This window comes from Streptomyces sp. SDr-06 (assembly GCF_003324565.1).
GTDB lineage: Bacteria > Actinomycetota > Actinomycetes > Streptomycetales > Streptomycetaceae > Streptomyces.
This window is the reverse complement of sequence record NZ_QOLA01000005.1, coordinates 167,820-282,037: the sequence shown is the minus strand read 5'-3', so window position 1 is coordinate 282,037 and position 114,218 is coordinate 167,820. Positions and strand designations below refer to the sequence as shown.

Here is a 114,218-nt window from a genome sequence, read left to right as displayed (position 1 = left end):
ATGTTCGGGTCGATCGCGCCGTCGGGGCCCGCCGCGCTGTCCCAGACCTCGTCGAGGATGTGCTGCTTGGCGACGGCCCGGCCCGGGTCGGCCATCAGGCAGGCGAGCACGGCCACTTCGCGCGCGGTCAGCTCGATCTCGCGCTCGCCGCGCCGGCAGCGCCGGGCGGCCGGGTCGAGGGTGAGGTCGCCCGCCTGGAGCGGGCCCGGGCGGGCGGCTCCGGCCCGGCGGCCCAGCGCCCGGAGCCGGGCGAGCAGCACCACGAACGAGAACGGCTTGGTCAGGTAGTCGTCGGCCCCCGAGTCGAGCCCGTCGGCCTCGTCGTACTCGCCGTCCTTGGCGGTCAGTATCAGGACCGGGGTCGGGTCGCCGAGCCGCCGCATGCGGCGGCAGATCTCGTAGCCGCCGAGCCCCGGCAGCATCAGGTCGAGCACGACCGCGTCGTAGCCGCCGGTGAGCGCGAGGTCGAGGCCGCGGTGGCCGTCGTGGGCGACGTCGACCCAGTGCCCCTCGGCGGAAATGCCCCGACGCAGCGAGTCGGCGAGCCCGGTTTCGTCCTCGACGACCAGAATGCGCATGCCGTCCAGGGTCACACAGGCGGGCCCGCGCCCCGCCGGGGTCCGCCGCGGCGGTGGCAGATTGGCACTCCGCTTGACCGAGTGCTAATCGCCGTCCTAGTCTCGCTTCTGGCACTCCCCACCGGAGAGTGCCAACACAGCGACGGGCAGGTCCGGCACCCGCGACGACGGATCCACCTGGTCGCCACCCCAGACAGTTAACCCCGTGAGATCTCCGAAGGGGGAGACCGGATCGTGACGACCGCCAGCTCCAAGGTTGCCATCAAGCCGCTCGAGGACCGCATTGTGGTCCAGCCGCTCGACGCCGAGCAGACCACGGCCTCGGGCCTGGTCATTCCGGACACCGCGAAGGAGAAGCCCCAGGAGGGCGCCGTCCTCGCCGTGGGCCCGGGCCGCTTCGAGAACGGCGAGCGCCTGCCGCTCGACGTCAAGGTCGGCGATGTCGTGCTGTACAGCAAGTACGGCGGCACCGAGGTGAAGTACAACGGCGACGAGTACCTCGTCCTCTCGGCTCGCGACGTGCTCGCGATCATCGAGAAGTAATTCACCGAAGTACTTCTTCGAAGCGAAACGCTTTGAGAGCTGCGCCCCTGGTCACCCCGCTGATTGCCGGGCGGCGAGGGGCGCAGTGTCATTAACCCGAGTTTTCGAGAGGGCTGAACCGCTCCCATGGCGAAGATCCTGAAGTTCGACGAGGACGCCCGTCGCGCCCTTGAGCGCGGCGTCAACAAGCTTGCCGACACCGTCAAGGTGACGATCGGCCCCAAGGGCCGCAACGTCGTCATCGACAAGAAGTTCGGCGCCCCCACCATCACCAACGACGGTGTCACCATCGCGCGCGAGGTCGAGCTCGACGACCCGTACGAGAACCTGGGCGCCCAGCTCGTCAAGGAGGTGGCGACCAAGACCAACGACATCGCGGGTGACGGCACCACCACCGCGACCGTGCTGGCCCAGGCGCTGGTCCGCGAGGGTCTGCGCAACGTCGCCGCCGGCGCCTCCCCGGCCGCCCTGAAGAAGGGCATCGACGCCGCGGTCAAGGCCGTCTCCGACGAGCTCCTCGCGACCGCCCGTCCGATCGAGGACAAGACCGACATCGCCGCCGTCGCCGCGCTGTCCGCCCAGGACAAGCAGATCGGCGAGCTCATCGCCGAGGCCATGGACAAGGTCGGCAAGGACGGTGTCATCACCGTCGAGGAGTCCAACACCTTCGGTGTGGAGCTGGAGTTCACCGAGGGCATGGCCTTCGACAAGGGCTACCTCTCGCACTACATGGTCACCGACCAGGAGCGTATGGAGGCCGTCCTCGACGACCCGTACATCCTGATCAACCAGGGCAAGATCTCCTCGATCCAGGACCTGCTGCCGCTCCTGGAGAAGGTCATCCAGGCCGGCGCCTCCAAGCCGCTCCTGATCATCGCCGAGGACGTCGAGGGCGAGGCGCTCTCCACCCTGGTCGTCAACAAGATCCGCGGCACGTTCAACGCCGTGGCCGTCAAGGCCCCGGGCTTCGGCGACCGCCGCAAGGCCATGCTCCAGGACATCGCCACCCTCACCGGCGCGACCGTCATCGCCGAAGAGGTCGGCCTCAAGCTGGACCAGGCCGGTCTCGAGGTGCTCGGCACCGCGCGCCGCGTCACCATCACCAAGGACGACACCACGATCGTCGACGGCGGCGGCAACAGCGCCGACGTCGAGGGCCGCGTCAACCAGATCAAGGCCGAGATCGAGGCCACGGACTCCGACTGGGACCGCGAGAAGCTCCAGGAGCGCCTCGCGAAGCTGGCCGGCGGCGTGTGCGTGATCAAGGTCGGTGCCGCCACCGAGGTCGAGCTCAAGGAGCGCAAGCACCGTCTGGAGGACGCCATCTCCGCGACCCGCGCCGCGGTCGAGGAGGGCATCGTCTCCGGTGGTGGCTCCGCCCTGGTGCACGCCGCCAAGGTTCTGGAGGGCAACCTCGACAAGTCCGGCGACGAGGCCACCGGTGTCGCGGTCGTCCGCCGCGCCGTCGTCGAGCCGCTGCGCTGGATCGCCGAGAACGCCGGCCTCGAGGGCTACGTCATCACCTCCAAGGTGGGCGAGCTCGACAAGGGCTTCGGCTTCAACGCCGCCACCGGCGAGTACGGCGACCTGGTCAAGGCCGGCGTCATCGACCCGGTCAAGGTCACCCGCTCCGCCCTGGAGAACGCCGCCTCCATCGCCTCCCTGCTGCTCACGACCGAGACCCTGGTCGTCGAGAAGCCGGCCGAGGAGGAGGCCGAGGCCGGTCACGGCCACGGTCACGGTCACTCCCACTGACGTCGTACGCCGTCAGGCCCGCACCACGTGCGAAGGCCCCCGCTCCCGCCATCGGCGGGGCGGGGGCCTTCCCCGTTGCGGGAGGGGCCCGGCCGCTCAGCCCTCCAAGCCCAGCTGCCTCATCAGCTTCAGGACGTCGTAGTGCCACCAGCCTTCCTGGATCCTGTCGTTCCGGAACCGGAAGATCGTGGTGCCGGTCAGACTGACCTGCCGGCCGGTGGCCGGGACGCCCCGGAAGTCACCGGTGTGGGTGCCGTTCAGGGTCCACAGCGTCACCACGTCGTCGCCCTCGCAGATCTGCCGGTCGAGTTCGAAGGCGAAGTCGAAGGCCGACCGCCATCCGGCGACGTCGTCGCGGATCTTGTCGGAGCCGACGACCGTGTCCTGCTCCTTGAGGATGTCGTGGTCGGCGTAGTCGTCCGCGAACACCTCGTCGATGGCGTCGAGGTTCCCGCCCGAGGCGATCTCGTGGAAGAACCGGCGGGCGGTTGAAGCGTTCAACTGGTCGTTGCGCACCACATCGAGGTCCGTGAAGGTGGGCGTGCCGTCGCAGAGCGCCACCATCTCCGCGAAGATCCGGTTGGTCTCGGGGAGTCCGGAGTTCGCCATCGCCTCCTCGTACGAGGGGAATTCGATGATCTCCACGTAGTGGGAGCCGTCGGAGCGGTCCTTGCCCACCACGCTGTGGGAGGCGGTCCGCCTGCCCTGGGTCTGCGCGACCCACTGGTCCATGAGCCGGTCCATGTCTCTGAACCGCTCGGTCCTGAAGTCGATCACCTGTGTGAAGGTCATGGCTCCTCCCGGCTGGCTCGGGGCGGGACACCTCCATCTTAGTGAGTTTTGCCCTGTTTGTACGGGGTGGCGGCTCACGCCGAGTGGTGCAGCGCCGCCGGAAGCACGGGGTGCGCGAACGGCACCCCGGCCGCGAACCGCTCCACCTCGTCCAGCGCCTGATCCGCCATGCGGTGCAGCTCGTTGCCGAGCGAGCCCGCGATGTGCGGGGTGATCAGCACGTTGGGCAGGTCGTACAACGGGCTCTCACGGGGCGGGAGTTCGGGGTCGGTCACGTCCAGGACGGCGTGCAGGCGGCCCGAGAGCAGCTCGGCGAGCAGGGCGGGCTCGTCCACCAGGGAGCCGCGCGCGGTGTTGATCAGGGTGGCGCCCGTCGGCATCAGGGCCAGCTGGCGCGCGCCGATCATGCGGTACGTCTCGGGCAGCTGCGGCGCGTGCACGGAGACGATTCCCGCGCGGGCGCACAGGTCGTCCAGGGGCACGGACGCGGCGCCGAACGTGGCCGCCTCGGCGGCGCTCACATACGGGTCGTACAGCAGGACCTCGAAGTCGAAGGGGCGCAGCAGCTCGATCACCCGGCGCCCGACGCGGGAGGCGCCGACCAGGCCGACCGTGCGCCGGTAGTTGCCGGTGCGGTCGCCCTCGCCCAGCCACTCGGGGGCGGTGCGCAGCTCGGCGTAGCGCCGCGCGGAGCCCAGCACGTCCTTGCCCGCGAACAGGATCGCGGCCAGCGTGTACTCGGCGACCGGCAGGGCGTTGGCGGCGGCGGCCGACGTCACCTCGATGCCGCGTTCCCAGCAGGCGTCGGTGATGTGGTGCTTGACGGAGCCCGCCGCGTGGACCACCGCGCGCAGGTGCGGGGCCGCGGCCAGGACGTCCGCGGTGAGCGGGGGAGCGCCCCAGCAGGTGAGCAGGATCCGGGCCTCGGCGAGGGCGGCCGCGACCGGGGCGGTGGGCGCGGCGAGGTCGTGCGCGACCAGGTGCGGGTCCGTGCGGGCGAGGGCGGTGAGCCGGGTGCGGTGGCGCTCGGCCAGGAGGCGGTCCGCGATGCCGGGACCCATCGCGAGCAGCAGGGCGGGCCGGTTGTCAGTGGTGTGGTGCATGGTGGGACGCGGGCTCCTCACGAGGCGCTGGGCCGGGGGTAACGGGGTTTCCGGGCCGGTCATTTGACGCTGCCGGCGGCGAGCCCGGCCTTCCAGTGCCGCTGGAGGGAGACGAAGGCGACGATCAGGGGGACGACGGCGAGGAGCGAGCCGGTGACGACGAGAGGGTAATAGCCCGGCTCGGCGTGGGTGTTGCTGTTCCAGGCGTACAGACCGAGGCTCAGCGGGAAGAGCTTCTGGTCGCTGAGCATGACCAGGGGGAGGAAGAAGTTGTTCCAGATCGCGGTGAACTGGAAGAGGAAGACGGTCACGAAGCCCGGCATCACCATGCGCAGACCGATCGACCAGAAGGTGCGCAGCTCGCCCGCCCCGTCGATACGGGCGGCCTCCAGGGCCTCGTCGGGGATGTAGCTCGCGCTGAACACCCGGGACAGATAGACCCCGAACGGATTGACCAGAACGGGGATGAGCACCGACCAGTACGTGTTGACCAGGCCGACCTTGCTGGCCAGGAGATACATCGGCAGGGCAAGGGCCGTGGTCGGCACCAGCACGCCGAGCAGCACGACGCCGAACAGCTTCTCCTTGCCCCGGAAGGCGTACTTGTCGAAGGCGTACCCCGCGGCGACGCTGACCAGCGCGCAGACGGCGGCGCCGCCGCCCGCGTACAGAAGGGAGTTGAGGTACCAGCGGAAGTAGACGCCGTCGTTGTACGAGGCGAGCTGCGACAGGTTGTGGCCGAGGTCGAAGCCCCTGAAGGAGAAGGCCTCGCCGGACAGCAGGCCGCCGGTGTCCTTGGTGGCGGCCGTGACCAGCCAGACCAGGGGGAACAGCGCGTAGAGGACGGACAGCAGCAGCGCGCCGTTGACGGCGGTCCTGGACAGCAGGCGGCTGGGCGCCCGGCGGGCCGCTCCGGTACGCGGCGGTCCGGCCGGGCGGGTGCGCCCGGTGGCCCCCGGTGCTCCGGTGGCGGTGGGGGAGGTCATGCCGTGGCGCCCTTCCGGTTGGTGAGGCGGGTGACGACGAAGGAGAGCAGGGCCGCGGCGAGCGCGAGGAGCACGGCCGAGGCGGCGGCGAGGCCGTAGTCGTTGCGGTTGAACGCGGCGGTGTAGGCGTACATGTTGGGCGTCCAGGTGGTGGTGACCGTGGCGCTGCCGCCCTGGTTAAGGATCAGCGGTTCGGTGAAGAGCTGGAGCGAGCCGATGACGGTGAAGAGCGCCACCATCGTCAACGAGGCCCGGATCAGCGGGAGTTTGATGCCGAGCGCGGTGCGCCACTCGCCGGCGCCGTCCATGGTGGCCGCTTCCAGGACGGAGCGGTCGATGGCCTGGAGCGCCGCGTAGAAGATGACCATGTTGTAGCCGAGCCATTCCCACAGCGCGATGTTGACGACGGAGGGGAGCGTGCCGCTGGAGGAGAAGAAGTCGAAGCCGATGCCGCCGGAGTCCAGGGCCTTCACGACGGGGCTGAGGCCCGGGGTGTAGAGGTAGACCCAGATCAGGGCCGCGATGATGCCGGGCACGGCGTGCGGCAGGAACAGCGCCAGCTGGAAGAAGCGGCGGGCGCGGGCCAGCGCCGAGTCGAGCAGCAGCGCGAGCGCGAGGGCGCCGCCGACCATCAGCGGGATGTAGACGACGCAGTAGCCGGCCAGTACCCAGAAGCCCTCGCGGAAGGCCCGGTCGCCCAGCGCCGCCGTGTAGTTGTCGAGCCCGCTGAACACGGACGTGGCGCCGCCGAAGCCGAGCCCCGACTGCTTCTCGGTGAACAGGCTCAGCCAGACCGCGTACCCGATCGGCACCACCGTCACGGCCGTGAACAGGACGAAGAACGGCGTGAGGAGCACCCCCGCCGCGGCGCCGGTACGGGCGCGGGCACCGCGGGGTGCCCGGCGGGCCGGGGCGGGGCCGGGCGCCCCGGCGCCTCCGGCCGTCGGGCCGCCGTCCCGCGTCATGGCCGGGTGGTCACCGCCCGCGCCGCCGGGAGGCCGTGCGCCGGGGGCCCCGCTCACCGGTCCGGTGGGTCCCGGGGGACGCCGCTTCGTCCTCATGGTGGTCAGCCCTCGACCTTCAGGCCGCGCTTCTTCAGCTCGGTCACGGTGGCGTCATGGGCGGCCCGGATGGCGTCCGTGATCTTCACGGAGCCACCGGCGACCTTGCCGAGCTGGTCCTTCAGCGTGGTGTTGGTGGTGCCCATGCTCGGGCCCCAGCCCCAGTTGGCGTTGATCGAGGCGCCCGCGGCGTCGAAGAGCCGGTAGATGTCCTGGCCGGTGTAGAAGCTCGCGTCGAAGGCCTTCTTGGCGGCCGGGCGCAGCGCGATGTCGGCGGGGAAGGCGCTCGACGTACCGGACTTGATGCGTGCGTCCACGCCCGCCTCGGTGGTCGACATCCACAGGGCGAACTCGACGGCCGCCTCGGCCTTCGAACTGCCCTTGGTCACGGCCCAGGTGGAGCCGCCGAGCATGCCGCTGGCCGGCTTGCCGTCCCAGCTGGGCACGGGGGCGACCGCCCACTTGCCGCTCTGGTCGGGCACGGTGCCCTTGAGGACGCCCGCCGCCCACGAGGCGCCGAGGTAGCCGACGGTGGAGCCGTCCTTGAGGGAGGCCGTCCACTCGGGGCTGAAGGAGACCGCGTTCTGGACGAGCTTGTCGTCGATCAGGCCCTGCCAGTAGTCGGCGACCTTGTTGGTGGCGGCGTCGGCGGTGTTGAGCTTCCAGGTGTCGCCGTCGGCCTTGAACCACTGGGCGCCGGCCTGCCAGGCCATCGCCTCGAAGGTGGTGGGGTCGTCGGGGAAGAAGGTGCCAATGCGGGCCTTGGGATCGGCGGCCTTGGCCTTCTGGGCGGCCGCCTTGAACTCGTCCCAGGTCCTGGGGACTTCGATCTTGTTCTTCTCGAAGAAGTCCTTGCGGTAGAAGTACGCCTGGGGCGCGGCGTCGAAGGGGATCGCCCAGTTCTTGCCGCCGAGCGTGGTCTGCTGGATCGACTGCGGCAGGAACCGCTTCTTCACGTCGTCGGTGACGTACTTGCCGATGTCCTGGAACGAGCCCTGGCTGACGAACTCCGGGAGCATCGGGTATTCGACGGTGACGAGGTCCGGGGCGTTGCCGGCCTTCACCGCGTTGGAGATCTTGGCGTAGCCGCCGGCGTTGCCGGAGGGTATCTGCTCGAACTTCACCTGGATGTTCTTGTGGGAGGCGTTGAAGGCGTCCACCACCTCCTTGGAGCCCTTCTGCCAGGCCCAGAACGTCAGGGTGACGGGCTTGTCGGCGGTGCCCTTGCCCGCGTCGCCCGACGTGCCGCCCCCGCCACCGCAGGCCGTGAGCAGGGCGAGAGCGGTGGCGGTGCCGACGAGGGCGGAGGTCGATCTGGTCCAACTGCGGCTCACGGAACGGCTCCTGAACGTGAGGGGACGAGGCGATGGCCGCGATCCTTGGCCCAGCGCCGACCGAAGTCAAGAGCGAAAGTTCGATTGATCGAAAAAAGATCAGGGAAAGCGTGAACGGTCGCGCAGTGGCAGCGGCGTGCTCCGGGAGCCCGGCGCAGCTCAGGCCCGTGCGCCCACCGAACCCCGCTCGGTGTCGGACGGCGCCCCGCACGAGGCCCGTACGCGCAGCCGCGGCAGCAGGTCGACATGGCGCCGCGGCGCCGCATCGCCGCCCGCGCCCCCGGCGCGCAGCCGCTCGATCAACAGCTCGGCGGCGTACCGCCCGACCTCGTGCTTGGGCGGGGCGACCGCGGTGAGCGGGATGTCCGCGAGCGCCGCCACCTCGTCGTCGTACGCCACCAGCGCGAGGTCCTGCGGCACCCGCACGCCCAGCTCGGCCAGGCGCTGCACGATCCGGATCGCGTCCACGTCGTTGTGCACGAGCGCGGCCGAGACCTGCCCGGCCAGCACCGCGGCGCGCAGCGCCCGCACGGCCCGCTCGAACCCGGCCGGGTCCGCCTCGGCCGAGACCGAACCGATCGCGGGGAGCGGCGGCTCCAGGCCGAGCGCGTCGAGCGCGTACCGGTATCCGGCGCGCACGGCGATCGCCGTCGGGCTGTCGGCGCGGGCCACGAGCAGCGGCGTCGCATGCCCGAGCCCGAGCAGATGGCGCACCGCGAGGAGCACGCCGTGGCTGTGGTCGGAGCAGACCCGGTCCAGGTCGTCCAGCTCCCGGCCGGGCACCCCGCGCCGCTCCAGGAGGACCGTCGGCACCGGGAGCCCGGCGATCCAGGCGCCGTGCTCGACCGGGTCGTCGGGCTCCTTCCAGCCCGGCGCGATCAGCAGTCCCTCGGCCCCGGCCGCGAGCAGCCCGGCCGCCCGGCCCGCGTCCTCCTGCGGCCGGTAGTCCGAGATCCGCAGGATCAGGCGCGCCCCCGCGGCGGCGGCCGCCTCGTGCGCACCCCGGATGACCTCGGCGAAGTAGTACGTGGCGTTCGGCGCCAGCATGCCGATGACGAGCTCGCGGGCGTCGGCGCCCCGGGACGGGCCGGGCTGTGCGGCGCCCTCCCCGGTACCCGGCCAGGACACCGAACCGTGCACCCGGTCGAGGCGCCCCTCGTTGGCCAGGAACTCGACGTCCCGGCGCACGGTCACCGGCGAGACGCCCAACTGGGCGGCGAGCTCCGAGACCCGGGCCGAGCCGCGCCCGCGCACCAGCTCCAGCAGTCGGTCATGACGTTCAGCAGCACTTTCCCGCACGGCGGCAGCCCCTTCGCGATGTGGTGGCCCGGTGGGCCATGACCCTAATGCACCGTGATCGAACGATGGGGGTTTCGATCATTCGGTCCGATCCATTGACGTTCGATCAAACAGAGTTCTAAGTTCCCAGGGATCCCCCGGACCGAGCGGGGCCCGGTCCGGACGCCGGGGCTCCGGCGGGACCACGGGACCCCGTTCCGGTCCCGGTCGGGTTCCGGCCGACCCTGCTCAGGACCCGGCGGGCCCCGGAGGACCCGGCGGGTCCCGCCGTCGCCGCCCGCCGTCCTCCGTCGCCGTCCTCAGGGGAGCATCATGCCCATCGCGTCCGAGAACCGGGAGCTCAGCCCGTACACCGGCTGGACCCGCGAGCACTGGGAGCGGTCGGCGGACGACTTCCTGCTGGCCGTGCGGCCCCACGCCTCGCCCGGCCTGGGCCTGATCAACCTCCCCGGCGCCCGGCCCAGTTGGTCGGGGCCGCGCTCGGACGGGCTGGAAGGCTATGCCCGCACCTGGCTGCTCGCGGCCCTGCGCGTGGCCGGAGCCGGGGGCGAGGACCCGCACGGCCACCTCGACCGGTACGCCGAGGGTCTGGCGTCAGGCACCCGACGGCCTGTTGCCACGGCCGAGTTGAGCCCTGCGTCCCCCGACGCCTGGCCGCTGACCACCCACGTGCGGCAGGCGATCGTCGAGGCGGCCTCCGTCGCCCTCGGCCTGCGCCTCACCCGCCCCTGGCTGTGGGACAAGCTCGACGACCGCACCCGCCGACGGACCGTCGACTGGCTGCTGCCCGCCCTCGGTCCGTCGCCGGTCGACAACAACTGGTGGCTGTTCGGCCTCACCGTCGCCGGGTTCCTCCTGGACGCGGGCATCGAGACCGGCCGCGCCGCCGCCACCATCGAGCGCGCCCTGGAACGCGTCGACCAGTGGTACCTCGGCGACGGCTGGTACAGCGACGGTCCCCATCGCGCCTTCGACCACTACAACGCCTGGGCCCTCCACTTCTATCCCGTGCTGCACGCCCACCTCGGCGGCGACCAGGAACTCCTGGACCGCTACGGCCCCCGGCTGCACGCCCAACTCAACGCCCACGCCCGCCTGTTCGGGGCCGACGGCGCCCCGATGCCGTACGGCCGCTCGCTGACCTACCGCTTCGCCGCCGCGGCCGCGCCCTGGCTCGGCGCGCTCACCGGACACACCCCGCTCAGCCCGGGAGCCACCCGCCGCCTCGCCTCGGGCACCCTGAAGTACTTCCTGGACCGCCCCGAGGGCCGGGGCGCGACCGACGCCGCCGGACTGCTCACCCTGGGCTGGCACGGCCCGTACCCGCCGGTGGTCCAGCACTACTCGGGCCCCGCCTCTCCGTACTGGGCGGCCAAGGGTTACCTCGGCCTGCTCCTGCCGCCCGGGCATCCCGTATGGACGGACGTCGAGGAGCCGCTGCCCGCCGAGACCGAGGACGCCGCCGTGGCCCTCGGGCCGCCCAACCTGCTGGTCCAGTCGACGGCCGCGGACGGCCTGGTCCGCCTCCACAACCACGGCAGCAACCACCACATCGACGGCGGCGCGGACGAGGACCCCTGCTACTCCCGCTTCGCCTACTCGACCGGCACCGGACCCACCTTCGACGGGGTGCCGGACAACCACTTCGGGCTGCTCCTCGACGGTGGGTCCACCACCCGCGGGCCCGCCGTCCCGCTCGGCTGCGGCCCCGGCTGGGCGGCCTCGCTGTCCGAGCCCCGGCCGGGCCCGCCCGGCGTGCGGATCGTCTCGGTCACCCTGGTGCACGGCCGCGCCGAACTCCGCGCGCACCTCGTCATCGGCGCCGCCCCCGGCACCCTGGTGCGCCAGACCGGCTGGGCCGCCACTCCCGGACGCACCGCCCAGCTGCACCCGGTGCACGGCTATCCGGCGCGGGCCCGCCAACTGCCCGGCGGATCGACCCTGTTCGGCGCGGCCCCGGCCATCCAGGCGCTGCACGGAGCGACCGGCACCGGGCCTTCGCTCTTCGTCGCACTCGCCTCCCTCACCGCGCTGCCGGACCCGGACCCGGTCCACACCCTCGCCGACGTCGAGGTCACCGGCCACACCGTCCGGGTGACCTGGCAGGACGGAACCGCCCGCCGGCTCGTGCTCGACTCCACCTCCCCGGCCGTCCGTACGGAGGACACGGAGGACACGGACAGCTGAGACCACGCCGGGCCACCGCAGCTGCCGCCACCGCAGCCGCCCGACCTCGGCTCCTATGCCGGGCTTCGCGGGCCCAAGTGGCTCACTTCGGGCCGTACTTGCGGCCCGTCTTGGAGGTGATCCCGCCGAGCAGACCGCGCGGCGCCAGCTTCACCGCGCCCATCAGCGCCTTGTAGCGCGGGTCGGGGATGGAGAGCGACTTGCCGCGCGCGAGGTCGGTCAGCGCGGCCGCCACCAGCTTGTCGGCGTCCAGCCACAGCCAGCCCGGGATGTTGTCGGTGCCCATGCCGGCCCGCTGGTGGAACTCGGTCCGCACGAACCCGGGGCACAGCGCCATCAGGCGCACCCCGGACCCCGCGAGGTCACGGGCCGCGCCCTGGGTGAACTGCACGACCCACGCCTTGGACGCGCCATAGGTGCCGCGCGGTACGAACGCGGCGACCGAGGCCACGTTGACGACCCCGCCGCGCCCGCGCTCGCGCATCGACGTGGTCGCCGCCGAGGTGAGGCGCAGCACCGCCTCGACATGCACCTTGATCATGGTCAGCTCGTCCGCCATCGACACTTCGAGGTAGCGGCCCTTGTTGCCGAACCCCGCGTTGTTGACCAGGAGGTCGACCGGCCGCCTCGGCTGCGAGAGCCGCGCCTCGACCGCGGCGATCCCGTCCTCCGTGGACAGGTCGGCGCTCAGCACCTCGGCCTCGATGCCGTGCCGGTCGTGCAGCTCGGTGGCCTGCTCGCTCAGCCGCTTGGTGTCCCGGGCCACCAGCACCAGATCGTGCCCATCGGCAGCGAGGCGCCGCGCGAACGCGGCGCCGATGCCCGCCGTCGCTCCCGTAATCAGTGCAGTCGTCATAGGCGCACGTTAATGCCCCCGGTGGGCGCCCGGTGACCGCCCCCGCCCGGCCGGACGACCGGCCCCGACCACCACGAACTGCCGCAAGAACGACAGTCCTTCGGGGACTTGTCGGGGTCTCGTCGCGGTCTTGTGCAGATCCTCGGGAGAAGCGGCCCGGAACCGGCACCTAGGCGCCCTGCCGGGCCAGGTACGTCCGTACGGCTTCCCGCGCCTCCGGCTCCAGGGCGTCCCCCGCTGCCAGGGTGCGCGGCAGCAGCGTCCGCTCGGTGGTGAACGCCCGGAACCAGAAGGCCACCGACACTTCGTGATCCGGCCGCGCGATCACCTCGACGGCGTCGCCCGCACGGATCTCGCCCGGTTCGATCACGCGCAGGTACGCTCCCGGGACGGCCGCCTGGGTGAAGCGCCGGACCCACCCCTTCTGGTCGAGCCAGCCGCCGAACGTGCGGCACGGGATGCGTCCGGAGGCTACTTCGAGCACCACGTCCCGGCCTATCCGCCAGCGCTCGCCGATCCGGGCACCGTTCACGTCGACGCCGTACGTCGTGAGGTTCTCGCCGAACGCGCCGTTGGGCAGCGCGCGGCCGAGCTCCCGCGCCCAGACGTCCAGGTCCTCGCGGGCGTAGGCGTAGACCGCCTGGTGGTCGCCGCCGTGATGGCGCAGGTCGCACACCTCGTCGCCCTCCACACCGCTGGCGCCCACGCCCTTGGGGCCCGGGGCGAAGACGCGGACCGCGCCGGTCACGGGCCGCTTGTCGATGCCGGTGACGCCGCCCTCGGCGTCGGTGTAGTCGGCGGCCTTCGCGCGGCCCAGGTTCACAGACAGAAGCTCCATGGGCGCAAGTTATCCGAGGCGGGCTCAAAGAAGCGACTGAGTTTTAGCCGCGTCCTCCAAGACTCGCTTATGATTGAGGAATGATCGAGGCCCGTCATCTCCGCGTCCTGCGCGCCGTCGCCGCCACCGGCTCCTTCTCGGCGGCGGCCCGCGAGCTGGGCTGCACCCAGCCCGCCGTCAGCCAGCAGATGAAGGCCCTCGAATCGTCCGCGGGCACCCCGCTGCTGATCCGCACCGGGCGCGAGATGCGCCTCACCCAGGCCGGTGAGGTGCTGGTACGGCACGCCGCCGGCATCCTCGCCGGGCTGACCGCAGCGGAGGAGGAGGTCGCCGCCATCGCGGGACTGCGGGCCGGCCGGGTGCGCCTGGTCTCCTTCCCGAGCGGCTCCTCCACGCTCGTGCCAACCGCGCTCGCCGCCCTGCGCGCCGCCCACCCGGGCACCCGGGTCTCGCTCGTCGAGGCCGAGCCGCCGCGCTCGGTGGAGATGCTGCGCGAGGGCGACTGCGACATCGCGCTGGCCTTCCGGTACGGCTCGAACGCCACCGAGTGGGACGACCTGGTGGTGCGCCCGCTGCTCGTCGACCGCCTGGTCGGCCTGGTGTCCGAGGGGCACCCGCTGGCCGAGGCGGGCACCGTTGCCATCGGGGACCTCGCGGACGAGCCGTGGATCGCGGGCTGCCCGCGCTGTCGGCGCCAGCTGGTGGAGGTCTGCGAGGGGGCCGGGTTCACCCCGCGCATCGACTTCGCGACCGATGACTACCCGGCGGTGATCGGCCTGGTGGGCGCGGGGCTCGGGGTCGCGGTGCTGCCGGAGCTCGCGATCGAGTCCGTACGGCCCAAGGGTGCGCGCACGGTCACGGTCGAGCCCGCCGTCGAGCGCGAGATCGTCGCGCTCACCCTGCCCGACCTGGCCCAGGTCCCGGCGGTCGCGGCCACCCTGGATCAGCTCGCCAGGGCCGCGGCGCGCGACTGAGAGGGCACGGCGGCGCCGACGCCCGGCTCTGCCGGTGGTGCTGGGCCAAACGGAGCAGGAACGTTTCTTCTGGTCCGGTCCGATCCGGGGTGGATCAGGAGGGTCCCCCGGCGGGGGCGGCGGCCGTCACCAGGCGGTTGCGCGCCCTGCCCATGAGCTCCTCGCGCTCGTCCTCGGTGAGTCCGCCCCATACGCCGTAGGGCTCCCGGACCGCCAGGGCGTGGGCCGCGCACTGCGCCCGCACCGGGCAGCGCATGCACACCTCTTTCGCCGAACTCTCGCGCGCGCTCCGTGCCGCGCCGCGCTCGCCCTCCGGGTGGAAGAAGAGCGAGCTGTCGACCCCACGGCAGGCCGCGAGGAGCTGCCAGTCCCACAGATCGGCGTTCGGTCCGGGAAGGCGGGAGAAATCTGCCATTGCTCTTGTCCCCTTGAAACCGTGCTGAGGCGGATGGGCGGGCCGGTACAGGACGGGTGCGCGCGGAGGCTCATCCGAAACGTAGGTACCGACGAAGGTACATCTCCTGTGTAAGTAGATGTAAATATGACTCATTGGGAATCTAGCCGCAGACACCAGCAAAAGGGAAGAAAAGCCGCTAAATGGGGCATAGTCCGGAAAGTTGGACGGTGGCCGGTGAGACTCTCCTGCGTGTGCGCTTCCTCACGTAGAGTGCCGAACGTGCCCGCCGGACCCGTAACTCTTTCGAGTGACCGTCGTTGAGAGTGCGGAGGCGATTGAAAGAACAAGCGCTCGGGCAGGTGTCCGAGAGCGTCAATCGCACAGGTGACACATGTACCCAGCCTGGAGGCTCAAGGTGACGCGCATCAGCTGCGGAGGGCGGCCATGACATCAGTCCTCGTCTGCGACGACTCCCCGCTTGCCCGCGAGGCGCTCCGCCGCGCGGTTGCGACCGTGCCCGGCGTCGAGCGTGTGACGACGGCGGCCAACGGCGAGGAAGTCCTCCGCCGCTGGGGTGCCGACCGCTCGGACCTGATTCTGATGGACGTACGCATGCCCGGTCTGGGCGGTGTGGAGACCGTCCGCCGACTGCTGTCCGCGGACCCGGGCGCCCGGATCATCATGCTCACGGTCGCCGAGGATCTCGACGGGGTCGCGCTCGCGGTCGCCGCCGGGGCCCGCGGCTATCTGCACAAGGACGCCTCGCGCGCCGAGCTGCGGGCGACCGTCACCCAGGCGCTCGCCGACCCGACCTGGCGCCTCGCGCCGCGCAGGCTGCGCTCGGCCGAGATGGGTGCGGCGCCGACGCTCACGGCGCGTGAGATCCAGGTGCTCGAAGGCATGAGCCACGGCCGCTCCAACGCCGAGATCGGCCGCGAGCTGTTCCTCTCCGAGGACACGGTCAAGACGCATGCCCGACGGCTGTTCAAGAAGCTCGGCGCCTCGGACCGGGCGCACGCCGTCGCGCTCGGTTTCCGCTGGGGCCTGGTGCGCTGACGGCAGGTGCGACAGCCGGTCGGAGCCCCGTCCGCCTGCGGGCGGACGGGCCCGGTCGCCCCGCGAACGGCAGCAGTAGGTGTTGCTTCCGCCGCGATGCCGCATCCTTGTAGGTGTGGAGTTCCTCGGGGACAGGTCGGTCGAGCGGGAGGGGGGTGCAGGGGATGAGTTCCGGCGCACCCGCTCATAACGCTTCGGTGCACAACTACGGACGCGGTGCCGCGGACGGGGCGGCGCCGGGGCACCATGGATCGATGCGCGACGACGAGGCTGCGGCCCACGGGGTCATCGGTGCACTCGTCCACCGTGCTGTCGACGGCGACGAGCAGGCGACGCACGATCTGCTCGCGCATGTCCACCCCCTCGCTCTGCGCTATTGCCGCACCCGGCTCAACCGGCTGCCGGGTGATGCTCGCCACTTCGTCGAGGACCTCGCGCAGGAGGTCTGCGTCGCCGTCCTGATGGCGCTGCCGCGCTACCGCGACACCGGGCGCCCCTTCGAGGCCTTCGTCTTCGCCATCGCCTCGCACAAGGTGGCCGACCTCCAGCGCGCCGCGATGCGCCACCCCGGCTCGACCGCGGTGCCGTCCGACGAGATGCCGGAGCGGCCCGACGACTCGCTCGGCCCCGAGGAGCGCGCGCTGCTCAGCAGCGACGCGGAATGGGCCAAGAAGCTGCTCGCCAACCTTCCCGAGAACCAGCGCGAACTCCTGGTGCTGCGGGTCGCCGTCGGCCTCACCGCCGAGGAGACCGGCCAGATGCTCGGCATGTCGCCGGGCGCGGTCCGGGTCGCCCAGCACCGCGCCCTGAGCAGGCTGCGGGCCCTCGCCGAGCAGTAGCCGCGCCCCTGGGCACGTGACCTGCGTGCCGATCCCGTGCGACCCACGTGCGAACGTACAAAGAATCGCGATGATCTTGCTCGTGGAATGAGACACCCGCACAGCCCGTTAGCATGGACATCCGCACCGATCAAGGCCATTGGGGAAGGTGTCATGACTGCAAACGTCGACGGAGTGCCCGAGAAATTCGCGACGCTCGGGCTGACATACGACGACGTGCTGCTGCTGCCGGGCGCGTCCGACATGGCGCCCGACCAGATCGACACCTCCTCGTACCTCTCCAAGAACGTCAAGGTGAACGTCCCGCTGCTTTCGGCGGCCATGGACAAGGTCACCGAGGCGCGCATGGCCATCGCCATGGCCCGTCAGGGCGGCGCCGGTGTGCTGCACCGCAACCTCTCCATCGAGGACCAGGCCAACCAGGTCGACCTGGTGAAGCGCTCCGAGTCCGGCATGGTCACCGACCCGATCACGGTGCACCCGGACGCGACGCTGCGCGAGGCCGACGAGCTGTGCGCGAAGTTCCGCATCAGCGGCGTCCCGGTCACCGACTCGGCGGGCAAGCTGCTCGGCATCGTCACCAACCGCGACATGGCCTTCGAGTCGGACCGCAGCCGCCAGGTGCGCGAGGTCATGACGCCGATGCCGCTGGTCACCGGCAAGGTCGGCATCTCCGGCGTGGACGCCATGGAGCTGCTGCGCCGCCACAAGATCGAGAAGCTGCCGCTGGTCGACGACCAGGGCATCCTCAAGGGCCTCATCACGGTCAAGGACTTCGTCAAGGCCGAGAAGTACCCCAACGCCGCCAAGGACAAGGACGGCCGGCTGCTCGTCGGCGCGGCCGTCGGTGTCGCGGGCGACGCCTACGAGCGCGCCCAGGCGCTGATCGCCGCCGGTGTCGACTTCATCGTGGTGGACACCGCCCACGGCCACTCCCGCCTGGTCGGCGACATGGTCGCCAAGATCAAGTCGAACTCGTCGGGCGTCGACCTCATCGGCGGCAACATCGCCACCCGCGACGGCGCCCAGGCGCTCATCGACTCGGGCGTCGACGGCATCAAGGTCGGCGTCGGCCCCGGCTCCATCTGCACCACCCGCGTGGTCGCCGGCATCGGCGTCCCGCAGGTCACCGCGATCTACGAGGCCTCGCTCGCCGCCAAGGCCGCGGGTGTCCCGGTCATCGGCGACGGCGGCCTGCAGTACTCCGGCGACATCGCCAAGGCCCTGGTCGCGGGCGCCGACACGGTGATGCTCGGCTCGCTGCTGGCGGGCTGCGAGGAGTCCCCGGGCGAGCTGCTCTTCATCAACGGCAAGCAGTTCAAGTCGTACCGCGGCATGGGCTCGCTCGGCGCGATGCAGTCCCGCGGCGACCAGCGTTCGTTCTCCAAGGACCGGTACTTCCAGGAGACCGTGTCGACCGACGACAAGCTGATCCCCGAGGGCATCGAGGGCCAGGTGCCCTACCGCGGCCCGCTCTCGGCGGTCGTCCACCAGCTCGTCGGGGGTCTGCGCCAGTCGATGTTCTACGTCGGCGGCCGCACCGTCCCGGAGCTTCAGCAGAACGGCAAGTTCGTCCGGATCACCTCCGCGGGCCTCAAGGAGAGCCACCCGCACGACATCCAGATGACCGTCGAGGCGCCGAACTACAGCAGGAAGTAAGTCCGCAGCACGCGACGAGGGGCGGCCCGGGAGTTCCCGGGGCCGCCCCTCGCTCGTATGTCGGGGATACTGGAGCATGCAGACGTAGAGGGAAAGGCCCACACAACGTGACTGAGATCGAGATCGGGCGCGGCAAGCGCGGCCGCAGGGCGTACGCGTTCGACGACATCGCCATCGTCCCGAGCCGGCGCACCCGGGACCCGAAGGAGGTCTCGATCGCCTGGCAGATCGACGCCTACCGTTTCGAGCTGCCCTTCCTGGCCGCCCCCATGGACTCCGTGGTCTCGCCGCAGACGGCGATCCGCATCGGCGAGCTCGGCGGCCTCGGCGTGCTGAACCTCGAGGGGCTGTGGACCCGTTACGAGGACCCGCAGCCGCTGCTCGACGAGATCGCCCAGCTGGACGAGGCCACCGCGAGCCGCCGCCTCCAGGAGATCTACGCGGCGCCGATCAAGGAAGAGCTGATCGGGCAGCGCATCAAGGAGGTGCGCGACTCCGGTGTGGTCACCGCCGCCGCGCTCTCCCCGCAGCGCACCGCCCAGTTCTCCAAGGCGGTCGTGGACGCGGGGGTCGACATCTTCGTCATCCGCGGCACCACCGTCTCGGCCGAGCACGTCTCGGGCGCCGCGGAGCCGCTCAACCTGAAGCAGTTCATCTACGAGCTGGACGTCCCGGTCATCGTCGGCGGCTGCGCCACGTACACCGCGGCCCTGCACCTGATGCGCACCGGCGCGGCCGGCGTCCTGGTGGGCTTCGGCGGCGGCGCCGCGCACACCACGCGCAACGTGCTCGGCATCCAGGTGCCGATGGCCACCGCCGTGGCCGATGTCGCCGCGGCGCGCCGCGACTACATGGACGAGTCCGGCGGTCGCTATGTGCACGTCATCGCGGACGGTGGCGTCGGCTGGTCCGGCGACATCCCGAAGGCCGTCGCCTGCGGCGCCGACGCGGTGATGATGGGCTCCCCGCTGGCCCGTGCCACGGACGCGCCCGGCAAGGGCCACCACTGGGGCATGGAGGCCGTCCACGAGGACGTGCCGCGCGGCAAGCTCGTCGACCTGGGCATCGTCGGGACCACCGAGGAGATCCTCACCGGTCCCTCGCACACCCCGGACGGTTCGATGAACCTGTTCGGCGCCCTGCGCCGCTCGATGGCGACGACCGGCTACAGCGAGCTCAAGGAGTTCCAGCGGGTCGAGGTCACGGTGGCGGACGCCCAGCACAAGCGCTGAGGTTCGCACCGCGTCCCGCCCGTACGGGCACGGACATGAGGAAGGGCCCGTACCGCGACGAGCGGTACGGGCCCTTCTTCCGTGGCGCTACTCGGTCGCGCGGCTGGCCCCCGCCCAGGCGCCGACGACGGCGAGTACGAGGAAGGCGTACCGCAGGATGCTCTGGTCGGAGGACCACGCGTCGAGCAGCAGGCCGAAGTGGCTGAGGAACACGTCGGTGACCGACTCGGCCGTGTCCTTGGTCTCGATCATCGCGACCGCGAGCAGCTGCCCGAAGAACGTGGCGCCGACGGCCAGGGGCGCCGAGATCACGAAGAGCCAGAAGCTGCGCCCGCCGGCCTTGAAGGCCGCGACGGCCACCGCGAAGCCGATGCCGAAGGCCGCGTAGCCGAACTGCCGCTCGATGGAGCCGGTGATCAGGCCGTAGGCCAGGCCGGTGACGACGGCGGCGGCGAAGCCCGCGAGCACGCCCGCCACCAGGTTGCCGCGCCGCGGCGGGGTCGGGGCCACGGGGGCCGCCGGGTATCCGAACTCCGGCTGCGGGCCGGTGGGCTGAGGTGGCGGCGTGACGGGCTGGCTCATGGATGGTCCCCCCTGGGACGAAAACGCACGACTGTGCGACAAGCGAACGCCGCAGGTTAGCAGCCGCGAGCCGCGCGCCCACAGGCTTTTCACAGCCGGTGCGCGGCTCCCGCCGGGGTCGCGCCGCGCGTGTCCAGGAGGAGCTGGGCCTTGACCGCCAGGCCCTGGAGGTCGTACGTGCGGTGGTGCTGGAGCAGCACCGTCAGATCGGCGTGGGCGGCCGCCTCGTAGAGCGAGTCCGCGCGCGGCACCGGCTGGTCGCGCACGCGCCAGGTGGGGACATGGGGGTCGTGGTACGTGATCTGCGCGCCCAGATCCATCAGGCGACCGGCGATCTCGTGGGCGGGGGAGCCCGCCTGGTCGGCCGAGTCGGGTTTGTAGGTCACGCCGAGCAGCAGGACGCGGGCGCCGCGGGCCGATTTGCCGTGCTCGTTCAGGAGCGTGGTGGAGCGCTGGATGACGTAGCTCGGCATGTGCGCGTTGATCTCGCGAGCGAGACCGACCATGCGCAGGCCCGCGTAGGGCAGCGGGGCCGGGTCGAGCGGGATGCCGTGGCCGCCGACGCCCGGCCCGGGCCGGAAGGCCTGGAAGCCGAACGGCTTGGTCTCCGAGCAGCGGATGACGTCCCAGAAGTCGATGCCCATGTCGTGGCAGAGCACGGCCATTTCGTTGACCAGGGCGATGTTGACGTGCCGGAAGTTGGTTTCGAGGAGCTGGGACATCTCGGCCTCGCGCAGCCCCCGGGCGCGGACCACCTTGTCGGTGAGGCGGCCGTAGAACGCGGCGGCCGACTCCGTGCAGGCCGGGGTGAGCCCGCCGATGACCTTCGGGGTCGCGGCGAAGGTGTGGGTGCGGTTGCCGGGGTCGGTGCGGCTGGGCGAGTAGGCGAGGTGGAAGTCGCGCCCGGCCCGCAGTCCCGAGCCCTCTTCGAGCAGGGGGCGCAGGAACTCCTCGGTGGTGCCGGGGTGTCCGGCCGACTCCAGGATGACGGTGGTGTGCGGACGCAGCCGCCCGGCCAGCGCGCGGGCGGCCGCGGCGACCGCGCCGAGGTCGAGGGTGCGGTCGGGGCCGAGCGTGGTGGGGGCGCAGATGACGGCGGTACGCACCCGGCCGAGCTCGGCCGGGTCGGTCGTGGTGTGGAAGCCTCCCGCGAGCATCCGGCGCAGGTCGGCGGGGGTGAGGGAGCCGTCGAGGGGGGTGCGCCCGGCGTTGAGTTCCGCGACGGCACGCGGATCCGTGTCGTGGCCGACCGTCTGGATGCCGGCGGCGACGGCGGCTTGGGCGAGGGGCAGGCCCAGGTGGCCGAGTCCGATGACGGCGAGGTCTGCGGGCATGTGGCCGTCCTTTCCCTTAGCCGGAGGGGACATGGAGCGCAAGCCCTGTGGACAGAATGGGCGTGCGGAATGTCAGACTAGGAGGAAATATGACTGTTTTGCGGCATTGGGAGGCCGAGGCAACCCGAGTGTTGTCCACAGGCGGTGGCCGATGTCGGTGGTCCCGTCCAGAATCGAGGTTGTGAGCCAGACCACCCGGTCTGCGGGATCACCCCGATCAACGGGAGGCAAGCCGTGAGGACAGCGACACTGGGACCCGAGCAGCGCGCACAGGCGCTCGCCGCCATGGCCGAACGCGAGCTGGACGTGCTGGTCGTGGGCGCGGGGGTGGTCGGAGCGGGCACGGCCCTCGACGCGGCGACCCGGGGCCTGACCACCGGCCTGGTCGAGGCGCGGGACTGGGCGTCCGGCACGTCCAGCCGCTCCAGCAAGCTGATCCACGGCGGGCTGCGCTATCTGGAGATGCTCGACTTCGCCCTCGTGCGCGAAGCCCTCAAGGAGCGCGGACTGCTTCTCGAACGGCTCGCCCCGCACCTGGTCAAACCGGTTCCGTTCCTATACCCCTTGCAGCACAAGGGCTGGGAGCGGCTCTACGCCGGATCGGGCGTGGCGCTCTACGACGCGATGTCCGTGTCGTCCGGGCACGGCAGAGGACTGCCGACGCACCGTCACCTGAGCCGGCGCCACGCGCTGCGCGTCGCGCCCGCGTTGAAGAAGGACGCCCTGGTCGGGGCCTTGCAGTACTACGACGCGCAGATGGACGACGCCCGCTATGTGACCACGCTGGTGCGCACCGCGGCCTCGTACGGCGCACAGGTCGCCAACCGGGCCAGGGTGGTGGGCTTCCTGCGCGAGGGCGAACGCGTTGTCGGTGCCAGGGTGCAGGATGGAGAAGCGGGCGGGGAGTACGAGGTCCGTGCCAAGCAGGTGGTGAACGCGACGGGGGTGTGGACCGACGACACCCAGGCGCTGATCGGGGAGCGGGGGCAGTTCCATGTACGGGCCTCGAAGGGCATCCACCTGGTGGTGCCCAAGGACCGGATCCACTCGAATACCGGGCTGATCCTGCGGACCGAGAAGTCCGTCCTCTTCGTCATTCCCTGGGGCAGGCACTGGATCGTCGGCACCACCGACACCGACTGGGACCTCGACAAGGCGCACCCCGCCGCGTCGAGCGCCGACATCGACTACCTGCTCGAACACGTCAACTCGGTGCTCGCGGTGCCGCTGACCCGGGACGACGTGCAGGGTGTCTACGCGGGTCTGCGACCGCTGCTCGCCGGGGAGTCCGACGCCACCAGCAAGCTCTCGCGCGAACACACCGTCGCGCATCCGGTGCCGGGTCTTGTGGTCGTGGCGGGCGGCAAGTACACGACGTACCGGGTGATGGCGAAGGACGCCGTCGACGAGGCGGTGCACGCCCTGGATCAGCGCGTCGCGGCCTGCGTCACGGAGGACACCCCGCTGCTCGGCGCCGAGGGGTACAAGGCGCTGTGGAACGCGCGGGCCAGGATCGCGGCGAGGACCGGCCTCCATGTGGTGCGCGTGGAGCACCTGTTGAACCGGTACGGCTCGATGGCCGAGGACCTCCTGGAGCTGATCACCGCCGATCCCTCGCTCGGTGAGCCGCTCGCCGCCGCGGACGACTATCTGCGCGCCGAGATCGTCTACGCCGCCTCGCACGAGGGGGCCCGGCACCTCGATGACGTACTGACCCGGCGGACCCGGATCTCGATCGAGACCTTCGACCGGGGCACCCGCTCGGCCCGTGAGTGCGCGGAGCTGATGGCGCCGGTGCTCGGCTGGGACACCAAGCAGATCGAGAAGGAGGTGGAGCACTACGAGAAGCGGGTGGAGGCGGAGCGCGAGTCGCAGCGTCAGCCGGACGACCTGACGGCGGACGCGGCCCGGCTCGGCGCGCCGGACATCGCGCCGGTCTAGGACGGGCACACGGGGAGGACGGCGCCGCCGCGGGGAGGCGAGGCGACGTCGGGCGGAACTCGGTGTCGAAACGAGCGAGTTCGAGGGGCTGGGGGAGTGGGTGAGCGCGATGCGAGCGGCCTCTTCGGGGGTGAGTGGAACCGGAACGGTGGTCTCCGCCGTGTAGTTCAAGAGGCCGCCGGTGTGGAAGGGCAGGGAGCGCAGGGTGAGGTGGCGGCCGTGGTCGCCATGCCCGCGTATCAGGCCGGGCAGATGCTCGCCCGCGGTGTCGTCGAGCCCCGGCCCGCCGTCCGCGGGGAGCTGGAGCACGACGGTCGCCCCGAGGGGCGGGCTGACGCTGTCCGCGCGTCCGCGCGGACAGGGTCGGCACGGCCGAGGGTGTACGGGCGTTGCGACACCGGGGGCCGGACGCGTTTTCGGCGCACCGCGCGGCGGCCGGGTGTTGCCTTGGGTGAGCCGTGGGGCCGGAGCGGTCCGTGCGGCGGAAGGGGCGGGTCCGGCGGGCGGTGCCGCTGTGCCGATGACGCACGGCGTCCTGGTCGGCGTCCTGGCCGGCGCCGCGATGCGTGGTGCCCGGAGCGCCGGCGCGGCGGGCTTCCCTTCCTCCGGAGCCAAGTTGGCGGACGCCGGACCCGGGACCATCACCGGTCCTGGCGTGAGGGACAATGGGGGCTCTGCCAGGGCGGGTTACGGGCCTCGCGCGGACGCCGAGTTCGAGCGCGGCTCCGGTGCGGGTCGGTCACCCGGCAGGACAAGCAGGTCGGAGCGGTGAGCCGGGCCGCCTCCACGAGGCAGGTCGCGGCAGGCCGCGGGCCGAGGCCGGCGCGGGCGAAGATCAGGAATCGCAGAGGGGACGCATGTCGGAGGCGGAGCAGTCGCGGGAACCCCAGCGGGACGAGCGGCAGGAACCGGGGGCGTCGTCGACGCCCGCAGAGTCCACCTCGGGCGAGGCGGGCACGAAGTCCGGGCGGCGCCCGGCGGATGCGGCGGCCCCGGCCGACCGGCCCGCCCCCGCGCCCGAGCCCGGTGCGGGCTCGGCTTCGCGTGCGGGTGACGCGGTGGCGAAGCCGGGCGCGGACGAGTCGCCGGAGGCCGGGCGGGATGCGGCGTCCCCGAAGGACACGCAGGGTGCCGGAGTGAAGGATGCGAAGGCCGGTTCGGGTGCCGGTGCCGGGGCGTCGGGTGAGAAGCGGGGTGCCGCCGCTCGCGACGCCAAGCCGGACCCGAGGACGCCGGTCGCCAAGTCCGGTGACACCGTTGCCAACGGCGAGGGCGTGAAGCGGAACGCCGCCGCGCCGAAGGCCAAGCCGGGCGCCGCGGACGCTTCGACCGCGGCCAAGCCGGGCTCCCGATCTGCCGATGCCGGTGCCGACCCGTCGGCAAAGTCGGGGCCTGCCTCCCAGGGCCCCGAGGGCTCCCAGGGTTCCGACGCCAAGCCGACCCCGAAGGCCGGTGACGCCAAGGCGGCGGCTCAGGCGGCAGCGGACCCCAAGCCGACGCCGAAGGCTGAGCCGACCCCGAAGGCCGGTGACGCCAAGTCGGGCTCCCCCTCCGGTCGCTCCTCTGCCGATCCCAGGGTGGACGCCAAGGTCGCCGCTTCCTCCGCCCCGGCGAAGTCGGGCTCGCAGTCCTCGGCCGCTGATGACACGTCAGGGCGTGCGGACGCGGGTGGCAGGAAGGGGGGCGGGGAAGGGCGGCTGCTCGCGGGGCGGTACCGGCTCGGTGGCGTGCTCGGCCGGGGCGGGATGGGCACGGTCTGGCGGGCCGTCGACGAGACGCTCGGGCGCACCGTCGCCGTGAAGGAACTGCGGTTCCCCGCCAGCATCGAGGAGGAGGAGAAGCGCCGCCTCATCACGCGTACCCTCCGCGAGGCCAAGGCGATCGCCCGGATCCGCAACACCGCGGCCGTCACGGTCTACGACGTCGTGGACGAGGACGACCGGCCCTGGATCGTCATGGAGCTCGTCGAGGGCAAGTCGCTCGCCGAAGCGGTGCGTGAGGACGGGACGCTGACGCCCCGCCGGGCCGCCGAGGTGGGGCTCGCGATCCTCGACGTACTGCGTTCCGCGCACCGCGAGGGCATCCTGCACCGCGACGTGAAGCCGTCCAACGTGCTGATCGCCGAGGACGGCCGGGTCGTGCTGACCGACTTCGGCATCGCCCAGGTGGAGGGCGACCCCTCCATCACCTCCACCGGCATGCTGGTCGGCGCGCCCTCGTACATCTCGCCCGAGCGGGCCCGCGGCCACAAGCCCGGTCCGGCCGCCGACCTCTGGTCGCTCGGCGGGCTGCTGTACGCGAGCGTGGAGGGCGTTCCTCCGTACGACAAGGGCTCGGCGATCGCGACGCTGACCGCGGTGATGACCGAGCCGGTCGACCCGCCCAAGAACGCGGGGCCGTTGCTGGAGCAGGTCATCTACGGGCTGCTCGCCAAGGACCCGGCGCAGCGGCTCGACAACGCCGCCGCCCGCAAGCTGCTCACCGAGGTGCTGAACGCGCCCGAGCGCCCGGCGCCCGCGCCCGAACCGGTGTCGCCCGAGGCGACCCGGGTGGTTCCGCTGCCGCCGCTGCCCGGTGAGCCGAAGACCGACGTGGCCGCCGAGCGGGTGCGCGGCGCGCTCAAGTCCGTACGCAACGCGGCCGCCGAGGCCAAGGCGTCGGCCAAGGAGAAGGCGCAGGTCGCCAGGGAGGCCCGGGACGTCCGCTCCAAGGCGGTGCCCGCGCGGTCGTCCGGGTCGCCGTCCGGCCCGGTTCCGCCGCCGCGCGCGCCGCTCACCGATGTCGTGCCTCGCCGCACCCTGGTGATCATCGCCGTGGTCGCCGCGCTCGCGATACTCGGCACGGTGCTCGCCATCACGCTCAGCGGAGGAGACGATTCCGCAGGCAAGCCGAAGAGCGACAAGGCGGCGTCCAGCGGTCCCGCCGCCGGTGGTTCCCCGGTGAGCAGCAAGAAGGGAAGCGGTGGGCAGCAGTCGTCGGACGGGGCCACCCCGTCGGGCAACGGCTCCCCGGCCACGGCCGGACAGGGCGACGGCAAGGGCGACGACAACACCGGCGATGACACGGGTGCCGGTACCGGCGGGAACAAGGGCGGGGCCACGGGCGGTCCCGCCACCACGCCCTACAAGTCGAGCCAGGGCTTCTCCATAGGCCTGCCCCCGGGTTGGGCGTACAAGACGACCGACGACGGGGGCGCCCGTTTCACCGGGCCCAACGGGCAGCGCCTGCTGATCGGTTGGACCGACACCCCCAAGTCGAACCCGGTGCAGGACTGGACGAACCAGGAGTCGTCCATGACGCGGTCGGGCTACAAGCGGGTGAAGATAGCCGCGGTGGACTACCGGGGCTGGCTCGCGGCCGACTGGGAGTTCACCTTCGACGACGACAGCGGGGCCAGGTACCACTCCGTGGACCGGGGCTTCGTCGTGGGCCCCACCCAGGGCTACGGAATCATGTTCTCGGCCAAGGACGCGGACTGGTCGAAGCCGGAGACGCAGCAGACCCTGGCCGCCCTCTTCGCCACCTTCAAGCCCGCCTGACCTCTGAGCTCCGGGCCACACCCGGGCCCGCCCGACCTCGTGCGGCAGGCAGCGGGGGCACGCTCGACGACCCGCGCTCGGACCGCGTCACCCCCCAGGCGTCCGTCACCGCCACCCCGCGTGACACCGTGCCCGAGCCGTGCTCGGTCCGCCGTGCGACGGCCGTGAGGTGTGGCTGCTCCGGGCGGGGAAACGGGTATCCCCCGGACGTGATGCGGCGGGGCCACGTATCGTGAGAACTCGCGGACCGTACGCAGCCGCAATGGGCCGGTAATCGACCGGAATTGACGGGTTGCGTCGAGACCGGGACCGTGGTCCGGGGGTAACAGCGCGCTGTGGGGAGGCGTCGTGGACGACTATGCGGGTCGGGTGCTCGCCGACCGCTACCGGCTGCCGCTGCCCCCCGACGACGCCTACGAGCTCGTCGAGACGCGAGCCTTCGACACGTACAGCGGGCAGGAAGTCCTGGTGCGCCAGGTGCCGTTGCCCGAGGTCGTCGACGCCGAGGTGCTCGACGGTGACGACGCGTACGGGACGCCGGACGCGTACATGCGCGAGGGCGGCGGTGGATACGGGACCGCGCCCGGCTACGGGCGGACCACCCGGCGGCCCGCCGATCCCGCCGTGCGCCGGGCTCTTGAGGCGGCGCAGGCGGCCGCGCGGATCCCCGACCACCCGCGTCTCGACCAGGTCTTCGACGTGTTCGCGCAGGACGGTTCGCTGTGGATCGTCAGCGAGCTGGTCGCCGCGCGCCCGCTGTCGGCGCTGCTCGCCGAGCGTCCCCTGAACCCTTTTCGCGCGGCGGAGGTCGCCTCCGACGTGCTGACCGCGCTGCGGGTCCTGCACGCGCACGGCTGGACGCATCGCAACATCACCGCCCGCACGGTGTTGATATGCGATGACGGGCGGGTCGTGCTGACCGGCCTCGCGGCGGGCGCCGCCGAGGAGGCGCTGTGCGGGTACGCGCCCGTGCCGCTCGCTCCGGACGGCGACGGGTTCGGCGAGGGCCCGCCGCCCACGACGTCGAACGGGTCAGGGGAAGCGACCCGGCCACCAGACCCGCAGGAGCTGTACGAGGCCCCTTCGGCGGACACTTCGGCGGAGGCCGGGCCGAACGGCGCGTCGGCCGGGGAGTCCGGAGCGCGGACCGCGCGGGCCGGGGTGGTCGCCGCCTATCGCGCGGGCGCCAGGGCCGCGGCGCGCACCGGAGCCGACGCCTCCCTCCCGGCCCAGCGGCCGGACCCCGGGGGCACGCCCACCGCGCCGGACGGACCTGAAGAGGGCGGGGCCGAACAGGGCGTGTACGACCCGGTCCGCGGGGTGCGGGTGCCCGGCGCGGGCGCCGCGAGCCCGTACGGCGACGACCAGGGCGCCGACTCCGGCCGCACCCGCCGCCAGTACGACCCGGTGACCGGCCGCTGGGTGCCGCGCCCCGCGCCGCGTCAGGCCGAGGCAGCTCGGGAACGGGACAGTCAGGGGCACAACCCCCGGCAGGATCAAGGGGGTTCGCCGCCGCGGACCCCCGCGCTGCCCCCTGGGTTCCGGGCCGACGCCTTTCGGGCCGACTCCCAGCGCCGGCCGCACGCCGCCGCCCCGCTGCCCGTCCCGGTCAGGGAGCGGACGGCCGCACCCGTACCGGCGCCGGTCACCGCCCCTTATCGCGGTCCCGCCAACCGGCTGGCCGCCGAGCGAGCCCGGCACACCCGGATGGCCGTCGTCGGGGCGGTCACCGAGCGGTGGGCGCCCGAACAGGCCGGGTCCGTGCACGAGAACTGGCGGCTCGCCCCGCCGATCGGCCCGGCCACCGACCTCTGGGCGCTCGGCGCCCTGCTGTTCCGCGCCGTGCAGGGCCACGCCCCCTACCCGGAGGAGAGCGCGGCCGAACTCGTGCAGATGGTGTGCGGGGAGCCGCCCGCGTTCGCCGAGGAGTGCGGGCCGCTGCGGCCGGTCGTCGAATCCTTGCTGCGCCAGGACCCCAGCGAGCGGCCGGAGTTCGAGGAGCTGCGCGGCTGGCTGCGCTCGCTCGTGCGCTCCGCGCCCGAGCCGGACGCGGGCACCCGCACCGCCCCGCCGATCGTCCCCGACGCCCGCCGGCTGCCCATCCTGCGCCGCCGGGGCGAACTGGTGCGGCGCAGAAGGCGGTCCGCCGCCGTGGCCGTCACGCCGCCCGCCGAGCACGGCCGCCACCGGCACCGCCAGCCCGCGCCGCGCGGCAGGAGACCGAGATCGCTCGGCCGGCTGCTGCTCGTGCTCATCCTGGTGCTGCTGGCCGCGGCGATCGCGTACGCGGTCCTGTTCATGCCCCGCTCGGACTCCGCGCGGAACACCGGCAGCGCCACCCCGTCCGGTACGAACGGGCAGCAGAGCCCCGGCGCGCCGCCCACCCGCTCCCAAGTACCCGCGCCCGGCGGCACGCCGCCCTCCCAGCAGACGCAGACCACCGGCCCCGGCGGGGCGAGCCCCGGTCCGGCCGCCGGGTACGCCGTGCGCAAGGACGCCGCGGGGTTCCAGATCGGGGTCGACCAGAGCTGGCAGCGGCAGCCCATGAACGACGCCGGGCAAGTCCGGTATGTCGGGGGTGACTTCCTGCTCATCGTCGTCCCCGGGCGGGACTCCGTGAAGGACGACGGCTCGGACCCGCTGGCCTACCAGGCCGACAAGGAGCGCGAGCTCCAGCCCTTCCGGGACTCCAGCTGGGCCACCTCCACCGGTCTGCGGCGGATCGAGGTGGGGCAGCAGTCCATGGCCGAGGGGCAGTTCACCTGGCGGGACAGCAGCGGGCGGCAGGTCTACGTACGCAATCTCGCCATGATCGTCAATGGCCGATATCACGTGGTCCAGGTCATCGGTCCCGAGTCGCAGCGTGACAAGGTGACGGAGATCTACGGGCAGGCCACCGGCGCCTACCGCGTGACCCGCTGACGGCCGGTCACGCTGCGCAGTCACCGAAATCGCCCTGCCCGCACGGGCTTGGACGGGTATGTGCGCCGGCAGGAACGGCCGAAAGACCTGACCATCGCGGGACCAACGGTCCGTATGGTCACGGTTGGGTGCCCCGAGGTTCCCTGGCCGGATTCCGCTCCGTAATCTGGCCCCGTAGGAAAGGTCTGGTCGGGCGGGGGACGTGGAAAACACTCACAGCACGAGCGGCGCGGGGCTGTTGCTCGCCGGGCGCTATCGGCTCGGCGACGCGATAGGCCGCGGCGGCATGGGCAAGGTCTGGCGCGCCCATGACGAGGTCCTGCACCGCACCGTCGCCGTCAAGGAACTCACCGCCGCCCTCTACGTGGCCGAGGCCGACCGGGCGGTGCTGCACGCGCGCACCCAGAAGGAGGCGCGCGCCGCCGCCCGCATCACCCACCCCGGCGTGGTCACCGTCCACGACGTGCTCGACCACGACAACCGGCCCTGGATCGTCATGCAGTACGTCGACGGGCCCTCGCTCGCCGACGCCGTCAAGGACGCCGACGGGCGCCGCATCGAGGCCCGCGAGGCCGCCCGCATCGGGCTGCACGTGCTGGGCGCGCTGCGGGCCGCGCACGCGGCCGGGGTGCTGCACCGGGACGTGAAGCCCGGCAACGTGCTGCTCGCCAGCGACGGGCGGGTGCTGCTGACCGACTTCGGGATCGCCGCCATCGAGGGCGACGTCACCATCACCAAGACCGGCGAACTCGTCGGCTCCATCGACTACCTGGCGCCCGAGCGGGTCCAGGGCGCCCACCCCGGCCCCGCCTCCGACCTGTGGTCCCTGGGCGCGACCCTGTACGCCGCCGTGCAGGGCGAGTCGCCGTTCCGCCGGGACTCGCCGATCTCCACCATGCAGGCCGTCGTGGCGGAGGAGCCCCCGGCGCCCGACCGGGCCGGAGCGCTGGCCCCCGTGATCGTGGCGCTGCTCCGCAAGGACCCGGGGGAGCGGCCCTCGGTCGAGGAGGCCGAGCGGATGTTCCTCGACGCGATGGAGGGGCGCTCGTCCAAGGCCGCCCAGGCCTATGTGCCGACCACCCAGCTGTCCGAGCAGGAGCTGCGCTCGGCCGCCGCCGCGCAGACCGGACCCACCGAGGTGCGGCAGGTCCAGCGCCCGGCCCCGGTGGCGCCGCCCCCGCCGCTGCCCGCCGCCCGCCCGGCCCCGGGCAGGCGGCGCTGGCGGACCGTCGCCCTCGTGGTGGCGCTGGCCGCGGTCGTGGGCGTGGGCGCCGGGTTCGCGGCGATGAAGTACCAGGAGGGCCGCGGAGGTTCGTCCGGCGGCGGCGCCCCGCAGAGCCCCGCCGTGTCCACCACCCCGGAGGCCGGCAAGAAGCCGGGCGGCGACCCGTCGGTGCCGGACGGCTGGCAGCGCGTCAAGGACCAGGCCGGCTTCAGCCTGCTCGTACCCAAGGGCTGGAAGCGCCAGCTGGACGGCTCCGAGATCGACTACACCCCGGACAACGGCAAGCACCGCATCCGGATCAGCGTCACGAAGTCGCCGGACTTCGAGAACCCGTACATGCACATGCTCAACATGGAGAAGTCGCTCAAGGACCGGCTGCCCCAGTACAAGCGGGTCACCCTGCACGGCAACAACTTCCGGGACCAGGTGAAGTCCTCGCTCTGGGAGTTCACCTACGTGGAGAAGCAGGACTTCCCCGGCAAGCGGCACGCCATCGACCAGATGTATTACGGCGACGGCGGCAAGCCCGAGTACGCCCTCTACATGTCGGGCCCCGACGAGGACTGGGCGACCATCCGCCAGCAGTTCGACACGGTCCTCCAGGGCTGGCAGCCCGGCTCCTCCGCCGGCGACTGACCGGACTCCTCCCACCTGCGGCGAATGCCGCCGGAGCCCGCCCGGGGTGCGGCATGATGGGCGCTGCACGTGTGCGGGGAGATCGAGGGGGACCCGATGTCCACAGCGGAGCAGGAACCGAAAGAACCCCGGGGCCGCCCCAACGCCCGTCTGGTGGCGGGGCGTTACCGGCTGGCGGGCCGGCTGGGCCGGGGCGGGATGGGCACGGTCTGGCGCGCGCAGGACGAACTGCTCGGCCGCCAGGTCGCCGTGAAGGAACTGCACCCCGAGGGTGGCGCGCCCGCCACCGCCGCGCTGCGCGAGGCCCGCGCGGTCGCCCAGATCAAACACCCGCACGTCATCGTCGTCCACGACGTCGTCGAGGAGTCGGGACCCGGGGACGCGGGCGGACGGTCGTACATCGTGATGGAACTCGTCGACGGCGGCTCGCTCGCCGACCGGCTCACCTCCGCCGGACCCGTCGGCGTCCAGGAGGCCGCCCGCATCGGTGTCGCGCTCCTCGGCGCGCTCGCCACCGCGCACGCCCGGGGCGTGCTGCACCGCGACCTCAAGCCGGCCAATGTCCTCATCGAGCAGGACAGCGGACGCGTCGTGCTGACCGACTTCGGCATCGCGCAGGTGCCGGGCGCCTCGACGATCAGCGAGGAGGGAGCATTCGTCGGATCGCCCGAGTACACCGCTCCGGAGCGGATGCAGGGCGCGAGCGCCGGACCCGAGTCGGACCTGTGGTCGCTCGGCGCCCTGCTGTGCGCGGCCCTGAGCGGCGAATCCCCCTTCCATCGCGACTCGTTGGGCGGGGTCCTGCACGCGGTCGTGCTCGACGAGATCCGCCCGCCCCGCGCCGCGGGCCCGCTGCTCCCGGTCGTCCACGGCCTCCTGGAGCGCGATCCCGCGCACCGGCTCGGCGCGGTGGAAGCGGAGTCGCTGCTGCGTACGTTCGCGGCGACCGGGAGTACCCCGAGACCGCGCTACGTGCCGACCGAGCGCGTGCTGCCGCAGCCGGGACCGCCCGCCACCCCGGTCGACTCGCCGAGCCCCGCCGCCCGGCCGTGGCGGGCCCGGAGCGTGCTGGTGGGCGCGGCGCTGGTGATCGTGCTGGCCGGGGCGGGCGCGGCCGTCGCGGTGTTCGCGCTCGGTGGCGCGGGAGCGGACCGCACGTCGGTGGAGCAGTCGGCGCCGAGCAGGTCCGCGCCCCCGCCGGACGGACCTTGGCGCCCGCCCCCGCCGCCGCCCCCGCCACCCCCGCCCGGGGGTGGGCCCCCGCCCATGCCCGACGGGTTCCGCTTCGTCCGCGACCCGGACGGCTTCGGTCTGGTCCTGCCCGACGGCTACGTCCGCAGCACCGACGAGCAGCGCGTGTTCTACACGTCCCCGGACGGCGCGCTCAGGATCGGCGTCCGGACCCAGAACGCGGTGGCGGGCGGCCCCCTCGGCGCCATGCGGCGCGCGGCCGCGGCCGGGCCGGTCAGCAACCCCGGCTACCGCGACGGCAAGGTCACCGCCACCACCCACCACGGCCGCGACGCGGCGCTGTGGGAGTTCACCTGGAACGGCTTCACCAGGGCCGAGGGCGCCCGGCACACCTTCGACGAGTGCTGGGACGTCCTGGGGCGGATGTACGACGTGTGGGTCTCGGCGCCGCTGGCCCGCGTCGACGAGGCGAAGCGGAACTTCGACACCGCCCTCGACTCCTTCGTCCCGGGCCCCTGAACCCCGCTTCTGTCACGGGTGTGCATCCGCACGCGACCCCCTGTGGCCCCCCGCGCCGCCGTTCGTCAGGATATGGGCATGAGAGACGATGGGGGACGGGCCGGCGAGCCCACCAGCTACGGCCTGCGGCCGCCGGAGCCGCCCGCTCCGGCAGCGCGGCGGACGGCGCCCGAGCCGAAGCCGTACGAGCCGACACAGCAGCAACCCACCGACGTCACCGGGCGTTTGCTCGGGGGCCGCTACCGGCTCGTGGGACGGCTGGGGCACGGCGGCATGGGCACGGTCTGGCGGGCCCGCGACGAGGTCGTCGACCGGGACGTGGCGGTCAAGGAGCCGCGCGTGCCGGACCACCTGGGGGCGCGCGAGCGGGACACCGTCCATCTGCGCATGCAGCGCGAGGCCCGCGCCGCGGCCCGCATCGACCATCCCAACGTCGTCACCGTGCACGACGTCGTCATGGAGGACGGCAAGCCGTGGATCGTGATGGAGCTGGTGCGCGGGCAGTCGCTCGCCGACCGGCTCCAGGAGGGCACCCTCGACGTCCGCGAGGCCGCGCGGATCGGCCTCGCCGTGCTCGGCGCGCTCTCGGCGGCCCACGAGGCGGGCGTCCTGCACCGGGACGTGAAGCCGGACAACGTACTGCTCGGGCGCGGCGACCGGGTCGTGCTCACCGACTTCGGCATAGCCCAGGTCGAGGGCGAGCAGGGCCTGACGGAGACCGGCGCGTTCGTCGGCTCGCCCGAATTCATCGCCCCGGAGCGGGTGTTGGGCCAGCGGCCGGGTCCCGAGTCCGACCTGTGGTCGCTGGGTGTGGTCCTGTACGCGGCCGTCGAGGGCATGTCCCCCTACCGCCGCAGCAACACCCCGGCCACCCTCCAGGCGGTGCTGTCGGCCGAACCGCAGACGCCCGCCCGGGGCTCGGGCGCGTTCGGCACCCTGGTCATGCAGCTGCTGCGCAAGGACCCCGCGGCCCGGCCGGCCGCCGCCGAGGTCCGGGCCACCCTTGAGCAGGCCGCCCGGCCGGCGCCGGCCCCGGCGGCGACCCGGGTGTACGCGGGGGAGGGGGCGCCCGCCGGTGGAAGCCGCTGGGTGCCGCCGATCCTGGTGGGCAACCGCGGGGCCCAGTTCGGGCTCGGCGGCGGGGTGTTGGCGGTGGCGGTCGCGCTCGTCCTGCTCCTGGCGAATCCCTTCGGCGGCGGCGGTCTGCCCGCGGGCTGGCAGGTGCGGCCCGAGAACGAGGTGCTGCACGCCGACGTGGCGGTCCCCGACGACTACGCGCGCACCCAGGGCACGGACGGCAACAACGTCACCTACGCCGACCCGAGCGCCGTCTTCCGGATCTACGCCGACCGGCTGGACCCGGCGACCGACAGGACCCACGAGACGCTGGCCGCCGACCCCGCCGTGTGGAAGACGTACTACGAGAAGGGCGGCAGGAACGGCATCGAGTTCACGGCGGCGAAGGTGACCACCACCACGGTGCGCCACCAGGGCCGGAAGGCGTACGACATCGTCACCGACTACACGCCGAACTCGGCCGCGTCCGACCCGAATCCGACCCGCTACCGCTACCACGAGCTGCTCGTTCCGGGCCAGGGCACCGGCTACTGGCGGCTGCGGGTGTCGATGCCCGCGGCGGGGAAGGCGGCGAAGGACGGCGAGGCGCTCTTCGCCGAGGTGGCCGACGGGCTGAAGATCCACGACCTGTGATGTCCGGTGGCCCCCGGTGGACGTAAGCCGCTGATCAGCGGTTATCTGGCCAGTGATCGCTGGCGGGGTTACCGGGGGTCCGAAAACCCGTTACCGACGGGTACCGAAAGTGCCGCGCCAGGCATACGCTCGCCCCATGACGGACTCGCAGGCCTCGCCCACGACCACCCTCAAGCCCGCCGGCACCAACCCGGTCGCCCCGGCCCCGGCAGGCGCGCGCACCGCCGCCGACGTGGTCACGGGACAGCTGATCGCCCAGCTCACCCGGGGCGTGGCCGGCTCGGGACGGACCGCCAACCACACCCCGTTCACCGGGGAGAAGCTGGCCGACCTGCCCGAGTCCACGCCCGAGGACGTCGCCGGGGCCTTCGCGCGGGCCCGCGCGGCGCAGCGCGCCTGGGCCGCGACGCCGGTCCGCGCCCGCGCCGCCGTGCTGCTCCGCTTCCACGACCTCGTGCTCGCGCGCCAGGCCGAGGTGCTCGACCTGATCCAGCTGGAGACCGGCAAGGCGCGGCTGCACGCGCACGAGGAGGTGCAGGCCGTCGCCGTCGCGGCCCGCCACTACGGGCGCAAGGCCCCCGCCTATCTGAAGGCCAGGCGGCACACGGGAGTCGTGCCCACCCTGACCAAGGTCACCGAACTGCGTCAGCCGCGCGGGGTCGTCGGCCAGATCGCGCCCTGGAACTACCCCCTTGAGCTGTCGGTGGGCGACGCGTTGCCCGCGTTCGTCGCGGGCAACGCCGTGGTGATGAAGCCCGACACCGAGACCGCGCTGACCGCCCTGTGGGCGCGCGACCTGCTGATCGAGGCGGGGCTTCCGGCCGAGGTCTTCCAGGTCGTCCTCGGCGAGGGACCGGTCGTCGGCCCCGAGGTCGTCAAGCACGCGGACTACGTGTCCTTCACCGGATCGACCCGCACCGGACGCGAGGTCGCGCAGGGTGCGGCGGCCCGACTCGTGGGCGTGTCACTGGAGTTGGGCGGCAAGAACGCGATGCTCGTGCTGCACGACGCCGATGTGGAGAAGGCGGCCGCGGGCGCGGTCCGCGCCTGCTTCTCCTCCGCCGGACAGCTCTGCATTTCGATCGAGCGACTGTACGTCCATGAATCGATCGCCGACGCCTTCCTCGACCGCTTCGCCGCACGGACGAAGGCGATGCGGCTCGGCCGCTCACTCGCGTACGGGGCGGACATGGGCTCCCTGGTCGGCGAGCGCCAGCTGGAGACCGTCACCCGGCACGTCGAGGAGGCCGTGGCCAAGGGCGCCAGGCTCCTCGCGGGCGGCGTCGCCCGGCCGGACATCGGCCCCCTGTTCTACGAGCCGACCATCCTCGACGGCGTCGAGGCGCCGATGGCCGTGTGCACCGAGGAGACCTTCGGCCCGGTCGTCTCCGTCTACCGCTTCACCGACGAGGACGAGGTCGTCGAGCGGGCCAACGGCACCCCGTACGGCCTCAACTCCTCGGTGTGGACGAAGGATTCGCGCCGCGGCCACGAGGTGGCGGCGAAGCTGAGCACCGGTACGGTGAACATCAACGAGGGGTACGCCCCCGCCTACGGCAGCGTCCAGTCGCCGATGGGCGGCATGAAGGACTCCGGGCTCGGCCGCCGGCACGGATCCGAGGGCATCCTCAAGTACACCGAGGCGCAGACCATCGCCCAGCAGCGCATCCTGCCCCTCGCGCCCTCCTTCGGCATGGACGACGAGAAGTACGCGGCCTTCATGAGCCGCAGCCTGAAGGCGATGAAGGCCCTGCGTCTGCGCTGACCCGAGGAAGACCCGCCCCCGCCCGTCCCCCGCGCACGAGGAGAGCCATGTCCCAGGTACCCCCAGCCCAGAAACCGGACGAGGACGGCGGATACGACTACGACGTCCTGGTGGTCGGCTCGGGCTTCGGCGGCTCGGTGACGGCGCTGAGGCTCACCGAGAAGGGCTACCGGGTCGGCGTCCTGGAAGCGGGCCGGCGCTTCACCCCGGCCACGCTCCCCAGGAATTCCTGGGACATCAAGAACTACCTGTGGGCACCGAGGCTCGGCCTCTACGGCATCCAGCGCATCCACCTGCTCGGCAACGTGATGGTGCTCGGCGGCGCGGGGGTCGGCGGCGGGTCCCTGAACTACGCCAACACCCTCTACGTGCCGCCGAAGCAGTTCTTCGAGGACCCGCAGTGGAAGGACATCACCGACTGGCAGGACGAGCTCGCGCCGTACTACGACCAGGCGCGGCGCATGCTCGGGGTGCGGCTCAACCCGACGATGACCCCCTCCGACGTGCACCTCAAGGCCGCCGCCCAGCGCATGGGCGTCGGCGACACCTTCCACATGGCCCCCGTGGGCGTCTTCTTCGGCGACGGCCAGGACGCCGACGGCACGTCGAGGGCCAAGCCGGGCACGGCGGTGGACGATCCCTACTTCGGCGGGGCGGGCCCCTCCCGCAGGGCGTGCGTCGAGTGCGGCGAGTGCATGACGGGCTGCCGCCACGGCGCGAAGAACACCCTCAACGAGAACTACCTCTACCTCGCCGAGAAGGCGGGCGCGGTCGTCCACCCCATGACGACCGTCGTCTCGGTGACCGACGACTCGCGCGGCGGCTACGCGGTGGCGACCCTGCCCACCGACCGCAAGGACTCCGACGGACACCTCCTCACCGCCCGCCGCGTGGTCGTCGCGGCCGGCACCTACGGCACCCAGACCCTGCTGCACCGCATGCGCTCCAGCGGCCAACTCCCGTACATCTCCAAGCGGTTGGGCGAGCTGACCCGGACCAACTCCGAGGCGCTGGTCGGCGCGCAGACCACCGGCCGCCGCTACCGCAAGCGGCACGGAGCGCCCCGGGTCGACTTCACCCGCGGCGTCGCCATCACCTCCTCGATCCACCCGGACGAGAACACCCACATCGAGCCGGTCCGCTACGGCAAGGGCTCGAACGCGATGGGCAGCATGTCCATCCTCCAGGTGCCGTACGGGGTGAACCGGGTGCGCAACTGGCTCGGGAACGCGGCCAGGCACCCGCTGTTGCTCGCTCGTTCGATCAGCAACCACCGCTGGTCCGAGCGCACGATCATCGGCCTGGTCATGCAGTCACTCGACAATTCGCTCACCACGCACCTCAAGGCGGACGGCGTCGGCAAGGGCCTGCTGACGGCCGAGCAGGGTCACGGCGCGCCCAACCCGAAGCAGATCCGGGCGGCCACGGACGGGGCGACGGCGATCGCCGCGGAGATCAACGGCTTCGCCGGTTCGAACGTCGGCGAGCTCATGGGGACTCCGCTCACCGCGCACTTCCTCGGCGGCTGCCCGATCGGCGACTCGGCCGAGACCGGCGTGATCGACCCCTACCACCGGCTGTACGGACACCCCGGCATCTCGGTCGTCGACGGCGCGGCCGTCTCGGCGAACCTCGGGGTCAACCCGTCCCTGACGATCACCGCTCAGGCCGAGCGCGCTATGTCGCTGTGGCCCAACAAGGGCGAGGAGGACCCGCGGCCCGCGCAGGGCGCGGCCTACGTCCGGCTGGCCCCCGTCGAGCCGAAGTCCCCCGCGGTCCCGGCGGAGGCGTTCGGCGCCCTGAGGCTGCCCTTCTTGGGCATGCCCGCCGTGCCGCCGAAGCCGACGGCGTGACCCCGTAACCCCCCAGCCCCGTACCGCGAAACCCCGCCCCGGACACGACAAGAGGCGCTGCACCCCCCTCCGAGTGCAGCGCCTCTCGCGTGTGCGGAGACCTGGTGGAGCCCCGCCGTCGAGAACGGGCGGGGCTGTTGGTTCCGCATGCATGACCCGTGGCCGCTGTGAATGGTTGTCCTGTCTTCACGAAATCCTTATGTGACCCACACCACGCCTCCCGTGCGGCAACCATCGCGCGGCCCCGCATGTCGAACCGCTGCCGCGGCGTGCGCCGCGCAGGACATGCCAAGAGGGGCCATCAGAAGTGAGCGAGAAGCCGCCGATCTCGAAGGAGTCGTCGGGCGACGACTCGCTGCCGGACGAGATCTGGGAGCAGTTCGTCCGCGACACCGAGCAGGACATCAGGAAGTCCGCGCCCAAGGAGCCCTCGGCGCGGGCCCGCATGGTGACCGAGCGGCTGCGCAAGGAGCAGGAGGCCGCGCAGGGCGGCGCCCGCGGCCGCAAGGGCAAGAAGCGTCCCGCCGAGCCGGAGGGCTGGCGCACCGGTCCCGCCTGGCGGGAGATGGACGGACGGGCCGGGCGCAGACGCCGGATGTGGGGCGTGCTCGGCGTCCTCGCCGCCGCGGGCGTCCTCCTTGTCGCGCTGAACCCGTCCCGCGCGCTGTCCCTGGTGACCGGCGACAGCGGCTCCGGCGGCGAGGCGACGGCCCAGCTCCCGCCGGAGACCGCGGCCCCCACCGCCGCCCCGTCCTTCGCCGACGATCCCGACCGCCCCACCCTTAAGGAGCCCTTCCGGGGCTCGCCCGCGGCGCAGTACGCGGACGGCGCCGCCGGGATCGAGCTGCCCGAGGCCACCGCACTCGGCGGGCTCTCCAAGGAGCAGGTGGCCGCGGCCCTCGCCCGCACCCGCGACGTCCTGATCGACGCCGACCTGAACCCGGGGACCCTGCGCGGCGGCCGCCCCGAGGCCGCCCTCGCCCTCATCGACCCGCTCCAGCACGACGTCCTCGGCGACCTCACCACGGCGCTGGCCAAGCCCGACAAGGAGCACGACCCGCTGAACTTCTTCAGCCGGTTCGACCCCAACAAGGTCAGGCTCGTCGGCGACGTGATCAAGACGCGCGGCCGGATGACGTTCAGCAAGGACGCCAGGAGCGGGGTCGTCGTGCACGCCGACTACACCTTCGTCTACCCGGTGGTGAAGGCGGCGCCGGGCTCGCAGGAGGTGGCCCGCACGATCGTGCGCCGGATCCTCGACGTCCAGGCCCCCGATCCGTCCGTCATGAGGTCCACCGCCGGAAAGCTCTGGATCACCAACTACGACGTGGACATCGCCAACTCGCAGTGCGCGGTCTACGACGGCTATCTGCACCCCGAGTTCGCCGACGAGACCCCCTCGGGCCCCAGTCCGAGCGGCTCCGCGCTCGACCCGTACGACCGCAGCAGGGACCTGAAGCGCGACCGCCCGGAGGGCTGCGGTCTGGTCAGCCGCACGTGAACCGTCCCGCTCCCGGCCCCTTCGCCCGTGAGGCGCTGCCGGGCGGCGACTATCCGGGCTCCGGGCGCGTCAAGGAGATGGTGCGCGAGGCCTGTCGATCCGCGTACCAGGAGATCCCGCGCGCGTGGCGCTCGGAGTCCACCGAGCCGGGTGTGATGTGGTACCAGTCGCCGTCGCAGGGAGACTGGGGCTTCGCCGCGAAGCGGGCCGGGATGTGCTACCTCCTGTCCCGCTGACCGAACGACGGGCCCCGCCGCCATCGCGTACAGCCGATGCGTACGTGATGGCCGCGGGGCCGGGCCGTCAGCACCGACGTCAGGGCGGCGTCGGTGCCGCGGGGGCGGCGCCGGGGGGTGCGCCGCTGGAAGGGGGTGCCAGGGTGGCCGACCCGGCGCGTGCGGGGCGCGCGAGTGGCGTCGGCCAATGGCGACGGAAGTACGGGGTGCGGGACGTGTCCTGCATCGTGCTGGAGGGGCTGCGCCCGACGCAACCGTTCGGACCGGATGCGGCCGGCCCCGGGCGTCCCCGGAACCGACCGCCCTTATGGAGTGACCGGGCTGCTGTCCCCTGCCGTCCGGTCACGCACACTGGGGCGAGGTCCCACGACGCACTTGCAGGTGCGTCACACGCCCCAGCGGAGCCACGCGTGGTTTCTTCGGGCCCGCCCCTGGCTGGCACGGACACCCCACCAACGAAGCCGGGCCCGGCTCGGTCACGGCGCCGTACGGGTGAGGAGCGCCCGAACTCAGATACGGCCCCGGCACAGCTCCAGCATCGTCATCGCGAGCGCGGTGCCGGGCTTGCCGAGCGCGTCGCGGAAGCGGGCGAGGACCTCCATCTCGCGGTTCAGATTGACCCGGCGGCCGCCGGAGGCGATCCGGGACTCCTGGATGACGGCCGAGACGGCCATCCGTTCCTGGATGAGGCCGATGATGTGGTCGTCGAGTGCGTCGATGCGCTCGCGCGCGCCGGTGATCACCGCGGCGGCCTCGTCGGTGCGGGCGCCGGTCTTCTCGGTGACGGACGTGCTCATGGGGGCTCCTCGGAAGGGATGCGGCGCCCCGGGTCGGCAAGGACCGGAAAGGACAGAGCGCCCCGGGCCTTGTCGGCCCGGGGCGCTCTGGGAAGTTTCGCTTGTCAGATGCTCAAGCAGCACAGCCCATGGCGCCCGGCGGGCCGGGTGCCATAGGTAAAGACGAAGGTCTGGTGCTCGCGCATGCGGCCAGTATGGACCGACCCGCCGAGCGCGGGCCAATCCGGGTTCGGATGGTGAGACGAACCCGGACCCGTGCGCCCCGGTAGAATCGACAAATACCGACCCCCTCCCACTGCCGGAAGGCCGCCACCCGTGCCAGCAGCACCCTCCGCAGCCGCGCCCGACAGCAACCCGGACGTCGTCCTGGTTGTCGACTTCGGCGCGCAGTACGCCCAGCTCATCGCCCGCCGCGTCCGCGAGGCCCGGGTCTACAGCGAGATCGTCCCGAGCAGCATGCCCGTGGCCGAGATGCTGGCCAGGAAGCCGAAGGCGATCATCCTGTCCGGCGGCCCGTCCTCGGTGTACGCCGAGGGTGCCCCGCGCCTGGACCGCGAGATCTTCGAGGCCGGGGTGCCGGTCTTCGGCATGTGCTACGGCTTCCAGCTGATGGCGACGACGCTGGGCGGCACGGTCGACGACAACGGCGCCCGCGAGTACGGCCGCACCCCGCTGACCGTCACCAAGCAGGGCTCCACCCTCTTCGAGGGCACCCCGGCCGAGCAGTCGGTGTGGATGTCGCACGGCGACGCCTGCTCCGCGGCTCCCGAGGGCTTCACGGTGACGGCCTCCACCGACGTCGTCCCGGTGGCCGCCTTCGAGAACGACGAGAAGAAGCTGTACGGCGTCCAGTACCACCCCGAGGTGCTGCACTCCACGCACGGCCAGCAGATCCTGGAGCACTTCCTCTACCGCGGCGCGGGCATCGAGCCGACGTGGACGACGCACAACGTCGTCGAGGAGCAGGTCGCCCTCATCCGCGAGCAGGTCGGCGGCAAGCGCGCGATCTGCGGCCTGTCCGGCGGTGTGGACTCCGCGGTCGCCGCGGCCCTCGTCCAGAAGGCCATCGGCTCGCAGCTGACCTGCGTGTACGTCGACCACGGCCTGATGCGCAAGGGTGAGACCGAGCAGGTCGAGAAGGACTTCGTGGCCGCCACCGGCGTCCAGCTGAAGGTCGTCGACGCGCAGGAGCGTTTCCTCACCGCGCTCGCCGGGGTCTCCGACCCGGAGACCAAGCGGAAGATCATCGGCCGCGAGTTCATCCGCGTCTTCGAGCAGGCCCAGCTGGAGATCCTCCAGGAGGACGGCCCCGAGGTCGCCTTCCTCGTCCAGGGCACCCTGTACCCGGACGTCGTCGAGTCCGGCGGCGGCACCGGCACCGCGAACATCAAGTCGCACCACAACGTGGGCGGCCTGCCCGACGACATCGAGTTCGAGCTCGTCGAGCCGCTGCGCAAGCTGTTCAAGGACGAGGTCCGCATGGTCGGCCAGGAGCTCGGCCTGCCGGACGAGATCGTCCAGCGCCAGCCCTTCCCCGGCCCCGGCCTGGGCATCCGCATCGTCGGCGAGGTCACCAAGGACCGCCTCGACCTGCTGCGCGAGGCCGACGCCATCGCCCGCGAGGAGCTGACCGCGGCGGGCCTGGACCGCGAGATCTGGCAGTGCCCGGTCGTGCTGCTCGCCGACGTGCGCTCGGTGGGCGTCCAGGGCGACGGCCGCACCTACGGCCACCCGATCGTGCTGCGCCCGGTCTCCTCCGAGGACGCCATGACGGCGGACTGGACGCGGATGCCGTACGACGTGCTCGCGAAGATCTCCACCCGGATCACCAACGAGGTCGCCGACGTCAACCGCGTCGTCCTCGACGTGACGAGCAAGCCGCCGGGCACCATCGAGTGGGAGTAGCCCCCACCGCTCACCGACGGCGCCGTCCCCCCAGGGGGCGGCGCCGTCGGCGTTGCCGGGGCCGCACGACTCTGTTCACCTGCGGGGACGCGAGGTAGCTTCCGGCCATGACTGAGATGCCCGAGCCGATACCGGTGGACCAGTTGCGGTTCGATCTGCCGCCCGTCCACGAGGACCCCGCCGAGGAGCGGCAGTACCGCAAGGAGCGGCTCGCGGGCGCGCTGAGACTCTTCGCCCGGTTCGGGTACGAGGAAGGCGTGTCGGGCCATGTCACCGCGCGCGATCCCCAGTGGCCGGACCACTACTGGGTGAACCCCTTCGGTGTGCCGTTCGCGCACGTCACCGCGGGCGAGCTCGTCCTGGTCAACGGCGACGGGCAGGTCGTGCGGGGGAGTCACCACGTCAACCAGGCCGCGTTCACGGTCCATGCCCAGGTGCACCGGGCCCGCCCCGACGCGGTCGCCGTCGTCCACACGCACTCGACGTACGGGCGGGCGCTCGCGGCCCTGGGCGACTTCGTCGAGCCGTACACGCAGGAGGCCTGTGCCTTCTTCGAGGACCACGCGGTGTACGACGCCTACACCGGGGTGGTCGTCGACGCGGAGGAGGCGCGGCGGATCGCGGAGGCGCTCGCCTCGTACAAGGCGGTCGTGCTGCGCAACCACGGGCTGCTCACCGTCGGGGACTCGGTGGACGCGGCGGCCTGGTGGTTCATCTCGATGGAGCGGTGCGCGCGGGTGCAGCTCGCGGCGCGGGCGGTCGGGAAGCCGGTGCTCATCGACCGGCGGGACGCGGTGGCGACCAGGGAGCAGCTCGGCAGTGATCTCGTGGCGTGGATCAACTACCAGCCGCTGTGGCGGCAGATCAGCCGGGCGGAGCCCGAACTCCTGTCGTAGTACGTCAATTTGATGGTGCGTCAATCACTCTCGCGGCCAGGCGGTGCCGACCGGAGGGCCGCCCCGGTGCGCGACAATTCCCTCACGGTTCAAGGAGTTCGGCGCACGGACGGAGTACCCGGTGGCGGTGCAGGAGGCTCGGCAATGCGGCGGCGACTGCGTGCACGGCGCGCGGGACGGGCACCGGCGCGCGGTGGCGGAGTTCCTCGCCAAGCGGGACGGCCTCGCCGCGGGCGAGGGGCTGCCCGCCGCCCTCGCCCACTCCGCCGGGGCCTCCCGCCAGTGGGTCTCGGACGAGCTGACCCAGTCCGCGCGGCTGGTCGCCGAGCGCGGCCGGGAAGCGGGCCGGACCTGGCCGGAACGGGTCTGGCGCGGCACGCTGCTGACGGTGTGGGGCGGGGTGTTCGTCCTCTCCCTGGCCGAGGCGGCCACCGCGATCGGTGCGGGCTGGACGGCGGCCCGCACCGCCGGGCTCCTGTCGGCGCTGGCCGTGGCGGCCCTGCTGACGGTGGCGGCGTATCTGCACCGCTCGCGCGGCGGCCTGCTCGCTCCCGTGCTCGGCGAGGACAACCGCCTCTCCACCTCGCGCGCGGTCGCGGCGGCCTGGCTCCTGTTCGCGGTGTTCGCGGCCCTGGTCCTCGCGCTGCGGCTGGCCTCGGCGTCCGGCCACGCCGAGCGCGAGAAGGTACTGCACGGTCTCGAACTCGCCCGCTGCGGCGGCCTGTTGACGATCGTGTTCGTCACCTCGCTGATCGCGGTGGTGGTCCGCCGGGTCGTGACGGTACGCATCCACGGGCAGCGGCTGCAGAAGGTGCGCGCCGACCGGCCGCGCGGGGCCGACCTCATGACGGACGACGCGGGGCGGGCCGGCTTCGCGGACGCGCAGTATGTGACGGTGACCCTGGTGGCGGTCCTCTTCGCGGCCGTCCGGCTGGCCCGCAGACCCGAGCAACTCCCCGACCTCCCTTGGGGGTTGGCGGTCCTGGCGCTGGTCTCCGCGGCGACGTACGTCGCCGGGAAGTACGCGGAGGGCGGCCGCCCGGTGGTCCTGTCCGTCGTACGGGCCCGGGAGGCGGGCGACCTGGACGCGCCCATCCGCACCGGGGACGACATCGAGATCCGGGGCGCGGGGTTCGTCCCGCCGGGCGCGGGCACGCCGGACCGGCTGGCCCGGATGGTGGTCCGCATCGGAGCGGTCCACGTCCACGTCCCCCTCATCCCCGTCCCCGGCGGCTTCGCGAACCCGACGGACGGGGTGCTGACGGTGCCCGTGCCGGTGGACGTGGAAGCGGGGCGGGTGGAGGTGCGGGTGGTGACGGCAGCGGGAGTGGAGACCAACGGGGTGTTCGTCGAGGTGGCCGAGTAGGGGAGTGCGGTCCTTGTCGGGGTGGGATTGAGACACGCGTTCCCCCCGTCCGTATCGTCTGGTGACAGGCGAATGGGATGGAGGCGGGATCAGCCATGGCACATGGATATGCGACCCGGGCGCGGGCCGGGGCGGACCGGGCCCGGGGATGGCAGGCCACGGCCCGCGCATACGCGCTGCTGCCCCTGCGGATCTTCCTCGGTGTGACGTTCGTGTACGCCGGCCTCGACAAGCTCAGGGACAGCGCCTTCTTCCGCGCGAGCGGCACCGGGTCCATCGGCGAGCTGATGCACGGCGTGCGCGACAGCTCCGCGGTCCCGGCCCTCGTGGACCTCGCCCTGAAGAGCCCCTCGGGGTTCGGCTACGCCATCGCGCTGGGCGAACTGGCCGTCGGCATCGGCACGCTGCTCGGCCTGTTCGGGCGGCTCGCGGCGCTCGGCGGCGCGCTGATCTCACTCTCCCTGTGGCTCACGGTGAGCTGGCAGACGACCCCGTACTACTACGGCAACGACCTGGCCTACTTGATGGCCTGGCTGCCGCTGGTGCTGGCCGGGACGCCGCTGCTGTCCGCTGACGCGCTCCTGGCCGGCCGCCGGCGCCTGCGCACCCCGTAGTCGATCCAGCTGACCAGCGCGGCGATCCCGAGGCCGCCGCAGACCAGCGGGATCGCCACCGGCGCGGGGGTGTTCCACCGGCCGGCCGCGTCCCCGGCGAACAGGATCGCGGTGGCGGTCAGCGCGAGCCCGGCGACGCAGGTGCCGGGACGGAACTCATGACGCAGCACGGTCCACCTCCGCCTGGCCGACGCCGACCTTGAGGTGCAGTTCCAGCGTGCCGGCGGGCTTGGCGCCGGCGGGTGGGGTCAGGGTCATGGTCCGCTTCTCGCCCGGTGATACCTGGATGTCGTCCGCCCTCTCGCCGGGCAGCCGGATGTCGCCGAGGCCCAGATCGAAACTCACCCGCACGGTCACGTCCTTCGGTACGACGATCTTCACCTTGCCCGCGCCGACCTCGGCGCTGGTCGTCACGGTCCCTCCCGGGGGCACGACGACCCGGCTCAGATCGAGGGTGCCGACCCCCGTGCCGAGGTGGTAGTCCGGCCGCACCTCGCCGATCGCGGCGGGCGTCCAGTCGGTCCGCATCCAGTGCCCGTCGATGGACTTGGGCAGCCCCGCGGACACCGCGAGCAGGGCCGCCGTGAGGACGGCGAGGAACAGGGTGCCGAAGCCCGTGCGGCCGAGGAACGAGCTCAGGATCAATCCCAGTCCGAACACGGCGAGCGCGGCGGCGAATCCGATCTGCAGGCCGGTGCCGAGCGGCTGGTGGTGCCGGGCGGCGCCGAACGCGGCACCGAAGGCGAGCAGCGCCGCGAGGAAGACGAGGCCGCCGATGGAGCGCGGCCCGCGGCTCGCGCGCACCGCCGCCTTCGCGGCCCCGCGCGCCCCGGCGGCCGGGACGGCGTCCGCGTCGGCGGGCCCCCACAGATAGCCGCCCGCGACCGGGCCCGTGGTGCCGTCCTTGACGATCGGGTCCCGCCACCAGGACGGCGGGGACGGCGCGGGCGGCGCCTTCGTCTCGGGGGGCGCGTCGGCGACGGCCTGGGCCGCGACCGGGTCGAGCGGGCCGTCACCGGGCGTCATGACGCGGCGCTGGGACCAGACGGCGGCGCCCGCGAGGAGCAGCACGAGCAGCACGGCGAACGTCATCACCGAGCCGTTCTTCAGCATGGTCAGGAAGATCCCGCAGCCCGCGAGGGCCATCAGCACGGCGACCAGGGCCGCACCCTCGACGCGGCCGGTGAGCAGGCGGCGGGCCTCGTTCTCGTCCTGGCCGTCCAACGGCAGGATCAGCCAGGCGAACCCGTAGAAGACCAGGCCGAGGCCGCCGGTGACGGCGAGCACGCCGAGCCCGATCCGGAAGATCACCGGGTCGAGGTCGCAGTACCGGCCGAGGCCGCCGCAGACCCCGCCGATGACCTTGTTGCGGCCGCTGCGGCGCAGCTGCGGGGCCTCGGAGGCCGGATCGGGCGGCGCGAGGGGCGTCTCGGTCGGCGTGCTCATACGTACATGGTGACGGGCGGGCGCCGCGCCCGGCACCCGCCCCGACCCTGGCCGCACCCTGATTTCGTCCCTGAAGGGGCGCCCGCCCCACCCGCGGGGGAGGCGGCCTCCCTCGCGCGCGGGGGTTTCCCTCAGGGAAGCCTGGGGGCCAACCCTGATGCCCGGTGGCCCGCGCTCATGTGACGATCGGGGCATGTCAGTCGCCACCCCCCGCCTGTCGCCGCCCGAGGCCGACGAAGCGCCGGTCCGCAAGCTGTACCGCTCCGCCGAGGGGCGGATGCTCGGCGGCGTCGCGCGCGGGCTCGCCGGACACCTCGGCCTTCCGGTGGTGTGGGTGCGCATCATCTTTCTGGGGCTGCTGACGATCAACGGCCTCGGGGCGCTGCTGTACGCGGTGTTCTGGTTCGTGGTGCCGCTGGGTCTCGGCGGTACGACGGCGGGGGCGCGCTCCGCGTTCGAGGTCAGCCCGGACGGCCGGCGCAGGCTGCGCAAGCCCGACAAGGGCCAGGTCGTCGCGCTGATCGCGTTGGTCTTCGGCGCCGCGATCTTCGCGTCCAAGGTGGACGTGGGCGGCTGGGCCAATCCGTACATCTTCCCCAGCGTGCTCATCGGCGTCGGCGTCGTCCTGGTGTGGCGCCAGGCCGACAACACCCGCAGGGCCCGCTGGACCGAGGGGGCCCGGCGCTCCCGGTGGCTCCCGGTGGCCCGGGGTCTCGCCGGGGTCGCCCTGGTCGGCACGGGGCTGACCGGCTTCGTGGTGGTCAACGGCTCGGCCGCCCAGCTCGGCAACGTCCTGACCGCCGCGATAGCGGTGCTCGCCGGGATCGCCCTGCTGGCCGGGCCCTATCTGGTGCGCATGACGCAGGACCTGTCGGCGGAGCGCCTGATGCGCATCCGGGCCCAGGAGCGGGCCGAAGTGGCGGCGCACGTCCACGATTCGGTGCTGCACACCCTGACCCTGATCCAGCGCAACGCGGAGAACGTCGGCGAGGTGCGGCGCCTGGCCCGGGCCCAGGAGCGCGAGCTGCGCGCCTGGTTGTACAAGCCGGAGGGCACCGGCAAGGACAAGGAAGAGGAACCGGCGACGCTGGCCGAGGCCGTGAAGAAGGCGGCGGCCGAGGTCGAGGACAAGCACGGCGTCCCGCTGGAGGTCGTCGTCGTGGGCGACTGCCCGCTGGACGACGGCCTGTCCGCACAGATGCAGGCCGCGCGTGAGGCCATGGTGAACGCGGCCAAGTACGGTGGCGAGGGCGGCGCCGTCCAGGTGTACGCGGAGGTCGAGGGCCGCACGGTCTTCGTCTCCGTACGCGACCGGGGCCCCGGATTCGATCCGGACGCGGTGCCCGCCGACCGGATGGGCGTACGAGAATCAATCATCGGCCGGATGCAGCGCAACGGCGGTACGGCGAGGCTGCGTTCGGTGCCCGGCGGGGGCACGGAGGTCGAGCTGGAGATGGAGAGGGCAGAGGGATGACCGAGGAAACGACCGGCCGCCACGTCAGGGTGGTCCTCGTCGACGACCACCGGATGTTCCGCACCGGAGTCCAGGCGGAGATCGGCCGGACCGAGAGCACGGGCGTCGAGGTGGTCGGCGAGGCCGCCGACGTCGACCAGGCGGTCACCGTCATCACCGCGACCCGCCCCGAGGTCGTGCTCCTCGACGTCCACCTGCCCGGGGGCGGCGGCGTCGAGGTGCTGCGCCGCTCGGCGGCCATGATGGCGGACGCCGAGAACCCGGTCCGCTTCCTCGCGCTGTCCGTCTCGGACGCCGCGGAGGACGTGATCGGCGTGATCCGCGGGGGAGCCCGGGGCTACGTCACCAAGACCATCACCGGCACCGACCTGATCGACTCGATCTTCCGGGTGCAGGACGGCGACGCGGTGTTCTCGCCGCGCCTGGCGGGTTTCGTCCTGGACGCCTTCGCCTCCACGGACGCGCCGCCGGTCGACGAGGACATGGACCGCCTCACCCAGCGCGAGCGCGAGGTGCTGCGGCTGATCGCCCGGGGCTACGCCTACAAGGAGATCGCCAAGCAGCTGTTCATCTCCGTCAAGACGGTCGAGTCCCACGTCTCCGCGGTGCTGCGCAAGCTCCAGTTGTCCAACCGCCACGAGCTGACCCGCTGGGCCACCGCGCGCCGACTGGTCTGAGCGGCGCCAGGAAGGGGCCCTCGGCGGTTTTACCTACGTAAAACCATGGCAAAACCGGCAACCCGGACGCGCGCATGTCACTCTTGCCGGACGTGATGAGCCTGACCGGTACCCCCTTCTTCGTGACCGCGATCGTGGTGGCCGCGCTCGCCGTTCTGGTGCCGCTGCTTGTCTGGCACCGGGTCGGCGGGCCGGCCGTGGTGCGCGGGGCCGTGCGGATCCTGATGGTGCTCGTCGCCCAGGCCTCCGCCGTCGTCGTGGTGTTCGTCGCGGTCAACAACGCCAACGGCCTCTACGACACCTGGGGCGATCTGCTCGGCACCGACAGCCACGTCGGCGCCGCGCCCAACCTCGGCGTCGACGGCACGGGCGGGCGCAGCATCGCCAAGGAGCCCCCGGTCAAGCAGGCCTTCGCGCCGGTCGACGACGCGGCCCTGGGCACGGGCGTCATGGTCACGCACTTGACCGGCCGGGTGTCGGGGGCCGACGGCGAGGTGTACGTGTGGCTGCCGCCGCAGTACGACGACCCGGCCTACCGCGACAAGGGCTTCCCCGTGGTGGAGCTGCTGCCGGGCTACCCCGGCTCGGCCAAGGACTGGTTCACCAACCTCGACGTGACCGAGCAGCTGCGGCCGCTGATGGTGAACGGCGAGGTCAAGCCGTTCATCCTGGTCGCGCCGCGCACCTCGCTGCTGGCCGGGCAGGACACCGGCTGTGCCAACGTGCCGGGCGTCGTGAACGCCGACTCCTGGCTGAGCGTGGACGTCCGCAAGATGGTCACCGACAACTTCCGCGCCGAGACGGCCGCGGACGGCTGGGCCGTCGCCGGGATATCGGCCGGGGCGCACTGCGCGGCCAAGCTCGCCGTCGAGCACCCCGACCGCTACCGCGCGGGCATCGCGCTGTCCGGTTACAACGACCCGGCCGCCGAGTCCGACTCGATCACCGCGGGCGACCCGGTGCTGCGCCGCGAGACCAACCCGCTGTGGATACTCACCCACGCCAAGCACCCCCCGCACACCTCGCTCTTCCTCACCGGCCAGCCCGGGGACGGCTACGAGGACGGGCTCGCGTTGCGCGGGGCCGCGAAGGCGCCCACGCAGGTGTGGGTGCAGAAGACCGGCGGCGGCCACCTCAACGTGGTGTGGAAGCCGCTCCTGCCGGAGGTGTTCCGCTGGCTGTCCGGCCAGATGAGCGGCGTACAGAACATGAAGGACAGCAAGAGTCCCAAGGGCGAGAGGGGCGGTCCGCGTCCCTACGACGGGGGCGTCAGGGGCCCGGCCGTGCAGGCCGCGAGCGGCGGGGACGCACGGGGTGAGAGGTGAAGGGCACAGGGCGTCACCTTTGGTAAAACGCTGGTAAAACGGGCAACTGGTGTTCGTGGCGGGCCCTCTTCCGGGGCGTGATGAGCCTGACCGGAACCCCTTTCCTCGTGATCGCGATCCTCGCGGCCGCGGCTGCCCTGGTGCTGCCCCTCGTCCTGTGGACACGGGTCGGCGGGCCGGCCGTCGTGCGCTGGGTGTCCCGGCTCCTCATGCTGGGCTTCGCCCAGGTCACCGCGATCCTCGTGGTCTTCCTGTTCGTGAACAACGCCAACGGCCTGTACGACACCTGGGACGACCTGCTCGGCGGCGGCAACCACGTGAACGCCGCCCCGGACCTCGGCCCCGACGGCACGGGTGGCAAGAACGCGGCCACCGGCCCCAAGGTCAAGCAGAAGTTCGAGCCGTACACGAACAAGGTCGGCAAGGGCGTGATGAAGACGACGCTCAAGGGGCAGGTCTCCGGCGTCGAGGGCGATGTGGCGGTGTGGCTGCCGCCGCAGTACAACGACCCGGCGTACAAGGACAAGACCTTCCCCGTCGTCGAGCTGCTGCCCGGCTACCCCGGGTCGATAGGCGCCTGGTTCGGCACCCTCAAGACGCAGGAGCAGCTCACGCCGATGATGGAGAAGGGCGAGGTCGCGCCCTTCATCCTGGTCTCGCCGCGCACCACCCTGCTGGACGGCAAGGACACCGGCTGCGCCAACGTGCCCGGGGTCGTGAACGCCGACACCTGGCTGAGCGTGGACGTCCGCAAGATGGTCACCGACAACTTCCGGGCCGCCACCGGCGCCGACGGCTGGGCCGTCGCCGGCTATTCGGCGGGCGCCCACTGCGCGGCCAAGCTCGCCGTCGAGCACCCCGACCGCTACCGGGCCGGAGTCGACCTGTCCGGCTACAACGACCCGGCCGCCGAGAAGGACTCGATCACCGCGAAGGACCCCAAGCTGCGCGAGGAGACCAACCCGCTGTGGATCCTCAAGCACGCCAAGACCCCGCCGCACGTCTCGCTGTTCGTCTCGGGTGAGCAGACCGACGGCTACAACGACGGGCTCGCCCTGAAGAAGGCCGCCAAGGAGCCCACCGCGGTGACCGTGGTCCGGCTCAACGGCGGCGGGCACGCCAGCGTGGTGTGGAAGAGCCAGGTCCCGGACGTCTTCCGGTGGCTGACCAAGGAGCTGGGCGCGGGCGCCAAGGTCGCGCCCGAGCAAGGGGTCTGACGCCCCGTCAATGCGCTTCGGCGCTCACGCGGGCCGAACGGCCCCGGCGAACGGCATCTGGTCGATCGGCGCGATCCGCACCGGCGCCCCCGGGTGCGGCGCGTGGATCATCTGGCCGCCACCGATGTAGAGCCCCACATGGCTGATCCCGGAGTAGAAGAACACCAGGTCGCCCGGGGCGAGTTGGGAGCGCGGAACCCGGCTGCCCGCGTTGATCTGGGTGTACGTGGTCCGGGGCAGCTGCACTCCGGCCGAGCGCCAGGCGGCCTGGGTGAGGCCCGAGCAGTCGAAGGACGAGGGACCCGTGGCGCCCCAGACGTACGGCTTGCCGAGCGCGCCGTAGGCGAAGGCGACGGCGGCCGCGGCGCGTGAGCTGGGGGCCGCGATCGGCCCGCGCGGGGCGTCGGCGGAGCGGCTGGCCCGGGCGTCGGCGGGGGCCGCGTCGGAGGCGTCGTAGGCGGCCCGCTCCGGCGCGGTGAGCTGCGCGAGCAGGGCCTCGGCCGAGGTGATCTTCGACTGGATGTCGCTCTTCTGCTTCCGCAGCGCCGACTGCTTGCCGCGCAGCTCCGTGAGCTTCCCGTCGGCCGTGGAGTGCAGCCGGTCGAGCTCGGCGAGCTGCTTGCGGACCCCCGCCACGGCGAGCGCCGTCCGGTCGCCCGCGCGCTCGGCGAGCGCGGCGTCGTCCAGGTACCGCTTCGGGTCGGACGAGAGGATCAGCTGGAGCTCGGGGGCGACCGCCCCGCTGCGGTACTGGGCGGCCGCGAGCGAACCCAGCGCGTTGCGCGCGGTGTTGAGCCGCTGGGTCCTGCGGGCGGCCTCGTCACGCAGCTCGTTCAGGGAACGCTCGGCCGCGTCCGCCTGCTCCTTCGTCCCGTCGTACGCCTCCGTCGCCGCCTCCGCGTCGTGGTACAGCTGGTCGACCTTGGCCTTCACCTGCGCCGGGGTGAGCCGGGGATCGGCGTGCCCGGAGCCCTCGAAGAGGGTGGCGGTGGCCGCCGACGCCAGGGCGAGCGTCGCGGCGGTGCGGGCGGCGGGGCCGGTGAGCGGATGCTGCTTGGGCTTTCGGTGCGCAGCCACGAGGGCCTTCACGTCCTTCCGTACGGCAGTGCTTCCGCGCTGCGGCCCCCGGGGGGGAGGGGCCGTTCCGACGACGGACCGCACAGGGGGAGCGGCCCGCCGCCGGATCTTTCGGCGGTGGTGACCGACGGCCGCCCAGCGGAGCGGCGGCGGTGGGGAGTCGGCCACCTGGAGCAGGACGCTAAACCTGGACGACACGGCCGAGCGACGTAATGACAGCAAGTGCCCTTTTCCGGCGCGTGCGCGACCGACTCCGACCGAAGCCGGGGCGATGGCCCGCAGGGGTCCGTGCCTGCTGTGACCGAAGTGCCGGTTGGGCCCCACCCGCCGCACGGCGCCTGCTAGGCGGGAATTAGGCTCCGCCTCATGGACGTACTCATCAAGGTCGTCGTCGGCCTCCACATCATCGGCATCGCCGCACTGCTCGGCGGATTCCTGACGCAGATGAAGGCGATGAGCGCGGGCACCGCCCGCTTCGTCCCCGGGATGCTCCACGGGGCGCTGACGATGCTGGTCACCGGTGTCGCCCTGGTCGGCCTCAACCAGGCCGACGACCATACTCTGAACACGGTCAAGCTCGGCGTGAAGCTCGCGCTCCTGATCGTGATCCTCGGCCTCGTCTATGTGAAGCGGGACGAGGAGAAGGTCGAGAAGGGCGCGTTCGCGGCGGTCGGCGGCCTCACCGTCGTGAACATCTTCATCGCGCTGCTCTGGACCTGAGCCGGGCCGCTCAGCCGGGCCGCACGCTGCTGTGGATCGGCATGTAGTAGATCGACTCCTCGCGCACATACGCCCCGGAGTGCGGCGCGTGGATCATCATCCCGTTGCCGATGTACATGCCGACGTGGCTGATGTCGTCGTAGAAGAACACCAGGTCACCGGGTTGCAGATCGGCCGTCGCGACCGGCGTGCCCGTCTTCACCTGGTCCCAGGTCGTGCGCGGCAGATCCACCCCCGCCGCCTTCCACGCGGCCTGCGTCAGGCCCGAGCAGTCGTACGAGGACGGCCCGACCGCGCCCCACACGTACGGCTTGCCGATCTGGGCGCGGGCGAAGGCGAGCGCCCTGGCCGCCTTGGACGTGGACGCGGACGGGCCCGAGGGCGCCGCGGGGCCGCCGGCCGCGGGCGGAGCGGGCTTCTTCGCGGCCGCTGCCTGCCGTGCGGCCAGCTCCGCGGCCTGACGCCGCGCCTCCTCCTGCTTCTTCTTCTCGACCGCCGCGAGCCGCGCCTTCTCCTGGGCGGTCAGCGTCGACAGCAGGGTGCGGGCGGCGGCGAGCCTGGTCTGCACGTCCTGCTTGCCCGCCCGCAGGGTCTGCTGCGAGGTGGTCAGCGCGGCCAGGCTCCGGCTCGCCTCGGCCCGCTTCTTCGCGTTCGCGGCCCGCTCGCTCTCGAAGGCGGCCAGGGTGCGCTGCTGCTCGTCCGAGAGCCGGCCCATCAGCCGGCGCTGGTCGAAGAAGGCCTGGGGATCGTCCGAGAACAGCAGCGTCATCATGGGCGTGACCCCGCCGTCGCGGTACTGGGCCGCGGCGTAGCCTCCGATGATCCGGCGGGTGTCGTTCAGCTTCGCGGTGCCGGCCGCCACCTGGTCGAGCAGCGCGTCGGCCTTGGCGCGCTGGGCGGTGGCGGCCTGCTTGGCCGCGTCGTACTTCTGGGTGGCCAGATCCGCCTGCCGGTAGAGGTCGTCGACCTTCTTCTGCACCTCTTCGACGCTCGGTCTCGGTGCGGCGGGCGCGGCGCCGGCGCTCTGCGCGAGCAGGCTCACGGAGGCGAGCGCGGCCGTCGTCACGCCCAGTGCGGGCGCGGTGGTGGACATTCGGGTGCGCGGCTTGCGGTGGGAGGGCAAGGCCGACACCTCCTCCCGGAGCCTTCCGGACGGGGGCGTTCCCCGGCTGCTGCGGCACGCTAGCCAACTCCCGTGTCCCCTGGGAAGGTTGATGTCCGACAGGCCCGATACATTCCCGTGACCTTCACGGTGCGTAGTCGTGGACCCTCTCTCCGAAGGCGGCGGCGAAGTGTCAGAGGGGCGGCCTAGACTCGGGAGACGATGAGCAGCCTCTTTGACGACAGCTTCCTGGCGGACCTCCAGCCCTCCGAGGAGGAGCACCCGCCGCCCCCCGAGGAGTCGCACGCGCCCGAGCCGGTGCCGGACGACCTGTTCGGGGGCCGGTTCGACGCGCCCGCGGACCGCGACGCGTACTACCGCGGCGGTGCCCCGCGCCCGGCGATCGACGCGGCGGCCCTCCTGGAGGGGCTGAACGAACAGCAGCGCGCCGCCGTGGTGCACGCGGGCTCGCCGCTGCTCATCGTGGCCGGCGCCGGCTCCGGCAAGACCCGGGTGCTCACCCACCGCATCGCCCACCTGCTCGCGACCCGCGGGGTGCACCCCGGCCAGATCCTCGCGATCACCTTCACCAACAAGGCCGCGGGCGAGATGAAGGAGCGCGTCGAGCAGCTGGTCGGCCCGCGCGCCAACGCGATGTGGGTCATGACCTTCCACAGCGCGTGTGTGCGCATCCTGCGCCGCGAGTCCAAGAGGCTCGGCTTCACCTCGTCGTTCTCGATCTACGACGCGGCCGACTCCAAGCGCCTGATGGCGCTGGTCTGCCGGGACCTCGACCTGGACCCGAAGCGGTACCCGCCGAAGTCGTTCAGCGCCAAGGTCTCCAACCTGAAGAACGAGCTGATCGACGAGGAGACCTTCGCGGGCCAGGCCGCGGACGGGTTCGAGAAGACGCTCGCCCAGGCGTACACGATGTACCAGGCGCGGCTGCGCGAGGCCAACGCGCTCGACTTCGACGACATCATCATGACGACGGTCCACCTCCTCCAGGCCTTCCCGGACGTGGCCGAGCACTACCGGCTGCGCTTCCGGCACGTCCTGGTCGACGAGTACCAGGACACCAACCACGCCCAGTACACGCTGGTGCGCGAGCTGGTGGGCCCGGCCGGGGAGGCGCAGGCGCCCGCCGAGCTGTGCGTCGTCGGCGACGCCGACCAGTCGATCTACGCCTTCCGCGGCGCGACCATCCGCAACATCCTCCAGTTCGAGGAGGACTACCCGAACGCGACGACGATCCTCCTGGAGCAGAACTACCGCTCCACCCAGACGATCCTGTCCGCCGCCAACGCGGTGATCGAGCGCAACGAGAGCCGCCGCCCGAAGAACCTGTGGACGGACGCGGGACCGGGCGCGCAGATCACCGGCTACGTCGCCGACACCGAGCACGACGAGGCGCAGTTCGTCGCCGACGAGATCGACCGCCTCACCGACCAGGGCGAGGCCAAGGCGGGCGACGTCGCGGTCTTCTACCGCACCAACGCGCAGTCCCGTGTCTTCGAAGAGATCTTCATCCGGGTCGGCCTGCCCTACAAGGTCGTCGGCGGCGTCCGGTTCTACGAGCGCAAGGAGGTCAGGGACGTCCTCGCCTATCTGCGCGTCCTGTCGAACGGCGAGGACACCGTCCCGCTGCGCCGCATCCTCAACGTGCCCAAGCGCGGCATCGGCGAGCGCGCGGAGGCGATGATCGACGCCCTCGCGCTGCGCGAGAGGATCACCTTCCCGCAGGCGCTGCGCCGCGTCGACGAGGCGTACGGCATGGCGGCCCGCTCGGCCAACGCCGTCAAGCGCTTCAACGTGCTCATGGAGGAGCTCCGCACGATCGTCGACTCCGGCGCGGGCCCCGCCGTCGTCCTCGAAGCGGTGCTCGAACGGACCGGCTACCTGGCCGAGTTGCAGGCCTCCACCGACCCGCAGGACGAGACCCGCATCGAGAACCTCCAGGAACTCGCCGCCGTGGCCCTGGAGTTCGAGCAGGAGCGCCGGGAGGCCGAGGGCGGGGAGGAAGCGGGCGCGGGCACACTCGCCGAGTTCCTGGAGAAGGTGGCCCTGGTCGCCGACTCCGACCAGATCCCCGACGAGGAGGAGGACGGCTCCGGAGTCATCACCCTGATGACCCTGCACACCGCCAAGGGCCTCGAATTCCCGGTCGTGTTCCTCACTGGCATGGAGGACGGCGTCTTCCCGCACATGCGGGCGCTCGGCCAGGTCAAGGAGCTGGAGGAGGAGCGCCGCCTCGCCTACGTGGGCATCACCCGCGCCCGCGAGCGGCTGTACCTGACCCGCTCCTCGATGCGCAGCGCCTGGGGCCAGCCCTCGTACAACCCGGCGTCCCGCTTCCTGGAGGAGATCCCGGTCCAGCACCTGGAGTGGAAGCGGACCGGCCCGATGGCCGCCCCGGCGGGCCCGATGTCGGGCAAGTCGCTCGGCGGCGGGATCGGCAACGCGCTGTCCTCGTCCCGCTCGAAGGCCGGACCCTCGGGCTTCGCGACGCGGCGCGGCAACGACAAGCCGGTGATCGCCCTGTCCGTCGGCGACCGCGTCACGCACGACCAGTTCGGCCTGGGCACCGTGATGTCGGTGACCGGCTCGGGCTCGGACGCACAGGCCACGATCGACTTCGGCGACGAGCGCCCCAAGAAGCTCCTGCTGCGGTACGCGCCGGTCGAGAAGCTCTGACCGGTCCGGGTTACGTCGGGTCCAGGCCGTGGCTGCGCAGCCACGGCAGGGGGTCTATCGACGAGCCGCCGCCCGGCCGCACCTCGAAGTGGAGGTGCGGACCGGTGGAGTTGCCGGAGTTCCCCGAGTACGCGATGACGTCGCCGGCCTTCACCGGACCCGAGCGGATCTTGGTGCTGGACAGGTGGCAGTACCAGGTCTCGGTGCCGTCGGCGCCGGTCACTATGGCCATGTTTCCGTACGCGCTGTTCCACTGCGTGCGGACCGTGCCGTCGATCGCCGACATCACCGGGGTGCCGTACGACACCGGGAAGTCGATGCCGGTGTGCACCGACATCCAGTTGACGCCGGCCTGCCCGTAGTACGCGCTGAGACCCTTCTGCGTCACCGGCAGGACGAACTTGGGGCGCGCGGCCTCCTTGGCGGCGGCCGCGTCCTCCTTTTTCTTCTTCTCCGCGTCCTGCCGGGCCTTGAGGTCGATACGTTCCTGCGTCCGGCTGGCCCGGTCGGCGAAGCTGTTCGCGTCCGCGCTGAGGTTGGCGAGCTGCGTGTCCAGCTTGGTGTTGGCGGCGACCGGCTTGACCGACGCGGGATCGGAGGCCGTCGTCACCGTGGCGCCCTCGTCCTTGCCGCCGGTGAGCCCGCTCACCGAGGCGACCGCGACACCCGCGACCCCCATCACGCACACGGACGGCACCGCGACGGTCAGCAGCGCCGACCGCTTGGCGGGGGTGCGCCGCCGCCGGCCCGCGCCGCGCCGGGCTTCGGCCCGCGAGCCGGGGACCACCGCGTCGGGCAGCTCGGCGTCGCCGGCCTCGGCCTCGGCCGCGCCTTCCGTACCGAGCTCGACCTGCGGGAACTCGGCTGTCTCGTACGGGAGTCGGAGCTCGGACCGCTCGGGCTCGATGTCGGCCTGGGGGAGCGTGCCCGTCGTGGCGGCCGTGCCGTTCCAGGCGGTGGCGTCGTACGTGCCGGTCTCCGACCGCGTGCCCGGCACGGTCCACTGGCCCGTCGTGTCGTACGCGGAGACGAAGGCGCTGTTGTCGTACTGGCCGGTGCCCTGCGCCTGGTGCCACGCGTTGGCGTCCCACTGGCCCGTCGTGTCGAAGGCGCCCGTGTCGAATGCACTCGTGTCGAAGGCGCTCGTCGTGAAGGTGCCGGTGTCGGAACCCTGGGTCGGGAAGACGGGGGTGGTGAAGGTGCCGGTGTCGAACTGTCCGGTGTGGAAGGCGCCCGTATGGAACGTGCCGGTCTCGAAGGCGCCGGTCTCGAACGTGCCGGTCTCGAACGTGCCGGTGGCGCCGTCCGGTTCGTACGAGGTCGCCTGGTGCGGCACCGTCCACTGGCCGGTGCCGTCGTACGCGGAGGCGAAGGCGCCGGTCTCGAACTGGCCCGTCCCGCCTGCCGCGTAGCCGTTGTGCTCGGCACCACCGCCCTGCATCGCCCCGAAGAGCGGATCGACGGCGAAGCCCGAGGTGTCGGCCGGGTGGGCGCCGTCGCCGCCATGGCCACTGCTGCCGCTGAGGTAACCGTCGTGTCCGACGAACCCGGCGTGGGCGTGCTGGTCAGTCACCAACTTCTCTCTCGCCTCGGCAACAGAACCTGCGGCCGGGGTCCCAAAGGGTCGGGGGTCCCGGGGACAGCAGTGGCGTGACTGTACCCGGCGGTACCGGACAGCGACAATCTTCGGACGGCCCCGCTGTTGCGGGAAACGGGCAATCAACCGCCTTTGGGTGGACTGTGGACCGAGCTTTGGCCGTGCGTTCGAGGGGCGTTCGACGGGGGGCGGGGGTTTTACGGGTTCAGGTGTCGGGCCGTGCCGGGCTGTGTCGGGTCGCGCCGGGTCGCGCCGGGTCGTGCCAGGTCCGCCTTCGCGCCGCCTTGGGGGTGTCCCTGTGCCGGGTGTGTCCCTGTGCGGGGGTTGCGTTCCCGCGCCGTCCACGGTGTGTGCCCGTGCGGCGGGGTACGTCCCCGTGGCGCCCGGGGCGTGTCGCCCGTCAGGCCACCGAGAACGTGCCCTGGTCGGCGGCCTCCGGTTCCCCCGCGGCCAGCGCCTGGCGCACCCCGGCCGCCACAGCCGGGTGGACCGGCATCGCCAGATGCCCGATCCCGGTGACCCGGACGTTCTGCGCGACCAGATCCGGGTGCTCGATCCGGGCCGTCTCGACCGGAATCATCAGCGTGTCGAGATCGCTCCAGAAACTCACGAACCGGGTGCGGATGCCGGGCGCGGGCCCGCGCAGGTCCTCGACCAGCTCGGAGCCGGGACACATCTGCCGCAAGATCGGGTGAGCGTGCGCGAGCTGTGCCGAGCGGGTGCCGGAGTGCGGCGTGCCCAGCGTGACGAGCGTACGGACCCGGAGGTCACCGCCCAGCCGCTGCACGTAGTACCGGGCTATCAGTCCGCCCAGGCTGTGCCCCACTATGTCCACCTCGCGGTGCCCAGTGCGGGCGCAGATCTCCTCCACATGGCGGCCGAGCAGCTCGGCGGCCACCCTGATGTCGCAGGTCAGCGGCGAGTAGTTGAGCGATTCGAGATGCCGCCAACCGTGCCGGGCCAGCGAACGGCGCAGCAGCACGAACACGGACCGGTTGTCGATGAAGCCGTGCAGCAGAACCACCGGCGGATGCGAGCGCCCCGCCGTGGGCAGCTGCGGAGCGGTCGCCGGGTCGGGTGCGGGATGCCGCTCGGCCGTCAGACCGGACGGGTACAGGAGCAGGTGCCCGGCCAGCACGGCCAGGTCCAGCGCGGTGGCCCGGATCAGCGCCGCCGACAGCCACGCGCGGCGCAGACACAGCGGCAGAAGCGATAAGACCTGCACGGCGGCGACCTCCCGAATGGCACGCGGGAGGCCGCTCCGTCCCCCGTATGCCCTCATGGGGCTCCGCCTGTGAAGTGCTCCCGCCCGAGCCGGCCCCGAAAAAGCGAGGGGCCGGACCGCCGTGCTGCGCGGCTGACAGCACGGTGGTGCGGCGCCTTCGTAGCGGCTCCCCTTGCGACCGCCCCCACGTGACGACCGCCCTCCGGCTGGGTGCCGAGGGGGCGACTGATGCGGGTACGGTGCAAAACGAACGTGTCCCACGTGTGATTTCCCCCTCCCTCTCCACCGTGAAACGGCGGGTTGCGGGATGCTGTCGATAACGTTCGTTCACTTCCCCGGCTCTTGGACGCGGGGGCGCAGGTGGGACATGTGGAGGCAGTGATGGGTGTAACTGGTCCGATCCGCGTGGTGGTGGCCAAGCCGGGGCTCGACGGTCACGATCGCGGGGCCAAGGTCATCGCGCGGGCGCTGCGTGACGCCGGCATGGAGGTCATCTACACCGGGCTGCACCAGACGCCCGAGCAGATCGTCGACACCGCGATCCAGGAGGACGCCGACGCGATCGGCCTCTCGATCCTCTCCGGCGCGCACAACACGCTGTTCGCGAAGGTGCTGGAGCTTCTGAAGGAGCGGGACGCGGAGGACATCAAGGTCTTCGGCGGCGGCATCATCCCGGAGGCGGACATCCCGCCGCTGAAGGAACTCGGCGTGGCGGAGATCTTCACGCCAGGGGCGACCACGGCGTCGATCGTGACCTGGGTCAACTCCAACGTCCGCCAGCCCGCAGGCGCCTAACCCCCGGCCCATCCGGGCAGCCCGGGCATCCCGCCGAGCGAAAACGCCGCCCGTCTGCGTGGCCTGGGCATCCTGCCGAGGGGAAACGCCGCTAGGGGCGCGGGGAACTGCGCGATCAACCATGCACGGTCCGCGGCCGAAGGGTCCGGGTTCGGCTGGCCTGGGCGTCCTGCCGAGGGGAACCCTGCCAGGGGCGCGGGGAACTGCGCGACCAGCGACGCACGGCCCGCAGCCGAAGGGGCCTGGGCTCGGGCACCCTGCCGCAGGGAAACGCCGCTGGGGGCGCGGCCGAGGGGGCTGGGGCACAGCCCCCAGGGCTACCCGGCCAGTTCCTCGCGCATCACCCCCCGCAACCGCAACGTAGCCACCAGCCGCTGAAACGCCTCCGCCCAGTACCCCCCGGCCCCCGGCGACGCCCCCTCCTCCTCCGGCGGCGTAGCCGTCAGCGCGTCCAGGCGGGCGGACTCCGACGGGTCGAGGCAGCGCTCGGCCAGGCCCATGACGCCGCTGAAGCTCCACGGGTAGCTGCCCGCGTCCCGGGCGATCTCCAGCGCGTCCACCACGGCCCGGCCCAGCGGCCCGGCCCACGGCACCACGCACACCCCGAGCAGTTGGAACGCCTCCGACAGCCCGTGCGCGGATATGAACCGGGCCACCCAGTCGGCCCGTTCGTCCTCCCCGAGGAGGGACAGGAGCTTGGCCCGTTCGGCCAGCGACGCCGTGCCCACGCCCTCGCCGGGCGGGGCGGACGGGGGGCCGAGCAGCGCCCGCGACCACTCCGCGTCATGCTGACGCACCGCCGCCCGGCACCAGGCGGCGTGCAACTCGTCGCCCCACTCGTCGGCCACGGGCAGCGCCACGATGTCCCCCGGTGCTCGCCCGCCCAGCCGCCCCGGCCACGTCGCGAGCGGGGCCGACTCCACCAACTGGCCCAGCCACCAGGACCGTTCGCCCCGCCCGCCCGGGGGCCTCGGGGCGACCCCGTCCCGCTGCATCGCCGCATCGCACTCGTGCGGCGCCTCCACGGAGATCATCGCCCTGTCGCCCGTCCGGTCCAGGGACACACAGGACGCCGCCCGTTGCGCCATCCTCCCCGCCAGCGCGGAACCCGGCAGAGCGGAGAGGAGCTCCGCCGCCGTCGCCCGGACATTGCGGCTGCGGTCGGCCAGCGCCCGCTCCAGGAACGGCTCGTCGGCCGCCGACAGCCCGCCGCACAGGGAGTCCAGGAACATCAGCCGGTCCTCGGCTCGCTCGGTCGCCCACGTCGCGGCGAGCAGCGCGCGGCCCGCCTCCGGGTCGTACGCCCGTACCGCTCCGAGCAGCGCGACCCGCTCAGCGAACAGGCCCTCGTCCCAGAGGAGTTGTACGGCTTCGGCGTCCCCGGGGTCGGGAAGCGCCGCGCTCCCCGACGCGCCGCGCAGCGCGAAGCGCCACTCCGGGTTGTGCCTGGCCAGCCACAACCCGCGCGGGCCCGCGAAGGTGAGAGCCTGCGGGCGCAGGTCGGTGCGGGCCCGGGCGGCGTCGAGCAGCGTGGGCAGCAGCTCGGCGGAGGCGCGCAGGCCCCGCTCGTTGGCCAGGGCAAGCCACTGCGGGAGCAACTCGCCCAGGTCGGGCGCGCTTCCGCGTCGGCCTCCGGCATGCGCGGGCGCCGAACGGTCGGCGAGCAGCAGTGCCAGGCGGCGCCGGGCCGCCTCCGGCAGGGCGGGCCGGTCGTCGGGCGGGGCGGGCGGTGGGTGTATCGGCGCGGGCGCGGGGACCAGGCCTGCCCTGCGGCGCAGGGTGTGCGTGGCGGCGGCGTCGAGGAGTTGCTCGGGTGTGCCGGTTGCCGGACGCCGGTGGGTGCCCAGCAGTGCGGCCGTCACCAGGTCGTCCCAGGGGGCCGGGGTTGCAGGGGCCGTGGTGGCGGACATCAGGTTCCCCTTCGGTGCGTTGGGCTTCGTTCGGGTGTGTGCTGCGGCCTCATGCGGCGCCGCCCTGCGGTCGGCAGTGCGGCCGGGTGCGGTGGGCCGGGACCGCGGCTTCGGCGGTACGTATCGCTCCGCCGGGGAGTGGGGGCGTGAACGCGACGGGGTACCTCCTCATACGTCGCGCCGTTCCGCCCACCGCAAAGCCACCCAGAACCAGCGCTCCTCCTTGCGGGGGCACCCCGCCACGTCCCCACCCGACCGAACAGCGCCCGCCCGCGACCCTTTGGTTGTCGTCCAGACACCACATCGCCCCGACCCTGCCCGGGCCGACATCCGTGCCTCCTTGGGGCCTGGTGCAGACAGCGCGCCGCCACGGCCTTCGTTCGGGCGGACACGCGCCCATCCGCTCTCTCATGTCAGTGCCACCGGCTCTGCGTCCTCGGGCCATGCCGTCAGTGGGGTGAAGCCTCGGTGGCCGCATTCGCCGAAGAGTGTGATCGGGGCGCCTCCGGAGAGGGCGAGCAGTTTCCACAGGCCGGGGCGTGTTGTTGCCGCGGGGGGTATGGGGAGGCTCAAGTCCGATGTGTCGTCGGCTAGTTGCCAGCCTTCGGTGGCGTCCGTTGGGGGGACGGGGATCGCTGCTTTCAGGGTGGCCGGGTATGCCTCCATCCATGGGTCGTTCAGGAGGGCTCGGGCGTAGTGCTCGACCGCTTCGGTCGCCGTCCCGCCCGGCGGCGGGGTGCCGGGAGCGGTCGTGCCGTAGCGCTCGCCCAGGGCGGCCCTCAACTGGCCCGCGCCCGGGTACGGGGTGAGCTCCGCGTCGATGGTCAGGCCGACCGGCAGCGTCGTCTCGGGGGAGCGGCCCGCGGCTCCGAAGTCGAGTATCAGGGCCGGGCCCGACTCCCTTCCGTGCAGCCAGATCCGGCGTGTGGTGAGCTTCGCGTCGGCCGTGTCGTACTGGGCGAGGACCTGCCAGTTGTCGCGGATCGCCGGGCCCCGGGGAGCGGCGGGCACGCCGATGCGTGAGCGGACCGTCGCGGCCAGCTGGTCCGGCAGGGCGTCCCGGCCCAGCCAGGCGCGGTCGAGCAGGTGCAGCATGCCGCACTCCTCAAGGAGCCGCATCGGCCAGCCGGGGCCGGAGCCCGGAATCGCCCCCAACTCCCTCACACGTGCGGCCAGTCCTGGCGCTTGGGCGTCGACCATGCGAGCCGCCGTCTCCTCCCACAGGGCGTAGCCCGGCCCTTCGGTCGCGGCCAGGCCGCCGCGCAGCAGATCCGCCAGGCGCTGCTCCAGTTCTGTGGCGCCCGCCGTGATCCGGTCGGCTCGTCTTTCGGCTCTGCGTCTGGCCGCTTCCGCGTCATTGGGGGGAGTTGGGCTCTGAACTGCTCGCGGTTCGTTCTTTTCTTTTGTCAGCCACTCGGCTGCCCAGTCGGGTGGTGCGGTCGGTGGTACCTGTTCGTCCGACCAGAGCAGGAGCAGGCCCACCGCGTGCTTGCACGGGAACTTCCGGCTCGGGCAACTGCACTGGTATGCCGGAGTCGTTGTGTTGACCACTGTCCTGTACGGCTTGCTGCCGCTGCCCTTGCACAGGCCCCACACCCCCCTGTCGTCGCACCCGCTCTCCGACCACGGCCCCGCAGCGCCGAGTCGGCTTCCCGCTGTGCGTGACGCGGCGTCAGGTGCCAGTGCCAGCACCTGCTCCGACGTCCAGCGCGCCCCCTGCTGAGTCATGTGTCCGAAGGTACGGGTGACCACTGACAACCGGCTGTGACCTGCGGCGATGACGGATTGTCAGTGGCGTGGTGCACGGTGGGACCACAACGATCCGGAGGGGGAGTCATGACCGTGTTCGAAAACGTCACATCCCAAGCGGAAGAGGCCCTGCGGCCGCACGCCGAGCACGCCTTCGCGCACGAACTGGCCGCTCTGGCAGCCGCCGACGACCGGCCCCGGCCCGCGCGTTGGCGGCTCTCGCCATGGGCCGTCGCCACCTATCTGCTCGGCGGCACGCTGGCCGACGGCACCGTGATCACGCCGAAGTACGTCGGGCCGCGGCGCCTCGTCGAGGTGGCCGTCACCACGCTGGCCACCGACCGCGCGCTGCTGCTTCTCGGTGTCCCCGGCACCGCCAAGACCTGGGTGTCGGAGCACTTGGCGGCCGCCGTCAGCGGCGACTCCACCCTGCTCGTGCAGGGCACCGCCGGCACCCCGGAGGAGGCCATCCGCTACGGCTGGAACTACGCGCAGCTGCTCGCCCACGGACCCAGCCGCGACGCGCTCGTGCCCAGTCCGGTCATGCGGGCCATGGCGCAGGGCACGACCGCCCGGGTCGAGGAGCTGACCCGCATCCCCGCCGACGTACAGGACACGCTGATCACGATCCTGTCGGAGAAGACGCTGCCCATCCCGGAGCTGGGCGCCGAGACCCAGGCCGTACGGGGCTTCAACCTGATCGCCACCGCCAACGACCGCGACCGCGGGGTCAACGAGCTGTCCAGCGCGCTGCGGCGCCGCTTCAACACGGTGGTCCTTCCGCTGCCCGCCACCGCCGACGCCGAGGTCGACATCGTCTCGCGCCGGGTCGACCAGCTGGGCCGCTCGCTCGACCTGCCCTCCGTGCCCGACGGCATGGCGGAGATCCACCGCGTCGTCACCGTCTTCCGCGAGCTGCGCGACGGCGTGACCGCCGACGGCCGCACCAAGCTCAAATCCCCTTCGGGGACGCTCTCCACGGCCGAGGCGATCTCCGTGGTCACCGGCGGGCTCGCGCTCGCCGCCCACTTCGGCGACGGTGTGCTCAGGGCGGGCGACGTGGCCGCCGGGCTCCTCGGCGCGGTGGTGCGCGACCCCGTGGCGGATCGCGTGGTGTGGCAGGAGTACCTGGAGACGGTGGTCCGCGAACGGGACGGCTGGAAGGACCTCTACCGCGCCTGCCGCGAGGTGTCCGCATGACCCCCGCGCTCCTCGGCGTGCGGCACCACGGGCCCGGGTCGGCGCGCGCCGTGCTGGCCGCGCTGGAGACCGTCCGGCCGCGGGCCGTGCTCATCGAGGGGCCGCCCGAGGGCGATGCCCTGGTGGCCCTCGCCGCCGACGAGGCCATGCGGCCGCCGGTCGCGCTGCTCGCCCACGTCCTCGACGATCCGGGGCGGGCGGCGTTCTGGCCGATGGCCGAGTTCTCCCCGGAGTGGGTGGCCATCCGGTGGGCGCTGGCGCACCGGGCGCAGGTCCGCTTCATCGATCTGCCCGCCGCCCACTCGCTCGCGACGCAGGAGGACGCGGCGCCGGGGGTCGACCCCGTCGGCGCGCTCGCCGAAGCCGCCGGGTACGACGACCCGGAGCGGTGGTGGGAGGACGCGGTCGAGCACCGGGACGCCGCGGCGGACCCCCTCGCCCCGTTCGCCGGGCTGGGCCGGGCCATGGCCGTGCTGCGCGAGACGTATGGGGACGGCTCCGCGCGCGACCGGATGCGCGAGGCCTTCATGCGGCTGCAACTGCGCGCTGCGACGCGGGAGTTCGGGGATGAGGTCGCCGTCGTGTGCGGTGCCTGGCATGTGCCCGCGCTCGCCGGGAAGTTCACCGTGGCCGGCGACCGCGCCCTGCTCAAGGGGCTGCCCAAGGTCAAGGCCGAGCTGACCTGGGTGCCCTGGACGCACCGCAGGCTGGCCCGGCGCAGTGGCTACGGCGCGGGGATCGACTCGCCCGGCTGGTACGGGCATCTGTTCAGCGCCCCGGACCGGGCGGTCGAGCGGTGGATGACCAAGGTGGCCGGGCTGCTCCGGGAGGAGGACCGCCAGGTCTCGTCGGCCCACGTCATCGAGGCCGTCCGGCTCGCCGGGACGCTCGCCGCGCTGCGCGGCCGGCCGCTGCCCGGCCTCGCCGAGACCACCGACGCCGTGCGGGCGGTCATGTGCGAGGGCTCGGACGTTCCGCTCGCCCTGATCCGGGAGCGGCTGATCGTCGGTGATGTGCTGGGCGAGGTGCCCGACACGGCGCCTGCCGTCCCGCTCCAGCGCGATCTCGCGCGCACCCAGCGCGCCCTGCGGCTCAAACCGGAGGCGCCGGAGCGGGAGTTGGAGCTCGATCTGCGCAAGGAGACGGACGCCGGGCGCAGTCGGCTGCTGCACCGGCTGCGGCTGCTCGGCGTCGGCTGGGGCGAGCAGCTGGGGGCCCGGTCCACCGGCACCTTCCGGGAGAGCTGGCGGCTGCGCTGGGAGCCCGAGCTGTCGGTGCGGGTCGCCGAGGCCGGGGTGTGGGGCACCACCGTGCTCGGCGCGGCCACCGCCAAGGCCGAGTCGGACGCCGTGGCCGCGACCCGGCTCGGCGACGTCACCTCGCTCGCGGAGCGCTGCCTGCTGGCCGAACTGCCGGACGCCCTGCCCGTGGTGATGCGCGCGCTCGCCGACCGGGCCGCGCTCGACACGGACGTCGCCCACCTCGCCCAGGCCCTGCCGGCCCTGGCCCGCACCCTGCGCTACGGCGACGTGCGCGGCACCGCGACCGCCGGGCTGGCCGAAGTCGCGGCGGGGCTCGCCGAGCGGATCTTCGTCGGCCTGCCGCCCGCCTGCGCGGCCCTGGACGCGGACGGCGCCGCCGAGATGCGCACCCATCTGGACGCCGTGCACACCGCGACCGGTCTGCTGGCGGACGCGGCCGGGCTGCGCGAGCGCTGGGCCACCGTGCTCACCCGGCTCGCCTCGCGGGAGACCGTGCCCGGGATCCTCCGCGGCCGCGCGGTGCGGCTGCTGCTCGACGACGGCCGGATCGAGGGCGAGGCCGCGGCCCGCCACCTGGGGCTCGCGCTCTCACCGGGCACGGAGCCCGCCGACGCCGCCGCCTGGATCGAGGGATTCGTCGGCGGGGCCTCAGGCGGCGGCATGCTCCTGGTCCACGACGAGCGGCTGCTCGGTCTGGTGGACGGCTGGCTGACCAGCGTGCCGCCGGACGTGTTCACCGACGTACTGCCCCTGCTGCGCAGGACGTTCGCCGCCTACGAGGCGGGCGTGCGGCGCACGCTGGGGGAGCTGGTGCGGCGCGGGCCCGGCGTGCGGACAGGGCAGGGCGACGCCGCCGCGCCCGGTTTCGGGCCCGTTCTCGACGCCGCCCGCGCCGACGCCGTCCTTCCCCTGCTGGGCCTTTTGCTGGGACACGAAGAGAAGACGACTCCAACAGCCTTGCGGGGGTGGGCAGATGACCAGCATGCACTCAAGCGCTGACGAACGGCTGCGGCGTTGGCGGCTCGTGCTCGGCGGGGAGTCCGGCGCCGACGGCACCGGCCGCGCCCTGACCGGGCAGGACGCGGCCATGGACGGCGCGCTCACCGCCCTCTACGGCTCCGCCAAGACCGGGGCCAAGGAGCGCGGCGCCGGGCTCGGGGCGTCCGCCCCGTCCGTCGCGCGCTGGCTCGGGGACATCCGTACGTACTTCCCGAGTTCCGTGGTGCAGGTCATGCAGCGCGACGCCATCGAGCGGCTGGGGCTGGCCACCCTGCTCCTGGAGCCGGAGATGCTGGAGGCCGTCGAGGCCGACGTCCATCTCGTCTCCACCCTGCTCTCGCTCCACAAGGCGATGCCCGAGACCACCCGCGAGACCGCGCGCGCCGTGGTGCGCAAGGTCGTCGAGGACCTGGAGAAGCGGCTCGCCACCCGCACCCGGGCCACCCTCACGGGCGCCCTCGACCGCTCCGCGCGGATCAGCAGGCCGCGCCACCGCGACATCGACTGGGACCGCACGATACGGGCCAACCTCAAGCACTACCTGCCCGAGCACGGCACCGTCGTGCCCGAGCGGCTCGTCGGGCACGGGCGGGCCGCGCGGGGCGTGCGCAAGGACGTCGTGCTGTGCGTCGACCAGTCCGGGTCGATGGCCGCGTCCGTCGTCCACGCCTCCGTCTTCGGCGCCGTGCTCGCCTCGATGCGCTCGATCGCCACCCGGCTGGTGGTCTTCGACACCGCCGTCGTCGACCTCACCGACCAGCTGGACGACCCGGTCGACGTCCTGTTCGGCACCCAGCTAGGCGGCGGCACCGACATCAACCGGGCGCTGGCGTACTGCCAGACGCGGATCACCCGTCCTGCCGACACCGTGGTGGTTCTCATCAGTGATCTTTACGAGGGCGGGATACGGGACGAGATGCTCAAGCGGGTCGCCGCGATGAAGGCGTCCGGTGTGCAGTTCGTGGCCCTGCTCGCACTGTCCGACGAGGGCGCCCCGGCCTACGACCGCGAACACGCCGCGGCCCTGGCCGCCCTGGGCGCCCCGGCCTTCGCCTGCACCCCCGACCTGTTCCCCGACGTGATGGCAGCGGCCATCGAGCGGCGCCCGCTGCCGATACCCGAGGCGTGAGCGAGCTCATACCGCAACGCGCGCTGAGCAGGTGATCTGTGACAGGTATCACCGCCCAGGTGTGATCCCTGATTTAGGGACCTACGTCCTGCGGAGATAACCTGCGAGACGGACATGCCGCGTGCTCGGACACCGTGTACGCCTCCCTCAGTGACAGCGCCGTCACGTTGCCCTTCGCGGCACGCCCAGCAGACAACGGAACCGCGATACCACTGAAAAGGGACGGACGCGCGTGGACCTGTTCGAGTACCAGGCGAGGGACCTCTTCGCCAAGCACGGTGTACCGGTGCTGGCCGGTGAAGTGATCGACACGCCTGAGGCGGCGCGCGAGGCCACTGAGCGTCTCGGCGGCAAGTCGGTCGTCAAGGCGCAGGTGAAGGTCGGTGGCCGCGGCAAGGCCGGCGGCGTGAAGCTGGCCGCCGACGCGGACGAGGCCGTCGCCCGCGCGACGGACATCCTCGGCATGGACATCAAGGGCCACACGGTCCACAAGGTGATGATCGCCGAGCTGTCCCCGGAGATCGAGGCGGAGTACTACGTCTCGTACCTCCTCGACCGCACCAACCGCACCTTCCTCGCCATGGCGTCGGTGCAGGGCGGCATGGACATCGAGGAGGTCGCGGAGAAGACCCCCGAGGCCCTCGCGAAGGTCCCGGTCAACGCCGTCGAGGGCGTCGACATCGAGAAGGCCCGCGAGATCGTGGCCCTGGCGAAGTTCCCGGCCGACGTGGCCGAGGGCGTCGCCGAGGCCATGGTGACCCTGTGGAAGACCTTCGTCGCCGAGGACGCGCTCCTCGTCGAGGTCAACCCGCTGGTGAAGACCAAGGACGGCCGCATCCTGGCCCTCGACGGCAAGGTGTCGCTGGACGAGAACGCCGAGTTCCGTCAGCCCGAGCACGAGGCCCTTGAGGACAAGGCCGCGGCCAACCCCCTCGAGGCGGCCGCCAAGGCCAAGAACCTCAACTACGTGAAGCTCGACGGCGAGGTCGGCATCATCGGCAACGGCGCGGGTCTCGTCATGAGCACCCTGGACGTCGTCGCGTATGCCGGTGAGAACCACGGCGGCGTGAAGCCGGCCAACTTCCTCGACATCGGTGGTGGCGCGTCCGCCCAGGTGATGGCGAACGGCCTGGAGATCATCCTCGGCGACCCGGACGTCAAGTCCGTGTTCGTCAACGTCTTCGGCGGCATCACCGCCTGCGACGAGGTCGCCAACGGCATCGTCCAGGCGCTGGCCCTGCTCGCCGAGAAGGGCGAAGAGGTCACCAAGCCGCTGGTCGTGCGTCTCGACGGCAACAACGCGGAGCTGGGTCGCAAGATCCTCAGCGACGCCAACCACCCGCTGGTGCAGCGCGTGGACACCATGGACGGCGCGGCCGACAAGGCCGCCGAGCTCGCGGCTGCGAAGTAAGGGAAGAGGTTAAGACACCACCATGGCTATCTTCCTCACCAAGGACAGCAAGGTCATCGTCCAGGGCATGACCGGCGCCACCGGCATGAAGCACACCAAGCTCATGCTCGGTGACGGCACCAACATCGTCGGTGGCGTGAACCCGCGCAAGGCCGGCACCTCCGTCGACTTCGACGGCACCGAGGTCCCGGTCTTCGGCACCGTCAAGGAAGCGATGGAGAAGACGGGCGCCGACGTCTCCGTCCTCTTCGTGCCGCCGGCCTTCGCCAAGGCCGCCGTCGTCGAGGCGATCGACGCGGAGATCCCCCTCGCCGTCGTCATCACCGAGGGCATCGCCGTCCACGACTCCGCCGCCTTCTGGGCGTACGCGAACGCCAAGGGCAACAAGACCCGCATCATCGGCCCGAACTGCCCGGGTCTGATCACCCCCGGCCAGTCCAACGCCGGCATCATCCCGGGCGACATCACCAAGCCGGGCCGTATCGGCTTGGTGTCGAAGTCCGGCACGCTGACCTACCAGATGATGTACGAGCTGCGCGACATCGGCTTCTCGTCCGCCGTCGGCATCGGTGGCGACCCGGTCATCGGCACCACGCACATCGACGCGCTCGCCGCGTTCGAGGCCGACCCCGAGACCGACCTGATCGTGATGATCGGCGAGATCGGCGGCGACGCCGAGGAGCGTGCGGCCGACTACATCAAGGCCAACGTCACCAAGCCGGTCGTCGGCTACGTCGCGGGCTTCACCGCGCCCGAGGGCAAGACCATGGGCCACGCCGGCGCCATCGTCTCCGGCTCCTCCGGCACCGCCCAGGCGAAGAAGGAGGCCCTGGAGGCCGCCGGCGTCAAGGTCGGCAAGACGCCGACCGAGACCGCCAAGCTCGCGCGCGCCATCCTCGGCAGCTGAGCAGCGCCCGACGGCGCCCAGCTCCGCGGGTACGCATGAAGGGCCCGCACCCCTCCCGGGGGGTGCGGGCCCTCGCGCGTACGGGGAGGGGCGGTCAGCGGATGTCGAGCACCAGGCGGGCCGGACCGCGGGCGGGCTCCGTGCGCAGCTTGTCGCGCAGTTCCAGGTCCTCGCTGGTCAGGTGCTGTGGACCGTAGTGGGCGGGCACGCCGCTGACGCGTGCGCCGGGGGGTACCGGGCGGACGTGGTAGTGCGGCACCGTCACCACGGTGAAGGCCGTCGCCCCGACGATCAGCGTGGTGAAGGCGATCGCGGCCCGGGTCCAGAACCGCCGCCGCCGCTCGCCCCCGGTGCGTACCACCGGAGCCGACGGCAGCCTGGTGACGGAGTCGGGTCCGGCGAGCGCGAGGTCGGTGATGCGTTCGCGCAGCACCGAGGACAGCGCCTCAGGGCTCGCGGCCCCGGCCGCCGCGGGCACCCGGCGGGCGATGGCCTCCCGTGCGTGCAGCAGGCGGTTGGCGGCGGCCGGGGTGCTCGCCTGGGTCTCGGCCGCGGTCTCCGGCAGGTCGAGCCCGAGCCCGTCGTACAGCATCACCGTGCGGCGGTAGGCGGGCGGCAGGTCGAGCAGCGCGTCGAGCAGAGCCCGGCGTTCGGGCTCGGCGGGCGGGTGGTCGGGACGCTTGTGGGCGCGCCGGAAGCGGTGCCAGGGGGCCATCGCGTACTCGTACGCGGCCGCCCGCACCCACCCCGCCGGGTCCCGGTCGGTGGCGACCTCGGGCCAGTTCTCCCAGGCCAGGTGGAAGGCCCGCTCCACCGACTCCCGGGAGAGCCGGGTCCGCCCGGTGAGCAGATAGGCCTGCCGCGCGAGGGCGGGCGCGGTCGCCTCGTACAGCGCGTCGAACGCTCCGGCGGGGGTGAGCGCGCCCGGCACGGCGGCCTGCCCGGGCTGCGGGGCGGCGGGCGCGTCCGTGGCGTGCCGCGCCGGAGCCTCGGCCGCCACTCCATCCCCGGGTTCGCCCGCCGCGGCCTCCTCACCGGCCCCCTCGGCCCGCTCCGGAAGCAGCAGGGGGCCGCTCCTGACGGGTGCTCCGGCGCCGGTCAGCGCGCCGGAGTTGAGCGCCTTGGTGGGTTCGGGCACGGAGGCCGGCGCGGGGGCCGGGTGGTCGTGGCGGGTGGGCGGCGCGGCCGGGGGCTTCGCCGTTCGCCCCCCGGGCCTCGACGGTTCGGGGCCGTCGGCGGGCGGTTCGGGCCGGGGGTGTGCCGTGTGCGGCGCGGCGGGCGTGGCGGGGGCCGTGTCCGGCCCGCCGGATCCTTCCTCGTCGGGCGCGTCCTGCTCGGCCACGGCCGCCATCTCCGCCTCGATGGTGGCGAGCAGCCGGGCGTAGTTCTCCCCCTTGCGCCCGCGCGGCGTGGCACGGCCCTTCTCCCAGGAGCGCACGGTCGCCCGCGTGACGCCGACGGCCGTCGCCACCTGTGCCTCGCTCAGGTCCTTGGCCTCCCGCAGGCGGCGCCGTTCCTTGGGGGTGGGCAGGGGGGAGGCATCGGTGTCGTTGGTGTCGGCCGTGCTCTGTGTCATGAAGGGCTCCCAGGGCTCCCCGCGAAGGCCGTAACGGTTGGCGCACCCTTGGCGCCGCAGCACGAAGCACCCCGGGTGAAAAAGTACATAAACGTATATTGAGCGACACATCGGTCATTTACGTGTTACGCGGAGAAAGCGCGTGTCGTTGGCAGCATGGCCCGCGTGACCCAAGTGACCGACCGCAGCCTGACGTTGCTTCCCGCCCCGGCGCGCTCCTCCGTACTCGCCACGTGTTTTCTGCGCGGCGCGATCGCGGCGGGGCTCGGGCTCGGCGCCCTGGCCGTGCTCGTGACGGTGCTGTGGATCAGCTCCCCGTACCCCGACAGCGGGCCCGGCGGCGCGCTGCGCACGGCCGCCTCCCTGTGGCTGCTCGCCCATGGGACACAGCTGGTCAGACCCGGCACCCTGACCGGCACACCGGCCCCGGTCGGCGTGGTTCCGCTCCTCCTGGTGGCCCTGCCCGCCTGGCTCGCCCACCGCGCGGCCCGCGACGCGCTGCTCCCCCCGGGCGAGGACCACGAGGCGTACGAGGACGGCGAAGCCGGGCCCGCGCCCTCCGGGTGGTCCGTGTTCTGGGCGGTGACGTGCGGATACCTCGCGGTCGCGACGGCCACCGCGCTCTACGCGGCCGCCGGGCCGCTGCCCGCCGACCCGCTCAGCGCCGGACTGCACCTGCCGCTGACGGTGGCGCTCGCGACGGCCACCGGGGTCTGGACCGCGCACGGCCGCCCGTCCGGGCCGCTGTCCGACCGGGTGCCCGAACGGCTGCGGACCACCCTGCTGGACGTTCGCCACCGCGCCGCCGTGCGGGCCGCCGGGGCCGCGGTCGCGGTGCTCCTCGGCGGCGGCGCGCTGCTCGCCGCGGCCGGACTCGCCTGGCGCCTCGGCATCGCCGAGGACTCCTTCCTGCGGCTCGCCGAGGACTGGTCGGGACGGTTCGCGGTCTTGCTGCTCGGCCTCGCGCTGGCACCCAACGCCGCCGTGTGGGGAGCCTCGTACGGACTCGGACCGGGCTTCGCCGTCGGTACGGGGGCCGTCGTGAGCCCGCTCGGAGTGGCGGGCGACCCCGCGCTCGTGCACTTCCCGCTGCTCGCCGCGGTGCCGACGGGTGGGCACGGGTCCTGGTGGAACTGGGCGGCGGCCGGGGTGCCGCTGGTGGCCGGGGCGGCGCTCGCCCGGCGTGCCGCGCGGTCGGCCGTGGCCGAGGGGTGGGGGCGGCGGGAGACCGCGCGGGCCGCCCTGGTGGGGGCGGTCCTGTTCGGCTGCGCCCTCGCGGTGCTCGCCGCGCTGGCGGGGGGCCCGCTCGGCACCGGCGCGCTCGCGGCGTTCGGCCCGGTGTGGTGGCGCACGGGCGGCGCGGCCCTGCTGTGGGCGGCGGTGGTCGGGGTGCCGGGATCGGTGGCCCTGCGGGCCTGGCAGACGCGGACCCGGGCGGGCGCGCGGCGGCCCCTGCGGGTGCGGATCGCCGGGGTGTTCTCGTGGCGGCCCGGTCGGCGCGAGGCGGCCGCGGTGCCGGTGGCCGACGCTGCGGCTGCGGCCGGGGCGGTCGGGACCGAGTACTCCTACGACTTCCTGCCGGCCGGCGGGGGCGGACTCTGGCACGAGGACGGTGCGCGGGAGGCCCGCTGGGCGGCGCTCAAGGAGGCGTCGGGCGGCCTCATGGCGGACATCCCGTCGGTGGCGGCAGGCGAGGACGCGGCGTTCCCGGGCTTGGACGCGGGCGGTGCGGCAGCGCCCCAGCCCCAGCCCCCAGCGCCGGACCCGGACCCGGACCCGGACCCGGCCGAGAGTGGCGCGGAGTCCGCCTCCGCGCCGGGAGCGGGCGGTGGCGCCCCGTGGCCGGAATGGCCCGACCCGGCGCCCGAGCCCGACCCCGCGTCCCGTACCAGGCCGGACGCCCCCGAGGTACGGCCCCCCGCCGAGTAGGGCCGGCCGCCGAGATCGCGGGCGGAGTTACTCCTTGACCCCGAACAGCGGCACCAGCTTCTCCGGGAGGAGGTCGTTGCAGGCGAGCTGGCCCGTCTTGGTCAGGGCGTCGTCCACGCACGTGTAGTAGTCGCGGTACACGAGCTGCATCGTGAAGCTGGAGGCCACCACCGTCAGCGCCAGGACCGCCGTGACCAGGCCGGTCACCGCCGCCGTCAGCTGCGGCCTGCCCTGCGGGGCGGGCGGCGCGGCCGGTGCGGGGGACGTGGCGGACGGCTCCGCCGGGGGCTTCGGCTTCGCGCGCAGGGAGCTGATCGCCCAGTACAGGCCGAGCGCCCCGAGCAGCAGCGCGATCTCCGGCATGTCGAACAGGGCGAAGAAGAACCCCCACATCCCGGACAGCAGCGCGTAGCGGGCGCGGCGCTGGGCCGGGTCCGTGGGGTCCCAGCGCAGGCCGGGCGGGGGAGGTGGGTTCTGGCCCGGTCCCGACTCCGGGCGTTCGGGGCGCTGGCCGAAGCCGCCGGGCGCGCGGCCGGGCTGCCGGTCGCTCCACTGACTGCCCCAGGGCGAGCCCTGGGGGTGGTCGCCGCCCTCGCCCGATGCGGGGCGGCGCGGCTGCCAGGGCTGGTCGGGGCGGCCCTCGGGCGGCGGGGCGAAGGGGTTGTCGTCGGCGGCGTCCGATCCGGTGCCGCTTCCCGTGCCCTCGGGCCCCGACTTCCCCGGGTCCGTCGAATGAGGGGAGCCGGGGGAGGAGGACTGGCGGGCTGCGAACAGCTGGTGGCGTCGGTCCGGCATCTGGTGAACGTCTTCCCCTCGGACCCGCGACCGGCCGGTCCGGCCAGCGGGGTCACATCTCGCATACAAGTGAACAAACAAGTCGAACACGCACGTGAGTCCGGGCTCGTCCCCGGTCTCGTTCACGTGAGACAGGTCTCGTCTCGCGGCGTCCTCCCAGACGCTACCTGGCGGTCCGGCCCCCGTCCCGTGGGGGCCGTCCGGTGTGCCGGTATCGTTGCTGACGGTCGGCGCTTTCGTAGAGTTCCCCGTATCGAGGGGCGCGATTCGTTCGTACGACCACACAAAGACGTACGACCGCGAGAAAGAGCCCCGCTGTGGCCTCCCCGCCCCCCTCCGCGTCCCCTTCACCTGACAGGACCCCGCCCGGAACATCCCGCGCCGCCCGCCTCGTCGTCCTGGTGTCCGGGTCGGGCACGAACCTGCAGGCCCTGCTCGACGCCATCGCCGCCGATCCGGACGGATACGGCGCCGAGATCGTGGCCGTCGGCGCCGACCGGGACGCCATCGTCGGCCTGGAGCGCGCCGAGCGGGCCGGGATCCCGACCTTCGTCCGCCGGGTCAAGGACTACGCCTCGCGCGAGGAGTGGGACGAGGCCCTGGCCGCGGCGACGGACGCGTACGCGCCGGACCTGGTCGTCTCGGCCGGGTTCATGAAGATCGTGGGGAAGGAATTCCTCGCCCGGTTCGGGGGCCGTGTGGTCAACACCCACCCCGCGCTGCTGCCCAGTTTTCCCGGAGCCCACGGCGTCCGCGACGCACTCGCGTACGGCGCCAGGGTCACCGGGTGCACCGTCCACTTCGTCGACGACGGCGTCGACACCGGCCCGATCATCGCCCAGGGCGTGGTCGAGATCCGGGACGAGGACGATGAAGCCGCTCTGCACGAGCGGATCAAGGAAGTCGAGCGACGGCTGCTCGTCGAGGTCGTGGGGCGCCTGGCCCGCAACGGCTACCGCATTGAGGGACGAAAGGTTCAGATCGGTGAACTCGGTGAACTCCGCTAACACAGACACCGTCAAGCCCATCCGGCGGGCGCTGGTCAGCGTCTACGACAAGACGGGTCTGGAGGAGCTGGCGCAAGGGCTCCACGCGGCCGGGGTCGAGCTGGTGTCCACCGGGTCGACCGCCGCGAAGATCGCCGCCGCCGGGGTGCCCGTCACCAAGGTCGAGGAGCTCACCGGGTTCCCCGAGTGCCTCGACGGGCGGGTGAAGACGCTGCACCCCAAGGTGCACGCGGGCATCCTCGCCGATCTGCGGCTGGATGCGCACCGCGCACAGCTCGACGAGCTCGGGGTGCGCCCCTTCGAGCTGGTGGTCGTGAACCTCTACCCGTTCAAGGAGACCGTCGCCTCGGGCGCGAGCCCCGACGAGTGCGTCGAGCAGATCGACATCGGCGGCCCCTCGATGGTCCGCGCCGCCGCCAAGAACCACCCCTCGGTCGCCGTGGTCACCAGCCCCCAGCGGTACGGGGCGGTGCTCGACGCCGTCAAGAACGGTGGCTTCGACCTGATCGCGCGCAAGCGCCTGGCGGCCGAGGCGTTCCAGCACACGGCCGCCTACGACGTGGCCGTCGCGTCCTGGATGACCAACGTCTACGCGCCCGAGGAGGACGGGGCCCCGCTGCCCGAGTTCCTCGGCGGCACCTGGGAGCGCAAGTCCACGCTGCGCTACGGCGAGAACCCGCACCAGGCCGCCGCGCTCTACACCGACGGACAGCCGGGCGGGATCGCCAACGCCGAGCAGCTGCACGGCAAGGAGATGTCCTTCAACAACTATGTGGACACCGAGGCCGCGCGCCGCGCCGCCTACGACCACGACGAGCCCTGCGTCGCGATCATCAAGCACGCCAACCCGTGCGGCATCGCGGTCGACGCGGACCTCGCGGCCGCGCACCGCAAGGCCCACGAGTGCGACCCGCTCTCCGCGTTCGGCGGCGTCATCGCCGTCAACCGCCCCGTGACGGTGGCGATGGCCGAGCAGGTCGCCGAGATCTTCACCGAGGTCATCGCGGCCCCGGACTACGAGCCCGGCGCGGTCGAGGTGCTCGCCCGCAAGAAGAACATCCGGGTCCTCAAGGTGGACGGCACCCCGCACCAGCCCGGCGACCTCAAGTCGGTCTCCGGCGGCGCGGTGCTCCAGCAGACCGACATCTTCCAGGCCGAGGGCGACGACCCCGCGAACTGGACGCTGGCCAGCGGAGAGGCCCTGAACGAGGCCGAGTTGAAGGAACTCGCCTTCGCCTGGGTCGCCTGCCGGGCGGTCAAGTCCAACGCGATCCTGCTCGCCAAGGACGGCGCCTCGGTCGGCGTCGGCATGGGTCAGGTCAACCGGGTCGACTCCGCGAAGCTCGCGGTGGAGCGGGCCGGCGAGGAGCGCGCGCGGGGCTCGTACGCCGCGTCCGACGCGTTCTTCCCGTTCCCCGACGGCTTCGAGATCCTGGCGAACGCCGGGGTCAAGGCCGTGGTCCAGCCCGGCGGTTCGGTCCGCGACGAGCTGGTGGTCGAGGCCGCGAAGAAGGCGGGCGTGACGATGTACTTCACCGGCACGCGCCACTTCTTCCACTGACCCCGGACACGCGAAGGGCCGCGCCCCTCGACGAGAGGAGCGCGGCCCGGCGACCGTACGGTTACTTCTTGATGACCAGCGTGCCGGCGGCGCGGTCGTGCCAGCCCTGCAGCTTGCCGGAGTTGTCGAAGAACGGCGACAGGTAGACCAGGAGCTGGCCGATGCCGCAGACGAAGGCGCCGACCATCGGGATGATCCAGCGGATGAAGCCGCCGCCGAGGCCCGGGTTCTGGCCCGTGCTCTCCTTGACGACCTTCAGGCCGAGGGACATCTTGCCGAGGGTGGCACCCACCAGCGAGATCATCAGCCACTCGTAGAGCAGCGTGATGATGCCGAACAGCAGAAGGGCGCCGAAGAAGGCCCCCACGACGCTGGAGCTCGCGTTGTTGACGCAGTCCGTGTAATCCGCGGAGTTGACGTCGCACTTCTTGGCGGCGCCGACCGCGCCGGCCACGCCCGCGACCATCAGGATGACGTAGATGACGCCGATGATGAGGCCGTCGATCACACGGGCGCCGAACCGGCGGCCCATCGTGGCGACCTGGACGGTGCCGAGCACCGGCACGTTGATGTAGCCGTTGTTGGCCTGGAGGGTGCCGGGCGCCTGCGGGTAGGCGCCGTAGGGCTGCTGGCCCGGGACCTGGCCGGGCTGCTGCGGGTAGCCGTAGCCCTGCTGCGGCGGGACGCCCTGGGGGGCCTGCTGCGGGTAGCCGTAGCCGGGCTGGCCCTGCTGCTGGCCGTACGGGTTGCCGCCCTGCGGGGGCTGCTGGGGCTGCTGCCCGTAGGGGTTGTTCGGGTCGCCGAAGCTCATGACGGATTTTCCTCCGTTGGTGTTGCGGGGACGACGCGGCCCGAGCGGAGGAAAAAAGCTGTTCTGAGCGGTTAGCCCCCCGGCACTGCCCGCGGCACTGCGCGGGTCATCGTTCTAAATAAGACATAAGTTTGTCCAGCCGGTTGCTGGATGTGTTGTGCAAGTGCAACTTGGGCGATCATGCGTCGCCCTGAAAGAATGGGAAACATGACCGCCCAGATTCTCGATGGCAAGGCCACCGCCGCAGCGATCAAATCCGAACTGGCCGTCCGTGTGGCGGCCCTGAAGGAGCGGGGCGTCACGCCCGGCCTGGGAACCGTGCTGGTCGGGGAGGACCCCGGCAGCCAGAAGTACGTCGCGGGCAAGCACCGCGACTGTGCGCAGGTCGGTATCGCCTCCATCCAGCGCGAGCTGCCCGCGACCGCGACGCAGGAGGAGATCGAGGCGGTGGTGCGGGAGTTGAACGAGGACCCCGCCTGCACCGGCTACATCGTCCAGCTGCCGCTGCCCAAGGGCATCGACGAGAACCGCATCCTGGGCCTGATGGACCCGGCCAAGGACGCCGACGGCCTGCACCCCACGAACCTCGGGCGCCTCGTCCTCAACGAGCCCGGCCCGCTGCCCTGCACCCCGTACGGCATCATCCAGCTGCTGCGCAAGCACGGCGTGGAGCTCAACGGGGCCGAGGTCGTCGTGGTCGGACGCGGTGTCACCATCGGCCGCTCGATGCCGCTGCTGCTCACCCGCCGCTCGGAGAACGCGACGGTCACCCAGTGCCACACCGGCACGCGTGACCTGTCGGCGCACCTGAAGCAGGCCGACATCATCATCGCCGCGGCCGGGGTGCCGCACCTGATCAAGCCCGAGGACGTGAAGCCGGGCGCGGCCGTGCTCGACGTCGGCGTCAGCCGCGACGAGAGCGGCAAGATCCTCGGCGATGTGCACCCCGGCGTCGCCGAGGTCGCCGGCTGGCTCTCGCCGAACCCCGGCGGGGTGGGCCCGATGACCCGCGCCCAGCTGCTCGTCAACGTCGTCGAGGCGGCCGAGCTCGCCGCCGACGCGGGCTGACCGGAAAGGCCTGAGGCCATGGGTGCTGGTACGAGTCACGAGCCGGCCAAGGGAGCGGAGCCGTCGGCCGCGTGCGGCGAGTCCGCCGCGGACGCGCCGTCGGCGCGTGCCCGCACGGGCCGCTCCCGGCGGTTCCCCTCCGTCACCCGGGACACCGCGCGCCCCGAGGGCGGCGGGCGCGCGGCGCCCGGTGACGCCTCGGCACCCGCCCGCCAGTGGCCGCTGCTCTCGGTGCTGCTCGCGGTCGGGTTCGGGCTGCTGACGGTGGCGACCGAGCCGTTCGGGCAGGCCTTCCGGGTCGGGCTCGTCATCATCGGCGCGGCCCTGCTGGCGGGCGCGGCCCTGCGGTGGACGCTGCCGTCGGTCGGCATGCTGGCCGTGCGCTCCCGCTTCACCGACATCACCACGTACGGGGTGCTCGGGCTGGCCATCGTGCTCCTGGCCCTGATGGCCCAGCCCCGGCCCTGGCTGAACGTGCCGTTCCTGGAGGACGCGGTCCACTTCACGGTGCGCTAGCGGTCCGCTCGCGCTGTGAAGGGGCGCGTGGCCCCGCACTCTCCCCCGGATGAGTGCGGGGCCACGCCCCCACAGGCCGGCCTCTGCCCGAAGAACCTACGGCGGCCTGCCCGGTCGGTCGTCCCCCGCCGGGTTGAACTCCCTCTGGTACAGCCGCAGTAGGCGGCCGTCCTCTCCAACTACCGCGGTACCGCACGGGGTTGACGTGCGTATGTGCGGAGCGGGGCTACCCTGCGACGATGCGGATCCGCCCCCAGGTCGCCGATGCGCTCATCGCGGTGGCGCTGACGTGTGTCTCCGCGGTGCTCGGCAAGGAGTCCGGGAGCCAGGGCTGGGACCCGCTGGACGCCTGGGGATACCTGCTGGTCGTGCTCGCCGGGCTGCCGCTCGCGTTCCGGGTCAGGGCGCCGCTGGCCGTACTGCTCTGGACGCACCTCGTCTTCCTCGTCTACGTGGCGAGCGGCTACTGGCCCGTCGTGACCACCTTCGGCCCGCTGCTCTCGCTGTACACGGTGGCCTCGCTGTGTGCCCTGCGCACGGCGGTGGGCTGCGGCGTCCTCATGGCGGGGGTGTGGATCTACGCCGGGGCGGTGAGCCCGCGCGGCTCCATGGCCTCCGTCGTCACCCAGGCGCTCGGCTTCGCCCTCGTGCTGATCCGGTTCGGGGTGCTGGCCCGCCGCTCCGCCGAGCTCGCCCGGCAGCTGCGGCGCGAGCAGGCCGAACGGGCCCGGCGCGAGGTGGCCGCCGAACGCGGGCGCATAGCACGGGAGTTGCACGACGTGGTCGCGCACCACATGTCCGTGATCTCCGTGCAGGCCGGGCTCGCGGGCTTCGTCTTCGCCTCCGACCCGCCGACCGCGCGGGCCGCCCTCTCCACCATCTCCGGCGCCAGCGCCGAGGCGCTCGACGAGCTGCGCCGGATGCTCCAGGTGCTGCGCGAGGCCGAGGACGGGGCGGCGCCCGTCGCCCCCATGCCGGGCCTGGACCGGATCGGCGAGCTGGCCGACCGGATCCGGGCCGGCGGCATCCCCGTCACCCTGCGCACCCTCGGCACCCCGCGTCCGCTCGCGCCCGGGGTCGAGCTGTGCGCCTACCGCGTGGTGCAGGAGGCGCTCACCAACGTCCTGAAGCACGCCGGAAAGACCCGGGCCGAAGTCCAACTGCGTTACGAACGGCATCAGTTGATGGTTTCCGTCACCAATGAGGGCGACGGCGGCGAGCGCGAGGGGGTGATTTCGGACAGACTGCGCGCGGGCGGTGGACACGGCTTGATTGGCATGCGGGAGCGGGCCAAGCTCTACGGCGGGTCGATCAGCGTCGGCCCGCGGAGCGGAGGCGGGTTCGCCGTGACCCTGACCCTGCCGACCTCCGCAGGGGCGGTTCAGGGGGAAGAAGACGCATCGGGATGATCAGGGTGCTCGTCGTGGACGACCAGTTCCTCATCCGGGCCGGCCTGGTCGGACTGCTGAGGGCCGCGCCCGGGATCGAGGTCGTGGGGGAGGCGGGTGACGGCGCCGAAGCCGTGCGCCAAGCCGCCGCGACGCGTCCCGACGTCATCCTCATGGACATCCGGATGCCCGGCACGACCGGCATCGAGGCCACCCGGCGCATTCTGGCCGACGCCCCCGACCCGGCGCCCCGCATCCTCATCCTGACCACCTTCGACCTCGACGAGTACGTCTACCAGGCGCTGCGCGCCGGGGCCGCCGGGTTTCTGCTGAAGGACTCCGGGCCCGAGCGGCTGCTCGCCGCGGTGGCCGCGGTCGGCGGCGGCGACGGGCTCTTCGCGCCGAGCGTCACCCGCCGCCTGGTCGAGGCCTTCGCCCACCGCGCCGGGCGGGCCGAGGGCGAGCCGCCGCCCGAGATCGGCGCGCTGACCGCGCGCGAGACGGAGGTGCTGCGCCTGACCGCGTGCGGCATGTCCAACCTGGAGATCGCCGACCAGCTGTTCATCAGCGAGGCCACCGTCAAGACCCACCTCAACCGCACCATGAGCAAACTCGACCTGGACAGCAGGGCCCAGGCGGTGGTGGTGGCGTACGAGAGCGGTCTCGTCACCCCGGGCGGCGCCCGCCCCTGAACGTCCTCGGCCGCCCCCGGCCGCGTCCTTCGGTCCGGTGCGCCCTCCTGCGGGAACTGACATCCTGGGGCCGTGCATCCCTGGGGGTAGTGACCGAATTTTGGGGGAAGCGATGCCTCGCTGGAAGGCGCTGCCGGAGGAACTCGACCCGCAGGTGAGGGAGTTCGCGAACCAGCTGCGCAGGATGGTGGACCGCAGCGGGCTCAGCGTGGCGGCGGTCGCCGACCGCACCGGGTACAGCAAGACCTCGTGGGAGCGGTACCTGGGCGGCCGCCTCCTCGCCCCCAGGACGGCCGTCCTCGCCCTCGCCGAGGTGACCGGCACCGACCCCGTGCACCTGACCACCATGTGGGAGCTGGCCGAGCGGGCCTGGAGCCGCTCCGAGCAGCGGCACGACCGCACCATGGACGCCCTGCGGGTGGACCGGGCGCGGGCCGCGCTCGGCGAGTTCGGGCCGCCCGAGCCGCCGGGCGGCGCGCGTGCCCAGTCGCCCAGCGCCGGGCTCACCGACCGGCGGCCGAAACCGCCCAAGCAGTGGGCCCCCAAGCCGCCCGGCCCGCCCGCCGACCGGCGCCGGATCGTCATGTTCCTGGCCGGGGTCGTCGGCGCGCTCCTGGTCATCACCTCGGCCGTGCTCCTGACCGACCTCGGCCGGAGCGACGGCAAACCGAAGGCCCTGCCGCGCCCGAGCCCCTCCTCCTCGGCGCCCGCGCTGCCCCCCGGCGTCAAGTGCGTGGCTGCCTCGTGCACCGGCCAGGACCCCGAAGCGATGGGCTGCACCGACAAATTGGTGCAGACGGTGGGCAGCGCCAAGGTCGGCGTCTCGGTCGTCGAGGTGCGCTACAGCAGGACGTGCGGGGCGGCCTGGGCCCGGCTCAAGCAGGTCGCGCCCGGCGACCGGGTGCAGATCAGCGCGCCGGGCACGGCCGGGGACGCGGTGGTGGCGGACGCCTACCGCGACACGTACACCAAGATGCTCGCCGTACCGGGCCCGGCGGTCGCGAAGGCGTGCGCCACGCTGAAGAGCGGCAAGAGCGGCTGCGCCGCGGGCCGGGCCCCCTCGGAGCCCCCGGGCAGGTCGGACGGGGCCGGTCGGGGTCAATGATCGATCAGCGTGAGGCGTCCCACAGGGGTGCGGGGGTGTGGGACGCCCAGGGTCGGATAGCCTGACCGCTGGACATCTCTTCACGTCAAGATTCAGACGGTCGCACGTCAGGTTTCCGGCGTACGGGGTGCCCGGAAACGAGGGGCAACCCCCCACCACCCGCTGTTCCCAACGGAGATCGCCATGACCCGCACTCCCGTGAATGTCACCGTCACCGGCGCGGCCGGCCAGATCGGCTACGCGCTGCTCTTCCGCATCGCCTCCGGTCACCTGCTCGGCCCGGACGTGCCGGTCAACCTGCGCCTCCTGGAGATCACCCCGGCCCTGAAGGCCGCCGAGGGCACCGCCATGGAGCTCGACGACTGCGCCTTCCCGCTGCTGCGGGGCATCGAGATCACCGACGACGCCAACAAGGCCTTCGACGGCGCCAACGTGGCCCTGCTCGTCGGCGCCCGCCCGCGGACCAAGGGCATGGAGCGCGGCGACCTGCTCTCGGCCAACGGCGGCATCTTCAAGCCGCAGGGCAAGGCCATCAACGACAACGCGGCGGACGACATCAAGGTCCTCGTCGTCGGCAACCCGGCCAACACCAACGCGCTCATCGCGCAGGCCGCGGCCCCGGACGTACCGGCCGAGCGCTTCACCGCGATGACCCGTCTGGACCACAACCGGGCGATTTCGCAGCTGGCGAAGAAGACCGGCGCCACGGTCTCCGACATCAAGCGCCTGACCATCTGGGGCAACCACTCGGCGACCCAGTACCCCGACATCTTCCACGCGGAGATCGCGGGCAAGAACGCCGCCGAGGTCGTCAATGACGAGCAGTGGCTGGCCGACGAGTTCATCCCGACCGTCGCCAAGCGCGGCGCCGCGATCATCGAGGCCCGTGGCGCGTCCTCGGCCGCCTCGGCCGCCAACGCCGCCATCGACCACGTGCACACCTGGGTGAACGGCACCGCCGAGGGCGACTGGACTTCGATGGGCATCCCGTCGGACGGCTCCTACGGCGTCCCCGAGGGCCTCATCTCCTCCTTCCCGGTCACCGTCAAGGACGGCACGTACTCGATCGTCCAGGGTCTGGACATCAACGAGTTCTCCCGCAAGCGCATCGACGCCTCCGTCAAGGAGCTCGCCGAGGAGCGCGACGCGGTCCGCGAGCTCGGCCTCATCTGAGCCCAGCGGCACGCCCGTTGACCCACGCGTGACGAAGCCCCGGCAGCCACTGCCGGGGCTTCGCCCGTTCCCGGCCTAGGCCGCCGCGTCCTTCGTCAGCTGGACGGCGGCGAGCAGGCTGAGCTCGGGCCGGGCCTGGCGCAGCGCCTTGACGGCGTGCACCGACTCGTCGTCCGGGCCCGTGTAGCCCACCGAGGCCCGCTGCTCGCGCACCCAGCGGGCACGCAGCTCGCGGTCGGGCGCGGCCGCCGCCCGCTCGGCGATCCGGACGGCCGCCTCCAGACCCGGCCGTTCCGCCTCGGTCGCGCCCGCCAGCGCCTCCCGCAGCGCCCGCGCGATGTCGTCCGCGTCGCGCAGCACCAGGACCGAAAGCTCCTTGCGGCCAAACATGCACACTCCCGTCGTTGTGTTCCTGCTCATCAAGTAGTACTTCTTATACATGAGCGAGCAGGTGCACAACAGGTTGGCGATGGTGCGTGCCGAACGGAAGGTGTCGCGGCAGAGCCTGGCCGAGGCGGTGGGTGCCCACTACCAGACCATCGGCTACATCGAGCGGGGGCAGTACAACCCCAGCCTCGACCTGGCGTTGAAGATCGCGGAGTACTTCGGGCTGCCGGTGGAGGCGCTGTTCTCCCTGAAGCCGTTCCGCCCGCTCACCGACGAGGCCTACGGGAGGAACCAGTGAGGGACGGCCAGTTGACGCGCTACGACCGGTGGATGCACCGGACCATGAACCGGCGGGAGGCGGCGCCGCTGTACGAGACCCGGGCGCGCAGGCGGGTGCTTGTCGGCGCCCATGTCGCGCTGACCGCGGCCACCGTGGCGGCCGCTCTCGCCGCGACCGTCGGCGGAAAGGTGGCCGGGGCCCTGGTGATGGTCGTGCTGGTGCTTCCGTGGTGCGTCGCCACCGGCGGCATCAACGCCTCCACGCGCGGCCTGCTCGAACTGCGCCGCCGCGCCCTGGACGAGCGCCAGCGGGCCGAGCGCAGCGAGGTCCTGGCCCGCGCGCACCGGATCACCACCGGGCTGCTGTTCGTCACCGTCGTGGCCGTCGGCGGATACCGGGCCGCGGGCGGGGACCTGGAGGCCGTGGCCCTGCCGGCGCTGCTCGGCGTCCTGGTCGCGCACTGGCTGATGCCGATGTGGGTCGCGGGCCTGCGCGCCCAGGACGAGCCGGACGACGAGTAGCCGGGCCGGTGCGCACACGGGCGTGCCCCCGGGCCGGGTCGGCCGGGGGGCACCCGCGCATCCGCGGCGCGGCTACAACTCGCGCACCTGGCGGGCGATGTCCCGCAGCGCGTGCGTCGCGCGGAGCTGGAGGCCGGGCCCGAAGGTGATGCGTCCCGCGCCCAGTTCGCCGAGCCTGCGCGGCCCGGGGGCGTCCGGCAGGACCGCCATGTTGACCGGCACCGGCACGGCCGCGGCGATCTCCGGGAGGTGCTCCGGCGGCGCGGCGAACGGGTACACGCCGTCCGCGCCCGCCGCCACATAGGCCCGGGCGCGCGCGATGGTCGCGTCGAGCTCGGGAAGCCCGCGGATGTACGTGTCGACCCGGGCGTTGATGAACAGCCGGTCGCCCGCCTCCGCCCGCACCTCGGCCAGCCAGTCGGCGTGCCGGGCCGGGTCCTTGAGGGCGCCCTCGGCCGAGTCCTCCAGGTTGCAGCCGACCACGCCCGTCTCCAGGAGCCGGTCCACCAGCTCCTTGGGGGCGAGGCCGTAGCCGCCCTCGATGTCCGCCGAGACCGGGATGGAGACGGACCGGACGATCCGGGTCACGGCGGCGAACATCTCCTCCGCCGGGGTCGACCCGTCCTCGTACCCCAGGGACGCCGAGACCCCCGCGCTCGGCGTCGCCAGGGCCGGGAAGCCGGCCTCCTCGAAGACCCGGGCGCTCGCCGCGTCCCAGGGGCCCGGCAGGATCAGCGGATCGCCGGGGCTGCGGCCCTGGTGCAGGGCGCGAAAGGTCGCGGAGGGGTTCAGCTGTGCCATTCCGTCTCTCCGGGTGCCGTGCGGCGGGTCACCATCAGCCGGTTCCAGCTGTTGATGACGGTGATCACCGCGATGAGGTGGGCGAGTTGGGTGTCCGTGAAGTGTGCGGCGGCCCGCGCGTACACCGCGTCGGGCACGAACCGGTCGGTGAGGACGGTGACCGCCTCGGTGAGGGCGAGGGCCGCGCGCTCCCGTTCGGTGAAGAGGCCGCCGGCCTCCTCCCAGGCGCCGAGCAGGTCGAGCCGCTCCTCGGCCTCACCGGCCTCGCGGGCCAGGCCCAGGTGCATGTCCAGGCAGAACGCGCAGTGGTTGAGCTGCGAGGCGCGGATCATCACCAGCTCGGCGAGGGCCGGGTCGCCGAGCCCGCGCTTGGCGGCCGCGCCGAGCCCGGCGAGGCCCAGGTAGACCTGCTCGGGGACCTGGAACTCCCGTGCGGCGACGGTCACTTGTACATCCCCGGCGTGTAGTGCCCGGCCACGCCGCGGGTAGTCACGCCGAACCGGTTCCAGGCGTTGATGACGGTGATGGTCGCGATGAGGTGCGCCAGCTCGCCCTCCTCGAAGTGCTTCGCGGCCGTCTCGTACACCTCGTCCGGGACGAAGCCGTCGGTGAGGACGGTGACCGCCTCGGTCAGCGCGAGCGCCGCGAGCTCCTTCCCGGTGTAGAAGTGCGCGGACTCCTCCCACGCGCTGAGCTGCACGATCCGCTCCACCGACTCGCCCGCCGCGAGCGCGTCCTTGGTGTGCATGTCCAGGCAGATGGCGCAGTGGTTGAGCTGCGAGGCGCGGATCTTGACCAGCTCGGCGATCACCGGGTCGAGCCCCTGCTCGGCCGCGGCGGACAGCTTGATCATGGCCTTGTAGACCTCGGGCGCGGCCTTGGCCCACGGGAGGCGGGGGGCGTGCTCGGGCGCGTACGTCGTGTTCTCGTTCGTGGTCATGGAACGAAGGTACGGGGCGTATGGCACACGGGTATGGTCCATTCCCATGGTGAAATCCTGGGCCACTTCTCCGGAAACTCTCGGTGTCGATCTGCACATCGACGTGGGCGGCGCGGGCCTGCGCTCGGGTCTCACTCAGGCGCTGCGCGAAGCCGTGCGCGGCGGGCGGCTCGCGCCCGGCACCCGGCTGCCGTCCTCGCGTTCGCTCGCCGCCGACCTCGGGATCGCCCGCAACACCGTCGCCGACGCCTACGCCGAGCTGGTCGCCGAAGGCTGGCTCACCGCGCGCCAGGGCTCCGGCACCAGGGTGGCCCAGCGCGCGACGGCCCGCCCGGACCGCAGCCACACCCGGCGCCTTCCGGCCCGCCGCAGACCCACCTACAACCTGATGGCGGGCTCGCCCGACCTCGCGTCCTTCCCGCGCGCCGAGTGGCTCAAGGCCGCCCGCCGGGCCCTCACCGAGGCCCCGCACGAGGCCTTCGGCATCGGGGACCCGCGCGGCCGGATCGAGCTGCGCACGGTCCTGGCGGACTACCTCGCCCGGGCGCGCGGCGTTTACGCCTCGCCGGACCGCATCGTGGTCTGCTCCGGTTTCCTGCACGGTCTGATGCTGATGGCCACGGTGCTGCGGGCGCGCCGGGTGCGGGAGATGGCCGTCGAGTCGTACGGCCTCGACTTCCACTGGAAGGTGCTGACCGACGCGGGGCTGCGCACCCCGGCCCTGCCGATCGACGAACTCGGCACGCGCACCGAGGAGTTGGGGGCGATGAAGGGGGTGGGGGCGGTGCTCATGACGGCCGCGCACCAGTTCCCGATCGGGGTGCCGCTGCTGCCCGACCGGCGGGCCGCCGCCGTCGACTGGGCGCGCGCCACGGGCGGGCTGATCGTGGAGGACGACTACGACGGCGAGTTCCGCTACGACCGCAAGGCGGTCGGCGCGCTCCAGGGCCTCGACCCCGAGCACGTGGTCTACATCGGCACCGCGAGCAAGTCGCTGGCGCCGGGCCTGCGCATCGGGTGGATGGTGCTGCCCGAGCACCTCGTCGAGGAGGTCGCGCAGGCCAAGGGCGGCTACTGGGCGGGTGGCGCGTTCGACCAGCTCACGCTCGCCGAGTTCATCAGGTCCGGGGCGTACGACCGCCATGTGCGCGGCATGCGGCTGCACTACCGGCGCCGCCGCGACCAGTTGGTGGCCGCGCTCGCCGAGCGGGCGCCCGGCGTGCGGGTCAGTGGCATCGCGGCCGGGCTGCACGCCGTGGTCGAACTGCCGCCCGGCACCGAGCGCTCCATCATCCAGGCCGCCACCTGGCAGGGCCTGGCCCTGGAAGGCCTCTCCCGCTTCCGTCACCCCGAACTCGCCCCGGAACGGGACGCGTTGGTGGTCGGGTACGGCACGCCGCCGGACTCGGCGTGGACGGGGGCGCTGGACGCCCTGTGCCGGGCGCTGCCCTAGCGCCCGCCGGTTGTCAGTGCTCCGGTACGTCCTGGAGCGAGGCCTTGGGCTCCGCCTCCGGGGCCTCGCCGAAGCGGGCCAGGGCCAGCGCGCCGGCCACCGCCACCGCGAAGCCGGCCACCGTCAGCCAGCCGAGCCCGTCGCGGGTCCGGTCGCCCAGCCAGGCCACGCCCACCAGGGCCGGGCCGATGGTCTCGCCGATGACCATGCCCGCCGTCGCCGTGGTGACCGAGCCGCGCGACAGCGCCGAGGTGAGCAGCAGGAACGCCGCGCCGCCGCCGACCAGCAGGGCGTACAACGCCGGATTCGTCAGGTCGAAGGGGTCGTCGATGAGGCGGACCGCGACCTCGACCACGCCGAATCCGCAGCCCGCGCCGAGCCCCAGGACCAGCGCCCGGGCCCGGTCCGGCAGCCGTCCGCCGACCGCACCCGCGGCCAGCACCGCGGCGGCCACCCCGAGCAGCCACCAGGGCAGGGAGGCGGGGCCCGGGTCCGTGCCCTCGGCGCCGGACGACAGGCCCAGCATGGCGAGGCCCGCGCAGACCACCCCGACCGCCGCCCACTCCGTACCGGACAGCCTGACCTTCAGGAGGCGGGCGGCGACCACCGCCGTCACGGCGAGCGAGGCGGCGAGCGCCGCGCCGACCGCGTAGATCGGCACCGAGCGCAGGGCGAGGATCTGGAAGACGAAGCCGAGGCCGTCCAGGGCGAGCCCCGCGACGTAGCGCCACTGGCGCACGGCGCGCAGCAGCAGCGCGGCGTCCACACCGGAACCGGCCCCGGCCCCCTGACTCGGCTCGGCCGCGCGCGTCGCGGCGGCCTGGAGGACGGTGGCCGTACCGAAGCAGACCGCGGACGCGAGCGCGCAGATCATCCCAAACACAGGGGGACTGTAGTCGCAGGCCCGGCGGGCCGGGGAAACCCGGGGGGCGGGCCGGGAACGGCCGGGAACTAGTGTGTGGCCGGAACGCGTCCTACAGCGAAGTTCCGTACACAATCCCACGGCGCGGACGGAAGAGCGGGGGAGGTCTGCCGATGCGCAGGTTCAGGTCCACGACAGTGGTGCTCGGCGGGATGGGGGTGCTCGCCGCGACGCTCGCGGCGTGCGGCAGCGAGCCGGACCGGCGCTGCGTGCACCCGGTCACCTACAAGGAGCTCCCGAAGTACGAGTGCAAGAGCGGCGGCAGCGGCCAGTACTACTACGGCGGGTCCAGCCGCGGCGGCAAGGTCTCCGGCGGCTCCTTCGACAAGTCCGGCGTCTCGCGCGGCGGATTCGGCCACGGCGGATCCGGCGGCGGCTGAGACACGGGGGCAGAACCGGGGGACGCAGAGGGACGCAGAGGGACGCCGAGAGCCGCCGAGGGATACGGACGACAGGACCCGGGACATGGAACGCCATCGCATACAGCCGCGCCCCGACTGGCAGCGCACCGTCGAGGAACAGGGCCTCATCTACCCGCTGACCCGCTACCCCGACGACTCGCTGCGCCCCTACTGGGACGAGAGCGCGTACTACTCCTTCACGCTGCCCGAGGTCGAGGCGCTGGAGGAGACCGTCGAGGAACTGCACGCCATGTGCCTGGCGGCGGCCGCGCACATCGTCGAGAAGGGGCGCTTCGCCGACCTCGGCATCATGGACGGCCGCCTCGCGGACCTGGTCGCCGAGTCCTGGCGCCGCCGGGCCGAACTCCCCTCCCTGTACGGCCGGTTCGACCTCCGCTACGACGGCTCCGGGCCCGCCAAGTTGCTGGAGTACAACGCCGACACCCCGACCTCGCTCGTGGAGGCGGCGAGCCCGCAGTGGTTCTGGATGGAGGAGCGGTTCCCCGGCGCCGACCAGTGGAACTCGCTGCACGAGCGCCTCGTCGCGGCCTGGAAGCGGCAGGCCCCGCTGCTGCCGCCCGGCCCCGTGCACTTCGCCCACTCCGACGGCGACGAGCTCGGCGAGGACCTCATGACGGTCGCGTATCTCCGCGAGACGGCCGAGCAGGCGGGTCTCGACACGGAGGCGCTGTCCGTCGAGTCCATCGGCTGGGACGACATCACCGGCCGCTTCGTCGACGAACGGCTCCGCTTCATCCGGGCCTGCTTCAAGCTGTATCCGTGGGAGTGGCTGGCCTCCGACGCGTTCGGGCCGCAGGTGCTCGACACCCTCGACAACGGGGGCGGCACCGGTACGACGTGCTGGATCGAGCCGGCGTGGAAGATGCTGCTCTCCAACAAGGCGCTGCTCGCGGTGTTGTGGGAGCTGTACCCGGGCCACCCGAACCTGCTCCCGGCGTACCTGGACGGCCCCCGGGACCTGGCCTCCGGCCGCGGATACGTGGCGAAGCCCCTGCTCGGCCGGGAGGGCGCGGGCGTCACCGTCCACCCCCCGGGCTCCGGCTTCGTCCGGCCCGAAGAGGCGTGCTGCTACCAGGAGTTGGCGCCGCTGCCCGACTTCGCCGGGAACCGGGTGGTGCTGGGGGCGTGGGTCGTGGAGAACGAGTCCGCGGGGCTGGGGATCCGGGAGTCGTCGGGGCTGGTCACGGACGAGTACGCGAGGTTCGTGCCGCACGTGATCCGCTGACCGGGGCCCCACCCCGCCCCTGGGTCGCTTTCGGCTGCGAGCCGTGCGTGGTTGCTCGCGCAGTTCCCCGCGCCCCTTAGCAGGACGGTGCTGGTCGGCATGGGCATCTTCAGCCCGTCATGGGGGTCCCCCCTGGCCCTTAAGGCCTTGGGGGAGATTGAGGACGAGCGCCCTTAAGGCGCGAACGGGGGTGTGGGGGCGGAGCCCCCGCCGGGGTTCGAGGGGCGGAGCCCCTCAAGGGGGTCTGGGGCGCAGCCCCAGGGCTCAGCTCATCCAACCCGCTGCACGGGTGGGTGGGTGGGAAAACCCCCGGGGCCGTCACTCCGGGACGTAGGAGTTCAGCAGAGCCGGCCGCAGGCCCGCCGCGTCCGCCGCCCCCAGTGCCCGCCCCAGATCCGCAGCCACCGTGTCGTTGAAGTGCAGCAGCACGATGTCCCCCGCCCGCAGCACGGGCGTGGGCGGAACCACCCCGCCCCAGGTCGTGAAGTCGTACGTCCACGTCACCAGCGCCTTCGAACCGCACGCCCGGGCCACCGTCCGCGTGGTGGCGTCGTACGCCCCGTACGGCGGCCGGGCCAGCCGGGGCTCGGAGCCGAACCGGGCGAGGGCCTGTTCGCGCGCCCCGCACAGTTCGGACCTCTGCCCCGCCTCGGGCAGCGTCGTGAGGTCGGGGTGGTTCACCGTGTGGTTCTCGACCCGGGAGGGCCCGTGGTCGAGCAGCGTGCGGAAGTACCCGGGGTCGTAGGAGTAGGCCCCGGGCAGCAGGAACAGGGTGGCGGGGACCTGGCGGTCCAGGAGGAGCCGCTGGGCGGCCGGGTCGTGGTTCCACCCGTCGTCGAGGGTGATGAAGACGACCGGGTCTGCCGTGTCGACGTGGGACACCACGGGAACCGGCTCCGGCCAGCCCGCCGCATCCGCCCCGGCGGCCGCCGCGGGCCCGGCCGGGCCGAGGAGCAGCAGCACGGGGGCGAGGACGGCGAGCGCGGCACGGCGCGCACGGCGGGCACTGCGGCGAGCGATGCGGGGTCTCGGCATGACCGGCATCATTGGTTCAGACCAACTGGCTTGTCAATGCCCCGAGTTGATCCGCCCGGCAGGCGCCGGGCGCGCGGGCCGGGCCGGGCACCTTCATCCCGCCCCCGCCCACCCGGTGCGCCCCCTTCGCGACCCCCTGCTCCTCCACCGTGCCCCGGACGTACCCGTGGGGAGGATGTGAACGAGGCGGTGCGCACAGCGGTGCACCGCTAGCATGTCCACCCTGGCGGCGCCCTCGAACACCCTTCTTCCGGCTGGACGATGTGACGGCACCCGGCGCCGCCGCCGTATCGGGGGAGCAGTACATGACGCAGGCTCAGGTGCCGCCGCAGGCGCACGCGACGGCGCAGTCGCCCGGCGGGCTGCCGCCGGTGCACCCGTCGGTCAGCGAGGCGACCCGGCTGATGGCCGCGGGCAGCTATCTCGACGAGGACTACCGCGACGCGGTCATCGACGAGCTGTACGTCCACGAGGAGCGGGTCGTCGCGCCCTCGCTCGGCTTCGACGCGGCCCGCGTGCTCGCCCACGCGCTGCGCGCCCGCAACCTGGAGATCGCCTGGTCGCTCGGGCTCGTGGTGCTCTGGGTGCTCGGCGTCGTCGTCACCCAGGGCGTCTTCCTCGTGGTCGCGGGCCCCTGCCTCCTGCTCGGGATCGCCCGCCTGGTGCGCGGCACCGCCCGCCCCGCGCCGTGGTACCGCGCCCTGCCCGCCTTCTTCCTGCGCTGGTGGGCGCGGACGCTGCTCGTGGCCTTTCTCGTCACGGTGGTGGTGTCCCTGTTCGGCGGGTACGACTCCTCGTCCCACAACTCGTCGGTGGGGTACGGGGGTTACGGCGGGGACGACTTCGTCCGTTCCCCCCGGAGTTCCGACACGGTCCCGCCGTTCGTCGCCGGTCCCGCCCAGCTGGTCGGCGCGGGCGCGCTGGACCTCGCGGGCCAGGGCATGAGCCCCGGGCTCGGCTGGGGCGTCCTCGGCTGCTTCGCCGTGCTCGCCCTCTGCGTCGGCCTGCAACGCCACCAGTTCACCCGGATCATGGCGGGCGAGCTGTCGCCGGAAGGCTTCCAGGACTTCGCCGCCGACCCCGCGCAGCACAACGACAACGGACGGCTCCAGCGGCTGGCCGCCATGATCCGGGTCGAGCAGCACGCCCCCCTCGCGGTCTACCGCGCCGACGCCCCCTTCCGCGGCGCGGGCAACCCCTTCGACCCCTGGTCGGTCTCCATCCAGCTGCGCCCCCGCACGTCGCTCGGCGACCGGCAGCCGACCCGGGTCGGCAACGCCGAGATCCTGCGCATCGTCGAACCCCTCATCACCCGGCTCCGCATCCCCGCGCCGACGGTGCCCGCCGAGGCCCGCGCCGTGCGCGACCGGCTGCGCCAGCTCGAAGTGACCGAGTACGTCTTCCTGCCCGTCGAGGGGCTGCCCGCGCGCATCCACGCCCCCTACCGCGACGGCGACTTCGAGCAGCACCGCGCCGAAGCCCTGGAGGAGGGCGGCGAGGCGCGCAGGCACTTCCTGCGCATCCGGGTCGGCGGCTGGGAGGAGCACCTCGTCACCACCGTGTTCGTACGCGTCCACACCCAGGGCGGCATGCTGGTCCTGGAGATCGCGCCGCACGTGCTCGCCCCGCTGCGGGAGGACTTCCTGCGCGCCGACCGGACCGCCCACGACTTCGCCTGCCGCAACCCGCTGGGCAAGGCGGCCTGGGCGCTGGCGCGCACCCCGGCGACCGCCTTCGGCTCCCTGCTCGTCCTCGGCCGCGCGATCGGCTCCACCTGGCACCGCCTCACCGGCGGCTACGGCCGGGCGCTGCCCGACGGCCCGGCCCGCTCGGTGCGCGAACTGGCCGCCGCGCCCGACACCTCCCTCTTCCAGGCGATGGACTACCAGCGCTACGTGAAGTCCATCGAGGACCGGGTGACCAGCGGCGTGCGCAGCGCGCTGTACGAAGCCGGGTACGACACCGGGCAGTTCGAGCAGAAGATCGTCAACGTGGCTCAGGGCGGCGTCATGATCGAGAATGCCCGAGGGGCGATCAGCGTCGGCGACCACAACACCGTCAAGAACGAGGGCTGAGATGACCATGCCGGGTGACGACAGCACGCAGCGGTCCGTGCACATCAGCGGAGTGACCGGGTCCGTCTCGGTCGGCGACCACAACAAGGTGTCCAGCAGTTACCGCGTGGGCGGCGCCGACGACGAGGCGCACCGCCAACTCCTGGATGCCATCGTCCAGTTCAGGGCAGGCCTCGCCCAGCTGGCGGCCAACGACCGGACCCGCGCCCTGGACGGCGAACTCGCCGACACCGAGGACGAGATCCGCACCGGCGGCCGGGCCACCCCGGGCCGCCTCGCCCGCCTCGGCGAGGTCCTCACCGGCGCCACCGCCCTGACCGGCCTGCTGGCCTCCGGCGAGACGCTGGTGCAGCGGGTCCGCGAACTGACCGGGATGTGAGCCGGTGGTGAGCGGCGGCAAGGACGAGGTCCGCTGGAACGCGGCGACCCAGAAGTGGGAGACGGTGCGCGACGCCGCCCCGGCCCGGCCCGTACCCCCGCCGGTCCCGGAGGCGCCGCCCCCGGGACCGGTGCCCGAGCACCCCTATGTGACGTCCTGGCCGCCCCAGCAGCCTCCGGTGGACCCCGAGCCGCGTCCGGCCCGGCGGGTGCCCCTCGCCGTCGTCCTCGCGATGGTCGTCGTCGCCGCGGCCGGGGCGGGCGGCGGCTGGTGGCTGGCCGGCGGCGGTCCGGCCCACCCGAAGGTCGTCGCCAGCCCGTCCGCGTCCCGCTCGCCCTCCGACGCCCCGGAGCGGACCGGCGACGGCAAGCCGATCCCCTCCGCCCCCGTCTCCGCCTCCGCGTCGCCCGGCGCCACCGTGCCCGCCGGGTTCCAACTCGCCCAGGATCCACGGGGGTTCAGGCTCTACGTGCCGCAGGGCTGGACCCGTGAGGACCAGGGCCCCAAGGGCGTCTTCTACAACTCGGCGGACCGCAGCCGGCTGATCCAGGTGTACCCGGTCGCCGAGGCGGGCCTGAGCCCCTACGACGCGCTGAGGCAGACCTCGGGCGAGCTGGCGAACAACCCCGGCTACCAGCAGATCAGCCTCGACAACGACGCGGGCGTGCCCGGGGTCGCCACCCGGGCCGCGCGGCTCGTCTACGCGTACGACAACCAGCAGCTCGGCCACCGGCGCCAGGTGGTGGACTACGCCTTCCTGACGCCCGGCGGCCGGCACTACGCCGTCCTCTCCGCCGCCCCGGCCCTCGCCTGGCCGGAGCAGGAGCAGACCCTGAAGACGGCGCTCAGCGCGTTCTGCTCGGACTCCGACTGCCCCACGGTTCCGCCGGGTTGAGGTCCCTCACCGCTCCGCGAGCACCGCGCGCAGCTGGTCGAGGCCCCAGTCCAGATCCTCCTTGCTGATCACCAGGGGCGGGGCGATGCGGATCGTCGAGCCGTGGGTGTCCTTCACCAGGACCCCGCGGTCCATCAGCTTCTCCGAGATCTGCCGTCCCGTCCCGTACGACGGGTTGATGTCCACGCCCGCCCACAGCCCGCGCCCGCGCACCGCCTCGACGGCGCCCGCCCCGGTCAGCAGGCCCAGCTCGTGGTGCAGGTGGTCGCCCAGCTCGGTGGCGCGCTGCTGGTACTCGCCGGTGCGCAGCATCGCGATGACCTCCAGGGCGACCGCGCAGGCCAGCGGGTTCCCGCCGAACGTCGAACCGTGCTCGCCCGGCCGGAACACGCCGAGCACCTCGGCGGACGCCGCCACCGCCGACACCGGCACCACGCCGCCGCCCAGCGCCTTGCCCAGGATGTACACGTCCGGCACCACGTCCTCGTGCTCGCACGCGAAGGTCTTCCCGGTGCGGCCGAACCCGGACTGGATCTCGTCGGCCATGAACAGCACGTTCCGTTCGCGCGTCAACTCCCTTACGCCCGCGAGGTATCCGGCCGGGGGCACCAGCACGCCCGCCTCGCCCTGGATGGGTTCGAGCAGCACGGCCACCGTGTTGTCGGTGACCGCGGCGCGCATCGCGGCGAGGTCGCCGTACGGGACGATCTCGAAGCCAGGGGTGTACGGCCCGTAGTCCGCGCGGGCCTCCGGGTCGGTGGAGAAGCTGACGATGGTGGTCGTACGGCCGTGGAAGTTGTCCCGGGCGACCACGATCTTCGCCTGCCCGTCCGGTACCCCCTTGACCTTGTACCCCCACTTGCGGGCGGTCTTCACGGCGGTCTCCACCGCCTCCGCCCCGGTGTTCATGGGCAGCACCATGTCCATGCCGCACAACTCAGCGAGCTCCGTACAGAACTGGGCGAAGCGATCGTGGTGGAAGGCCCTCGACGTCAGCGTCACCCGCTCCAGCTGGGCCTTCGCCGCGTCGATGAGACGACGGTTGCCGTGGCCGAAGTTGAGCGCCGAGTACCCGGCGAGCATGTCGAGATAGCGCCGGCCCTCGACGTCCGTCATCCAGGCACCCTCGGCGGAGGCGACCACGACGGGCAGGGGATGGTAGTTGTGCGCACTGTGTGCCTCGGCGGAACGGATGGCGTCTTCGGTCGCAGCGTGTGTCGACACGGGTTCTCCGATCGTCGTGCGGCATGGGGCGTCAGTGGTGCCCTTTTCTATCGTCGCTCGGATACTGGACGAGGAAACCTTGCCGTGGGACGTGGCCGGTAGGGTGTTCTGTACGCACGGCGACTGGCGAGCGGGGAACCGACCCCGGGGGAGCCGTGCGCGGCCTGCCGCACGAGGTGCCGCCCGCCTGGGCACCCCGGGAACCTGTCAACGGACCCCGGAGGACGCCATGAGCCTTCCCCTTTCCCACCCCGCCCTGCTCGCCACCGACCCGGAGCTGGCCGCGCTCGTCGCTGCCGAGGAACGCCTCCAGTCGGACACCCTGCGCCTGATCCCCAGCGAGAACTACGTCTCGACGGCGGTCCTGGAGGCCTCGGGGACGGTGCTGCAGAACAAGTACAGCGAGGGCTACCCGGGCCGCCGCTACTACGAGGGCCAGCAGAACATCGACAAGGTCGAGAGGCTGGCCGTCGACCGGGCCAAGGCCCTGTTCGGCGTCGAGCACGCCAACGTCCAGCCGTACTCGGGCTCGCCCGCCAACCTCGCCGTCTACCTCGCCTTCGCCGAGCCCGGCGACACCGTGATGGGCATGGCCCTGCCCATGGGCGGCCACCTCACGCACGGCTGGGGCGTCTCGGCCACCGGCAAGTGGTTCCGGGGCGTGCAGTACGGGGTGCGCGCCGACACCGGTCTGATCGACTTCGACGAGGTGCGCGACCTCGCCCTCAAGGAGCGCCCCAAGCTGATCTTCTGCGGGGGCACGGCGCTGCCCCGCACGATCGACTTCGCCGCGTTCGCGGAGATCGCGCGGGAGGCGGGCGCGGTCCTCGTCGCGGACATCGCGCACATCGCGGGCCTGATCGCGGGCGGCGCGCACCCGTCCCCGGCCCCGCACGCGGACGTCATCTCCACGACCACCCACAAGACGCTCCGGGGCCCGCGCGGGGCGATGCTGATGTCCCGCGAGGAGCACGCGAAGGCCATCGACAAGGCGGTCTTCCCCGGTCTCCAGGGCGGCCCGCACAACCAGACCACCGCGGCGATCGCCGTCGCCCTGCACGAGGCGGCGCAGCCCGCCTTCTGCGCGTACGCCCACCAGGTGGTGGCCAACGCGAAGGCGCTGGCCGAGGCGCTGCTGGCCCGGGGCTTCGACCTCGTGTCGGGCGGCACCGACAACCACCTGATCCTGATGGACCTCACGCCCAAGGACGTCCCCGGCAAGATCGCGGCGAAGGCGCTCGACCGGGCCGGTCTGGTGGTCAACTACAACACCGTCCCGTACGACCCCCGCAAGCCCTTCGACCCGTCCGGCATCCGCATCGGTACGCCGTCCCTGACGTCCCGGGGACTCGGGGTCGAGCACATGCCGGTGGTGGCGGCGTGGATTGACCGGGGGGTGGAGGCGGCGCGGACCGGCGACGAGGGTGCGCTGTCGGTGATCCGCGCGGAGGTCGCCGACCTCCTCTCCACCCACCCAGCCCCAGGCCTCCCCCTGGCCTAGCCCCTGGGGCTGTCAGGGGCGCGGGGAACTGCGCGAACGGGCGACGGCGGGCCGCGGACGAAGACCGGCCGCACAACAAGCCCCGGGCAGAGGAGCGCGGGGGACCCGGGGCAGAGCCCCGGGGGCCTGTGGGGCCGGTCACAATGGCGGGGTTTCCGGCAGACCGCACGCACCTGAGACAATGCTGAGCATGGCCTCGACTCGCCCACCCGTCGCCCACCTCCACCCCCAGGGGAACGGCTTGCAGCAGCGTCCGCGTGTGCTCTCCGGAATCCAGCCCACCGCGGGCTCGTTCCACCTCGGCAACTACCTCGGCGCGGTCCGCCAGTGGGTGGCGCTGCAGGAGTCCCACGACGCGTTCTACATGGTCGTCGACCTCCACGCGATCACCGTCCCGCAGGACCCGGCCGAGCTGCGCGCCAACACCCGGCTCGCCGCGGCCCAGCTGCTCGCCGCCGGTCTCGACCCCGAGCGCTGCACGCTGTTCGTCCAGAGCCATGTCCCCGAGCACGCCCAGCTCGCCTGGATCATGAACTGCCTGGCCGGTTTCGGCGAGGCCAGCCGGATGACGCAGTTCAAGGACAAGTCCGCCAAGCAGGGGGCCCAGAACGCGACGGTGGGCCTGTTCACCTACCCGATCCTCCAGGTCGCCGACATCCTGCTCTACCAGGCGAACGAGGTCCCGGTCGGCGAGGACCAGCGCCAGCACATCGAGCTCACCCGTGACCTCGCCGAGCGCTTCAACGGCCGGTTCGGCGAGACGTTCACCGTCCCGGCGCCGTACATCCTCAAGGAGACGGCGAAGATCTACGACCTCCAGGACCCGTCGATCAAGATGAGCAAGTCGGCGTCGACGCCGAAGGGCCTCATCAACCTCCTCGACGACCCGAAGACCACGGCCAAGAAGGTCAAGAGCGCGGTCACCGACACCGACACGGTGATCAAGTACGACACCGAGAACAAGCCCGGTGTCTCCAACCTGCTGTCCATCTACTCCACCCTCACCGGCAAGACGGTCGCCGCCCTGGAGGCCGAGTACGAGGGCAAGATGTACGGCGCGCTCAAGACCGACCTCGCCGAGGTGATGGTCGAGTTCGTGACGCCGTTCCGGACCCGTACGCAGCAGTACCTGGACGATCCCGAGACGCTGGACTCGCTGCTCGCCAAGGGCGCGGAGAAGGCCCGCGCGGTCGCCGCCGAGACGCTGGCGGCGGCGTACGACAAGGTCGGCCTGCTGCCCGCCAAGCACTGATCCGGACGTCCGGCCGGAGCCGGCCCCCCGGTCTCTGGCCAGACGCGGGCAAGCCCGTCACACTGCACAGCACCGCACCAACGAGAGCACGACCGACAGCATGGAGGAGAACGACGTGGGGACCGTAACGCTCGGCGTTTCGATCGCGGTCCCGGAGCCGTACGGCAGCCTGCTCCAGGAGCGGCGCGCGGGCTTCGGGGATCCCGCCGCGCACGGCATCCCCACGCACGTCACCCTCCTGCCGCCGCACGAGGTCGAGGCGGAGTGCCTGCCGGAGATCGAGGCGCACCTCGCCTCGGTCGCGGCGGCGGGCCGCCCGTTCGGGATGCGGCTCGCGGGCACGGGGACGTTCCGTCCGTTGTCCCCGGTCGTGTTCGTCAAGGTGGTGGAGGGCGCGGCCGACTGCGCGTGGCTCCAGCAGCGGGTACGGGACGAGGCGGGGCCGTTGGTGCGAGAGCTCCAGTTCCCCTACCACCCCCATGTGACGGTGGCCCACGGAATCTCCGAGGAGGCGATGGACCTGGCGTACGAGGCGCTCGCCGGGTTCTCGGCGTCCTGGACGTGTGGGGGGTTCGCGCTGTATGAGCAGGGGGTGGACGGGGTGTGGCGCAAGCTCCACGACTACCCGTTCGGGATGGGGGCGCGGGGGGTTCCCGCCCAGGCCACCACCCTGGACCACCCCTCCCTCCGCTAGCCCCCTTCGCGGCTGCGCCCCGTCCCCTTCGGGGCTGCGCCCCGGCCCCGATCGCCTTTCGGCTGCGGGCCGTGCTCGCTTGCTCGCGCAGTTCCCCGCGCCCCTAACCCTCCTTTGTCCGTCCGCCGTGCGTGCTTCTCGCGCAGTTCCCCGCGCCCCTGACCCTCTTTCGTCCGTCTGCCGTGCGTGCTTCTCGCGCAGTTCCCCGCGCCCCTGGCGGTACGGGTGCGGGCCAGTGCTGGCGTCTTCAGCCCGTCATGGGGGTCCCCCCTGGCTCTTAAGGCCTTGGGGGAGATTGAGGACGAGCGCCCTTTGGGCGCGAACGGGGTCCGGGGCGGAGCCCCGGGGCTACACCGGCAGGCGGCGGAAGACGCTTCGGGGGGCGTGGCGCAGGGCCGACATCACCACGCGCAACGCCCCCGGCACCCACACCAGTTCGGCCCGCCGTCGCAGGCCCGTCTCGATGGCGAGGGCGACCGCCTCGGGGGTCGTGGCGAGGGGGGCCTCGGCGAGCCCGGCCGTCATCTTCGTACGGACGAAGCCGGGGCGTACGACCATGACGTGCACCCCCGAACCGTGCAGCGCGTCGCCCAGGCCCTGGGCGAACGCGTCGAGGCCCGCCTTGCTCGACCCGTAGATGAAGTTGGCGCGGCGGGCGCGTTCGCCGGCCACCGAGGACAGCACGACCAGAGAGCCGTGGCCCTGCCGCTGGAGGGCCTTCGCGCAGATGAGGCCCGCCGAGACCGCGCCCGTGTAATTGGTCTGGGCGACCCGCACCGCGGCGAGCGGCTCGCCCTCGTCGCGGGTCTGGTCGCCGAGCACCCCGAACGCCAGCAGCACCATGTCGATGTCGCCCTCGGCGAACACCTTGCCGAGCGCGTCCTCGTGCGCGGCCGCGTCGAGCGCGTCGAAGGCCAGGGTGTGGACGTCCGCGCCCAGGTCGCGCAGGTCGGACGCGGCCGCTTCGAGGGCGGGCGACGGCCTGCCCGCGAGCCAGACCGTGCGGGTGCGGCGGGCCACCAGGCGCCGGGCGGTGGCGAGGCCGATCTCGGACGTGCCGCCGAGCACGAGCAGGGACTGCGGGGTGCCGAATGCGTCCTTCATCAGGGCTCCGTGGGGTGAGGGTGTACGGGGAGGTCCGGGCCGGAGGTCAGAGGCCCAGGCGGCGGCTCATGTCCGAGCGGAAGACGCCGGACGGGTCCAACTCGGCGCGCAGCGAACGGAATTGGGCCAGCCTCGGGTACATGCGCTCCACCAGTTCCGGTCGCATCCGCGCGTCCTTCGCCAGATAGACACGGCCGCCCGCGTCCGCCACCTCCTCGTCCAGCTCGTCGAGGAGGGCGCCCAGGCCCGGCAGGTTGGCGGGGATGTCGAGGGCCAGCGTCCAGCCGGGGAGCGGGAAGGACAGCCAGCCGGGGTCGGCCTCGCCGAACCGCTTGAGGACGGCGAGGAAGGAGGGGCAGCCGTGCCGTGCGATGCGGCGCACGATGGCCCGCAGGGTGTCCTCCTGCCCGTACCCGACGACGAACTGGTACTGCACGAAGCCGCCCCGGCCGTAGACCCGGTTCCAGTGCGGCACGCCGTCGAGCGGGTGGAAGAACGTGGAGATGCGCTGGAGCTCCCCCGTGCGGTGCTTCGGCGCCCTGCGGTACCAGAGTTCGTTGAACGCCGATACGGAGGCGCGGCCGAGCAGTCCCTCGGGCAGGAAGGCGGGGGCGGGCGGAAGTCTGCGCGGCCGGAAGGCGAGCGGGCTGCGGCGGGCGCGGGGCGGCAGCATGTCGAGCGGCGCGTGCTCCCCGCGGGTCAGCACCGACCGCCCCGTCCCGGCGCCCCGCGCGAGGAGGTCGATCCATGCCACCGAGTACCGGTAGCGGTGGTCCCCCGACGCGAGCCGGTCCATCAGGTCGTCCAGATCCGCGGCCCGTTCGGTGTCCACGGCCATCAACGAGGTCTGCACGGGCAGGAGTTGGACGGCTGCGCGCAGGATGACACCCGTCAGTCCCATCCCGCCGGCCGTCGCGTCGAAGAGTTCGCTGCCCGGCGTGAGGGTACGTACCGTGCCGTCCGCGGTGAGCAGTTCGAGCTCCCGCACATGGCGGGCGAAGGAGCCCGAGACGTGGTGGTTCTTGCCGTGGATGTCGGCGCCGATCGCCCCGCCGACCGTGACGTAGCGCGTGCCGGGCGTCACGGGCACGAACCAGCCCAGCGGCAGCAGGACTTCCATCAGGCGGTGCAGGCTGACGCCCGCGTCGCAGACGACCACGCCCGCGTCGGCGTCCACGCTGCGGACGCGGTCGAGGCCGGTCAGGTCGAGGACGGTGCCGCCCGCGTTCTGCGCGGCGTCCCCGTAGGCCCGGCCGAGCCCGCGCGCGATCGTGCCGCGCTGCCCGCACGCCCGGACGGCGGCGGCCGCCTCCTCGTAACTGCGGGGGCGCAGGACCCGTGCCGTGGTCGGGGCGGTGCGGCCCCAGCCGCTCACGGACGTCGGCGGGCCCGGGTGCGCGAGCGTGCTGTCGGGTGACGTGACGGGTGACGTGTCGGCAGACATGAATGCGACGGTAGCGCCTTGATAGTCCGCTTTGTCTTTGCCTCTCCCGGCCCCGCGGTCTCCGTCACCCGCCCCGACCCGGCGGTCGCCGCCCCTCGCGCCGCCACCCCGCTGTCCCGCCCGCCCGCCGAGCGAACCGCCCCGATAAACCACTCAGCAAAATGGGTGATTACCTGTGTGTCAGTCCGCTTTGTCCCGGATTCATATGCGGCGGCGCAGGAGAGTCGCCCGTGGCCTACGGCCGGCTGGCGGGCCGACGTCACGGATGAGGGGTGACAGATGCGGAAGTCGTCGTGCACCGACGCCGACCGGCGGCTGCTGGCCGCACTGCGCGACTGCGGCGCCGATCCCCGGGTGGCCGCGGCCACCCGGGCGCTGTCCTGGGCGGGGGAGCACGGCGCGCTCTGGCTCGGGGCCGGGCTCGCCGCGGCCGCCGCCGACCGGGACCGGCGCGCGGCCTGGCTGCGCGGCACCGCGCTGGTCGCCGCCGCCCACCTGGCCAGCATGGGCGTCAAGCGCGTGGTGCGCAGACCCCGCCCGCGCCTTCCGGCGGCCGAGCCCCTGGTGCGTACCGCCGGACGGCACTCCTTCCCGAGCTCGCACGCCAGCTCGGCGGCCGCGGCCGCGGTCGCGTTCGGCGCGCTGCGACCGGCCGGGGCGCGTCTGGTGCCGCCGCTGGCCGCCGCGATGTGCGTGTCCCGCATGGTCGCGGGCGTGCACTACCCGAGCGACATCGCGGCGGGCGCGCTGCTCGGCGGTGTCACCGCGCGGGCGGGCGCGGCCTGGATGCGCAGACCGATCGAAGGGGGGCGCCGATGACCGAGCCCGGTGCGGTCCTCCTCGAAGAGCCGGGGCCCGGCTCCGTCTCCGCCCCCCGGCGCCTGCTCGCGCTGCCCGCCGCCCTGGTGCGCACCGCGCGGCCCCGCCAGTGGATCAAGAACGTGCTGGTGGTGGCCGCGCCCGCCGCCGCGGGCAGGCTGACCAGTCCCCATGTCATCGCCCAACTCGCCCTGGTCTTCTGTCTGTTCACGACCGCGGCCAGTGCCGTCTACCTCGTCAACGACGCCCGCGACGCCGAGGCCGACCGCGCCCACCCCGACAAGCGCCACCGGCCGGTCGCCGCCGGGCGGGTCCCGGTGGGCCTCGCCTACGCGACCGGCGGGGTCCTCGCGGTGCTCGCGCCGCTGGCCGCCGCGCTGACCTGCAACGCGATGACGGCCACCCTGCTCACCGCGTACGTCGTGATGCAACTGGCCTACTGCGTCAAGCTCAAGCACGTCCTGGTCGTCGACCTGGTCGTCGTCACCACCGGGTTCCTCATGCGGGCGATGGTCGGCGGGGTCGCGCTCGGCATCCCGCTGTCCCGCTGGTTCCTGATCACCGCCGGGTTCGGCGCGCTGTTCATGGTCTCCGCCAAGCGCTACTCCGAGGCCCTCCGGATGGAGGGCCAGGGCGCGGCCACCCGCTCGCTCCTGGACGCGTACACCACCGGCTATCTGCGGTTCGTGTGGCAGCTCGCCGCCGGGGTCGCGGTCCTCGCCTACTGCATGTGGGCGCTGGAGAGCGGCGGCGTCGCGGGCGGATCGCTGCTGCCCTGGCGGCAGTTGTCGATGGTCCCCTTCATCGGGGCGATCCTGCGCTACGCCGTCTTCGCCGACCGGGGGAGCGCGGGGGCGCCCGAGGACGTCGTCCTGCACGACCGTGCGCTGGCGGTCATCGGCCTGGTCTGGGTCGCGATGTACGCGCTCGCGGTGATCGGCCTGTGAGCGTCGCCAGGTCCGAGGTGGTGGGGTTCGCGCTGGCCGGGATCTGCGCGTACGCCGCCGACCTCGGGCTGTTCGTGTGGCTGCGGTCCGGGCTCGGCTGGGACCCCATCGCCGCCAAGTCCCTTTCGTTCGTGGCCGGTTGCACGGTCGCCTACCTCGGCAACGCCTTCGGCACCTATCGCGGGCGCCGGGCCGGCCGGCGCGGGTACGCCGTGTTCCTCGCCGTGAACCTCGCGGGCGCCCTCGTGCAGGTGCTCTGCATCGCGGTCTCGCACTACGGCCTCGGGTTCACCTCCCCGCGCGCCGACACGCTCTCGGGCGCCGTCCTCGGCATGGCGCTCGCCACCTGCCTGCGATTCTGGGGTACGAGAACGCTGGTCTTCGGCGCCGGGCGCCCGGCCGCGGACGGACAGAGCAGCGCGGGAAAGGGTAGTCGTACGTCATGGACTGGCTGAAGAAACTCCCCGTCGTCGGGCCGTGGCTCGCCCGGCTCATGCGGACCCACGCCTGGCGTTCGTACGAGCGGCTCGACCGCGTCGCCTGGTCCAGGCTGGCCGCCGCCATCACCTTCATCAGCTTCCTCGCGCTCTTCCCGCTGCTCACCGTCGGCGCGGCCGTCGCCGCCGCGCTGCTCTCCACCGGGCAGGTGCACAAGTTCCAGCAGACCATCGCCGAGCAGGTCCCCGGCATCTCCGACCAGCTCGACCTCCAGGCGCTGATCGACAACGCGGGCACCGTCGGCGTCGTCGCGGGCGCGCTGCTGCTCTTCACCGGCATCGGCTGGGTCTCCCAGATGCGCGGCTGTCTGCGCGTGGTGTGGGAGATGGAGGAGGCCGACGAGGGCGAGAACCCGATCCTGCGCAAGCTCAAGGACGGCGGTGTGCTCCTCGGCCTCGGCGGCGCCGGGCTCGCCTCCTGGGCCGCGTCCTCCATCGGCTCCACCGCGGTCGGCTGGACCGCCGACCGGCTCGGCATCGACCAGGGCGGCGCGGGCGGGGTGCTGCTGCGCGTCGCCGCGATCGCGGTCGCCGTCCTCGCCGACTTCCTGCTGCTGCTCTACGTGCTGACCCTGCTGCCCGGGGTGAGCCCGCCGCGCCACCGTCTGATGGTGGCCGCGCTGCTCGGCGCGGTCGGCTTCGAGCTCCTGAAGATGCTGCTCGGCGGCTACATGAAGGGCGTGGCCGCCAAGAGCATGTACGGTGCCTTCGGGGTGCCCATCGCGCTGCTGCTCTGGATCAACTTCACGGCGAAGCTGCTCCTGTTCTGCGCGGCGTGGACGGCCACCCCGGCCAAGGAGGACGACCCGGAGCTCACCGCTTCCGAAGCGGCCAGCGACGGTTGATCAGGAAGACCGCGCCCGCGACGAGGACCAGCGCGCCGCCCGCGATGGCGAGTGCGACCCCGGCCCCGCCGCTTTCACCCTTGGCGGCGGCCGCCTCCTGCCCGCGGCGGTTCTTCGTGCCGCCCTGCGTGCTGCCCGCGCCGGTGCCGGTCGTCGCCGACTTCGGCGGGACCAGCTCACCGACCGGGGTGACCTTGCCGTTCGCCGCGAACCCCCAGTCGAGCAGCCGGGCCGCCTCCTTGTAGACGGCCTGGCTCTCGGCCGACTCGGGGTGCATGACGGTGACGAGCAGCACCTTGCCGCCCCGCTCGGCGACCCCGGTGAAGGTGGCGCCCGCGTTGGTGGTGTTGCCGTTCTTGACGCCCGCGATGCCCTTGTAGGGGCTCAGCCCGAAGTCGCCGGTGAGCAGCCGGTTGGTGTTCTGGATCTCCTGGGTCTCGCGCTTCTTGTCCTTGCCCTCGGCGCCGGGGAACTTCGCGGTGGCCGTCGCGCAGTACTCGCGGAAGTCCTTGTTCTGGAGCCCCGAGCGCGCGAACAGCGTGAGGTCGTACGCGCTGGAGACCTGGCCCGGCATGTCGTAGCCGTCCGGCGAGACCACCCGGGTGTCCAGGGCCTGGAGCTCGTCCGCGCGGTCCTGCATGTCCTTGACGGTCTTGGGCACGCCGCCGTTCATCGAGGACAGCACGTGCACGGCGTCGTTGCCGGAGCGCAGGAAGACCCCGAGCCACAGGTCGTGCACGGAGTACGGCAGGTTCGGCTTGACCCCCACCATGCTGCTGCCCGGACCCAGCCCGGCCAGGTCGGCCGGGGTCACCGTGTACTGCTGGTCCCGGGGGAACTTCGGCAGCACGGTGTCCGCGAACAGCATCTTCAGGGTGGAGGCGGGCGGCAGCCGCCAGTGCGCGTTGTGCGAGGCGAGCACCTGGCCGCTCTCGGCGTCCGCGACGATCCAGGACCGGGCGGTCACGTCCTTGGGCAGCACGGGTGCCCCGGCGCCGAGCCGCGCCTGGGTACCGGCCTGGCCGAGCTGGTCCCCGCCCACCTTCGACATGTCGCTCGGCGGCGGGTCGTTGGCGGGCTTGCCCGGCGCACCGGGCGTGGTGGAGACGGCCGGCTTCTCGTCCCGGGGCAGCGCGGCGGCCGGGCCGGCGGGCAGCGCCGCGGCCGCGGCCACGGCGACGGACAGGGCGAGCCCCGCGGCCCTCTTCGACGCGCGAGGGCGCGCGGTGAGGGGGTGCGGTGCGCTCTTCTTCGAAACGTTCACGGCAGACACGTTCGAGAACGTACAGGCTGCGGCCAACGATCGGATCATCGCACGGATGACCCGCCGTGAGCTCCCACCCGGCCGGGGGTGTCTGAACGCACGAGGGGGCGCCGACGGCGGGCGTCCGCGACGCATCGGTGGCCCGGCACGGGCCCTCAGCCGGACCGGAGCGGGAGGGTTCAGAGGTCCGCCACACCCCGACCTGCCCCTGTCGTGCCGCGATGCGCGGCCTTTGTGGGCCAGGTACCGTCCGCCGAGTGACGACCGGTCTTCAGCAAGCCAGAGTTGCCCTGGGCGCACAGCTCCGTGACCTGCGCGCCCAACGGGGCTTCACCGAGCGGGAGTTGGCTCATGAGCCGGGGTGGCCTCAGTCCAAGGTCAGCAAGCTGGAGACGGGGCGGCAGACCGCGACGGTCGACGACCTGCCACGCACGGGTTGAGCCGGAACGGGTCAGCTCCGCCCCTCCTGGTGCGGGAGCCGGTTCGCCCGGACTCCCCGGAGCCCGATGACGCCGATGACCGTTCCCAGGATGAACGAGACGATCGCGAGCGTCAGGTGGACCCAGAAGTACGCCGTGGGCCGCCCGTGGTCGAAAGCGAGCCCGCTGGCGTCGGCCCACAGGTTCTTCGCGAAGGTCACCCACACCACCCAGGACCAGGCCCCGAACGCGAGCAGGAACCAGGAGACGCGGCGGCTGAGCTTCATGGAAAGTCCTTCGGGGTGGGCGTGGCGTTCACTGCCAGTATCGAACCGGCATCCCAGGGCCCCGCGAGCGGGGCCCGCCCCCGTCGTGAAGAAGCTGTGGAAGGACACCGGCGGGCTCGCGCGCGACGCGGGCGCCCGACCGCCTCCCTTGTGGGCGGTTTCCCCCTTGGGCCAGTTGCGGCGTGCACGCCTGGCTACGGAGAGCTCCGTCACGCTCGGCTAACGAGTCGCTGTGAGGAGAAGGTTGACCCTTCCACAATGTGAAGGTCGTGTGATTGGGTGAGCGTCATCACAGGCGCAGCGTGCTGACTCCGCGCGTCGATCAGGGGTGGGGCGTTCCGAGGAGAGCACGGCGATGCGGTCGATCCGTATGCGAATGGTGGCCATAGGCGCGGCTGTGGTGGTCGCGGGGCTCGGTGGCTGGCAGCTGCTGCCGTCCGACCAGGGGAAGAAGGACCCCATCGTCGTCGGCACCACCGACGTGATCACCTCGCTCGACCCGGCGGGCGCCTACGACGCCGGGTCCTGGGCGATCTACAACAACGTCTACCAGTCGCTGCTCACCTTCCGGCAGGGCAGCACGACCCCGGTCCCGGACGCCGCGAAGAGCTGCGCGTTCGTCGGGCAGAAGCTCCAGACCTACCAGTGCGTGCTGCGCGACGACATCAGCTTCTCCAGCGGGCGCAGGATGACCGCCGAGGACGTGAAGTTCTCCTTCGACCGGATGCTGAAGATCGCCGACAAGCTGGGCCCGGCCCCGCTGTTCTCCATGCTCGGCTCGGTGCGGGCCGAGGGGAACACGGTCACCTTCAACCTGAAGAGCAAGGACGCCACCTTCCCCTCCAAGCTCGCCACCGGCGCGGGCTCGATCGTCGACAGCAGCCAGTACCCGGCGGACTCGCTCCGCAAGGAGAACACGGTGGTCGGCTCGGGGCCGTACGTGCTGAAGGCGTACGAGAAGGACGCCTCGGGGCGGCCGGTCAGCGCCCGCCTGGAAGCCAACCCCCATTACGAGGGCGCGGTCACGAAGACGGGGCTGCCCGTCACGGTTCGCTACTTCGCCGAAGCCGATCAGCTCAACGCCGCCTGGCAGGCCAAGCAGGTCGACGTCACCCACCGCGAGATGCCGCCCGAGGTGCTGGCCAAGCTCTCGCCCGGCCCGGACCTGCGGATCAGCACCTCGCCGGGCTACGACATCCGCGAGCTCAACTTCAACGTGAAGTCCCCGACCCCCGTCTCCAAGGTCAAGGTGCGCGAGGCCGCGGCCGCCCTGGTCGACCGGGCCGCGCTGGCCACCGCCGTCTACAGCGGCACCGTGGACCCGCTCTACTCGGTGATCCCGCAGGGCTTCACCGGGCACAGCACCGCGTTCTTCGACGCCTACCCCAAGCCCGACGCGGCCAGGGCGAGGACGCTCCTGAAGGGCGAGCAGCTCCCGGTCCGCTTCAACCTGGCCTACCGCAAGCTGGGCGCGAACGGCGCGGAGGCCGAGCAGCTCAAGAAGCAGCTGGAGCGCGACGGCCTCTTCCAGGTCGACCTGATCGCCGAGCCGGACTGGCCGAAGATGCAGCAGAACTACGCCGAGGGCAAGTACGACGCGTACACCGCCGGCTGGCTCGCCGACTTCCCCGACCCCGACAACTTCTCCCAGCCGCTCGTCGGCACCGGCAACAGCCTCCACAACAACTACTCCGACAAGGGCGCCGACGAGATCATCCAGCGCACCCAGGAGTTCATCGACCGCGGCCGGGCTGCCGACGACTTCAAGGCGCTCCAGGAGAAGGTCGCCCAGGACGTCCCGCTGATTCCGCTGTGGCAGGGCAAGAACTACGTGCTCGGCAACAAGGACGTCAGCGGTTCGCAGTACCTGTCGGACGGCACGGGCGTGTGGCGGCTGTGGGAGCTGGGCTGGATCTGAGGTCCGCCGCCGGGTCCGGGCGGGCGGGCCCGGAGCGGCGGATTCCGGGCGGCGGGCCGGGAACGGGGCTGTTCACCCAAAGGGCTTTTGTCCAAGGAGTCACCGGTTCTGCTCCATTGACCGCGCACGGACACGCTGCTTCCGTCGGGGGATGCGCCTTTCCCGTCGTACGCTCCTGAGCTCACTCGCCGGATCGGCCCTCGCCCTCGGGGCGGGCACCGAGGCCGGGTACGCCACCGAGGCCGGGTCCGTGGCCGCCCGGGGGCCCGCCGCGCGGGCGCTGGCCCGGCTGCTGCCCGCCCACCGCGACCAGGTCACCTTCCGCACGGTGCCGCGCGCGGCCGGCCGCGACCGCTTCCGGGTCCTTGGCCCGGCCGGCCGGATCACCGTCGAGGGAACCACCCCGGCCGTCCAACTGGCCGGATTCCACACGTACGTGAGACAGGTCGGCCACGCCCACATCTCCTGGGCGGGCGAGCAGACCCGGCTGCCCGGCCGGCTCCCGGCCGTGACGGAGCCCGTCGAGAGGACCGCCAACGTCACCCACCGCTTCGTGTTCAACGACACCAACGACGGCTACACCGGGACCTATCACGACTGGGCGTACTGGGAGCGCGAGCTCGACATCCTGGCCCTGCACGGCTACAACGAGGTGCTCGTCTACCTCGGCGCGGACTCCGTCTACCACCGCACCTTCCTCGCACACGGCTACGCCGACGCCGAGCTGCGCTCCTGGATCCCCGGCGCCTCCCACCAGCCGTGGTGGCTGCTCCAGAACATGTCCGGCTTCGGCGGCCCCGTCTCGCGGCAACTCCTCGACCAGCGAGCCGAGTTGGCCGTCCGCATCGTCGGCCGCCTCCGTGAACTCGCCATGACCCCCGTGCTGCCCGGCTACTTCGGCACGGTCCCGCCCGGCTTCGCCGCCCGCAACCCGGGCGCGCACGTGGTGCCCCAGGGCACCTGGGTGGGCTTCGCCCGGCCCGACTGGCTGGACCCGCGCTCCGACCACTTCGCCCGCATCGCCGAGACGTTCTACCGGGTGCAGAGCGACCTGCTCGGCGACACCTCCATGTACAAGATGGACCTGCTGCACGAGGGCGGCACCCCCGGCGACGTCCCGGTCGGCGCGGCCGCCCGGGCCGTCGAGCACGCGCTGCGCACGGCGCACCCCGGGGCGATCTGGAACCTGCTCGGCTGGCAGGAGAACCCGCACCGCGAGATCATCGAAGCGGTCGACAAGACGAAGCTGTTCATCGTCGACGGCCTCTCCGACCGCTTCCCCTCCGTCACCGACCGCGAACAGTCCTGGGAGGGCGCGCCCTACGCGTTCGGCTCCATCTGGAACTTCGGCGGTCACACCGCGATGGGCGCCAACACCCCCGACTGGGCCGCTCTGTACGAGAGTTGGCGCACCAAGCCGGACAGCGCCCTCGACGGCATCGCGCTGATGCCGGAGGGCGCGGACAACAACCCCGCCGCCTTCGCCCTCTTCTCCGACCTGGCCTGGACGGACGGCCCCGTCGACCTGGAGAGCTGGTTCACCCAGTGGCCGTCCTACCGGTACGGCGCCGCCGACACCCACGCGGTGCAGGCCTGGGACGTGCTGCGCCGCACCGCGTACGGCACCACCCGGGCCGACTCCTGGAGCGAGGGGGCGGACGGCCTGTTCGGCGCCCGCCCGAGTCTCACCACGACCTCGGCCGCCTCCTGGTCCCCGCCTCGACTCCGGTACGACGCCGACGAGTTCGAGGGGGCCCTGCCGGCCCTGCTGGCCGTCGCCCCCGCCCTGCGCACCAGCTCGGCCTACCGCTACGACCTCATGGACGTGACCCGCCAGACCCTGTCCAACCGCTCCCGGGCGCTGCTCCCGCGGATCCGTGACGCGTACGAGGCGAAGGACAAGGGGAGTTTCGCCGAGCTCACCGGCGCGTGGCTGCGCTGCCTGGCGCTGCTCGAACGGGTGGTGGCGACCGACCGGGGCCACCTGCTCGGCCGCTGGATCGCGGACGCGAGGTCATGGGGGGCGACCGCCGCGGAGAAGGACCGGCTCGCCTACGACGCCGTGTCGCTGCTGACGGTGTGGGGCCCGCGGGCCGCGGCCGACGGCGGGGGACTGCGCGACTACGCCAACCGGGAGTGGTCCGGCCTGGTGGGAGGCCTGTACACGCTGCGCTGGCGCACCTACTTCGACACCCTGAGCACGTCCCTGGACACGGGCCGCCCCCCGGCGCCGGTCGACTGGTACGCCCTGGAGGACAAGTGGGTGCGGACGCATCCGGCGTACGGGGTGGAGCCGAAGGGGGACATCGTGGCCGTCGCAGGGGAGGTGAAGGCGGCGCTGGGGCTGTGAGCGGGACGGGCTAGTGCTTCTCGCGCGCGTTCTTGCGGGAGGCCGCCGCCTGCGACATGCCCGGCAGGAAGTCGGTGAACAGCTCGTGCACCTCGTGGACGAGCGGCCGCAGCACCCGGAACCGGGCCAGCGCCACCCCCCGCGTGGTCAGCTTGGCGCCCCGCGCCGCGAGACGGTAGCTCCGCTCGCGGCCGGGGGACCGGTCGAACACCCAGTACAGGACGAGCCCCATCTGGGAGAGCCACATCAACTCGGGCAGGACGTCGACGAGTTCGGCCGGCACCTTGGTCTTCGTGCCGGCCAGGACCTCCCGGTGCACCGAGATCGCCGCTTCCCTGGCGTGCTCGGACTCCGAGGAGAACGGGCTGAGCGGACTGTCCGGATCCGCCGCGTTCTTGAAGAACTGGGCCGCGAACTCGTGGTAGGGCGAGGCGATGTCGAGCCACACCCGCAGCACCCCGGCGAGCCGGGCCTCCAGGTCGGTCTCGGTGTCCAGGACCTCCCTGACCGCCGCCTGGTGCTCGGCCGCGATCCGGTCGTAGAAGCCCTGGATGAGGTGCTCCTTGCCGGCGAAGTAGTAGTACGCGTTGCCGACCGAGACCCCGGCCTCCTGGGCGATGGCCCGCATCGTGGTCTTGTCGTACCCCCGCTCCTGGAACAGCCGCATCGCGGTCTCCAGGATGAGCGTGCGGGTCTGTTCGCCCTTGGCGGGGCGCACCCCCGGCCCATCGTCCCCGGCCTGCCCGGACGCGGCGGGGGC

At 72.6% G+C, this 114,218-nt stretch carries 97 protein-coding genes and 1 riboswitch (1 of these 98 only partly in view); of the genes, 61 read left to right on the top strand and 36 right to left on the bottom strand.

What is annotated here, in order from left to right; translation table 11 throughout:
* On the bottom strand, positions 1–578 hold the 5' portion of the coding sequence (locus tag DT019_RS14240) for a response regulator transcription factor (RefSeq protein WP_114037272.1). The gene continues 112 nt to the left of window position 1, outside the view; the window shows 578 of its 690 coding nt (coding positions 1–578); the start codon lies at positions 576–578; its stop codon lies beyond the left edge, outside the window.
* Positions 579–812: 234 nt separating this feature from the next.
* On the opposite strand from DT019_RS14240, the gene groES reads away from it, so the two are divergent.
* Positions 813–1,121 (top strand): co-chaperone GroES, encoded by a 309-nt coding sequence (gene groES / locus DT019_RS14235; RefSeq protein WP_004955293.1) that lies wholly within the window; start codon positions 813–815, stop codon positions 1,119–1,121.
* A 126-nt stretch (positions 1,122–1,247) separates the two neighbouring features.
* Positions 1,248–2,876 carry a chaperonin GroEL gene (groL, locus tag DT019_RS14230; protein ID WP_114037152.1) on the top strand — a complete coding sequence of 543 codons (1,629 nt, stop codon included), beginning with the start codon at positions 1,248–1,250 and terminating at the stop codon, positions 2,874–2,876.
* Between the two features lie 96 nt (positions 2,877–2,972).
* Here groL and DT019_RS14225 read toward each other — a convergent pair whose 3' ends face one another.
* The 6 genes from DT019_RS14225 to DT019_RS14200 form a co-directional block, all read right to left on the bottom strand.
* Positions 2,973–3,668 carry an ester cyclase gene (locus DT019_RS14225; RefSeq protein WP_114037151.1) on the bottom strand — a complete coding sequence of 232 codons (696 nt, stop codon included), beginning with the start codon at positions 3,666–3,668 and terminating at the stop codon, positions 2,973–2,975.
* 74 nt (positions 3,669–3,742) lie between these two features.
* Entirely contained in the window at positions 3,743–4,771 is a 1,029-nt protein-coding gene (locus DT019_RS14220; protein WP_114037150.1) for a hydroxyacid dehydrogenase, read from the bottom strand.
* 59 nt (positions 4,772–4,830) lie between these two features.
* Positions 4,831–5,757, bottom strand: coding sequence for a carbohydrate ABC transporter permease (locus DT019_RS14215; protein WP_114037149.1), 927 nt, complete (start codon positions 5,755–5,757; stop codon positions 4,831–4,833).
* Positions 5,754–6,722 carry a carbohydrate ABC transporter permease gene (locus DT019_RS14210; RefSeq protein ID WP_114037148.1) on the bottom strand — a complete coding sequence of 323 codons (969 nt, stop codon included), beginning with the start codon at positions 6,720–6,722 and terminating at the stop codon, positions 5,754–5,756. The genes DT019_RS14215 and DT019_RS14210 overlap by 4 nt, the downstream gene beginning before the upstream one ends.
* Positions 6,723–6,823: 101 nt before the next feature.
* Entirely contained in the window at positions 6,824–8,152 is a 1,329-nt protein-coding gene (locus DT019_RS14205) for an ABC transporter substrate-binding protein (RefSeq protein ID WP_114037147.1), read from the bottom strand.
* Between the two features lie 159 nt (positions 8,153–8,311).
* Complete coding sequence (locus DT019_RS14200; protein WP_114037146.1) at positions 8,312–9,451, bottom strand: substrate-binding domain-containing protein; 1,140 nt, start codon at positions 9,449–9,451, stop codon at positions 8,312–8,314.
* 312 nt (positions 9,452–9,763) lie between these two features.
* Here DT019_RS14200 and DT019_RS14195 point away from each other — a divergent pair, with 312 nt between their 5' ends.
* Complete coding sequence (locus tag DT019_RS14195) at positions 9,764–11,638, top strand: DUF2264 domain-containing protein (protein WP_114037145.1); 1,875 nt, start codon at positions 9,764–9,766, stop codon at positions 11,636–11,638.
* An 82-nt stretch (positions 11,639–11,720) separates the two neighbouring features.
* Here the strand turns inward: DT019_RS14195 and DT019_RS14190 are convergent, their stop codons facing one another.
* Together DT019_RS14190 and DT019_RS14185 are read right to left on the bottom strand one after the other, a co-directional pair.
* On the bottom strand, positions 11,721–12,494 hold the full coding sequence (locus DT019_RS14190) for an SDR family NAD(P)-dependent oxidoreductase (RefSeq protein WP_114037144.1): 774 nt from the start codon (positions 12,492–12,494) through the stop codon (positions 11,721–11,723).
* A 169-nt stretch (positions 12,495–12,663) separates the two neighbouring features.
* Entirely contained in the window at positions 12,664–13,332 is a 669-nt protein-coding gene (locus tag DT019_RS14185; protein ID WP_114037143.1) for an MOSC domain-containing protein, read from the bottom strand.
* Between the two features lie 80 nt (positions 13,333–13,412).
* On the opposite strand from DT019_RS14185, the gene DT019_RS14180 reads away from it, so the two are divergent.
* Positions 13,413–14,306 carry a LysR family transcriptional regulator gene (locus tag DT019_RS14180; RefSeq protein WP_114037142.1) on the top strand — a complete coding sequence of 298 codons (894 nt, stop codon included), beginning with the start codon at positions 13,413–13,415 and terminating at the stop codon, positions 14,304–14,306.
* A 94-nt stretch (positions 14,307–14,400) separates the two neighbouring features.
* Here DT019_RS14180 and DT019_RS14175 read toward each other — a convergent pair whose 3' ends face one another.
* Positions 14,401–14,721: a WhiB family transcriptional regulator gene (locus DT019_RS14175; RefSeq protein ID WP_114037141.1), complete on the bottom strand. Its 321-nt coding sequence runs from the start codon at positions 14,719–14,721 to the stop codon at positions 14,401–14,403.
* 426 nt (positions 14,722–15,147) lie between these two features.
* On the opposite strand from DT019_RS14175, the gene DT019_RS14170 reads away from it, so the two are divergent.
* The 4 genes from DT019_RS14170 to DT019_RS14155 all read left to right on the top strand — a co-directional run bounded on the left by DT019_RS14170 (position 15,148) and on the right by DT019_RS14155 (position 19,489).
* A complete protein-coding gene (locus DT019_RS14170) occupies positions 15,148–15,759 on the top strand; it encodes a response regulator transcription factor (protein WP_003948568.1) in 612 nt (203 codons plus the stop codon).
* A gap of 254 nt (positions 15,760–16,013) precedes the next feature.
* Entirely contained in the window at positions 16,014–16,598 is a 585-nt protein-coding gene (locus DT019_RS14165) for a sigma-70 family RNA polymerase sigma factor (RefSeq protein ID WP_114037140.1), read from the top strand.
* Between the two features lie 153 nt (positions 16,599–16,751).
* Entirely contained in the window at positions 16,752–18,257 is a 1,506-nt protein-coding gene (gene guaB / locus DT019_RS14160; protein ID WP_114037139.1) for an IMP dehydrogenase, read from the top strand.
* A 107-nt stretch (positions 18,258–18,364) separates the two neighbouring features.
* Entirely contained in the window at positions 18,365–19,489 is a 1,125-nt protein-coding gene (locus DT019_RS14155) for a GuaB3 family IMP dehydrogenase-related protein (protein ID WP_114037138.1), read from the top strand.
* A gap of 87 nt (positions 19,490–19,576) precedes the next feature.
* Here DT019_RS14155 and DT019_RS14150 read toward each other — a convergent pair whose 3' ends face one another.
* Both DT019_RS14150 and DT019_RS14145 read right to left on the bottom strand, forming a co-directional pair.
* Complete coding sequence (locus DT019_RS14150; RefSeq protein WP_114037137.1) at positions 19,577–20,071, bottom strand: hypothetical protein; 495 nt, start codon at positions 20,069–20,071, stop codon at positions 19,577–19,579.
* An 89-nt stretch (positions 20,072–20,160) separates the two neighbouring features.
* Positions 20,161–21,405: a nucleotide sugar dehydrogenase gene (locus DT019_RS14145; RefSeq protein ID WP_114037136.1), complete on the bottom strand. Its 1,245-nt coding sequence runs from the start codon at positions 21,403–21,405 to the stop codon at positions 20,161–20,163.
* A gap of 234 nt (positions 21,406–21,639) precedes the next feature.
* Between DT019_RS14145 and DT019_RS14140 the strand changes: the two genes are divergently transcribed.
* The 10 genes from DT019_RS14140 (at position 21,640) to DT019_RS14090 (ending at position 40,443) form a co-directional block, all read left to right on the top strand.
* On the top strand, positions 21,640–23,346 hold the full coding sequence (locus tag DT019_RS14140) for a glycerol-3-phosphate dehydrogenase/oxidase (protein ID WP_114037135.1): 1,707 nt from the start codon (positions 21,640–21,642) through the stop codon (positions 23,344–23,346).
* Positions 23,347–24,203: 857 nt separating this feature from the next.
* Positions 24,204–26,885 carry a serine/threonine protein kinase gene (locus DT019_RS14130; protein ID WP_114037134.1) on the top strand — a complete coding sequence of 894 codons (2,682 nt, stop codon included), beginning with the start codon at positions 24,204–24,206 and terminating at the stop codon, positions 26,883–26,885.
* A gap of 348 nt (positions 26,886–27,233) precedes the next feature.
* Positions 27,234–29,807, top strand: coding sequence for a protein kinase (locus DT019_RS14125; RefSeq protein WP_114037133.1), 2,574 nt, complete (start codon positions 27,234–27,236; stop codon positions 29,805–29,807).
* Between the two features lie 202 nt (positions 29,808–30,009).
* Positions 30,010–31,668, top strand: coding sequence for a serine/threonine-protein kinase (locus DT019_RS14120; protein WP_223279490.1), 1,659 nt, complete (start codon positions 30,010–30,012; stop codon positions 31,666–31,668).
* Positions 31,669–31,764: 96 nt separating this feature from the next.
* Positions 31,765–33,378 (top strand): serine/threonine-protein kinase, encoded by a 1,614-nt coding sequence (locus DT019_RS14115; protein ID WP_114037271.1) that lies wholly within the window; start codon positions 31,765–31,767, stop codon positions 33,376–33,378.
* 78 nt (positions 33,379–33,456) lie between these two features.
* Positions 33,457–35,088: a serine/threonine-protein kinase gene (locus DT019_RS14110; protein ID WP_114037131.1), complete on the top strand. Its 1,632-nt coding sequence runs from the start codon at positions 33,457–33,459 to the stop codon at positions 35,086–35,088.
* A 136-nt stretch (positions 35,089–35,224) separates the two neighbouring features.
* Complete coding sequence (locus DT019_RS14105) at positions 35,225–36,853, top strand: succinic semialdehyde dehydrogenase (protein ID WP_114037130.1); 1,629 nt, start codon at positions 35,225–35,227, stop codon at positions 36,851–36,853.
* A 47-nt stretch (positions 36,854–36,900) separates the two neighbouring features.
* A complete protein-coding gene (locus tag DT019_RS14100) occupies positions 36,901–38,706 on the top strand; it encodes a GMC oxidoreductase (RefSeq protein WP_114037129.1) in 1,806 nt (601 codons plus the stop codon).
* 307 nt (positions 38,707–39,013) lie between these two features.
* Complete coding sequence (locus tag DT019_RS14095; protein ID WP_114037128.1) at positions 39,014–40,207, top strand: PepSY domain-containing protein; 1,194 nt, start codon at positions 39,014–39,016, stop codon at positions 40,205–40,207.
* Positions 40,204–40,443: a hypothetical protein gene (locus DT019_RS14090; protein ID WP_114037127.1), complete on the top strand. Its 240-nt coding sequence runs from the start codon at positions 40,204–40,206 to the stop codon at positions 40,441–40,443. Before DT019_RS14095 ends, DT019_RS14090 begins: the two co-directional genes overlap by 4 nt.
* A 509-nt stretch (positions 40,444–40,952) precedes the next feature.
* On the opposite strand, the gene DT019_RS14085 is transcribed toward DT019_RS14090, so the two are convergent.
* Positions 40,953–41,240 carry a chorismate mutase gene (locus DT019_RS14085; RefSeq protein ID WP_114037126.1) on the bottom strand — a complete coding sequence of 96 codons (288 nt, stop codon included), beginning with the start codon at positions 41,238–41,240 and terminating at the stop codon, positions 40,953–40,955.
* A gap of 315 nt (positions 41,241–41,555) precedes the next feature.
* On the opposite strand from DT019_RS14085, the gene guaA reads away from it, so the two are divergent.
* From guaA to DT019_RS14065, 4 genes are all read left to right on the top strand, one after another.
* Positions 41,556–43,145, top strand: a complete 1,590-nt coding sequence (gene guaA, locus DT019_RS14080) for a glutamine-hydrolyzing GMP synthase (RefSeq protein ID WP_114037125.1) — start codon at positions 41,556–41,558, stop codon at positions 43,143–43,145.
* Between the two features lie 107 nt (positions 43,146–43,252).
* Positions 43,253–44,041 carry a class II aldolase/adducin family protein gene (locus DT019_RS14075; protein ID WP_114037124.1) on the top strand — a complete coding sequence of 263 codons (789 nt, stop codon included), beginning with the start codon at positions 43,253–43,255 and terminating at the stop codon, positions 44,039–44,041.
* A 121-nt stretch (positions 44,042–44,162) separates the two neighbouring features.
* Positions 44,163–45,407 carry a hypothetical protein gene (locus DT019_RS14070; RefSeq protein WP_114037123.1) on the top strand — a complete coding sequence of 415 codons (1,245 nt, stop codon included), beginning with the start codon at positions 44,163–44,165 and terminating at the stop codon, positions 45,405–45,407.
* 95 nt (positions 45,408–45,502) lie between these two features.
* Positions 45,503–46,021 (top strand): DoxX family protein, encoded by a 519-nt coding sequence (locus DT019_RS14065; protein ID WP_114037122.1) that lies wholly within the window; start codon positions 45,503–45,505, stop codon positions 46,019–46,021.
* On the opposite strand, the gene DT019_RS14060 is transcribed toward DT019_RS14065, so the two are convergent.
* Both DT019_RS14060 and DT019_RS14055 read right to left on the bottom strand, forming a co-directional pair.
* On the bottom strand, positions 45,925–46,191 hold the full coding sequence (locus tag DT019_RS14060; RefSeq protein ID WP_114037121.1) for a hypothetical protein: 267 nt from the start codon (positions 46,189–46,191) through the stop codon (positions 45,925–45,927). The two genes, DT019_RS14065 and DT019_RS14060, sit on opposite strands and share 97 nt — an antisense overlap.
* Positions 46,178–47,467, bottom strand: a complete 1,290-nt coding sequence (locus DT019_RS14055) for a PspC domain-containing protein (RefSeq protein ID WP_114037120.1) — start codon at positions 47,465–47,467, stop codon at positions 46,178–46,180. Before DT019_RS14055 ends, DT019_RS14060 begins: the two co-directional genes overlap by 14 nt.
* Before the next feature lie 193 nt (positions 47,468–47,660).
* Between DT019_RS14055 and DT019_RS14050 the strand changes: the two genes are divergently transcribed.
* From DT019_RS14050 to DT019_RS14035, 4 genes are all read left to right on the top strand, one after another.
* Positions 47,661–48,941, top strand: coding sequence for an ATP-binding protein (locus DT019_RS14050; RefSeq protein ID WP_114037119.1), 1,281 nt, complete (start codon positions 47,661–47,663; stop codon positions 48,939–48,941).
* Positions 48,938–49,618 (top strand): LuxR C-terminal-related transcriptional regulator, encoded by a 681-nt coding sequence (locus DT019_RS14045; protein ID WP_114037118.1) that lies wholly within the window; start codon positions 48,938–48,940, stop codon positions 49,616–49,618. The genes DT019_RS14050 and DT019_RS14045 overlap by 4 nt, the downstream gene beginning before the upstream one ends.
* A gap of 95 nt (positions 49,619–49,713) precedes the next feature.
* On the top strand, positions 49,714–50,943 hold the full coding sequence (locus DT019_RS14040; protein ID WP_114037270.1) for an alpha/beta hydrolase: 1,230 nt from the start codon (positions 49,714–49,716) through the stop codon (positions 50,941–50,943).
* Between the two features lie 80 nt (positions 50,944–51,023).
* Positions 51,024–52,160: an alpha/beta hydrolase gene (locus tag DT019_RS14035; protein ID WP_114037117.1), complete on the top strand. Its 1,137-nt coding sequence runs from the start codon at positions 51,024–51,026 to the stop codon at positions 52,158–52,160.
* 24 nt (positions 52,161–52,184) lie between these two features.
* Here the strand turns inward: DT019_RS14035 and DT019_RS14030 are convergent, their stop codons facing one another.
* The gene (locus DT019_RS14030) at positions 52,185–53,237 is read right to left on the bottom strand and encodes an NlpC/P60 family protein (protein ID WP_114037269.1); all 1,053 of its coding nucleotides are present in this window, start codon (positions 53,235–53,237) and stop codon (positions 52,185–52,187) included.
* 366 nt (positions 53,238–53,603) lie between these two features.
* Between DT019_RS14030 and DT019_RS14025 the strand changes: the two genes are divergently transcribed.
* Complete coding sequence (locus tag DT019_RS14025; protein ID WP_114037116.1) at positions 53,604–53,957, top strand: hypothetical protein; 354 nt, start codon at positions 53,604–53,606, stop codon at positions 53,955–53,957.
* A 10-nt stretch (positions 53,958–53,967) separates the two neighbouring features.
* On the opposite strand, the gene DT019_RS14020 is transcribed toward DT019_RS14025, so the two are convergent.
* Positions 53,968–55,080 carry an NlpC/P60 family protein gene (locus tag DT019_RS14020; RefSeq protein WP_114037115.1) on the bottom strand — a complete coding sequence of 371 codons (1,113 nt, stop codon included), beginning with the start codon at positions 55,078–55,080 and terminating at the stop codon, positions 53,968–53,970.
* A gap of 201 nt (positions 55,081–55,281) precedes the next feature.
* Between DT019_RS14020 and pcrA the strand changes: the two genes are divergently transcribed.
* Complete coding sequence (gene pcrA / locus DT019_RS14015) at positions 55,282–57,753, top strand: DNA helicase PcrA (RefSeq protein ID WP_114037114.1); 2,472 nt, start codon at positions 55,282–55,284, stop codon at positions 57,751–57,753.
* 10 nt (positions 57,754–57,763) lie between these two features.
* On the opposite strand, the gene DT019_RS14010 is transcribed toward pcrA, so the two are convergent.
* Both DT019_RS14010 and DT019_RS14005 read right to left on the bottom strand, forming a co-directional pair.
* Positions 57,764–59,326 carry a M23 family metallopeptidase gene (locus DT019_RS14010; RefSeq protein ID WP_114037113.1) on the bottom strand — a complete coding sequence of 521 codons (1,563 nt, stop codon included), beginning with the start codon at positions 59,324–59,326 and terminating at the stop codon, positions 57,764–57,766.
* Positions 59,327–59,750: 424 nt separating this feature from the next.
* Positions 59,751–60,575, bottom strand: coding sequence for an alpha/beta fold hydrolase (locus DT019_RS14005; RefSeq protein ID WP_223279489.1), 825 nt, complete (start codon positions 60,573–60,575; stop codon positions 59,751–59,753).
* A gap of 381 nt (positions 60,576–60,956) precedes the next feature.
* Between DT019_RS14005 and DT019_RS14000 the strand changes: the two genes are divergently transcribed.
* Positions 60,957–61,370, top strand: a complete 414-nt coding sequence (locus DT019_RS14000) for a cobalamin B12-binding domain-containing protein (protein ID WP_114037111.1) — start codon at positions 60,957–60,959, stop codon at positions 61,368–61,370.
* 317 nt (positions 61,371–61,687) lie between these two features.
* On the opposite strand, the gene DT019_RS13995 is transcribed toward DT019_RS14000, so the two are convergent.
* Both DT019_RS13995 and DT019_RS13990 read right to left on the bottom strand, forming a co-directional pair.
* Positions 61,688–63,280, bottom strand: a complete 1,593-nt coding sequence (locus tag DT019_RS13995) for a DUF5691 domain-containing protein (RefSeq protein WP_114037110.1) — start codon at positions 63,278–63,280, stop codon at positions 61,688–61,690.
* 408 nt (positions 63,281–63,688) lie between these two features.
* Positions 63,689–65,008, bottom strand: coding sequence for an SWIM zinc finger domain-containing protein (locus tag DT019_RS13990; protein WP_114037109.1), 1,320 nt, complete (start codon positions 65,006–65,008; stop codon positions 63,689–63,691).
* Between the two features lie 108 nt (positions 65,009–65,116).
* Here DT019_RS13990 and DT019_RS13985 point away from each other — a divergent pair, with 108 nt between their 5' ends.
* From DT019_RS13985 to sucD, 5 genes are all read left to right on the top strand, one after another.
* Positions 65,117–66,229 carry an ATP-binding protein gene (locus tag DT019_RS13985; RefSeq protein ID WP_114037108.1) on the top strand — a complete coding sequence of 371 codons (1,113 nt, stop codon included), beginning with the start codon at positions 65,117–65,119 and terminating at the stop codon, positions 66,227–66,229.
* Positions 66,226–68,490, top strand: coding sequence for a DUF5682 family protein (locus DT019_RS13980; RefSeq protein WP_114037107.1), 2,265 nt, complete (start codon positions 66,226–66,228; stop codon positions 68,488–68,490). Before DT019_RS13985 ends, DT019_RS13980 begins: the two co-directional genes overlap by 4 nt.
* Positions 68,465–69,619 (top strand): VWA domain-containing protein, encoded by a 1,155-nt coding sequence (locus DT019_RS13975; RefSeq protein ID WP_114037106.1) that lies wholly within the window; start codon positions 68,465–68,467, stop codon positions 69,617–69,619. The genes DT019_RS13980 and DT019_RS13975 overlap by 26 nt, the downstream gene beginning before the upstream one ends.
* A 232-nt stretch (positions 69,620–69,851) precedes the next feature.
* Entirely contained in the window at positions 69,852–71,030 is a 1,179-nt protein-coding gene (gene sucC, locus DT019_RS13970) for an ADP-forming succinate--CoA ligase subunit beta (protein ID WP_114037105.1), read from the top strand.
* A gap of 22 nt (positions 71,031–71,052) precedes the next feature.
* Complete coding sequence (sucD, locus tag DT019_RS13965; RefSeq protein WP_114037104.1) at positions 71,053–71,937, top strand: succinate--CoA ligase subunit alpha; 885 nt, start codon at positions 71,053–71,055, stop codon at positions 71,935–71,937.
* A gap of 94 nt (positions 71,938–72,031) precedes the next feature.
* Here sucD and DT019_RS13960 read toward each other — a convergent pair whose 3' ends face one another.
* Positions 72,032–73,513, bottom strand: a complete 1,482-nt coding sequence (locus DT019_RS13960) for a helix-turn-helix domain-containing protein (protein ID WP_114037103.1) — start codon at positions 73,511–73,513, stop codon at positions 72,032–72,034.
* A gap of 156 nt (positions 73,514–73,669) precedes the next feature.
* On the opposite strand from DT019_RS13960, the gene DT019_RS13955 reads away from it, so the two are divergent.
* The gene (locus DT019_RS13955; RefSeq protein WP_411292707.1) at positions 73,670–75,442 is read left to right on the top strand and encodes a DUF6350 family protein; all 1,773 of its coding nucleotides are present in this window, start codon (positions 73,670–73,672) and stop codon (positions 75,440–75,442) included.
* A 27-nt stretch (positions 75,443–75,469) separates the two neighbouring features.
* On the opposite strand, the gene DT019_RS13950 is transcribed toward DT019_RS13955, so the two are convergent.
* Positions 75,470–76,237 (bottom strand): hypothetical protein, encoded by a 768-nt coding sequence (locus DT019_RS13950; RefSeq protein WP_114037102.1) that lies wholly within the window; start codon positions 76,235–76,237, stop codon positions 75,470–75,472.
* 398 nt (positions 76,238–76,635) lie between these two features.
* Here DT019_RS13950 and purN point away from each other — a divergent pair, with 398 nt between their 5' ends.
* Positions 76,636–77,244: a phosphoribosylglycinamide formyltransferase gene (gene purN, locus DT019_RS13945; RefSeq protein ID WP_223279509.1), complete on the top strand. Its 609-nt coding sequence runs from the start codon at positions 76,636–76,638 to the stop codon at positions 77,242–77,244.
* Positions 77,222–78,805 (top strand): bifunctional phosphoribosylaminoimidazolecarboxamide formyltransferase/IMP cyclohydrolase, encoded by a 1,584-nt coding sequence (gene purH, locus DT019_RS13940; RefSeq protein ID WP_223279488.1) that lies wholly within the window; start codon positions 77,222–77,224, stop codon positions 78,803–78,805. The genes purN and purH overlap by 23 nt, the downstream gene beginning before the upstream one ends.
* 61 nt (positions 78,806–78,866) lie before the next feature.
* On the opposite strand, the gene DT019_RS13935 is transcribed toward purH, so the two are convergent.
* Positions 78,867–79,616: an RDD family protein gene (locus DT019_RS13935; protein ID WP_114037100.1), complete on the bottom strand. Its 750-nt coding sequence runs from the start codon at positions 79,614–79,616 to the stop codon at positions 78,867–78,869.
* Between the two features lie 207 nt (positions 79,617–79,823).
* Between DT019_RS13935 and DT019_RS13930 the strand changes: the two genes are divergently transcribed.
* From DT019_RS13930 to DT019_RS13905, 6 genes are all read left to right on the top strand, one after another.
* Positions 79,824–80,684: a bifunctional methylenetetrahydrofolate dehydrogenase/methenyltetrahydrofolate cyclohydrolase gene (locus DT019_RS13930; RefSeq protein ID WP_114037099.1), complete on the top strand. Its 861-nt coding sequence runs from the start codon at positions 79,824–79,826 to the stop codon at positions 80,682–80,684.
* Positions 80,685–80,702: 18 nt separating this feature from the next.
* On the top strand, positions 80,703–81,200 hold the full coding sequence (locus DT019_RS13925; RefSeq protein ID WP_114037098.1) for a DUF3017 domain-containing protein: 498 nt from the start codon (positions 80,703–80,705) through the stop codon (positions 81,198–81,200).
* A 239-nt stretch (positions 81,201–81,439) separates the two neighbouring features.
* On the top strand, positions 81,440–82,609 hold the full coding sequence (locus DT019_RS13920; RefSeq protein ID WP_114037097.1) for a sensor histidine kinase: 1,170 nt from the start codon (positions 81,440–81,442) through the stop codon (positions 82,607–82,609).
* Entirely contained in the window at positions 82,606–83,280 is a 675-nt protein-coding gene (locus DT019_RS13915) for a response regulator transcription factor (protein ID WP_114037096.1), read from the top strand. Before DT019_RS13920 ends, DT019_RS13915 begins: the two co-directional genes overlap by 4 nt.
* 112 nt (positions 83,281–83,392) lie before the next feature.
* Complete coding sequence (locus DT019_RS13910) at positions 83,393–84,385, top strand: XRE family transcriptional regulator (protein ID WP_114037095.1); 993 nt, start codon at positions 83,393–83,395, stop codon at positions 84,383–84,385.
* A gap of 183 nt (positions 84,386–84,568) precedes the next feature.
* On the top strand, positions 84,569–85,558 hold the full coding sequence (locus tag DT019_RS13905; RefSeq protein WP_114037094.1) for a malate dehydrogenase: 990 nt from the start codon (positions 84,569–84,571) through the stop codon (positions 85,556–85,558).
* Between the two features lie 75 nt (positions 85,559–85,633).
* Here DT019_RS13905 and DT019_RS13900 read toward each other — a convergent pair whose 3' ends face one another.
* On the bottom strand, positions 85,634–85,948 hold the full coding sequence (locus DT019_RS13900) for a hypothetical protein (protein WP_114037093.1): 315 nt from the start codon (positions 85,946–85,948) through the stop codon (positions 85,634–85,636).
* Positions 85,949–85,997: 49 nt separating this feature from the next.
* Here DT019_RS13900 and DT019_RS13895 point away from each other — a divergent pair, with 49 nt between their 5' ends.
* Positions 85,998–86,243 (top strand): helix-turn-helix transcriptional regulator, encoded by a 246-nt coding sequence (locus tag DT019_RS13895; RefSeq protein WP_053728356.1) that lies wholly within the window; start codon positions 85,998–86,000, stop codon positions 86,241–86,243.
* Between the two features lie 32 nt (positions 86,244–86,275).
* Complete coding sequence (locus DT019_RS13890) at positions 86,276–86,746, top strand: hypothetical protein (protein ID WP_114037267.1); 471 nt, start codon at positions 86,276–86,278, stop codon at positions 86,744–86,746.
* Positions 86,747–86,818: 72 nt separating this feature from the next.
* Here DT019_RS13890 and DT019_RS13885 read toward each other — a convergent pair whose 3' ends face one another.
* Genes DT019_RS13885 through DT019_RS13875 form a run of 3 tightly spaced genes read right to left on the bottom strand, consistent with a single transcriptional unit; the run spans position 86,819 to position 88,487 of the window.
* Positions 86,819–87,547, bottom strand: a complete 729-nt coding sequence (locus DT019_RS13885; RefSeq protein ID WP_189389513.1) for an isocitrate lyase/phosphoenolpyruvate mutase family protein — start codon at positions 87,545–87,547, stop codon at positions 86,819–86,821.
* Positions 87,535–87,993, bottom strand: a complete 459-nt coding sequence (locus DT019_RS13880) for a carboxymuconolactone decarboxylase family protein (RefSeq protein ID WP_223279487.1) — start codon at positions 87,991–87,993, stop codon at positions 87,535–87,537. Before DT019_RS13880 ends, DT019_RS13885 begins: the two co-directional genes overlap by 13 nt.
* Positions 87,990–88,487 carry a carboxymuconolactone decarboxylase family protein gene (locus tag DT019_RS13875; RefSeq protein ID WP_114037265.1) on the bottom strand — a complete coding sequence of 166 codons (498 nt, stop codon included), beginning with the start codon at positions 88,485–88,487 and terminating at the stop codon, positions 87,990–87,992. The genes DT019_RS13880 and DT019_RS13875 overlap by 4 nt, the downstream gene beginning before the upstream one ends.
* A gap of 46 nt (positions 88,488–88,533) precedes the next feature.
* On the opposite strand from DT019_RS13875, the gene DT019_RS13870 reads away from it, so the two are divergent.
* Positions 88,534–89,940: a PLP-dependent aminotransferase family protein gene (locus DT019_RS13870; protein WP_114037092.1), complete on the top strand. Its 1,407-nt coding sequence runs from the start codon at positions 88,534–88,536 to the stop codon at positions 89,938–89,940.
* Between the two features lie 13 nt (positions 89,941–89,953).
* Here the strand turns inward: DT019_RS13870 and DT019_RS13865 are convergent, their stop codons facing one another.
* A complete protein-coding gene (locus DT019_RS13865) occupies positions 89,954–90,814 on the bottom strand; it encodes a hypothetical protein (protein ID WP_114037091.1) in 861 nt (286 codons plus the stop codon).
* A 161-nt stretch (positions 90,815–90,975) separates the two neighbouring features.
* Between DT019_RS13865 and DT019_RS13860 the strand changes: the two genes are divergently transcribed.
* Together DT019_RS13860 and DT019_RS13855 are read left to right on the top strand one after the other, a co-directional pair.
* Positions 90,976–91,242 (top strand): hypothetical protein, encoded by a 267-nt coding sequence (locus DT019_RS13860; protein ID WP_189389511.1) that lies wholly within the window; start codon positions 90,976–90,978, stop codon positions 91,240–91,242.
* An 85-nt stretch (positions 91,243–91,327) separates the two neighbouring features.
* Positions 91,328–92,509 carry a glutathionylspermidine synthase family protein gene (locus DT019_RS13855; RefSeq protein ID WP_114037090.1) on the top strand — a complete coding sequence of 394 codons (1,182 nt, stop codon included), beginning with the start codon at positions 91,328–91,330 and terminating at the stop codon, positions 92,507–92,509.
* 318 nt (positions 92,510–92,827) lie between these two features.
* Here the strand turns inward: DT019_RS13855 and DT019_RS13850 are convergent, their stop codons facing one another.
* On the bottom strand, positions 92,828–93,544 hold the full coding sequence (locus tag DT019_RS13850; RefSeq protein ID WP_114037089.1) for a polysaccharide deacetylase family protein: 717 nt from the start codon (positions 93,542–93,544) through the stop codon (positions 92,828–92,830).
* A 305-nt stretch (positions 93,545–93,849) separates the two neighbouring features.
* On the opposite strand from DT019_RS13850, the gene DT019_RS13845 reads away from it, so the two are divergent.
* Genes DT019_RS13845 through DT019_RS13835 form a run of 3 tightly spaced genes read left to right on the top strand, consistent with a single transcriptional unit; the run spans position 93,850 to position 96,893 of the window.
* The gene (locus DT019_RS13845) at positions 93,850–95,619 is read left to right on the top strand and encodes a hypothetical protein (protein WP_223279486.1); all 1,770 of its coding nucleotides are present in this window, start codon (positions 93,850–93,852) and stop codon (positions 95,617–95,619) included.
* A 1-nt stretch (position 95,620) separates the two neighbouring features.
* Positions 95,621–95,998: a hypothetical protein gene (locus DT019_RS13840; RefSeq protein ID WP_114037088.1), complete on the top strand. Its 378-nt coding sequence runs from the start codon at positions 95,621–95,623 to the stop codon at positions 95,996–95,998.
* A 7-nt stretch (positions 95,999–96,005) separates the two neighbouring features.
* Positions 96,006–96,893, top strand: coding sequence for a hypothetical protein (locus DT019_RS13835; protein WP_147267310.1), 888 nt, complete (start codon positions 96,006–96,008; stop codon positions 96,891–96,893).
* A gap of 6 nt (positions 96,894–96,899) precedes the next feature.
* Here DT019_RS13835 and rocD read toward each other — a convergent pair whose 3' ends face one another.
* The gene (gene rocD / locus DT019_RS13830; protein WP_114037086.1) at positions 96,900–98,117 is read right to left on the bottom strand and encodes an ornithine--oxo-acid transaminase; all 1,218 of its coding nucleotides are present in this window, start codon (positions 98,115–98,117) and stop codon (positions 96,900–96,902) included.
* Positions 98,118–98,226: 109 nt separating this feature from the next.
* Positions 98,227–98,317, top strand: a riboswitch (ZMP/ZTP riboswitch).
* A gap of 29 nt (positions 98,318–98,346) precedes the next feature.
* Between rocD and glyA the strand changes: the two genes are divergently transcribed.
* The 3 genes from glyA to DT019_RS13815 all read left to right on the top strand — a co-directional run bounded on the left by glyA (position 98,347) and on the right by DT019_RS13815 (position 101,564).
* Complete coding sequence (gene glyA / locus DT019_RS13825) at positions 98,347–99,618, top strand: serine hydroxymethyltransferase (RefSeq protein ID WP_114037085.1); 1,272 nt, start codon at positions 98,347–98,349, stop codon at positions 99,616–99,618.
* Between the two features lie 190 nt (positions 99,619–99,808).
* Positions 99,809–100,870: a tryptophan--tRNA ligase gene (gene trpS, locus DT019_RS13820; RefSeq protein ID WP_317617759.1), complete on the top strand. Its 1,062-nt coding sequence runs from the start codon at positions 99,809–99,811 to the stop codon at positions 100,868–100,870.
* A 115-nt stretch (positions 100,871–100,985) separates the two neighbouring features.
* Positions 100,986–101,564, top strand: a complete 579-nt coding sequence (locus DT019_RS13815; protein WP_114037261.1) for a 2'-5' RNA ligase family protein — start codon at positions 100,986–100,988, stop codon at positions 101,562–101,564.
* Between the two features lie 348 nt (positions 101,565–101,912).
* On the opposite strand, the gene DT019_RS13810 is transcribed toward DT019_RS13815, so the two are convergent.
* Positions 101,913–102,668, bottom strand: a complete 756-nt coding sequence (locus tag DT019_RS13810) for a decaprenylphospho-beta-D-erythro-pentofuranosid-2-ulose 2-reductase (protein ID WP_114037083.1) — start codon at positions 102,666–102,668, stop codon at positions 101,913–101,915.
* 46 nt (positions 102,669–102,714) lie between these two features.
* Positions 102,715–104,112, bottom strand: a complete 1,398-nt coding sequence (locus DT019_RS13805) for an FAD-binding oxidoreductase (RefSeq protein WP_114037082.1) — start codon at positions 104,110–104,112, stop codon at positions 102,715–102,717.
* 279 nt (positions 104,113–104,391) lie between these two features.
* Here DT019_RS13805 and DT019_RS13800 point away from each other — a divergent pair, with 279 nt between their 5' ends.
* From DT019_RS13800 to DT019_RS13785, 4 genes are read left to right on the top strand one after another with little or no spacing between them, the layout of a single operon-like run.
* Positions 104,392–104,931: a phosphatase PAP2 family protein gene (locus DT019_RS13800; protein WP_114037081.1), complete on the top strand. Its 540-nt coding sequence runs from the start codon at positions 104,392–104,394 to the stop codon at positions 104,929–104,931.
* Positions 104,928–105,878, top strand: a complete 951-nt coding sequence (locus DT019_RS13795; protein ID WP_114037080.1) for a decaprenyl-phosphate phosphoribosyltransferase — start codon at positions 104,928–104,930, stop codon at positions 105,876–105,878. The genes DT019_RS13800 and DT019_RS13795 overlap by 4 nt, the downstream gene beginning before the upstream one ends.
* Positions 105,875–106,333, top strand: coding sequence for a GtrA family protein (locus DT019_RS13790; RefSeq protein WP_114037079.1), 459 nt, complete (start codon positions 105,875–105,877; stop codon positions 106,331–106,333). The genes DT019_RS13795 and DT019_RS13790 overlap by 4 nt, the downstream gene beginning before the upstream one ends.
* Complete coding sequence (locus tag DT019_RS13785) at positions 106,321–107,220, top strand: YihY/virulence factor BrkB family protein (RefSeq protein WP_114037078.1); 900 nt, start codon at positions 106,321–106,323, stop codon at positions 107,218–107,220. The genes DT019_RS13790 and DT019_RS13785 overlap by 13 nt, the downstream gene beginning before the upstream one ends.
* On the opposite strand, the gene DT019_RS13780 is transcribed toward DT019_RS13785, so the two are convergent.
* Complete coding sequence (locus tag DT019_RS13780; protein ID WP_388976320.1) at positions 107,189–108,532, bottom strand: D-alanyl-D-alanine carboxypeptidase family protein; 1,344 nt, start codon at positions 108,530–108,532, stop codon at positions 107,189–107,191. The two genes, DT019_RS13785 and DT019_RS13780, sit on opposite strands and share 32 nt — an antisense overlap.
* Before the next feature lie 209 nt (positions 108,533–108,741).
* Here DT019_RS13780 and DT019_RS13775 point away from each other — a divergent pair, with 209 nt between their 5' ends.
* Positions 108,742–108,924 (top strand): helix-turn-helix domain-containing protein, encoded by a 183-nt coding sequence (locus DT019_RS13775; RefSeq protein WP_114037076.1) that lies wholly within the window; start codon positions 108,742–108,744, stop codon positions 108,922–108,924.
* An 11-nt stretch (positions 108,925–108,935) separates the two neighbouring features.
* On the opposite strand, the gene DT019_RS13770 is transcribed toward DT019_RS13775, so the two are convergent.
* A complete protein-coding gene (locus DT019_RS13770; protein ID WP_114037075.1) occupies positions 108,936–109,190 on the bottom strand; it encodes an SCO4848 family membrane protein in 255 nt (84 codons plus the stop codon).
* 355 nt (positions 109,191–109,545) lie between these two features.
* On the opposite strand from DT019_RS13770, the gene DT019_RS13765 reads away from it, so the two are divergent.
* Together DT019_RS13765 and DT019_RS13760 are read left to right on the top strand one after the other, a co-directional pair.
* The gene (locus DT019_RS13765) at positions 109,546–111,108 is read left to right on the top strand and encodes an ABC transporter substrate-binding protein (protein WP_114037074.1); all 1,563 of its coding nucleotides are present in this window, start codon (positions 109,546–109,548) and stop codon (positions 111,106–111,108) included.
* Positions 111,109–111,259: 151 nt separating this feature from the next.
* Positions 111,260–113,458 (top strand): alpha-N-acetylglucosaminidase, encoded by a 2,199-nt coding sequence (locus DT019_RS13760; protein ID WP_114037073.1) that lies wholly within the window; start codon positions 111,260–111,262, stop codon positions 113,456–113,458.
* 10 nt (positions 113,459–113,468) lie between these two features.
* Here the strand turns inward: DT019_RS13760 and DT019_RS13755 are convergent, their stop codons facing one another.
* Positions 113,469–114,125: a TetR/AcrR family transcriptional regulator gene (locus DT019_RS13755; RefSeq protein WP_114037260.1), complete on the bottom strand. Its 657-nt coding sequence runs from the start codon at positions 114,123–114,125 to the stop codon at positions 113,469–113,471.
* Positions 114,126–114,218 lie beyond the last annotated feature (93 nt).

Excerpts from the sequence above, each read along its gene's own strand:
- DT019_RS13975 (WP_114037106.1), top strand. The coding sequence starts at position 68,465 with ATGACCAGCATGCACTCAAGCGCTGACGAACGGCTGCGGCGTTGGCGG.
- DT019_RS13905 (WP_114037094.1), top strand. The coding sequence starts at position 84,569 with ATGACCCGCACTCCCGTGAATGTCACCGTCACCGGCGCGGCCGGCCAG.
- DT019_RS13840 (WP_114037088.1), top strand. The coding sequence starts at position 95,621 with ATGACCATGCCGGGTGACGACAGCACGCAGCGGTCCGTGCACATCAGC.
- DT019_RS13865 (WP_114037091.1), bottom strand. The coding sequence starts at position 90,814 with ATGATCTGCGCGCTCGCGTCCGCGGTCTGCTTCGGTACGGCCACCGTC.
- sucD (WP_114037104.1), top strand. The coding sequence starts at position 71,053 with ATGGCTATCTTCCTCACCAAGGACAGCAAGGTCATCGTCCAGGGCATG.
- DT019_RS13795 (WP_114037080.1), top strand. The coding sequence starts at position 104,928 with ATGACCGAGCCCGGTGCGGTCCTCCTCGAAGAGCCGGGGCCCGGCTCC.
- DT019_RS14215 (WP_114037149.1), bottom strand. The coding sequence starts at position 5,757 with ATGACCTCCCCCACCGCCACCGGAGCACCGGGGGCCACCGGGCGCACC.
- DT019_RS14165 (WP_114037140.1), top strand. The coding sequence starts at position 16,014 with ATGCGCGACGACGAGGCTGCGGCCCACGGGGTCATCGGTGCACTCGTC.
- DT019_RS13960 (WP_114037103.1), bottom strand. The coding sequence starts at position 73,513 with ATGACACAGAGCACGGCCGACACCAACGACACCGATGCCTCCCCCCTG.
- trpS (WP_317617759.1), top strand. The coding sequence starts at position 99,809 with ATGGCCTCGACTCGCCCACCCGTCGCCCACCTCCACCCCCAGGGGAAC.
- DT019_RS14100 (WP_114037129.1), top strand. The coding sequence starts at position 36,901 with ATGTCCCAGGTACCCCCAGCCCAGAAACCGGACGAGGACGGCGGATAC.
- DT019_RS14115 (WP_114037271.1), top strand. The coding sequence starts at position 31,765 with ATGTCCACAGCGGAGCAGGAACCGAAAGAACCCCGGGGCCGCCCCAAC.
- DT019_RS13900 (WP_114037093.1), bottom strand. The coding sequence starts at position 85,948 with ATGTTTGGCCGCAAGGAGCTTTCGGTCCTGGTGCTGCGCGACGCGGAC.
- DT019_RS14075 (WP_114037124.1), top strand. The coding sequence starts at position 43,253 with ATGACTGAGATGCCCGAGCCGATACCGGTGGACCAGTTGCGGTTCGAT.
- DT019_RS14000 (WP_114037111.1), top strand. The coding sequence starts at position 60,957 with ATGGGTGTAACTGGTCCGATCCGCGTGGTGGTGGCCAAGCCGGGGCTC.
- DT019_RS14105 (WP_114037130.1), top strand. The coding sequence starts at position 35,225 with ATGACGGACTCGCAGGCCTCGCCCACGACCACCCTCAAGCCCGCCGGC.
- DT019_RS13860 (WP_189389511.1), top strand. The coding sequence starts at position 90,976 with ATGCGCAGGTTCAGGTCCACGACAGTGGTGCTCGGCGGGATGGGGGTG.
- DT019_RS14170 (WP_003948568.1), top strand. The coding sequence starts at position 15,148 with ATGACATCAGTCCTCGTCTGCGACGACTCCCCGCTTGCCCGCGAGGCG.
- DT019_RS13770 (WP_114037075.1), bottom strand. The coding sequence starts at position 109,190 with ATGAAGCTCAGCCGCCGCGTCTCCTGGTTCCTGCTCGCGTTCGGGGCC.
- guaB (WP_114037139.1), top strand. The coding sequence starts at position 16,752 with ATGACTGCAAACGTCGACGGAGTGCCCGAGAAATTCGCGACGCTCGGG.
- DT019_RS14210 (WP_114037148.1), bottom strand. The coding sequence starts at position 6,722 with ATGACGCGGGACGGCGGCCCGACGGCCGGAGGCGCCGGGGCGCCCGGC.
- DT019_RS14085 (WP_114037126.1), bottom strand. The coding sequence starts at position 41,240 with ATGAGCACGTCCGTCACCGAGAAGACCGGCGCCCGCACCGACGAGGCC.
- DT019_RS13755 (WP_114037260.1), bottom strand. The coding sequence starts at position 114,125 with ATGCGGCTGTTCCAGGAGCGGGGGTACGACAAGACCACGATGCGGGCC.
- DT019_RS13845 (WP_223279486.1), top strand. The coding sequence starts at position 93,850 with ATGACGCAGGCTCAGGTGCCGCCGCAGGCGCACGCGACGGCGCAGTCG.
- DT019_RS14145 (WP_114037136.1), bottom strand. The coding sequence starts at position 21,405 with ATGCCCGCAGACCTCGCCGTCATCGGACTCGGCCACCTGGGCCTGCCC.
- DT019_RS14130 (WP_114037134.1), top strand. The coding sequence starts at position 24,204 with ATGTCGGAGGCGGAGCAGTCGCGGGAACCCCAGCGGGACGAGCGGCAG.
- DT019_RS13980 (WP_114037107.1), top strand. The coding sequence starts at position 66,226 with ATGACCCCCGCGCTCCTCGGCGTGCGGCACCACGGGCCCGGGTCGGCG.
- DT019_RS13985 (WP_114037108.1), top strand. The coding sequence starts at position 65,117 with ATGACCGTGTTCGAAAACGTCACATCCCAAGCGGAAGAGGCCCTGCGG.
- DT019_RS13920 (WP_114037097.1), top strand. The coding sequence starts at position 81,440 with ATGCGGATCCGCCCCCAGGTCGCCGATGCGCTCATCGCGGTGGCGCTG.
- DT019_RS13935 (WP_114037100.1), bottom strand. The coding sequence starts at position 79,616 with ATGAGCTTCGGCGACCCGAACAACCCCTACGGGCAGCAGCCCCAGCAG.
- DT019_RS14175 (WP_114037141.1), bottom strand. The coding sequence starts at position 14,721 with ATGGCAGATTTCTCCCGCCTTCCCGGACCGAACGCCGATCTGTGGGAC.
- DT019_RS13990 (WP_114037109.1), bottom strand. The coding sequence starts at position 65,008 with ATGACTCAGCAGGGGGCGCGCTGGACGTCGGAGCAGGTGCTGGCACTG.
- DT019_RS13870 (WP_114037092.1), top strand. The coding sequence starts at position 88,534 with ATGGTGAAATCCTGGGCCACTTCTCCGGAAACTCTCGGTGTCGATCTG.
- DT019_RS13760 (WP_114037073.1), top strand. The coding sequence starts at position 111,260 with ATGCGCCTTTCCCGTCGTACGCTCCTGAGCTCACTCGCCGGATCGGCC.
- DT019_RS13915 (WP_114037096.1), top strand. The coding sequence starts at position 82,606 with ATGATCAGGGTGCTCGTCGTGGACGACCAGTTCCTCATCCGGGCCGGC.
- glyA (WP_114037085.1), top strand. The coding sequence starts at position 98,347 with ATGAGCCTTCCCCTTTCCCACCCCGCCCTGCTCGCCACCGACCCGGAG.
- DT019_RS13910 (WP_114037095.1), top strand. The coding sequence starts at position 83,393 with ATGCCTCGCTGGAAGGCGCTGCCGGAGGAACTCGACCCGCAGGTGAGG.
- DT019_RS13850 (WP_114037089.1), bottom strand. The coding sequence starts at position 93,544 with ATGCCGAGACCCCGCATCGCTCGCCGCAGTGCCCGCCGTGCGCGCCGT.
- DT019_RS14065 (WP_114037122.1), top strand. The coding sequence starts at position 45,503 with ATGGCACATGGATATGCGACCCGGGCGCGGGCCGGGGCGGACCGGGCC.
- DT019_RS13805 (WP_114037082.1), bottom strand. The coding sequence starts at position 104,112 with ATGTCTGCCGACACGTCACCCGTCACGTCACCCGACAGCACGCTCGCG.
- DT019_RS13875 (WP_114037265.1), bottom strand. The coding sequence starts at position 88,487 with ATGACCACGAACGAGAACACGACGTACGCGCCCGAGCACGCCCCCCGC.
- DT019_RS13930 (WP_114037099.1), top strand. The coding sequence starts at position 79,824 with ATGACCGCCCAGATTCTCGATGGCAAGGCCACCGCCGCAGCGATCAAA.
- DT019_RS14190 (WP_114037144.1), bottom strand. The coding sequence starts at position 12,494 with ATGACGACTGCACTGATTACGGGAGCGACGGCGGGCATCGGCGCCGCG.
- DT019_RS14150 (WP_114037137.1), bottom strand. The coding sequence starts at position 20,071 with ATGAGCCAGCCCGTCACGCCGCCACCTCAGCCCACCGGCCCGCAGCCG.
- DT019_RS13800 (WP_114037081.1), top strand. The coding sequence starts at position 104,392 with ATGCGGAAGTCGTCGTGCACCGACGCCGACCGGCGGCTGCTGGCCGCA.
- DT019_RS13855 (WP_114037090.1), top strand. The coding sequence starts at position 91,328 with ATGGAACGCCATCGCATACAGCCGCGCCCCGACTGGCAGCGCACCGTC.
- DT019_RS13810 (WP_114037083.1), bottom strand. The coding sequence starts at position 102,668 with ATGAAGGACGCATTCGGCACCCCGCAGTCCCTGCTCGTGCTCGGCGGC.
- DT019_RS14025 (WP_114037116.1), top strand. The coding sequence starts at position 53,604 with ATGGACGTACTCATCAAGGTCGTCGTCGGCCTCCACATCATCGGCATC.
- DT019_RS14220 (WP_114037150.1), bottom strand. The coding sequence starts at position 4,771 with ATGCACCACACCACTGACAACCGGCCCGCCCTGCTGCTCGCGATGGGT.
- DT019_RS13955 (WP_411292707.1), top strand. The coding sequence starts at position 73,670 with ATGGCCCGCGTGACCCAAGTGACCGACCGCAGCCTGACGTTGCTTCCC.
- DT019_RS14180 (WP_114037142.1), top strand. The coding sequence starts at position 13,413 with ATGATCGAGGCCCGTCATCTCCGCGTCCTGCGCGCCGTCGCCGCCACC.
- DT019_RS14055 (WP_114037120.1), bottom strand. The coding sequence starts at position 47,467 with ATGAGCACGCCGACCGAGACGCCCCTCGCGCCGCCCGATCCGGCCTCC.
- DT019_RS14035 (WP_114037117.1), top strand. The coding sequence starts at position 51,024 with ATGAGCCTGACCGGAACCCCTTTCCTCGTGATCGCGATCCTCGCGGCC.
- DT019_RS13895 (WP_053728356.1), top strand. The coding sequence starts at position 85,998 with ATGAGCGAGCAGGTGCACAACAGGTTGGCGATGGTGCGTGCCGAACGG.
- pcrA (WP_114037114.1), top strand. The coding sequence starts at position 55,282 with ATGAGCAGCCTCTTTGACGACAGCTTCCTGGCGGACCTCCAGCCCTCC.
- DT019_RS13785 (WP_114037078.1), top strand. The coding sequence starts at position 106,321 with ATGGACTGGCTGAAGAAACTCCCCGTCGTCGGGCCGTGGCTCGCCCGG.
- DT019_RS13995 (WP_114037110.1), bottom strand. The coding sequence starts at position 63,280 with ATGTCCGCCACCACGGCCCCTGCAACCCCGGCCCCCTGGGACGACCTG.
- DT019_RS13885 (WP_189389513.1), bottom strand. The coding sequence starts at position 87,547 with ATGGCACAGCTGAACCCCTCCGCGACCTTTCGCGCCCTGCACCAGGGC.
- DT019_RS13925 (WP_114037098.1), top strand. The coding sequence starts at position 80,703 with ATGGGTGCTGGTACGAGTCACGAGCCGGCCAAGGGAGCGGAGCCGTCG.
- DT019_RS14225 (WP_114037151.1), bottom strand. The coding sequence starts at position 3,668 with ATGACCTTCACACAGGTGATCGACTTCAGGACCGAGCGGTTCAGAGAC.
- groL (WP_114037152.1), top strand. The coding sequence starts at position 1,248 with ATGGCGAAGATCCTGAAGTTCGACGAGGACGCCCGTCGCGCCCTTGAG.
- DT019_RS13780 (WP_388976320.1), bottom strand. The coding sequence starts at position 108,532 with ATGATCCGATCGTTGGCCGCAGCCTGTACGTTCTCGAACGTGTCTGCC.
- DT019_RS14195 (WP_114037145.1), top strand. The coding sequence starts at position 9,764 with ATGCCCATCGCGTCCGAGAACCGGGAGCTCAGCCCGTACACCGGCTGG.
- DT019_RS14185 (WP_114037143.1), bottom strand. The coding sequence starts at position 13,332 with ATGGAGCTTCTGTCTGTGAACCTGGGCCGCGCGAAGGCCGCCGACTAC.
- DT019_RS13765 (WP_114037074.1), top strand. The coding sequence starts at position 109,546 with ATGCGGTCGATCCGTATGCGAATGGTGGCCATAGGCGCGGCTGTGGTG.
- DT019_RS14045 (WP_114037118.1), top strand. The coding sequence starts at position 48,938 with ATGACCGAGGAAACGACCGGCCGCCACGTCAGGGTGGTCCTCGTCGAC.
- DT019_RS13950 (WP_114037102.1), bottom strand. The coding sequence starts at position 76,237 with ATGCCGGACCGACGCCACCAGCTGTTCGCAGCCCGCCAGTCCTCCTCC.
- DT019_RS13890 (WP_114037267.1), top strand. The coding sequence starts at position 86,276 with ATGCACCGGACCATGAACCGGCGGGAGGCGGCGCCGCTGTACGAGACC.
- DT019_RS14110 (WP_114037131.1), top strand. The coding sequence starts at position 33,457 with ATGAGAGACGATGGGGGACGGGCCGGCGAGCCCACCAGCTACGGCCTG.
- DT019_RS14040 (WP_114037270.1), top strand. The coding sequence starts at position 49,714 with ATGAGCCTGACCGGTACCCCCTTCTTCGTGACCGCGATCGTGGTGGCC.
- DT019_RS14050 (WP_114037119.1), top strand. The coding sequence starts at position 47,661 with ATGTCAGTCGCCACCCCCCGCCTGTCGCCGCCCGAGGCCGACGAAGCG.